We start from the raw sequence: 115343 nt of genomic DNA, 5'->3' as shown, positions 1-115343 counted from the left end.
GCAGATTAGCCAGCGTGTTAAACAGCATATGCGGTTCTATTTGAGCCTGCAGCATTTGCAGTTGCGCTTGCAAGGCCTGTCGCTCAATCGCGGCAGATTTCGCTTTTTCTGCCTCTGCTTCCGCGGCCAGTTCTGATATTTTTGCTTTATTCCAGAACGACCAGACCGAAATCAGACTGATGACCATGGTCAGCCCGATGAAACTGCTGAAGTATGCCCATTGCATTGAAAAAATACTCAGCAGCGGATAGGAAAAAATAGCGGCAGCAAGCGTTGATCCTGCGACAAATCCCAGTGGGGTAATGAGCAAGCAGACCAGGAAAAAAAAGAATGGCTGCGGTTTACGTGTTCGCCAGAATAAATGCTGGATGATTCTTACCAGAGCATAGCAACTGAATCCTATGCAATTGGAAAAAACCCAGCTTTCAAGCAAGGGGCTGTGCGTCCGCATCACATAGGTGACGATCAGTGTGCAGATAGCGTTGATGAGCATTAGCCGTGGCAGATCCTGCAGAAATTTCTGTAGCTGCGTTTCTGCGCAAGGCTTCTGGTCAGGTGAGTTGCTGTTCTTTGACTTAGGAATTGATGGCGTTGTCATTTTTTGCGCTGAGTATCTGATGCAATATTTTGTCCGGAGTTGATGTTAGCGCGCACAAGCGACGTCGGACATCTGATTGCGATGGAGAGTACAGAATCTGTCGTCAAGCCCGCTTTATCCGGCGCGAAATACCGCACGGATTATCGCTTCATGTCAGATCATCTGCTTCAGATAATGCTGCGCTGCCTGAGTTGACTCAATTGTTCATCGTCATATCCAAGCACGGATTTTAAAATCTGATCCGTGTGTTGCCCTAGCAATGGCGGCGGCGACTGATAATCCGGTGGCGTGGCCGATAGCTTCATTGGGCTACCGACTAACTTCACGCTGCCGGCACTTGGATGCGGCAAGGTAATCTGCATACCGCGCGCCTTTACCTGAGGATCATTAAACACATCGTCCAGCCGGTTAATCGGTCCACACGGAACACCTGCGCCCTCCAGCAGCGCTATCCACTCTTGTCTGGATTTGCGTTTCACCATGTCCGCCAGCAATGGAATCAATACCTCACGGTTTGCCACGCGCGCCGGATTCGTGCAGAAGCGTTCATCGGTCGCAAGCTGTTCTTCGCCACCTGCCGCGACAAATTTTTTGTATTGGCCGTCATTGCCGGCTGCGACAATAATATGCCCATCGGACGTAGCGAATGTCTGATAGGGAACGATGTTGGGATGGGCATTGCCCCAGCGTACCGGCGGTTTGCCGCTGGCCAGATAATTCGTATTCATGTTTGCCAGCATGGCGACCTGCACATCAAGCAAAGCCATATCGATGTACTGACCTTCACCAGTGCGGTCCCGATGTGTCAGTGCTGCCATCACCGCGATAGTGGCGTACATGCCGGTCATCAGATCGGCAATCGCAACGCCGGCTTTTTGTGGGCCGCCACCGGGCAGATCGTCACGTTCCCCTGTCAGTGACATAAACCCGCCCATGCCCTGAACGATAAAATCATAGCCAGCGCGATGAGCGTAGGGGCCGTCCTGACCGAAGCCGGTAATCGAACAGTAAATCAGATCCGGTTTGATTTCTTTCAGGGATGCGTAATCAAGCCCATATTTTTTTAACTGGCCGACTTTGTAGTTTTCTAGAACTACGTCGGATTGTGCCGCCAGTTTTCTGATAATTTCCTGACCTTCAGGGGTGGAAATATCCACCGTGATGGCCTGTTTTCCACGGTTGGCGGCGAGATAGTAGGCTGCTTCACTGGTGTTGTCGCCATTCTGATCGCGCAGATAAGGTGGTCCCCAGGAACGCGTATCATCGCCATTCCCTGGACGTTCGACCTTAATGACTTCGGCTCCCAGGTCGGCGAAATTCTGCGCGCACCAGGGGCCAGCCAGCACGCGCGTCAGATCAAGAATGCGTATATGGCCGAGTGCTTTTTTTTGTAGCGACGTCGCTGTCATCCTGGATTATCCTTTTGTCTGCAATATTTTTCTGGAGATCAATATGTGGCCGTATCCCAAAGTTCTTGCGCACCGGGGTGGCGGTGTACTTGCGCCCGAGAACACAATGGCGGCAATGAAGTGTGGAGCGGTGCACGGTTTCAATGCGGTGGAATTTGATGTCATGTTATCAAAGGATAAGGTTCCTGTGCTCATGCACGACCCTGAATTTGGCCGGACCATCAATGGTCGAGGGCATGTAGCGAATACGCTTGCTGCCGATTTACAAAAAATGGATGCGGGTGCGTGGTTTGACTCCGGCTACAAAGGGGAGCCTGTGCCACTGTACTCTGATGTCGTCCGCTTCTGTCGTCAGCATGACATCTGGATGAACGTGGAAATCAAGCCAGCCCCGGGCTTTGAAGAGGAAACCGGGTATATCGTTGCCGCCCGGAGTTCTGAACTATTTGCAGATGTAGCTGTGAGCGATGTAAAGCACCTGCCTTTGTTTTCCTCGTTTTCTTTTGTTGCCCTAATGGCCGCCAAACGTGCCGCCCCCACTATTCCGCGCGGTCTGCTGATGGATGAGATCACGTCGGATTGGAAATCGAAGTTGCAGGAAGTAGGTGCAGTGTCCCTGCACACGAATCACAAGTATCTGAGTCCATCTCTGGCAAAAAATGTGAAAGATGCTGGCTACGGATTATTTTGCTATACCGTCAACAGTGCCGAGCGCGCAGCGGAAATTTTACGTTGGGGCGTCGATGGATTCTGCACTGACAGGATTGATCTGATACCTGCCGGATTCTGAGATTCATGTCTGCTTACCGCTTGTTACATGACTATACAAATACTTGTCATCGCTGAAGGTTTGCGCTCCGTTGTGGAGTCTATGGGGACACCCCATTGATTTTACTCCCCGGAAACATGCTTCTACATTGAAAGGTACAACATGAAAACGATACAGATGACGGCATTCATTCTTGCCACTGCTTTTGTTGCGCCAGTGTTTGCGCAGACTGCAACACCGAATATCGATAAACGTCAGGCTCGTCAGCAGGAACGGATCGCCAAAGGCATCAGCAATGGCGAATTGACTGCGAAAGAAAGCGCAAATCTGGAAAAACGCGAAGCGAAGATTGAAGCAAACAAAGAGGCTGCCGCGGCTGATGGTGTTGTGACCAAACAGGAACGCGCAAAGCTTGAACATCAGGAAAATGTTGCCAGCAAACGTATTTATACAAAAAAACATAACGCCAGAAAAGTTGAAACCAGTCAGTAAGATCATCCTTATCAGAAAAAACCGTCAGTGCATTCAGCGTTGACGGTTTTTTCTTTTAAAGTCTGCGAACAGCTTTAGTCGTTTTGTGTGCTGGCGCAATGGCAATCACCGATCGCTATTTTATTGACGAATCTTCGGATTTCACAGCGCTGACTCCTGTTATAAGGCAGAATTTATACCGTATAATCAGAAGTTAACTCATTTTCAGCTTTGGCCTATCTCTCTATGAACTCGTCAGAAATCCGCGATAAATTCCTTAGTTTTTTCGAATCTAAAGGGCACACCCGTGTGCGTTCATCCAGCCTGATTCCCGGCAATGACCCGACTTTATTGTTCACTAATTCCGGAATGGTGCAATTTAAAGACGTGTTTCTGGGGCAAGACAAGCGTAGTTATACGCGTGCCACAACGGCGCAACGCAGTGTTCGTGCGGGTGGTAAGCACAATGATCTGGAAAACGTTGGCTATACGGCGCGTCACCATACTTTCTTTGAAATGCTGGGTAATTTCTCTTTCGGCGATTATTTCAAGAAAGACGCAATTCACTATGCCTGGGAATTGCTGACCTCGGTTTATGGATTGCCAAAAGACAAGCTGACGGTCACTGTTTATCAGGAAGATGATGAAGCTTATGAAATCTGGAAAAACGAGATCGGCGTACCGGTAGAGCGCATCATCCGCATTGGTGACAACAAAGGCGCGCGCTACGCTTCTGATAACTTCTGGCAGATGGCGGATACTGGCCCTTGCGGCCCTTGTACCGAAATTTTCTATGACCACGGCTCTGAAATCTGGGGTGGTCCACCAGGATCGCCAGATGAAGACGGTGACCGTTTCATTGAAATCTGGAATCTGGTGTTCATGCAGTTTAACAAGGATGAAGCAGGTGTTTTACATCCATTGCCTAAACCATGCGTGGATACGGGCATGGGTCTGGAACGTTTGTCTGCAGTGTTGCAGCATGTGCATTCCAACTATGAAATCGATACTTTCCAGAACCTGATCAAGGCTGCTGCGCGTGAAACTGGTTGTACCGATCTGGAAAACAATTCCCTGCGCGTGATTGCAGATCATATCCGTTGCGCTGGTTTCCTGATTGTTGATGGCATCATTCCTGGTAATGAGGGCCGTGGCTACGTGCTGCGCCGTATTACCCGCCGCGCTTTGCGTCATGGCCATAAATTGGGCCAAAGCCAGCCTTTCTTCTACAAGCTGGTGGCGGATCTGGTCAAGGAAATGGGCGGTGCTTATCCCGAGTTGGCCGAGGTTGCAGAGCGTGTCGCCCAAGTCTTGAAGACCGAAGAAGAACGTTTCGGCGAGACGCTGGAACACGGTATGAAAATTCTGGAAGCAGCACTCGTCAAAGACGGTAAAAACCTTGACGGAGAAACTGCGTTCACCTTGTATGACACTTATGGTTTCCCACTCGATCTGACCGCAGATATCTGTCGTGAGCGTAATGTCGTGTTGGATGAGGCTGGTTTCAATGCCGCGATGGAAAGACAAAGACAGACTGCGCGCGCTGCCGGTAAATTCAAAATGGCGACTGCCATTGAATACAGCGGCGATAAGACCAAGTTCGTCGGCTACGATCAGTTGCAACACGAAGCGAAGGTTGTTGCGTTGTATGTTGATGGCAGTGCCGTTAATGAAATCAAGGCAGGTCAACAAGCGATCGTTGTGCTTGACACGACCCCTTTCTATGCTGAATCCGGCGGTCAGTGCGGTGACTCAGGTGTATTGATGGGCTTGGATGGCGCGGTATTTGAAGTTGCAGACACTCAGAAAATTCAGGCTGATGTGTTCGGTCATCACGGTGTATTGAAATCAGGTAGCCTGACGATCATACAAAACGTCAAGGCTGAAGTGAATGCGGAAATTCGTGCGCAAACCATGCGCAATCACTCAGCCACGCATCTGATGCACAAGGCATTGCGTGAAGTGTTAGGTAGCCATGTCGCGCAAAAAGGTTCTTTGGTTGACGTTGAAAAAACCCGTTTTGACTTCAGTCACAACGGCCCTATGAGTGCTGATGAAATCCGGCAGGTAGAATCTATCGTTAATCGTGAAATTCTGGCGAATGCTGCTACCCGGGCGCAAGTGATGGGTTACGACGATGCCGTCAAACATGGTGCGATGGCATTGTTCGGCGAAAAATATGGCGATGAAGTCCGCGTGCTGGATATCGGTTCTTCCCGCGAGTTGTGCGGTGGTACGCATGTTTCCCGTACCGGTGATATCGGCTTGTTCAAGATCGTTGCAGAGAGCGGTGTGGCGGCCGGTATTCGCCGTGTTGAGGCAGTGACGGGTGAAGTTGCGCTGGCGCTGGTACAGAGTCTGAACAGCCGTATCAATGAAGCGGCTGCAGCCTTGAAAGCACAGCCAGAAGAATTGACGCAGCGGATCGGACAAGTACAAGATCACGTTAAAGCTTTGGAAAAAGAACTGGCGACGCTGAAATCCAAAATGGCATCGAGTCAGGGCGATGATCTGGTCGGTAAAGCGGTTGATGTTAAAGGTATCAAAGTGTTGGCAGCGACACTGGAAGGTGCCGATGTCACAGCTTTGCGTGAGACTATGGACAAGCTGAAAGATAAATTGAAAACTGCCGCGATTGTATTGGCCGCCGTGAACGACGGTAAGGTCAGTCTGATCGCTGGTGTGACAGCAGATAGCACATCTAAAGTGAAAGCCGGTGATTTGGTTAACTTTGTGGCGCAGCAAGTTGGCGGCAAAGGTGGTGGCCGCTCAGACATGGCGCAAGCCGGTGGTACTGATCCTTCAGGTTTGCCAAATGCGCTCGCAGGTGTAGCGGAGTGGATCGGCGCCAAGCTGGTTTGATCATCGAGATCGCTACAGTTATTGCTACAGATGTAAAAGTAAATTTTAGTCAATAAAAAAAGCCGGCATGTGTGCCGGTTTTTTTATTTTCAATGCGTGAACCTGACGCTTACTTTCGTTTATCAATAACGGTAAATAGCAGTAACGATATGGACGCTGCTACACCAGATTATTTTCTAAAAAATATCTGAATTTCACCTATGATGAAACATTAAGTTAGCTATTGGGTTCTAATATTTTAGTTAACGTTGATATCACCTGATTTTCTTCTTCGCCTTGTTTTTGCCAAGATGTTTTTTTGAAAATAGAACAAATTTAAAAAAGGCAATTTGCCATATTTTGGTGCATAACTTAAGTAAATAAACAGGGTAAATGTTGTTAGTGTGCTGCATCGCACCATGCCAATGAAAATTCCGGTAGAATTGGTGCGTCAAATGTTTTGCAAATGAGCTACATCGTTTGCTGCTACAGGAAAAATCATGCAATTCAATAAAGAACTTGACGCTCGTGGACTGAATTGTCCTTTGCCTATTTTGAAGACAAAAAAGGCACTTGCTGAAATGATTACCGGTGAGGTCTTGCACGTGCTTGCAACTGATCCTGGATCTGTTCGTGACTTCAAAGCATTTTCAAAACAAACAGGAAATGAGTTATTGTCGCATCAGGAAAGTAGTAACGAATTTGAGTATTTTATTAAGCGCAAATAAATCTCAAATTTCAAAAAAACCCGCAAATTTTGCGGGTTTTTTTATATTCTGAACTTCTTCAATTTTTTAAAGTGACTGCTTATTTTCATTTTAAGTAGTGCATCAGCGATAACAAGGCAACCTGACTGCCCAATTAAAAAAAATTGTGAGGTGTACGCGCATAAAAAGTCATGAAAGGTGTTGATTAGATACTCTGCTCTAGTATCAATACAAACAAAAAAGGAACGATCGTGCTAAATTGTGCGAAATCTTCTCATTTCGATTTATAATCAAACGGATTTACTTTACGTATACGTCAATCAGCATTAAATCAGCTTTAAAAGTACGTGTCGCGCAAAAAGTCGGCGCAGCGATTTGGTTGACCTGATTGTTCAGCATGACTTAGCATTAATTAGCAATAAATCCGATAGAAGTAAGTACATCTGTATTTCCAATTAGCTCACAAAAAGGCAGAACTATGAAAGTCCTGGTACCAGTCAAACGAGTAGTCGATTACAACGTCAAAGTACGTGTCAAATCTGATGGCACAGGCGTTGATATTGCCAACGTCAAAATGTCGATGAACCCATTCGATGAAATTGCCGTCGAAGAAGCAACGCGCCTGAAAGAAGCTGGTGCTGTTACTGAGATTGTTGCCGTGTCCTGCGGCGTTGCACAATGCCAGGAAACATTGCGTACAGCAATGGCAATCGGTGCGGATCGCGGTATTCTGGTCGAAACTGATGCTGAGCTGCAGCCACTGGCAGTGGCAAAACTGCTCAAGGCGCTGGCCGACAAAGAACAGCCACAATTAATCATTCTGGGTAAGCAAGCCATTGATGATGACTGTAATCAGACAGGTCAGATGCTGGCAGCTTTGCTGGGCTGGCCACAGGCAACTTTCGCATCAAAAGTAACTGTTGCAGACGGTAAGGCAACAGTCACTCGCGAAGTGGATGGCGGCCTGGAAACTGTTGCCCTGACCTTGCCAGCGATCGTGACAACGGACTTGCGCCTGAATGAGCCACGTTATGTGACTTTGCCTAACATTATGAAAGCGAAGAAAAAGCAGTTGGATAACGTCAAACCAGCTGATCTGGGTGTCGATGTTGCGTCCCGCGTCAAGACGCTGAAAGTGGTTGAACCAGCTAAACGCAGCGCAGGCATTATTGTTCCTGACGTAGCGACACTGGTTTCCAAACTGAAAAACGAAGCAAAAGTGATTGGTTGATTCGCTGGTTATAGCTGATTCACCGACAGTTTGCTTTATCGCATCTTATTTACAAATTTTTTCACCAGAGTGCATTCTGGTGATTTATTAAGTGGAAAACATCATGACTACACTCGTCATCGCTGAACACGACAATGCTGGCCTCAAGGGCAGCACTTTGAATACCGTTACTGCCGCGACTCAATGCGGCGGTGATGTTCATGTACTGGTTGCTGGCTCGAATGCCGGTACTGCAGCTGCAGAAGCAGCGAAAATCGCTGGCGTCAGCAAGGTTTTGCACGCTGACGCAGCACATTTTGCTGATGGCCTGGCGGAGAACGTCGCTGAGCAGGTATTGGCTGTTGCTGCTGGTTACAGTCATATTCTGGCTCCGGCAACCGCTTACGGCAAAAATATCCTGCCACGCGTCGCCGCTAAACTGGACGTTTCTCAGATTTCTGAAATTACCAAAGTCGATGCTCCTGACACATTTGAGCGCCCGATTTATGCAGGTAATGCAATCGCAACCGTGCAATCCACCGATGCTGTGAAAGTGATTACTGTCCGCACAACCGGCTTTGACGCTGCTGCAGCAACTGGTGGTTCAGCGGCTGTTGAGACTATCTCGGCAGTTGCTGATTCTGGTAAATCAGTTTTTGTTTCGCGTGAAGTTGCCAAGTCTGATCGTCCGGAACTGACCGCTGCGAAAATCATCGTTTCCGGTGGTCGCGGTATGGGTTCTGCGGATGCATTCAAAGTGCTGGAACCATTGGCAGACAAACTCGGCGCAGCGATGGGTGCGTCCCGCGCTGCGGTCGATGCGGGCTTCGTCCCTAACGACTGGCAGGTTGGTCAGACCGGTAAGATCGTTGCGCCGCAACTGTATATCGCCGTTGGTATCTCTGGTGCGATCCAGCATCTGGCGGGTATGAAGGATTCCAAGACGATTGTCGCAATCAACAAAGATCCGGAAGCACCGATTTTCTCTGTCTCTGATTACGGTATCGTTGGTGATCTGTTTGAAATCGTGCCACAACTGGTTGCTGAATTAGGCTGATTTTAATGAATTCGCGGGTCGTTAATTCGTTAACCGGCCCAGACTGGACAGAATGAGTGGTTTGTCGCGCCATTGACAGCAGTGTTTTTGTTGTTGTGACACATTGCTGATTCTGTCCTTTTTTCTTTTCTATCTTTAGGAAATGTTATGACTTATGTCGCACCTGTGAAAGATATGCTGTTCGCGATGAACGAACTTGCGGGCTTGTCGGAAGTAAATGCTTTACCCGGTTGTGAAGATGCCACATCTGAAACTGTAGAAGCGGTACTGGAAGAGAATGCAAAATTCGCTGGCGAGGTCGTTGCGCCGCTGAATTGGGAAGGCGACAAAGCGCCGAGTTACTGGCAGGACGGACAGGTTTTTACCACTAAAGGTTTTAAAGAAGCATTCAAGATGTTCGGCGAAGCAGGTTGGCAGGGCGTGCAACATCCACAGGAATTTGGCGGTCAGGGTTTGCCTAAGCTGGTCGCTACTCCATGCATAGAAATGCTGAACTCGGCCAGCATTTCGTTTGCACTGTGTCCATTGTTGACTGACGGCGCGATTGAAGCACTGCTGACTGCGGGTAGTGACGAGCAAAAAGCAATTTATCTGGAAAATCTGATTTCAGGTAAATGGACTGGCACCATGAACCTGACTGAGCCGCAGGCGGGTTCAGATCTGGCGATGGTTCGCAGCCGTGCTGTTCCTCAGGGCGACGGCACATACAAAATTTTTGGCACCAAAATTTTCATCACTTATGGTGAGCACGATATGGCCGAAAATATCGTTCATCTGGTGCTGGCTCGCACGCCGGATGCACCGGAAGGTGTGAAAGGTATCTCCCTGTTTATCGTACCGAAATTCCTGGTCAATGCGGATGGCAGTCTGGGTGCTCGCAATGACGCACACTGTGTCTCAATCGAGCATAAGCTGGGTATTAAAGCCAGCCCGACGGCAGTGTTGCAATTCGGCGACCATGGCGGTGCAATTGGTACGCTGGTCGGCGAAGAAAACCGTGGTCTGGAATACATGTTCATCATGATGAATGCAGCACGTTTCGGTGTGGGCATGCAAGGTATAGGTTTGGCAGAGCGTGCGTATCAAAAAGCGGTGCAGTACGCCAAAGACCGCGTCCAATCGCGTGATCTGGCTGGCTCCGCTGGTCCAGTAGCGATTATTAATCATCCTGATGTGCGCCGTATGCTGATGTCTATGCGTGCACAGACCGAAGGTGCGCGTGCGTTGGCGTACGTGGCCGCTGGGCTGAGTGATATTGCGCATCACCATGCAGATGAAGCGACTCGCAAAGCCAATCAGGCTGTGTATGAATATCTGGTTCCTATCGTCAAGGGCTGGTCGACTGAAATGTCGCTGGATGTGACATCAACAGGTGTGCAGGTGCATGGCGGCATGGGCTTTATTGAAGAGACCGGTGCGGCACAGCATTACCGTGATGCCAAAATCCTCACGATTTACGAAGGTACGACGGCAATTCAGGCCAACGATCTGGTTGGTCGTAAAACGGCGCGTGATGGCGGTGCGACAGCGAAAGCGTTAATTGCTCGTATTCGTGAAACGGAAGTTGCATTAGCTGCTACCAATCAGCCTGAGTTGTTGGCGATTCAAAAGCAATTGGCGGCTGGTTCTGCTGCGCTGGAGGACGTCGTTGCTTATGTTGTTGCCAATTTCAAGCAAGACATCAAAGGCGTATTTGCGGGTAGTGTGCCGTACCTGAAGCTGGCCGGTATCGTGCTGGGTGGCTGGCAGATGGCGCGTGCCGCATTGATCGCACAGCAGAAGCTGCAATCAGCGTCCGGTGACGCGGCTTTTTATCAGGCAAAAATCGCTACTGCCAGATTCTTCGCTGACCATATCCTGTCTGCTGCTCAAGGATTACGGTCTGCTATCGTTGATGGTAGTGCCGGAGTGCTCGCCTTGAATGAAGATCAGTTCTGATTTCATCTGACGCAGAACCCAAAAAAAGGACTCATTTCTGAGTCCTTTTTTTATTGCTGATCTGACTTAGCCGTAGGCCCCACCTGTATATAGCAGATCAAATGCACGGGCAATGACACCTATCAGAGCGATAGCGCCGATGCCTGTGGTTAAGACCAGTATTAGTGCCAGTGGCCAGGATGATGCGCTAGTTTTCGTTGAATTCGGGTTATGTCTGTCATCCCATTTTTCATCGGGTGTCAGTCCTGTCACCAGTGCTTCGAGTAAAGCAATTACGAATGACAAAATAAACAGGCTGTAAGTCAGTAGCGGTTGTGAGCCGAAGTACAAATGACTGATCAGGATTGAAATCGGTAAGCTGACAAGATGTGCCCACCCCCAATAATCGCTTTTGCCATACAAATAAAATCTGTGCGCACCAACGCTGCCAGCCAGTGCTGCCAGTAACGTAGTGAAGGTTTTGTTCTTGTGTGCCGCTATCATCAGGTTTTTCTTAAATTTTATGAGATGAATGATTGTAGCTGACGCTGTGACTGGTATCCTAATCAACACGTTTATGGCACATATCTTTGATAGTCCTTGCTTGTTTTGTTTTGGTCGGGCTATAATCTACAGCTTTTTCCGCGTTTAGAACAATTTTTTTGGAAATATTATGGTCGTTATTCGTTTAGCTCGTGGTGGCGCAAAAAAGCGTCCTTTTTACAATATCGTTGCAACTGATTCCCGTAATCGTCGCGATGGCCGCTTTATCGAGCGTATCGGTTTTTACAATCCAGTAGCAACTGGCAATGCAGAAACAGTACGTGTTGCTGCTGATCGTCTGGCTTACTGGCAAGGCGTTGGCGCACAATTGTCTCCGGCAGTTGCTCGTCTGGTAGCTCAGTCTGGCAAAGCAGCAGCTTAATAGTTTGCTCTCAATGTCAGTTGAAGTTCATGTTCCTGAAGATCTGGTCCTGGTGGGCTATATCTCGGGAGCATTTGGTATTCATGGGTGGGTAAAGATTCGTCCTTATTCGCCAGATGCTGATGCTATGTTGTCTGCTAAAACCTGGTGGATAGATAAACCAGATTTACACGATGTTAATCGCCTTGAAGCAAAAATTCATGGCGAAGATGTCGTTGCGAGGCTGGTGGGCGTTCCAGACAGGAATGCCGCTGAGGCACTGAAAGGTGCGACCATCAAAATATCACGTAAACACTTCCCGGCTTTGTCTGAGGGAGAGTTTTACTGGCAGGATTTGATGGGCTTGGCGGTCGAGAATTTGCAGGGTGAAAGTCTCGGCGTGGTTCGTGATCTGATGGATAATGGTGCTCACCCTATCCTACGGGTTGCTGCTGCCGATGTACCGGAATCTGAATTGCAAAAGCATGAAAAGTTGATCCCTTTTGTTGATAATTTTGTCAAAGAGGTCGATCAGGCAACTCGCAAAATTCAGGTTGATTGGGGTACAGATTATTAATACGATGCAATCAGAAGGCATTTGTATGCAGTTTGATGTCATCACGCTGTTTCCCGAAATGTTTGGCGCCATTACGCAATCGGGTGTCACTCGACGCGCATTTGATCAGCACAAGTGCGAGTTGAAACTGTGGAATCCGCGTGATTTCACAACTGACCGTCACCGTACTGTAGATGATCGTCCATATGGTGGTGGCCCGGGTATGGTTATGCTGGCTAAGCCGTTGCAGTCGGCGATTGAAGCCGCAAAGGCGCGTCAGATGGCACTAGCCAAACCAGCTCCTAAGGTGATTTATCTGTCACCGCAAGGTTCGCGCCTGACTCATCAGCGGGTTATGCAGATATCTGAGTTGTCCGGTGTCGTCTTGCTGTGCGGCCGCTATGAAGCGGTTGATCAGCGATTGCTGGATGCTTGCGTTGACGAAGAGATCAGTCTCGGCGATTTTGTTTTATCTGGTGGTGAATTGCCAGCGATGGCGTTAATGGATGCTGTGATTCGCCAAATTCCGGGTGTTTTGCACGATGATGATTCTGCCGTGCAGGATAGCTTTGTAAATGGTTTGCTGGATTGTCCGCACTACACCAGACCAGAGATATTTGAGCAGCAAACTGTACCGGCTGTGCTGATGAGCGGCAATCATGCTGAAATTGAAAAATGGCGACGCCAGCGTGCACTCGAAGCAAGTGCCATGAAACGTCCTGATTTGATTTTAGCTGCGCGGCAAGCAGGTTTGCTGAGTCGGGCAGATGAGAAATTTTTGAGTAGTTTGTAAGATTCCTTGTGTATGCAGGGATGTGAAAAGAGCGTTCCTATTGGGTTCGCATGTTAAACCCCATCCTCTACCGGGCAGAAGTCAGACTATGTCTGCAGCGTCGGCAAGATGGTTATCGGAGTATAAAAATGGATCTGATCCAAAAATTAGAGCAAGAAGAAATTGCTCGTCTCGGTAAAAGTATTCCTGACTTTGCGCCAGGCGATACTGTTGTTGTCAGCGTTAACGTTGTTGAAGGTACACGTAAACGTACACAGGCTTACGAGGGTGTTGTTATTTCCCGCCGTAACCGTGGTTTGAATTCCAACTTCATTGTTCGTAAAATTTCTTCCGGTGAAGGCGTTGAGCGTACATTCCAGTTGTATTCTCCACTGATCGCTTCTATCGAAGTTAAACGTCGCGGTGACGTACGTCGCGCTAAGTTGTACTACCTGCGTGAACGTTCAGGCAAATCTGCTCGTATTAAAGAGAAATTGCCAGCACGTAAAGTTGCAGCAGCGAAAGCAGAGTAATATCTGTTTATGCCGTAACAAAAAAAGGGATGCCTTCGGCGTCCCTTTTTTTATGTTGTATTGAAAAATAAGATCTAAGCGAATAAGAGTTTATTTCCGTGACTAAATTGATTTTGACTCCCGAGCATTTACCGATTCACTCGATTGCGGATGAGGCTGCGATCGACGCGGATAGGCTGACACCAGAGTGGTTAAGGCAGCGTTTTTCCAGTCCTCCGATATGGACACCGGAATCCAATAACGAAGAGTTGATGGCGGCAGGACGGATATTTCGTCCGGCATCAGTACTGATCCCCATCGTGATGCGTGAAAAAGAACTGACGTTGTTATTGACCGAACGTGCCGCGCATTTACAGCAACATGCGGGGCAGATCAGCTTTCCGGGCGGGCGTTTTGAAATCGCTGATGGCAGTGCTGCTGAAACCGCTTTGCGTGAAACTGAAGAGGAAGTTGGATTGCCGCGTTCCCATATTGATATTCTGGGTGCTTTACCCGACTATAAAACTGGCACGGGTTACCAGGTAAGCCCCATCGTTTCTTTAGTCAAGCCACCTTTTGACACGGTCACTGATCCTGGTGAAGTTGCTTCTGTATTTGAGGTGCCGCTGGCATTCCTGATGAATGCACGTCACCATCAGCGACGTGTATTTCAAATGCCGGATGGAAGCGGGAGCAGAATGTTTTACGCGATGCCTTATCAGGACAGATTTATCTGGGGGGCGACTGCTGGCATGTTGCGTAATCTGTTTCATTTTCTGCGAGCATGACGAGAACGCATTTCTCAGAGGAACAAAGCTTCATAATCTGGGGAAATCGGTTTACACTTGCCGCACCGGTAAATTCTTCTAAGACAGTCGCCTGACTGCGAATCTAGTTCAGCCTATCATGACATTTATTTCTATTTTGTTTGCCCTCCTTTTTGAGCAACTCAAACCCTTGCGTGCAGATAATCCTATCTATGCACAGATACAGGCGCTGGCAAATAAAATTGAAGCCTCGTTCAATGCTGGTAAGGTTGCTCATGGCCGACTGGGCTGGTGGATTGTGGTCGGCTCGCTGACAATTCCGACCGCATTGATCTACTGGCTTTGTCTGCGCCTGAGCCCGTTTGCCGCATTTGCATGGAATGTGGTGATTGTTTATCTGACGCTGGGATTCCGTCGTTACAGCCATTACTTTACCTCGATACAACTGGCCCTCAGCGCGGGCGACGAGGATGCCGCCAGACGTCATCTGTCAGATTGGATACACCGCGATACCAGTGACCTTGATGTATCGGAGATTTCCCGCCTTGCTGTTGAGCGTTCACTCATCGCCACGCACCGTAATGTATTCGGGGTGTTTTTCTGGTTTCTGATGCCTGTCGGGCCGGCTTGTGCTGTGATGTACCGGGTTGCCGAATATCTTGCTCATGCCTGGACAGAGCCTGAGCATATGAAAAATGAAGAGTTCGGTGTTTATGCTGCAAAAGTATTCTATTGGATAGACTGGGTACCAGCTCGTTTGACTGCCGTCGCATTTGCCATTGTCGGCAATTTCGAAGACGCTGTGTATTCTTGGCGCAATTATGCTGATCGCTGGTCGGATGAGGCGGTTGGTATTATTTTGTCCGCTGGCGGTGGTGCGTTGGGTTTGCGATTAGGTGAGCCCGAAGAAAAAGCGATGGTGTTGCAAGCAGATGCAACGGCAGTGGACGTTGACAGCCTCGAGCTGGAAAGTCAGCCGGGAAGCGAAGCAACGCCACGTTCGCTGCAAAGCGTCGTCGGTCTGGTCTGGCGTGCGCTGTTATTGTGGATGTTGCTGCTGGCATTATTGTCGTTTTCAGTCTGGGTCTGATTGCTATTTTGTGTTCACATCTGTTCGCGACGGATGAAACAATGAAACATGCCTGATATCTTCTTACGTGCATTGAAAAAAAATGATGCGGCCGCATTTGCCGCCATTGCGCGAGAATCTGCGATCAATGCAGATCCATGGATGGGATGGTGTGACCGTCAATACACAGAAGAGCAAGCGTTGGAATGGTTCGCGGTCTGCGCGCAAGAGCGGGCATTTCAGACTGGCTATGAATTTGGTGTGTTCGATAAAGAGTCAGGCCAACTGTTAGGCGCGGCAGGCGTCAATATGATAGACCGCATCCACCAGCGCGGTAATCTTAGTTACTGGGTGGCGCCTCGCTGGCAAGGGCAGGGCATTGCTACAACGGTAGCATCTTTTCTTACCCAATACGCTTTTACTGAATTACGACTGCTCAGAGTTGAATTGGTGATTGCCATCGCTAATCTGGCGAGCCGTCGTGTTGCTGACAAGGTCGGCGCGCAACTCGAGTGTCTGGCGCGCAACCGTCTGCGTCTGAACGGAAATAGTGTTGATGCGGCAGTGTATTCATTAATTCCCGGCGAAGTACGTGCGGCCTCTTGCCTGATCCAAACCTAGCCAAGGCACCTGCACACTTTCTGTCGTTCTGACGTCGTTTTTAAGTGCGACACAAATTTCTTGAATGTTTTTGTTTTCCTGTTTAGCGTGAAGTCTGGATTTAATGAGACGTTGTATTTTTATCCTGGACGGTGTTGTAGCCTTGTTAATGCCGATACGCAAAAAAATATGCCCGGAATCTGGTTGCTTTTTACGATAAATGGCCGCGGTGCTAATAAAACGTTACACCCTGACGGCGTGACTGTATCTATTTGTAAAGTTTACATCGCTGAAAATGCACTATATTGAGAGGTGACGTGATCATGGTTGGCCTGTTTGGATATTTATCTGACGCTCAGGTTTCGATCCAAGTCTTCTATAAGATATAATACTCATGTATTTTGAAAGCTTAGTGTCACATAATGGCATTGATGCTTTTTTATTTTGCTTCATAGCGAGCCGAGCACATGGCCGATTCAAAAAAAACTCATCATAAGCCCGTACGCGAGTTTTTCATCCAGGGAATCACCAGCGATGGAAAACAATTTCGCCCCAGCGATTGGGCGGAGCGTCTTTGCGGCGCCATGTCCTGTTTCAGCCCGGACGGTGGACGGCATTCGCATCTGCAATACTCACCTTATGTTCGCCCGATTCTTTTAAATGGCGTGCGTTCTGTTGTGGTGAACGAAGCGATTCGTGAAATTGAACCGTTGGCATATCATTTCGTAGTTAATTTTGCGAAAGACAATGATTTGCAAATCATCGATGCCTGTTTGTTACCTGATGAGCCGCCAGTCAGCAAGTAAGTTATCAGTGCTATACATCGATCTGTAACGCCACCGCATCGTCTTTTTTTTCTTCTGTTTTTTCCCTGCCATTGTCCGTGGTATCGTGAACGTGGTGCTTGTGTGATCGGCATTGCGTACGACACTGCCAGTAGTCCTACTCTGTTGTGACTCTTTTAAGGTGCAAAGTTTTCTTTGCTGTCTTGCTCTTCATTTCTTTCCAATTTTTATTTTCTCATTTCTCGCAGTTCGTCATTGTCCTGAGCCTCTTTGTATTTTGATGGCATTCAGGATTTTGTTACCGGACGATACCGCTTCCGCCGAGCTTTCACTCTCTGTCTGCGTCATAACATTGTTTCCTTGTAATTATTGGTTACAAAGTATCAATTATGTATAAAAATATAACTAGATAAAATGTAGTGGTTTCTTTCAGGTGACTCTTGGCAATCGCATGTCCGTATTGCATCAGCCCTGCAAGGATTTGATCAAGTCATTTAATGAAAGTAACTATATGCTGAGTCGTGTAATGAAAATGCTGAAAGTCGCAATGATCGCGCCACTGCTCTTGAGCGCGGGTTTAGCTGGCGCTACTCCGCCGGAAAATGGCTGGTGGTGGAATCCTGCGGAAAGTGGTCGCGGTTTTGCGATTGAAGTGCAAAATGGCTCCATGTTTATGGCTGGATTTATGTATGACAATGCCGGTACGCCAGTCTGGTACGTTTCAGGTCCAGCCCCGATGACGTCTGACACTTTATATCAGGGTAAGTGGATATCCTATGGCGGCGGCCAGACTTTAAATGGGCAGTACAAAAGTGCGGTAGTGACTAACGATGCGGTAGGTTCAGTGGTGATTAACTTTACCAGTACGACGACTGCCACTTTGCAATTGCCGAATGGGACGGTCATGCCATTGGTGCGTTTTGGTTTTACGCCACAGCAACCGGGTACGGTTTCAGCAACCTGCACGTCTGCGAACCTCAATCTCGACAGATACAATCGCATTACGGTTGGTATGACGATGGCCCAAGTTAACCAGACTTTAGGTTGCACTTATTTACCCGGATCAACTAAACGGACGGCAACTTACGCCCTCAACACCTGGATGGCGTATGACAATGGCGTCAGAGGCATACTGATTTACTTTGATACGACAAATTCCGTTGTCACCGCACAACCGGGAAATTTATTTAAAACGGCATCCGGATTTTAATTTCAGCATCTTCAAATTGATATCCTGAAGCTAGATAAGCTGCTCTTTGCTATTGCCGACTCATCGCAGATTGTTTACGGTGCGTCGGCATCTGTTTTATGTTTTGCCGGATCACTAAAATCAGTACGTAAAGCACAAAAACATATCTCATTTCCCCGATACCGACTGAATCACCTGCTCGCGTAACCAGCGGTTGGCGGGATCATGTTCCACATTCTGATGCCAGTACAGATAGACATCCCACGACGGCATGCTGACTGGCAATGGCAGAATCTGATTGCCAAATTGCTGATTCGCAATACGCGCGTAACCCTCTGGCATGGTCAGTAATAAATCGGTCTGACTGACAACCCGGCAAGCAGCAAAATAATGCTGACAGCGCAGCCGTATTCTTCTTTGCAATCCTAAGCGACTGAGTTCGAAGTCTTCCAGCCCCATTCCTTTGCGACGCGAGCTGGCGAGGATATGTTCTGCCTGCAAATAGGTATCCAGATCCAGCTTACCTTTGATGAGCGGATGATCATGGCGCGCCAGCACGACGGTCGTGTCGCGTGAGATTTGCTGCCGCCGGATTTCATTCGGCAAGGGCAGCAGCATATCGATTGCCAGATCTAATGTGCCCGCTGCCAGCTCACTCACCAGCTCACGTCGTTCGACCTGGATTGCGGCCAGATTGATTTCCGGTGCCTGCTGTGTAATGCGTTCCAGTAGCGGCGGTAAAACCGTCGATTCAAGCACATCGCGTAAAGCCAGATTGAACAGTTTCACCGCTTGCGCCGGATCGAAATTGCCATTGTCGGTCAGCGTCATCTCTAAGCCGCGCAAGGCCTGTCGCACCGGTTCGATGATGCTGCGCGCCAGCGGCGTCGAGACCATGGTTTGTCCTTGCCGCACAAACAACGGGTCATCAAACATCTGCCGCAGACGATTCAGCGCATGGCTGATCGCGGGCTGGGTCAGATGCAATTGCTGGCTGGCGCGGGTTACGCTGCCCTCGCTGTAAATGGCTTCAAAAACGGTAAACAGATTCAGATCAACTCTGGATATATGCATGATATTAATAGTGTTTGATAATAACTATTCATTTGATCAATTATATCCGTCGTCTTACACTCAGTGCTCAGATAGTTGGCACAACGAGGAAACAATGGCACAGATTTACCTGGTACGTCACGGGCAGGCATCGTTTGGCAGTCAGAACTACGATCAGCTTTCTGATCTGGGGCAGCAACAGGCGCAACATCTGGGACGCTGGTGGGCGCAGCGTGAGTTGAACATAGGCCGCATCGTTACCGGCGGCATGCAACGTCATCAGCAAACGGCACTCGCCTGTATATCCACGCTGCAAGCGCAAGAGGCGAGCCAGACCGACACCTCAGCATGGCACACCGACGCTGATTTTAATGAATACAACCATCATGAAGTGCTGGCGCGCCATGTGCCGGAGTTCGATGATCCGGCCGCAGTCAAACATTTTTTGATGCATACGCCGAACGGCAAACAGGCGTTTCAGGATATTTTTTCGCAAGCCGTCGCACGCTGGGTTTCAGGGCAACACGATGCCGATTACAGCGAAACCTGGCAGGCGTTTCAAACGCGTTGTGTGCAGGCCTTGCAGCGGCAACTGGCCTTGGATGACGGCGCGAAAAATATTGCGATCTTCACTTCCGGCGGCACGATTTCTGCGATTTGCCAGCATGTGCTGGGTTTCCCCGATCCCCGTTTTGCCGAACTCAACTGGTCGCTGGTCAACAGCGCCGTAACCCGGCTGCATATGCAGACCGCCACGGCAGAACGCCCGGTGCGTCTGGCGCTCGCGTATCTGAATAATTTTTCTCATCTCGAAATATTGAATAACCCGAAAAGCATTACCTACGTTTAGGAGTAAAGAATGACAGATATGTTTGATCTGAGCGGCAAAGTCGCGTTGGTGACCGGTGCCAGCCGTGGTATCGGCGAGTCGATTGCAAAGACTCTGGCCGCACGCGGCGCACATGTGATTGTGTCCAGTCGCAAAGCGGAAGCCTGTGAGGCCGTCGTGGCGGCGATTGTGGCTGCTGGCGGCACGGCAGAGGCACGTGCTTGCCATATCGGTGAAATGGCGCAGATCGATGCCTTGTTTGCTGACATCACTGCGGCGCATGGACGCCTCGATATTCTGGTGAACAATGCGGCGACCAATCCGCATTTCGGTCACATCACGGAAACCGATGTCGGGGCGTTTCAAAAAACGGTGGATGTGAATATCCGCGGTTATTTTTTCATGTGCAGCGCGGGTGCGAAGTTGATGGCAAAAAATGGCGGCGGCAGCATCATCAACGTCGCCTCTGTGAATGGCGTTATTCCGGGCGCGATGCAGGGCATTTATTCGATTACCAAAGCAGCGGTGATTGCGATGACCAAATCCTTTGCGCAGGAATGCGCACCGATGGGCGTGCGTGTGAACGCACTCTTGCCGGGTGCGACCGATACTAAATTTGCTTCCGCTTTATTCCACAATCCGGCGATTCTGGAAAAAGCCCTGACCCGTATTCCTATGAAACGCATTGCCGAACCGGATGAAATGGCGGGAACCGTGTTGTATCTCGCTTCCAACGCGTCAAGCTATACGACAGGTGCCTGCATCAATGTCGATGGCGGTTATTTAGTCAGCTGAAGTCATCAGTTAATCAAATCGGATGCTTCAGGCATCGCAGATTTTCTTTATATCAGAGGATCATCATGGATTTCCAGTACAGCCCTAAAGTTAAAGAGTTGCAAGCACGTCTGATTACGTTTATGGACGAGCACATCTATCCGAATGAAAAAGTATTTTTCGGTGAAATCGCCGCGAACCGTCAAGCGGGTGACGCGTGGATACCGACGAAAATTGTCGAACAACTGAAAGCCAAAGCCCGCGCTGCTGGTTTATGGAATCTGTTTCTGCCGGAATCTGATCAGGGCGCGGGTCTGACGAATCTGGAATACGCACCATTGTGCGAAATCATGGGACGCTCCTTGTGGTCAGCAGAAGTGTTTAACTGCTCAGCACCCGATACCGGCAATATGGAAGTGCTGGCGCGTTACGGCACGCCTGCGCAACAGCAGCAATGGCTGACGCCGTTATTAAATGGCGAAATCCGTTCTTGCTTTGCAATGACCGAGCCAGGTGTTGCTTCATCCGATGCGACTAATATCGAATCGTCTATCGTGCGCGATGGCGACGAGTACGTGATTAACGGTCGCAAATGGTGGTCTTCCGGTGCGAATGACCCGCGCTGCAAAGTGTTTATTTTCATGGGTAAAAGCGATCCGCAGAATGAAAACCGGCACAAGCAGCAATCGATGATCATCGTGCCGCGCGATACGCCGGGCGTGACGATATTGCGCGCCTTGCCGGTGTTCGGTTATGACGACGCGCCGCATGGTCATGGCGAAGTCTTGTTTGAAAACGTGCGCGTACCGGCATCGAATATGTTGCTCGGTGAAGGCCGTGGCTTTGAAATCGCGCAAGGGCGTCTTGGCCCAGGCCGCATACATCACTGTATGCGTCTGATCGGCCTCGCAGAACGCGCGCTGGAAGATATGTGCAAACGTTCGCTGAGCCGCGTCGCCTTTGGCAAACGGGTGGCCGAGCAGGGGGTGACGCTGGAACGGATTGCGAACGCCCGCATCCTGATTGATCAGGCACGCTTCCTTGTTCTGAATGCCGCACAGATGATGGATACCGTTGGCAATAAAGCCGCGGCCAAAGAAATCGCGATGATTAAAGTCGCTGCGCCGAATATGGCTTGTCAGGTGATCGACTGGGCTATACAGGCGCACGGCGGTGGCGGTGTGTCGGATGATTTCGGCGTGGCGTATGCGTATGCGCAGGCGCGTACCTTGCGCCTTGCCGATGGCCCGGACGAAGTACATCGTAACCAGATCGGCAAAATGGAATTGAAAAAATATATGCCGGCGAAGTGACGATATTCCGCTGCCTCTGTAGCGGTTTGATCACAGCGGCGGCGGGATTTTTTCCTGCATTGATCGTTGCATTTGTTGTTGCATTTGCCGTTACTTCTGCGACAGTGACACAGACCGGTTTTTCCGGTCTTTTGTCGTTCATAGCGTCGCCTGAAAAAATCCGGCATCTATCGGTAGCCGATCTGTATTGAAACTGTATTCAAACCGTATTTTTATGAATTTTAGGGGAGTATCTTTAAAAAACAGCTTATTCTCAGCATAAATAAAGGGGTTTAAAAAATACTCCCGGGGAGTATTTTTCATGCTTCTGGCGATCTGTTGTGCTTAATTTTCCAAAAAACCATTATTCAGGAGACAAAAATGAGCGACACACCTTGGATCAATTCTTACCCTGCGGGCGTACACTGGGATGCCGCATTAACACTCAGCAGAGTGCCGCAACTGCTGCATGATGCAGTCGCACGCTGGCCGGATTTACCCGCACTGGAATTCATGGGCAAGAAAACCAGCTACCGTGAATTGCAGACACTGGTCGATCAGGCGACCAAAGGATTTCAGCAGCTTGGCGTTAAGCCGGGCGTGCATGTCGGTTTGTTTCTGCCGAACACGCCGCATTATGTGATCAGTTTTTTTGCGATTTTGCAGGCCGGTGGCACCGTCGTGAATTACTCGCCGCTGGACGCCGAAAAAGTACTGGAACATAAAATCGAAGACAGCCATACCGATATGCTGGTCACGCTGGACATGAGCATGCTGTATCCGCAGATGGCGAAAATGCTGGCACATACGCGCTTGCAAAAACTCATCATCGGCAATATCGCTGAAATGACACCGTATCCTGATGCGGTACGCGCTAACCTCGATAAAGCTGCACAGTTGTGCCCGATTCCGCAGGATGCGCAACATGTGTTGTTTGCTGATTTGCTGGCGAACGATGGTCAGTACACACCAGTGGCTGCGACCGATCCGGTCGAAACGATCGCGGTCTTGCAATACACCGGCGGCACCACCGGGCTGGCGAAAGGCGCGATGCTGACCCATGCGAATCTGACCGCTGCCTGCAGTCAGATCGTTGAAACCACGCAGACCGAGCCACGCTTGTTAGAAGAAGGCAAAGAGCGTTTGCTGGCGGTGTTACCGCTGTTCCATATTTATGCGCTGACGGTGGATATGTTGTTCGGTATTCGTATCGGCGCAGAAATTGTGCTGCATACCCGCTTTGATGTGGAAGCCGTGGTCAAGGATCTGGCCGCAAAAAAAATCACGGTATTTCCTGGTGTGCCGACGATGTACACCGCCATCATTCATTATCCGCAGATCAAAGACTTCGATCTGCGTTCGCTCAAATTCTGTAATTCCGGCGGCGCCCCTTTACCTGCCGAGGTGTTGCAGCAGTTCCAGAGTATTACCGGCTGCACTTTGCTGGAAGGCTGGGGCATGACTGAGACCTCACCGACCGGCACTTTCACGCCTGTTTCTGGTGTGCGTAAAGCCGGTTCCTGCGGTTTGCCGACACCGGGCATACGCTTTAAATTTGCCAGCATCGATGACCCGCGCACGTTTGTGGCGAGAGGTGAGCGCGGTGAAATCTGCGTTGCTGGTGCAAATGTCATGAAAGGCTACTGGAATAAGCCAGATGCGACCCGCGATGCGTTTACTGCCGATGGCTATTTCCGCACCGGCGACGTCGGCTATATGGATGAAGACGGTTTCATCTACATCGTGGATCGCACCAAGGATATGATTTTATCGGGTGGCTACAATGTCTATCCGCGCAATATTGAAGAAGCGATTTACCAGCATCCGGCGGTGGCGGAAGTCAGTGTGATCGGTATTCCTGATGAGTATCGTGGTCAGGCGGCGAAAGCGTTTATCAAACTCAAAACAGGACAGACGCCGTTTAGTTTCGATGTGTTGAAAGAGTTTTTGAAAGACAAACTCGGCAAACATGAAATGCCGCAGGCGATGGAAATTCGCCCGGAATTGCCGAAAACGCCGGTCGGCAAATTGTCGAAAAAAGAGCTCTACGATGAAGAGGCGAAGAAACGCGTTGCCGCATAAAACTGCGATGTAAAGCGACATAAAAAAAGGGAGCAATCGCTCCCTTTTTTATATGCTCTGTCGCTTAGCCTTAGCCTTAGATTAAGGATTCGTACACAGACAATGTGTCAGTGCCGTATAGCCTTTGCCGTCTTTATTGATGTCGGCGAGCCAGCTCAGTTCGGATGCCATTTGCAATGCTGCTGCCGGCGGTACGCCCGTCGGTACCAGTGCGACTTTGAATTGCTGTTGCAGTACTTTGGCCGTTTGTGAACCGAGCAAATCAAAAATACGGTCAACTTTTGACATTTCCGGTTCTACATAACTGACACGGAAATCGCTGCCGAGTTTGGCGCGATTCGCAGCCGATTTTAATGCATCGGAATAGCTGCCAACGGTATCGACCAGATTGCGTTCTTTTGCCTGCGCACCAGTCCAGACACGTCCCTGCGCGACAGCATCAATTTTCTCTGGTGTCGTTTTACGGGCGGCTGCAGCTTTACCGGTAAATTCCGAGTAAATGTGATTGATACTGCTCTGTACCAGTTCACCGAATTTCGGATTCAGCGGACGCAAAGGATTAAAACCGTCGCCCAGCCAAGTGGTCGTGGTGCCGCCGGTGTGCACGCCGAGTTTATCCAGCGCTTTTTCTGCGGTCGGCAGAATCGCAAACACGCCGATAGAACCGGTGACAGTCGCTTCATCTGCGATCACTTCGTCGGCCGCCATGGAAATCCAGTAACCGCCTGATGCAGCAACGTTACCCATGGAAACGACAACCGGCTTACCAGCCTTGCGCGTCAGCTCGAGCTCGCGACGGATTAACTCGGAACCGAAAGCACTGCCGCCAGGCGAATCAACACGCAAGACGATGGCTTTGATACTGTCATCTTCCCGCGCTTTGCGGATCAGTTTCGATGTCGACAAACCACCGATAGAACCCGCGGTCGCATTTCCTTCGCTGATTTCACCGGAAGCCACCACAACGCCAACCGCGTTACCGAACAACTGTGGTTTCTGACGAGCGAGATAATCGTCAAACGCAATCTGACGGAATGTTTTACCTTGTTCGTCTCTGGCACCGTTTTTCAGCATCAGATCACGCAATTCATCGCGGGTTTTCAAGCCATCGACAAGCTTCAGATTTAACGCCAGTTTGGCGCTGTCGTCGCCTGCGGCCTTCATTTGTTCCGGCAGTTCATTAATGCCTTGCATGATGCTGCCGGCAGGCAGTTTGCGTGCTTTCTCTACATTGTCGGTATAGGTTTTCCACATCGCGTTGTAGAGGAAAGTATCGGCTTCCATTGCGGCTGGCGATGGCTCGTTCGCAATGTAAGGCTCGGCAAAGCTTTTGTAGGTACCGACCTTGAGTAAATTCACCGTCACACCGACTTTGTCGAGCGCATCGCGGTAGTAGTTACGATAGCGGCCAAAACCCGTCATCATCACGGAACCCATAGGGTGCAGATAAACCTGGTTCGCATGTGCCGCCAGAAAATACTGACGCTGATCGAAATTTGAACCCCATGCAATCACGGGCTTGCCGGACGCTTTGAAGCGGTCAATCGCCGCTGCGACTTCACGCAACATCGGCAAGCCAGCGCCACCCATATCGTCAAGCAGCAGAACGGCGCTGTGTATCTTGTCGTCCTTGGCGGCGCTATCAAGCACGCTCAGTATGTCGCGCAATTGCGTACTCTTTTTAGCGTTACCCTGTGCTTCAGCGAGCAAAGCTTCGCGGGCATTGCCCGAGTGTTGTTCAACCAGCGTCCCTTTGAAATCCAGAATCAGGGCGGTCTTGTCTTCCAGCTTTTTGACTCCACCGGAAAAAATGCCGATCAGCAGCGCGATGAAAAATACCAGCAGCAGTAAATTCAACAAAACCCGGCGGCTGAAATCCAGCGCGCGCCACAGATATCGGAAGCCCTGGCCTATCCAGCGAAATGGAGAGAAACTCATAGTAGTCCTTTGGTAGCGGAGTGATTATTCTGGCCAGACAGTTTGTAAGATCTGCGCCAGATGTGCACCTGCACGCACTAAGGCATCTTCTTTCATACTGACCATGGTTTTTTCATATTCCAGCGGCAGCGCGATCGACCAGCTGTTGCCGCGCTGATTCGGTGTGCTTTTGCTGAACTGTGTTCCTGCAAATAATTTTTTGGCGTCACTGACGGCATCATCTGCCCACAAGGCAGGTAATTGTTCCAGCTGTGCTTTTGCCACGTTCAGCGTGCGCGCTTTTTTGGTTAATGCTTCATTCATGCGGCCGCGTTTAAATTGCTGCGGCAAATCATCCCATAAAGAATGCAGATTGCCGCAAGGGCACTGCAAAGCATTGCCGCCGACGGTATTGCTGCCACGGTCGTACTCGCCTTCATCCGGATTGACGATCTTGCCTTCCGCGTTCAGAAATACCGAACCCACGTGCAGCGGTTGATGAATATCGCCGACATAGTGCGTCAGTAAGGCCAGTGCTTCCTGCTTATCTTTAAATGCAAATGGCTTAGGCTGCGGTTTCCCCTGCAAGACCAGCGCAGCGGCACGAATCGCATTCACGACATCATGATCACTGGTGCCAACATAGCCGGTTTTGTAATGATCGTGCTGCAGAGCGACGTCAGCGTAGTGATATTGCTTATGGCAGTTTTCTTCATCAAAAGCCGGGTTGCAATTCGTATTGTTGCGACGGACATAATCGGCCATTGCGGCGATGCCGGCTGGATTTTCAAACGGTGCGCATTCCGGATAGCGCCCAGCTGATGTGTACGCATAATCCTTTTCAGGCGAAATGCCTTTAACGCAGTCGCCCCATACCGCCATTTTTTCCAGCGTGTTGTCACCGAGCAGAGCTTTGACCTGGGCACCGGCTTTGGTGCCGCTCAGTAATTGATCAGCAATCGCCCCGACCGTCTGGTGACCATCGGCACCCCAGGCAAAACTGAGTTGCGGCAGGCTGGTCGCGCATAACATCATGGCTGAAATGAATATCTTTTTCATAGAGGTTCAGATAGGGTTGGGAAAATAGCATCAATGGTAGTACACAAAGATGACGAGGGTATAGCAAACTGCAAAAATTTTATTCAGATCACGGCTGTTGTTTGCTGCGTGAACTTTCTTTTTTTGTTTTTCTGTTGGACCGGGAATGCGGTTTTACCCCTGATGTGGGTAATAAAAAATATCAAAATATCTACCAGCCTTTGCATTGATGATTGACACAAGTCAGCATCGCCCGACTACACTGGAGCATCATCTCTGGGGTGCAGACGGCGGGCAGCCTTACTGTGTTCGTGTTGAAAAATAATTGCTGTTCCTGGTTTTTGCTAAAGAAAGCAGACAAGCATGAAACAACGTTGTTTATTTCTGTTGTCATGGATATCTACGATAGCGCTACTGATCCTGAACCTGTTTCTGGCGATACCGCTTGCCAGTGCGGCAGATGCGGCGAAAAAAACAGCATTGATCCGCTACCCTCTGGTCTCACTCAATGCCGACCCGCATGCAGACTATGTGTTGGAAATTCTCCGGCATGCTGTGAAGGCGAGCGGTCAGCCGTACCAGTTGCAGGCGAGTGAGGTCGCGATGCAGCAGGCTCGGGCTATTTATGAACTGACTTCGCCAAATGGGATCGTTGATATCCTGTGGACGATGAGCACGGATGAGCGAGAAGCACAACTGATCCCTATCCGCATCCCTATCGACAAAGGTTTGCTGGGATGGCGTCTGGCGCTGATCAGAGCGGCGGATGCAGAGATTTTTCGTGAAGTAAGAACATTGAAAGATCTGAGTGCTTTCAGTGCCGGGCAGGAAATGGACTGGCCCGATGTCGCGATTCTGAGAAATAATGGTTTGCCAGTCAAAACATCTGCTTCCTATGACCCTTTATTTACGATGCTGAAGGCCGGACGTTTTGATTATTTTCCACGCGCTGTTTTTGAAATTCAGAATGAGCTTGATCAGCGGCCTTTTCTTAACCTGGTGATCGATAAGCACATCGTTTTGTATTACCCATCCGCCTTGTATTTTTTTGTCAGTCCGCGCGAGCCAAAAATGGCTCAGGATATACAACGCGGGTTGGAAGAGCTGATTAAAAACGGCACTTTTGAAAAAATTTTTCAGCGGGCCAATCAGGATGCGATTAAAAATGCAAATTTGAAGTCCCGTACTGTCATTACCTTGCGTAATCCGTTTCTGAGTCCTGAAAAAATGCCCTTACATCGACCCGGCTTATGGTTCCGGCCATGAGTTGCAGAATGACTACCGCAGCTGGGCTGGTATAAGTCTGGCAAATATAAGGCGATTCTGATCTGCAAAGCGGATGCGTATTCGACTTCATTCTCAATACCAGCTAAACTTGCGTGTTTTTCTTCCATTTTTGCGGCATCTGCAATGACTACCATCCACGAATCCACAGACGACATCCCAGAATCCGCATCGGCATCAGCGGCGGACACAACGCAAGGCCATGCTGCGTCAAAAGATCTGATCAGCCGCGAAGTTAAGCGTCGTCGCACTTTCGGCATTATTTCCCATCCGGATGCGGGTAAAACGACGCTGACAGAAAAACTGTTGATGTTTTCCGGAGCGATTCAGTTGGCCGGTACCGTCAAGGCGCGTAAGAGCGGTCGTCATGCGACTTCGGACTGGATGGAAATCGAAAAGCAACGTGGTATTTCGGTTGCTTCCTCGGTGATGCAGTTTGAATACCGCGATCACGTCGTGAATCTGCTCGATACGCCGGGTCACCAGGATTTTTCTGAAGATACCTATCGCGTGTTGACGGCGGTGGACTCTGCGCTGATGGTGATTGATGCGGCGAAAGGTGTAGAAGAACAAACGATCAAACTGTTGAACGTTTGCCGTATGCGTAATACGCCTATCATCAGTTTCGTCAACAAGATGGATCGTGAAACCCGCGATCCGCTGGAATTGTTGGATGAGCTGGAATCCGTTTTAAAGATTCAGTGTTCACCAGTCACCTGGCCTATCGGCATGGGAAAGACCTTCCGCGGTGTGTACCATATTCTGCGTGATGAAATTCTGTTGTTCACACCGGGTAGCGAGCGTGCCGATCAGGAATTTGAAGTTATCAAAGGCATCGATAATCCACGTCTGGCGGAGATGTTCCCGCTGGAAATCGAACAACTGAAGATGGAAGTGGAACTGGTGCATGGTGCATCGCATCCGTTCAGCTTGGAAGATTTCCTGGCCGGTGTGCAGACGCCGGTGTTCTTTGGTTCCGCGATTAATAACTTCGGTGTGCGTGAAATTTTGAATGCCTTGCTGGACTGGGCGCCGCCACCACGCGAACGCGATGCGACCGTGCGTTCTGTCGAGCCGACCGAGCAGGCGTTTTCCGGTTTTGTATTCAAGATTCAGGCAAATATGGATCCGGCACATCGTGACCGTATTGCGTTTTTGCGTGTGTGTTCAGGGCGGTTCGAGCGCGGTATGAAGCTCAAGCATTTACGTCTGAACCGCGAGATTAAAGTTTCGTCGGTCGTAACCTTCATGGCTTCTTCGCGTGAACAAGTGGAAGAGGCGTATGCGGGCGATATCATCGGCTTACCGAATCACGGCAACATGCAGATCGGTGACAGTTTTTCTGAAGGCGAACTGTTGCAATTTACCGGTATTCCATATTTCGCACCGGATTTTTTCCGCACTGCACGTATTCTGAATCCGCTGAAAATCAAGCAACTACAAAAAGGTTTGCAGCAACTTGGTGAAGAAGGCGCGGTACAGGTATTCAAGCCGGTCGTCAGCAGTGATCTTGTGCTGGGCGCGGTCGGTGTCTTGCAGTTTGAGGTTGTTGCCAGCCGCCTTAAAAATGAATACGGCGTGGATGCTGTATTTGAAGGCACCAGCATCAGCAGCGCGCGCTGGATTACTTGTGACGACAAAAAAATGCTGGCTGATTTTGAACGCTCATCTGCCGGTGCGAACATCGCGTTTGATGCGGCAGGTAACATGGCGTATCTGGCGACTTCTGGTGTGAATCTGAAACTCACACAAGAACGCTGGCCTGGTGTCACGTTCCACGCGACCCGCGAACATGCGGCGAAGCTGGGTTAAAGCGACGGCTTGCTATTTGGTGAGCAGATAAAAATTCGATACAAAGTAAACACAGATCAATAGCAAAGACTCAATTCTGATGCGGCTCGCAAAGGTTTTTTCCTTTGCGAGCCGCTTTGTTATTGAGACTGATAACGAGAGTTGAAATCGCGTTTTTATTTGCTACTATTCCACCTGCATATCGCAAACGGTATGCCTGCGGCAGAGTATGCTGCGGACGACCCTTCTGAAATATCGAATTGACTTCCGTTTTTTGATTCATCGTCAGGGAGATTCATCATGGCATTATTCTTTATTGAAGCAGTCAGGTTTGATGACAGTGGCAAGCGTATTGAAAAAGTGCGCTGGGGACGAAGTAAAGGCGGGCAGGTGATGCCACCGGCGATCGTGGATGATCCACAGGAGGTTGATGTCGGTGTGGTCTGGGATACCATTGCCAATGGCGATGAGGTGGTGACGAAATTCCATGGCGATCATGGCATCGTGTTGGGCGAGAAAGTGACCGGTGTGCTGTACGAAGATGGTATGCGCGGGCTATGCGGTGATGCAAATGGCAGTGATGGCATCCGCTTGCAGGATTTGCCGTCTTTTTAAGCACAACAATTCATACTCTTCTGCTTTGAAAAGTAAAATTGTTTGGATCACCTAATTCGTCTAATGTTTTTCTGCTCTTTGCTCTGCAAAAGATGCGGTACCAGATGTCATCTGATGCAGAGCAAAGGCAGTTGTTTACTAATGGTTCGGTTATTGTTTGTATGTGTTTTTCACCTGTATCGTTCAGACTTAGCTGCGACGTCGTAGCCACAACCATATTCCGCTGAGCATAAACAGCAGCGGCATTATCCCGGTAAGACTGATAAAAATTCTGCCCGCAATTCCAAATGCTTCTCCTGTATGTAAGGGGAAAAACCAGTTCAATACTAAGTTCCCGCCTTGTAGTCGCTCCGGATCTGTGATTTGTAATATGCTGGCATCGCGCATGTCGATAGCGATGCGGGTAGACCCCGCCCCTTTTCTGACTTCGTTGGGTTGACGCATCCGCACTTCCAGCACGTTTGCGGATTTTGCCGGAAAAGTCAGACGGGTCATTTTCGCTTCGGGGAATTGTTGTTGTGCGACCGATAAAATTTGGTGAAGGGGGAGTGCTCGATTTTCTGCAGATGTCTGCTCAGATTTTTTGACTTGCGTCGAGATGGGCATGATCTGCGCGATCAGCGGCGTTATCCATTGGGGAAAGTTGAAGTAGATTCCCGTTATTGCAAGAGTAAGAAACACAGGTGCAAAGTAAAACCCTGCCGCCCGGTGCAGCCTGAAATTCAGTGCGCGCCAACTGACGAATTTACCTGTGGTTAATGCTTGTCGTAGCGCTTGCCAGCGTGCTTTGGGCCACCAGAGCAGAATGCCCGATAAACTCAGCATAACGATGATGATGGCTGCGATCGATAAAATGAATTTCCCGGTTTCCCCTGCCAGCAAATAATGATGCAAATGAAAAATTGTTGGCATGATTTGCTCACGGCTGAAGCCGCTCTTACCCCAATATCGTTCACCCAGAATGGCGCCGGTATCAGGATTCAGCATGAGTTGACGAGATACTCCTTTTTCTTTGTCAGCGCTTAATTTATACCAGACGACCATCGCATGCTGGTTATCTTCCGGCAATTCGATACGGCTCGGTGCGGATGTTTGTGTTTCCGAAAGTTTTGCCAGCAAACGTTGCAGGTCGTCAGGACGTTGTGCGAGCGGTGCTTTCTGAGTGTTTGCCGATACTGTCAGTAAGCCGGGGTTGAGCCACTGATCAATTTCATGCCGCCAGCTGAGTACGCTGCCGGTTAGTCCCAACAGCACAAAGAAGAGGCCGGCCGTCAGTGCAAAGCATAAGTGCAGACGCCGGAAAATTTTTTTATACGACATGGCTATGTAAATAAAAAAGCACCGCAAGGTTGCGGTGCGTTTGATTGGGGAAAATTATTTCAACGTGTCTGCTTGTTAAAAACGGTATCGTGTCGTCATATACAGACCCCGGCTTTCACCCGGCATATTGTAGTCATTCGCGCCGCTGTGAGCGGCGACAAAATAACGACGATTGAACAGATTACGCAGGCTGACATTGAATTCCAGTTTTCCGGCCTGATAACCGGTTGCCAGGTTAATAACGGTGTAGCCAGGTAAGGTAACGAGATTATCTAGCGACGCATAACGTGCCGATTCTGCACGTCCGCCACCGGCAACATACCATGCCGGATTGATTGTATATTTCAGCCACAGGTTGGCGCTATGTTTCGGCGTAAGTGCTGACGTGTTGCCTTTGAATGGTGTGCCGGCACTGGTGAGTTCTGTGGATTCGAGAATCTCACCGCGCATGTAGGCGTAACCGGCGAGGACGTCCCAGCCTTTGGCGATCTCGCCTGTGTACTGCAGTTCTACACCTTTCGTGCCTTGTTTGCCGACAGGCAGAGAAGCATTTTTATTCAGTGGATCCTGTACCTGTACGTTATTCTGGCGCATGTCGAATACAGCAAGTGTCAGACTTGCTTTGGCATCGATGTCAAGCTTTAAGCCTATCTCGTTATTCGTCGTTTTCGTTGGCTCTAGCTTGTCGGTGTTGGTACGTATCGTAAAGGTGTCGGCCAGTGGCTGGAATGAGGTGCTATTGCTGGCGTAAAAACTTAACGCGTCGCTGGCGTGATAGACAAAGCCAAGTCGGGGCGCGAAATTATTATCCTGGCGAGATTGATCCAGATTCTTTGAAGTGCGGTCATCGCGATTCTGGCGCAAACTGTCGTAGCGCAGGCCTGCCAGAATTTTCCATTGTGGCGTCAGGCTGATCAAATCCTGCACATACGCCGCAGCAAACTCATAGTGGTTCAATGTATTGGTTCCCGGAACAAGCGTTGTCGGCATCGCCGCTAAATTGACTCTGACCGGCTGGAATAAATTGTAGGTCGCGACGTTATTCCGGCTCCAGAGAATTTCTTCTTTGTCTTGTGTACCTAATTCCACGCCGTACATCAACTGATGGCGCGTGTCACCCCATTGCGCTTTTTGAGATAACTCGGTTTGCCAGTAAGTGCCGTTCTCATTACGTAATCGCTTGGATTGGCCTATCGATACCGTCGGTGTTGCGCCGTCTTTGATGTCACCGATACCGGTGTAATTTCTGTCAAGTTTGAAATCATAAGAGCGGATCGCGCTGTGTAGCGAGAGGCTCTCATTAATTGTATGGTCGAGGGTAATTGTGCCGCTGACGACATCTGACTGCACATAACCAACATCACTCGCATTTGCTGCGCCATAAAAGGTGTTGACAGGGACATCCACGGGACGGCCACGATAGGCTGGTAAGCCCTGATCTGCGATGCGCTTGTCTTTCAGATAGTCGGCTTGAGCCGTGATGCGTGTTGCAGGACTCAGCTGCCAGGTTATAGACGGTGCAACAGCCTGACGCTTGAGTGAAAACTGATCGCGGAAATTACTGCTGTCTTCCAGCGCACCATTAATACGGAAATTCAGTTGTTCACTGGCGCCGCCCACATCGAAGCTAGTGCGCTTCTGACCTTGTGAACTCAGGCTCAGTGCAACCTCGGATTCCGGATGCGCTTGCGGCTTTTTGGTGATGCGATTGATCAGCCCGCCGGCAGAGCCGCGGCCATACAACACCGATGCCGGGCCTTTCAAAACTTCAATGCGTTCAATATTCGATAAATCGCGGAAGTACATCGCGTCATCGCGGATACCGTCGATGTACTGATCGTAAATGGCGGTAAAGCCGCGAATGGCGACCTGATCACGCTGACCATCACCTACGCTGAAGCTGAGCCCGACCACATTTTGCAAGGCGTCCTGAACCGAGCTGGCATTTTGTTCGCGCATGACGATGTCCGGCACGACGTTAACAATTTGTGGAATATTGCGCAGTGCAATTTTTTGTCTGGTTGCGCTGCTTGCTTCAGTAACATCGTATTGCTCTGTTTTTTCGGCTTTAACTTTTACCTGAATTTCCGGCAGCTGATTGTCTGCTTGCACATAGCTTGAAAATAGCCCACCAGCCAGAATGCCGGCAATCGTTTTTAATTGAAAGTTCTTCATATCGGAATTGAGAGAGATCGTCGTTACACAGTTGCTTCTTCTTACATTGCGTTGGCGAATAAACGCGACGTAGCCAGGAATCGACCTGATGGGGTATTCAGCAAGAGCAAGTGGTGGGTATATTAACGCAAATGAGAATGATTCGCAATAATGATTATGTGCGCGTTGTTTTCTTGATTCAGCCTTGGAATTGTTTGTGGCAGGAAATTTTTACGTGGGATGGGAGTGGCTTTTATAGCGTTTGTCAGCGAGCGCATCTCATTTTTTTATACACTTTTTTGCGCACTTCTTCTCTGACTTTTTATCTCATTTTTTTGTATTCAAGCTACTGAACATTCTTGGATATATGTCTGGCGTGAGGGTGGTTTTAGTTAATGACTTCATCATTGCTTCAGCTGTTCTTTGATATTCGGTGCCAGGGATAAGATGATCAGCGCGACGGCCAGTGGCACGGTAGAGATAAAACCGACATGTTTAAAACCGGTTGCGCCGAGAATGCCGCCGATAAAAAATGCGATGACCAAACGCAAGTGCAGGCGCAGTTTTTGCAGATTCGCATTGATTTCCTGCTCGGGATGCAGCTCGTCTTTATTTTTATTCCAGTAAATCAGTTTCCCCATTTCTATACCGATGTCGGTTACCAGACCAGTCACATGCGTGGTGCGGATTTCGGCCCGTGAAATTTTGGTAATCAAGGCGTTTTGCAAGCCCATCAGATAACACAGCAGCACTGTTGTGAACGAAACCGTCACGACCGCGTGCTCCTGTAATTCTGTGCCGACCAGACCGAACACCAGCAACAAGACCGATTCCAGCAGCAGCACCGGTGTGTACATGTAACGCATGTGATTGCGTTTTGCATAGTTCACCATCAGCGAGGTGCAGGCGGCGCCCCAGCCAAATGCAATCAGCATAAAGATCGCGGCAAATGCAGGGATAAATTTACCGAGAACCAGATCGTCGGCCGCGCTGGAAATCATGCCTGTCATGTGCGACGTGTACTGACCGACCGCAAGAAAGCCACCAGCATTCACCGCACCGGCAATACAGGCGAGGGTAATGCCCAGATGCATATTCGAGCGCGGCGTTCTTTTGGGAGATGTCAGTTTGGCGAGGTAATTAATCGGAATGGAGATGGGCATCGCAGACGGCCTTAAGTGATGAAAACCTGGTCCTTAGTGTAACCGACACAGGGGCGTGCTGTGAATGTTCTGGCACGGTGTGTGCATTGCTAATAGAAAAAGATGATGCTTAGCTTGTGCTTAATTGCAATACCACTTAAATACCTATTGACGACCACTATGAAAATAATTACATTCGTACCTGGTTTTTCAGTGGAGCAATCTCAGCCCGGAATTTCTGCATATGCGCAAGACGGATCGGCTGAAGAAACCCGTTTCTCAGCGTGCCGCAAAAAAAGGATGAACAAACTCTTGATGACAAAAGCGCAGACAAAACCGTGCTGTGAGACAGCGCCGGCAATCGCTTACCTGATCGGCGTCGATGGTGGCGGTACTGGTACGCGGGTCGTGCTGGCAGACCCAGATGGAATGCCACTGGCACGCGGCATTGCAGGGCCTTCAGCGCTTGCGCATGGCCGTCAACAGGCATGGGATGCGATTCTGCTGGCCATCGCCGACGCATTTGCGCAGGCAAATCTGGCGCTTCCGGCCTTGTCTGTGATCGCTATCGCGTGCGGCCTTTCCGGCGTGAATAATACGCAATGGGCCGCCGAACTGAAGGCGCTCAATCCGGGATTTGCGCTGCTGCTGACAGAAACCGATGCCGGTACAACCTTGATTGGTGCGCATCAGGGTGCGCCGGGCGCAGTGATTGCGCTTGGTACCGGCAGTGTCGGTGAGGTTTTGCAAAGCGATGGACAACGGCGTGAAGTTGGCGGCTGGGGTTTTCCTGTCAGCGATGAAGCCAGCGGGGCGTGGCTGGGAATGCGGGCAGTTAATTATCTGCAGCGCGTGCTGGACGGTCGCGCCACCAGCAGCCGTTTTGCCGATGCCATCTATGCCCACTGCGGGGGCGACAAAGATGCGGTGTTCAGATGGCTGGCACAAGCGAACCAGACCCGTTATGCGGAAGTGGCACCGCTGGTCTTTCAACACGCGGCAGAATCAGCGTTTGCGCGCGATATGTTGCTTGATGCCGGGCGCGAAGTAGAGGCGATTGCAGATGCGCTTGATCCAGCACATGCATTGCCGCTGGCGCTGTGCGGTGGACTGGCCGCTGCGCTGATGCCGTTTCTGCCAGATACCTTGCGACAAAGAGTGCGCGCGCCTCTGGGCGATTCCGCCAGCGGTGCGCTGATTTTGCTGCAACAACATTTACGTTCAACCTGAATCCATACTGAAAAGATCGAGGCGACATGCTGTCTTCCCTGCGCGATTTCAAACCTGATAGCGACAATGCCACGCCCTTGTATCTGCAACTGGCGAACAAGCTGGCACAAGGCATACAAAGCGGACGCTGGCAGCCGGATGAAGCCTTGCCGTCCGAACGCCTGCTGGCAGAGACGCTGGAAATTTCGCGTGTCACCGCACGCAAGGCGCTGGCGATGTTATGCGAGCGCGGCTTGCTGAGCCGCCGCCATGGTTCCGGCACCTACATCACCCCGAAACTGGAACAGCCTTTATCCCGCCTCACCAGCTTCAGCGAAGAATTACGCCAGCGTGGTTTTGTGCCCGGCTCGCGCTGGATACAACGTGACAGCGGCATCGCTTCACCGGAAGAAATTTTATCGCTGGGTTTATCGCCGAATACCGCGGTCTCGCGTCTGAAACGCTTACGCACCGCAGACAATGTGGTTATGGCGATAGAAACCACCACCATCCCGGCGGCGTATATGCCGCAGCCGCAACTGGTGACGGACAGTTTATACGGCTATCTCGATGCCCATCATTGCGCACCGACACGCGCCTTGCAGCATATCCGCGCCATCAATGCGACAGCGGAACAGGCACACCTCGCGGATATCAAGCCCGGCGCTGCGATGCTGTTCATTACCCGTATCGGTTATCTGCCAGATGGAAGCGCAATCGAGCTGACGCATTCGTATTGCCGCAGTGACTATTACGATTTTGTCGCGGAGTTATTCAGATGAGCGATCAGCAATTACACGGACAGATACTCACGCCGGATGGCTGGGTACACGGCACGATCAATTTCAGCGAAAAAATTCAGCGTATCCAGAGCGCGCCGCTGCCGCGCGATACCGTCCATTACATCCTGCCCGGATTTATTGATCTGCACGTGCATGGTGCAGGCGGCAAAGACACCATGGAAGCGGGGAATGCAGTCGAAACCATCGCCCGCCTGCATGCGCAACACGGCACCACCAGTTTGCTTGCGACCACCATGACTGCACCGCTGAGCGATATTGAAGCAGCGCTGAGTGCAATACAACCGCTGATACAGCAGCGCCCCGCAGGCACCGCGCGTGTGCTGGGCGTGCATCTGGAAGGGCCGTATATCAATCCGGGAAAACTCGGTGCCCAGCCCGCCTTTGCGGGCATAGGCTCGGTCGCGCAGGTGCAGGCACTTGATGCGATTGCGGCCATTAAATTGATTACCTTAGCGCCTGAAATGGACGGTCATCTGGCGTTGGTGCGCGATTTAACGGCGCTGGGCATACGGGTGCAGCTCGGTCACAGCACCGGCAGTTATGAAGAAGGTGTCGCCGCGCTGGAGAATGGCGCCAGCGGCTTCACTCATTTGTACAACGCCATGTCACGGCTCGATCACCGCGCGCCCGGCATGGTCGGCGCAGCGCTCGCGCATGCGCAGTATTCAGAAATTATTCCCGACCTGCTGCATGTGCATCCGGGCGCGATTAAAGCTGCGTTAAGAGCGATACCGTATTTGTATTGCGTGACTGATTCAACCGCCGCCACTGGCATGCCTGATGGCGAATACATGCTGGGGCGGCAACGTGTGCATAAATGTCTGGGCGGCGTGCGTCTGGCCGATGGTTCGCTGGCAGGTAGTGCGCTGACAATGGATCAGGCGCTGCGCAATCTGGTCAGCATAGGCCTGACGCTGGATGATGCTGCACGCCGGGTTTCCACCTATGCCGCTGATTATCTCGGGCTGCCTGAACGTGGTCGCTTAGCGCTGGGCGCATTTGCCGACATCGTCGTGCTCGATCAACAGTTGCAATTGCTGGCCGTTTATACCGAAGGAGAAAAGATTGAATTCGCAAATGCTTAAAGAAGCCTGTGCTTCCGCAGAACAGGTCGCCATACAACTGACGCATGATGGGGATCGTTATGCTAGGCTGGGGGCGCATTTGCGGGCGCAGCCACCGTCGTCGGTGCTGACGATTGCGCGCGGCAGTTCTGATCATGCGAGCAATTACGCGGCGTATCTGATCATGGCGCGCCTGGGCCGTATCGTCGCTTCGTTGCCGCTGTCACTGGTGACCCTGAATCATGCACCGTTGCTGGTTAAAGACGCGCTGGCGATTGCGATTTCGCAATCGGGACAAAGCCCGGACGTGGTTGAACCCATGCGCTATTTCCGTGATGCCGGTGCGACCACGGTGGCGCTGGTGAATGATGTCAGCTCGCCGTTAGCGGCGGCAGCAGAATGGACGATGCCTTTGCATGCTGGGCCGGAGCGCAGCGTTGCCGCCACCAAAAGTTTCATCACCTCGCTGGTGGCGGCTGCCCGTCTGGTCGCGCACTGGCAAAACGATGCGGTATTGCTGAACGCGATAGAACAATTACCCGCCGCGCTTGATGCTGCCAGCAAAACAGACTGGTCGGCGGCACTGGATGTACTGGTACCGGCGCAGCGCATGATGGTGGTCGGCCGTGGCATTAGTTTTTCGGTGGCGCTGGAAGCGGCGTTGAAATTCAAGGAAACCTCGGCCATACAGGCAGAAGCCTTCAGCGGCGCAGAAATCAAACATGGCCCGATGGCCTTGATCGAAGAAGGTTATCCGTTGCTGATATTGGCGACCCGCGGCCCGGCACAGGAAAGTCTGATCCGGCTCGCAGAAGACATGCGCGGCCGCGGCGCCGATGTGTTGCTGGCCGCGCCAGATAATGTAGGTGAACGCAATTTGACTCTGCCCGTGGCAGCGACGCCGGATCTTGATCCCATCGTTGCGATTCAGGCGTTTTATGTGATGGCAGCGCAACTGGCGGTCGCGCGTGGGCTAGACCCCGATCAGCCGCGCCATTTGAGTAAAGTGACCAGAACCAGTTAAATCAGCGAAATGACCGGATTTTTGCCTGATATATACTCCCCCCCAGTATGTTTTAAGCCCCTTATTCTATGCTGACAATAGGGGTGATTTGTATAAAAACAGGGGGAGTATCCATCTTCAGACGCATGTGCCGGGTCGGAACAAGACCGGCAATAGCAGCAACATCAGCAACATCAGTAACACCAGCCACCAGATACCTATGACAAATACCAATCCTGCCCTGCCTGTTGATCAGCAACATCCTCATACCGCGCCGCTGAGCTTGGACGAAGCAATGCGTCTGGCCGGGCAACTGGTGATGGTGCGCATCAGCGTCACCAATATGGATGAGAATCTGGCGCAGTTTATACGCGAGCATCATATCCGCGCGGTTTGCCTGTTCCGCAATAATATGACGGACGAAGCGCAACTCAAAAAGCTGACATCCGATCTGCGCGCGGTGATGGGGCCGGAAGCGCTGATCGCGCTCGATCAGGAAGGCGGCGCAGTCGTGCGGCCAACCTGGGTGCCACAACCGCCGTCCGCCATGGCGCTGGGTGCCAGTGACGATGCCGATCTGTGTTATCAGGTCGGCGCCGCGGTTGCCCGTGGCATTAAGGCGCTGGGCTTCAACTGGAATTTCGCACCGGTGTTGGACTTGAATAATAACGTCGATAATCCTGTCATTGCCGAACGCTCATTCGGCGCCGATCCGCAGCGTGCCAGCACGCTGGCGCTGGCGTGGATGGATGGCAGCCTGTCCGAAGGCGTGGCGTGTTGCGTTAAACATTTTCCCGGGCATGGCGACACCAATGTTGATTCCCACCGGGCGCTGCCGACTGTCAATAAATCGCTGGCCGAATTGCAGGCAATGGAGTTCGCACCATTCCAGATCGCTGTCAGCCGCAATGCACCGGCGATGATGACGGCGCATATTGTTTATCCGGCGCTGGATGCCGACAACCCGGCGACGATGTCGCCGACGATACTGACGGATTTATTACGCGAGCAGTGGCAGTATCGCGGTGTCGTGATTACCGATGGCATGGATATGCAGGCGATTGCCGGTCGCTACGGCGTCGGCAATGCGGCGGTGAAAGCATTGCTGGCCGGTGCTGATATGGTGATGGCGATCGGCAGCCGGGAGGCGCAAACCGAAACGCTGGCAGCACTCATGGAAATCATACTGTCTGGGCAGATTTCTTGCCAGGCAGTACAGCAGAAACTGCAGCGCATAAGTGAACTGACAGCGGCCTATCCGTGTACCGACACGGACTATCAGACCGATGCCGCCGACCGCTTGTTGATGGCGCATGCGTGGCAGCGCGGCTTGACCAGCACCGGTGATCCGCAGCCGCCCGCAAAGGGCAGCCGGGTGCGTCTGGTGATTCGTGCCGATGCGGTCAGTGACGGCGTTTCTGAATCGGGTATCCGTGCCGACAAAGTGGCGACCATGCTGGCCGGTTTATATGATGTCGAGACCGTGACTTTCAGCGACGCAGCGCACTTTGACTGGCACAGTCTGCCGCAGGATGATCGCTTCGTCATCCTCGCTTCTACCGTACGGATACGCTATGGCGAAGCAGCGCGCAAATCATGGAAACCAGATCTACATCTGGTGTTGTGGAATCCATTTCACATGCTCGATATTCAGGCACCGGCGCTGATCACTTACGGTTTCGCCCCACCTGCAATCGAGGCCGTACACGCGTGGCTGGCTGGTGAAGTCAGTGCACAAGGACGCATTCCTATGGATATTACTGGCCAGCGACACTGAACATATACCTAGTTCGGATCGGAGTAAGCTTTGTGGAATATCAATGCAAAAAATTGGTATTCCGCAAATCATTTGGTTTGAATATTCGACCTGAAATTCGCCGGATGCTGACGCTAAACTTACGGATAACACGTGGTTTGTTGCATCAGAAACACCGCATGTGAACGAATGTCATTTTTCCCCTGTGCTGATCGGCAAAAGCGAACTGCTATCGGATAATATGCGGCAATACCTGCAAATAAATGTGCTGTTCGCTTCCTGACGAATTGACCTCTGACTCAGATCAGAGGGGGCTGGCATAGCGGGCAGACAAAGGAGACAAGGTCTTAATGATGTCGATGGAATTCCACACGCCGCTGATGCCGGTATCTAAATGCACGCCAGTCAGTCATGCTGTTTTTTTCGCGTTGTCGTTTTGCTTGCAGGCGGATGCGCCTGACACCCGTGTGGAGCAGGCGAGGTAATGTTGAAGCTGTCTTTGCGCTGGAAGCTGATTCTCGTCAGCGTGCTCGTCGAAGTTGTGATGCTGTCTATCCTTGTCGGAAACAGCTTGCGGTTCAATGAAAGAAATTTATCGCAACTGACAGACATGCGGGCGCGGGAAATGTCGCATTTACTCAGCACTGCAATCGCACCATCGCTGGCGCAAAAAGATTATGGCGCCATCCGAGATATCTTCCGTACACATGAACATGGCGTCGATTATTTTTTGTTGTTCGGTCAGGAACATCAGCTGATATTGCATTCTGGCTGGACTAAATCCTTGCCCGCCACCAGCGATGCATTGCAATTGCCCGTTGCCAGCGACCGGCAGGATGTGCGCGTTCCCATCGTGTCTGGCGGCATCAATCATGGTGAACTGGTATTTGGATTATCAACCCGGTTTGTCCAGGACGCACAAAAAAAATTATTTGAAGAATCTGTTCTGATCTCTTTTTTCGAAGTCATACTCTCGACGATTTTCCTGTTTTTACTGGGGCTATGGCTGACCCGTCATTTACGACAACTGGAAGCCGCTGCCAATGCTATTTCGGCCGGAGAGTTTGATACAAAAGTTCAGTACACGGGGCAGGATGAAATCGGCGTTGTCGGTCATGCGCTGAATGTAATGAGTGATCAACTGGCGAATGAAATTGCTGCACTCCGGCATAGCGAGCAGCAGCAGCGCGAAACGGCAAATCGTCTGCTGGCGGTGTTCGAAGCCGTGCCTGACTATATGACGTTGAGTCAGTTTGATACTGGCCGCATACTCTATGCGAATGCCGGATTTGAAAGACTCACAGGTCATAGCAAGCAAGATGCAATAGGAAAAACATCACTGGAATTGGGTATCTGGTCAGATCCTGAACAGCGAAAAATCTGGACCAGTATGATCGCCGTGCAAGGTACGGTGAGTGATTTTCAGGGGAAAATGCAGACCAAGGACGGCCAATTCAAATCTGGATTGCTGTCTGCTGCTATCGTTGAGGTTGACGGTGCCAGACACATCGTTGCGATCTGTAAGGATATTACCGATCGTCTGGAGGCTGAAACTAAGGTGGAAGCCGCGCGACGCGATCTGCAGTCCGTACTCGATGCTGCCTCAGAAATTTCAATTATCGCGACCAATAAAGAAGGGCTGGTCACGATCTTTAATCGTGGCGCGGAAAAAATGCTGGGCTACCGTGCTTACGAAAGTGTCGGCCAGTTACATGCGGCAGATTTTCATGATGCCGATGAATTGGAACAGCGCGGCCGTGAATTATCACAAAAATTCGGGCGTGAGATTTCCGGTATCGATATTTTTTCAACCATTGCCACTATGTATGGTATGGAGACACGCAACTGGATTTACATTACCAAGTACGGTAAAAAAATTCATGTATCTCTGAGCGTGACGGCGCTGACCAATGCCGATCAGGAAATTACCGGTTACCTTGGTATTGCCCGCGACATCACACCGCAGATTGAAGCGCGCGCAGCCTTGAATCAGTTGAACAGTGAGCTCGAATCACGGGTACAACAACGAACCGCAGAGCTGGAATTGGCGAATCATGAACTCGCTTCGACGATGGGACATTTGCAAATGGCGCAAACCGAGTTATTGCGCTCGGAAAAATTGCGCGCGCTTGGCGATGTCGTCGCTGTTGTCGCGCACGAACTCAATACACCTATCGGTAATTGCCTGACGGTTGCCAGCACGCTGATGGAAAAGTCCCGCGAGATTACCAGCGCTTTTGATGACGGCAGCTTAAAGCGTTCTTTACTCGCAGCATACTTGCAGGATACTGAGCAAGGCATGGGGATACTGTTACGCGGACTTAACCGTTCGAGCGAATTGGTGATTAATTTCAAGCAAGTGGCTGCGGATCAGGTATCTGATCAACGTCGTCCTTTTGATTTACGGGCAGTGGTTCACGATGTCACCAGTTTATTGCAACCGATGCTGCGTAAGACACCGTTTGTACTCCATGTCGACATTCCGGAAAAACTGAAGATGGACAGTTTTCCCGGTGCGCTCGAACAGATTGTCACGAATCTGATTAATAACGCAGTCACACACGCTTTCGAGGGACGATCATCTGGCACGATAACTATCCATGCCGAACTGATCGGGTCGGATAGGGTGAAAATTATTTTTGCTGACGATGGTATAGGCATAGAAACGGCGCATATGTCGCGTGTTTTTGATCCTTTTTATACGACAAAAATGGGGCGTGGCGGCACGGGCCTTGGCTTAAATATCGTTCACAATATCGTCATTAAAATGTTGGGTGGAAAGCTTGAAGTCGAGAGCATCGTTGGCACAGGCACACGTTTCATCATTTATCTGCCACTCACCGCACCCCATACGGATACGGTACCGGGTGATACGAACAATGCTTTGTTTACGGCGCGATAATACAAATCGTCGGCGTCATCTGCACATGTAGCAAATGCCGCACATGCAGAAAAGCCAGCATGTTCTGTCGAACCAGTAGTTCACTTTTTTTGACGTAGTCCCTCCATGTGTGTTTCACTGAGCAGCGTTCTGTTTTCAGCGCACGCACAAAGTGACACTGACCAGAAATTAGCTCGCGTTATTCATCTGAAGTCCATCTGAAGGAGAAATAATTTTGCGTACACTGATCCCCTTATGTATCGTCGGTTTGCTTTGTTGTTCTTTGAATGGCGCTCTGGCCGGCACGATATACAAATCGGTGACACCTGACGGGCGAGTTGTATTCAGTGACCAGCAGCCGAGAGAAGGGCGGCTGGAGAAAGTGATGCAATTTAAGGATCAGCCTGCCAGTGATATTCCTGCATCGACTCTATCTGAGATTGAACGCCTGAAAAAAGCAGGAGCAAATCCTGCGACAGATTCTGCTGTCGCGAGTAAAGACTTGATTCTGTATTCGGCCTCCTGGTGTGGATATTGTAAAAAAGCGAAGTCCTATCTGGCAGGAAAAGGTATTTCTTATCGGGAAGTGGATATCGACACCAACTATGGCAAGGTCGCATTTGCAGAGGTTCGTGGTGGTCGGGGCGTGCCGCTCATGTTGTCCGGCACTAAGCGTATGCAGGGCTTTTCGAAGGAAGGCTACGACGCATTCTTCGCAAACCGGGATTAGTCAGACGGCAGTGCAGAAGCTCGTTGTGCTGTTTTTTTCACGACAATGAACATAATGTCGCACCTGAGAAACGTTGTCTGTAAGCCGTTCTGATTTTCCTGTCGGGTCAATGCAAGGCACGTTACTATGCTCTCTCTGTGCCATCGCTCAGCAGGTCAGGTTTGAGCTGATTGCGCAGCATTTTAAGCGGACTCTCATTACTATTTTTATTTTCGACAGATTATTCATGAATATCCATCTTTCTCTTATGCCCGTACTGGCGCTGGTTGCAGGTCTTTGTATTCTGGTTAAACCGAAATTAGTCAGCTTTATTGTCGCCTTGTATCTGATTATTGTCGGCTTGGTCGGCATACTGGGTCTGGGGCGCTTTCATCTGTTCTGAAGAACATCATTCACACGAATACTAAATAAAAAATCCCCGTTTGCCGCGAAGCAAACGGGGATACTGAATAGTCAGTCTTAGTTAAAACTGGCCGAGCTGGTATTACTGTTTGTCAGTGTCTGGGTTTTGAAGTTGACAGTGAAGTGATCACTTGGCTTACCTGATCCCAGGCCTTTGAGAATACTGAATACTTGCTTGAATTGATTTTGGAACGGCACGTTGACAGCATTCTGGTCTGATGGCTTACCACTTAACATGGTGATTGCCGTCGGATTGGCAGGGAATGCATTCATCAAGACCTTGTACTGTTTGACCCGGTCTGTTCCCATATCACGCAAGGCCAGCTCACCGGCGTACACGGTACGGTGGAAGTCGCCATAAAATTCATACGCCGTGATTTTGGCAAAATCATCCAGTTTATAACCGGCGGCGGTTGCCAATGCGGCCGCTTTGGTCGTCGCCACCGCCCAGTCAGCAGTCAACTGGCTGGCGGAGACCGGCGTGCCGCTGACACTGCCTTTCGCCATACAATTTGCAGTCAATGGCAGAACTCCCGGTACATCTTTCAATTGGGCGAAGGTAACCTGAGTCTGCAACTGCGACAGAATCAACATCTGCTTTGCATCAAGCGTCGTCGCTGCTTCTTTCATTTCGCACGGCCAGTAATCATCCATGAAGCGCAGACGTGACAGCTCACCAAAATAGTAGCGCGTAAATTCGCCATAGGATTTGGTGTTGAGAATATCCTTGCTCCAGCGTTTGCCGATATCAGAAGCAAGGTTGCTGTTTTGCAGATAATCGTATTCGGTCTGGTAATACTTGAAGAGCTCGTTGTAGCGCGCCACATTGTTCAGGGACACTGTTTCAATATCCACCGTGTCCTGATCTTTGTATTTGACGACCTTGTACGACGCACCAAATACCGCTAAGGATGGCGACTGCACGTTGACGAAATAATTGCCGGCCGCATCTTTGTAATCATTGGTGCCGTTGAAATGCATATGACCACCCATGTGCAACTGCATACCGGTAGCTGCCAGCGCCGTTGTTGTGGCGGTATCTGGCACCCGTGTGACCTGGAAGGCGCCAGATTTGAAGACGGCTTTCATAGCGTCGGTTTGGTTTGCGTAGAAATCCATGGTTGGATAATGCGAGAACGCAATCAGGCGTTTGCCTTGCGATTTGGCGCGGGCGGTGACGGTTTTGATCCACGCCAGCAAATGCTTTTTATGCGTCAGTACTTTGTTCCAGCCTGCATTACCTGCGCCATCAAAGCCTTTGAATGCTTTGGCGTTGACCGGATCAAACGCGCTGTTAGGAATATGCACATTCGCGTCTATCGACAATAACCAGACACCTTTGACCGGCTCCACCAGATAACTGGAATCAATAATGCTGGTGCATCTGGTAAAGGCTTTACCGAGATTTTTTTCACCTTCTGCCTTATAACTGCCGCCTTCGCCTTCAGCGCAAATTTCAAACTGGCGGTTTTTGACGTCAGCACTGGTGAGCGCCGCATCATAACTGTAGGCTGTGCTGCCATAGTTGGAAAACGGGGTTTCCCAATACACGTCAGCCTTGTTCGGCATATAGCCAAATTCACCGAGTTGCGCGATCAATTTTTCGTAGCCCAGTTCCATTAACTGATTGGTACAGGCAACGCTGGCATCCTGAGATTTACAGCCGGAATAATTGACGGCATACACTTTTTGTTCTTTACCTTCCGCCGTCAGAAAATCGCTTTTGCCAGCTTCGTCATTATCAAACGGCTCGTTAGGATCGTGATTGCCGGGTGCGATGAAGAAGCGCATGCCTTTTGCCTGGTATTCCTTCAGTATCGCTGCGATGCCATCAATGTTGACTGGTTGCGCATCATCGGAATAGTCGCCGGATAAAGCGACAAGTCGTATGCCGCGCGCATACGCATCATCCAGCGCACCACGGAAGGCGAAATAGTTTTCGTTGAAAAGACGGGTCGAAGTCAATTGCGCATACATGGTACGGATAGTCGCAAACTTGCCGTCAGCGGTAGGGATGCCGGAAAACTTGGGATTTTTAAGATCGCCGTAGACATTTTCAAAATGCACATCCGACATTACGGCCACGGCCGGTGTGTCCGCTTCAGCAGGTGCCGGTGCTGCGGCATCCTTGCTGTCACCGCAGGCGATCAGTGCCAACGGCAAACAGAATGAAAGCAAATGCTTTGCAGCTTTGCCTTCATTTAAAAAATGAAGAGCCATGATAATTCCTGTTAAATTTTTTGAGTGACGCATCAGGACGGATCAGATGCCAGAAGAAAAACTGAAAGCGGTCCGTAAGAAAGGAAAAAACAGAGTAATTTCAGTCATCCGATTGTAAAGTTGCTTAATGACAAGCCTGTGACTCATCCGTCAGGCACAGGGTGAATTGCAACAGTCAAAGCGGATGGCTGAGGTCAGATACTCCCGGATGAGTTGATGGTTGTGGCAATCGTTGCGGAAATAATTGTTGAGATCGTTTCCATATTCAGTCTTCCAGATGCAAGCGGTCAGCGATTGATTCCCAGCGAACGTATTTGAAGTTCTGCGGCCCATCCGGCAAACGTTTGTAGCCGTCCTGTACGACCAGCATGCCTTTGGGAAAATGTGATCCGAGGTAGGCAGAACTGACTTCAATGCCATCAGTCTCCGAAGTGCCGTCGATACCAGCGCTCAGATTGGTACCGATACGGAATTTTCCTCGCAGTTGGTATGGCGGTTGCGCATTGAGCACCAGATAGCTGTTATCTCCCTGGCTTGATACCAGTAAATACGACGATTTTTTCCCCTGATACAGCGCCAGACCCTCGACATCAGCAACCAGCTGCTTCCCGACCGGCATCACCAGATCTAATATCGCCGCTTGCTCTGCGTCGGCTGAGGTGACCCAGATGCCATGTTTTTCCTCGCCGATAAAAATACGTGCGCGCTGATCGTCGACGACGCAGCCTTCAGGTTGTGTCGCGAGTTTAAAACTCCGTACTAACTGACTGCTGAAATTTCCGTCGATGTATCTGATCCGGTATTGCTGATAACGTCCATCTTTGTCATTGACGAATGCTTCCAGACCTCCGATTTGTGGACGGTACAGACAAAACCCATATATTTTTTCCAGCGTGGTTGGCAGACGTGCCGCTTCACGTACTTCGCCATCGTTTGCAATTGTGTACAACGCCAGGCTGTTGTCATCGCGTTGTGTTGCCAGCGCGAGATCGAAACGCTGATGTTCATTGGTGTTTTCGAAGTGGATATTCTGGCGTACGTCAACATTGTTCAGGCGTCCGCTTTCCAGCAACTGCAATTGCTTTCCTTGCAGGTCATAGACCAGCAAACCTTGCTTTTTATTCGTGCCAAGAATGCGTGACTGCGTTGGGTCTGAGAGGTGTACCCAAATCGCCGGATCATCAGCCGCATCGCCGTAGCGGGCGACAACCTCAGTTTGTGCATCGGCTGCAATAATGATGCTGTTATCGGTTGTTGACGGGGTTTTTTTCCAGAAAATGGCGTGCATCTGCCAAGCCTTGGTTGCACTGTTTTTTCTCAGTAAAAGAGGCAACTCAGATGATGTTGTCGTTGTAATTTTTTTCGTTGAGGTCGCCCGTGCCAGCTTGCTGAAATTGCTTTGTTGGAGCGGCTGGGATGCTAATTTTTTCCAATGCGTTCCTTGTTGATGGTAGCGATGCAGTTGCTGCGTTTGTTCGTCCACGATTGCGACGCCGCCCGCTAAGGCAACGATTGTCGGCGCACCTTCGGAGATTTGTACTGCGGTACGCTGTGTTTCAACAGGCCAGTGATGCAATAAATTTTCGGCATCTGCGCTGACTGCCCATACACCTGTTTCTGCGGTGCTGACATACAGGGTATGTTGGCTGTCATCGCTGCGGCAATGACGAATATGTGGCGGCAACGCAAGCCTGCGTAGCAGTTGAAAGCTGCTGCCGTAGCGTATCCATTGTTCACTGATTCCTTCTTTACCGATCAAAAATACGTGATCCTGTTGTTGCGCATCACGATACAGGCAGCTACTCTCGAGGGCGAATGGCGGTGATTGCAGTGCCGCTTGGGCGAGCAATTCGCCAGTATGTGTATCTACGATAAAAGGCAGGCTGCGTTGAGTCTCTGCTTCCAGCAACATTGCGTATGCACCTTGTGGATGTGGGCGGGTATCGAGATGCTTTGCCCGCACGGGAAAGCGTGCCCGTTCCGTGCCGTCGGCACTCATCAGGCGCAGGCTGTTTTTGTCCAGCATCAGCCAGCCGCCATCTGGCAATCTCACCAGTTCCTGTGCCCGCTGAAGTGTTACCGGCACATCTTTCGCGTATGCATGGAGTGATGGAGCCGGCGGTGCAGCATTGCTCAACGGTGACAGTGTAAGTAAACTCAAAGCCAGCAGCAGATGAGCTTGTAGAGAAAGAGTACGCATAAATAAAATGAAAAAATAAAAGGAATACCGCGTTCACAGACTGCGTAAAAGCACGGAAAGGAGATGTCTGGCGAGTGCGCTGCGCGGACTTCTCCAGCGGGCACACCCGGAGAAGTCCCGCCACAGAAGCCTTCAGGCATGCTGTTTTGCTGAGCCTTAAAAGACGCTGGCTTTCAGGCTGACTTTATAGGTGCGTCCGTATTGTTCGTATTGCGCGTTGTATTGTGGCGACCCTTGATAAACATAGTATTTTTCATTGTTCAGATTGGTCGCTTCAAACACTAACTGGAAGCGTTTGTTTAACTGATATGACAAAGAAAAATCGAGCTGTTTTTGAGTTTCAACGATGCGATCCTGATCCGCCCCCAGAATATCGGAGCCGAGTTCCAGCAGATACGGTGACTTGTAATTCAACGCGAGGCGCGTACTGACGGCGCCATGTTCATAGCCCAGCATCAGATTCATCACGCGTTTCGACTGCCCTGGAAAACGTATGCTGCGTGCCAGCGTTTTACCACTGGCAACATCGAAGCGACTGATATTGGCGTCAGAATTGGTAAACGACGCATTGGCGCCTATCAGTACATATTTCCAGGGGGCGGGTAACATGCGCAGCGGTTGTGAATACGCGAGCTCTATTCCTTGAATGCTGGCCGTGTCACCGTTCGCGTATGAAGTTGCTGTCGTATAGTTTTTCCATTGACCTGTGCCAGCAAGGTTGGTTGTATAAGTGAAATTTTTAATATCTTTATGAAACAGGTAAGCGGATACGACGCCGTCGTGCGCTAACTGACGCTCAATACCCAGATCAAGATTCGATGCTTTCAAGGCCGCCAGATCTGGATTGCCTATCGTCGCTTCTGTGTTGCTGGCGAGATTGATGCCGGGTGCCAGTTGGCTGAAATTCGCACGCACCACGGCACTTGTCCAGGCAGCGCGCACGCTGGTATGTTTGTCCAGATCATAGCGTGTATGCAGCGATGGTAACCAGTTGGTGTAGGAGCGCTCACGATTAACAGGCTGGATGGTGCTACCGCTGACCTGGCTTCCTGCTGCGTTAAATTTAGTACGCTCAACTCGCGCGCCGGCAAGAATATTCCAGTGACCAAAATCAAATGTATTCTGCAGATAGGCTGCATCGATATCTTCATTCAGCGTGAAGTCATTGATCGCGGACTCCAGCGCGAGTTTTGCATTCGCCCGGTTGAGTCCGGCAATACGGGCGCGGATCAGAGCTGGGCTGATAGCTGCACCAATGTTCGTAAATGGATATTCCAGCGTGCCCTGAACAAAACTGCTGAGAGAAGTGGAACCGGTACCCCAATAATTTCCGCTGGTGGTTTTGCTGCTGTTATAAGTCCATTGATCGGTATCATTGGTCTTTTCGCGACGACTGACTTTCGCGCCGAATTTTAAGCTGGATTCCAGCTGATCGAATGTCAGTTTGCGACTCATATCCAGCTGCGCATGCTGCTCGGTATCCTTTGAGTAGCGCTGCTGTAATGTGATCGCATTTAATCCGTAGCTGGCTGGATCAGACAGGCTTGCAGGTGCAATCAGTTTCGGTAACTGGCTATCCGTAAATCCCACGCCGGCAAAGTTAGCTGTACCTCTGAACCGTGCATCATTAATTGATTCCGGCGTATCGTCGGTTGCACGGCTCGACGCTGCAGCGGCCTCCATTTTCCAGCCTGAGATGTGTTGCTCTGTACCTGCAACCAAAGAACTGATCTGTTGCGTATATTTACGTTGCCGCAGGCGGCGTTCGGCACGCGCAGTCGAGGTGTTGCCTTCACTGATGCTGCCACCGCTGAAATTGCTGACAGTCAGACGGTCGCGTACCTCGTCATCGCTGAAATCACTGAGAAAACTGCGCAGATAATATTGCTGCTCTCTGGATGCGCGATAATCAAGATTAAGAGCATAAGCATGGCGTTCACGTTCCGGCAGATAATCGCGGAATTCAATGCCGCCGAGCCGGTTGTTATCCCATGCTCCGCCAGTTTCTACGTTGTCTGAACCAAAACTGCGTTTCTCAGCGCTGATGCCGGCGGCAATGCCCAGTTTCCCGTCCAGAAAGCGATCAGCCCACAATGCGCCCGCATTCGGGCTGGTTTTTCCGGTTACCTGATCGTAGCTTGCTCCGGTATTCACAGTCAGCGTTTTCCCCGGCATGTCGAATGCTGTCAGCGATTTGACTTCTACTGAACCGCCGAGTGAGTTGGCATCCTGATCGGGACGCAGGGTTTTAGTTACCTCCAGTGAGCGGATCAGACCCGATGGCAGCACATCCAGTGCGACGGCACGCCGGCTCGCTTCCGGCGAAGGCACCAATGCACCATTGATCGTCACTGCATTTAAATCTGCACCGAGACCGCGCACAACCACATAGCGGCCTTCGCCCTGATCGCGCTGTACCGACACGCCCGGCAGGCGGGCAAGCGCTTCTGCTGCATTTTTATCCGGCAGACTGCCTATGTCGTCGCTGCTGATGACACTGATGATGTTATTCGCTTTCTCTTGCGCCTCAATGGCTTTGCGCATGCTCACGCGTTGTCCGCTGATGACCACATCACTGGCAGCAGCGAGGGCGATGTCGTTCGCTTGCGCTGTGCTGATCAGGCCAAGAACGCCGATGGTGAGTGCCGACAGGCGGAAGATTACCTGTACGTCAGGATTGGAAAAGTATGCAGCAGGTCTTTGTCGGGTTTTCATTTTTTTGTCATTCATCAGTAAAAAGAATGAGCGGATTCTGGAGCCCGAATATGTCGTTTCGATGACAGGAATCAGACAGAAAGAGGCATAGTCCAGGAAACGATGCGACGACGAGGAAAAATGAGCTGAATTGACTTGCGTTGACGTTGTTAATCACTGTCATTGCCGCTGTAATCGGGGACGGCAAAGAGTGTAGAGATGAATTCGCTGTGTTTTTTGCGGTAATACGTGAGCTGTTTGCACCCCTGTTGTTTTTGCTGCAGCAATGCTGGTCATTGATTTTGATGTCATGAATTTGTCATGCAGGCCAGTTATTCTCGCGCCAGTTTTTATCCGGGGACTTGCATGCTGCACTTACATCGTAATCTGATTCTGGCGAGTATCGTCGCGCTGATCGCTTTGAGTGGCTTGTACGCTTATGTCGGTGTACTCAAACCGTTCTATAAATGGCATTGGATGGATATTGTCGGTGAAGGCGGCACTGCCATCATGGCGGGTGTCTGGTTGCTGATGACGCTTAGCAGCCGGCCTAAAGGGCGGGTCACGCTGCTGTTGGCGCTTGGCCTCGCCTCTATCATGTCGGGTTCCTGGGCTGATTGTATGGATGAGTTTTTTGCGATCCCCAAGGAGGATGTCTGGGATAACTGGCTGGAAGACACCCTGACTTTAGGCGGCATGCTGATTTTAACGGCTGGTATGTATTACTGGCGCATAGAGCAATTCAGTCTGAATGAACATTTACAAAAGCGTGAACGTTTATTTCGAGAACACAAACCGTACGACAGAGTGACGCAACTCAGTGATGCGGATTATCTGCGCTTGCAAATCCGTCTGGAAAAAGAGAATCATCCCGCGGCGGTTTGTTCCGTCGTCTTATTGGACATTAATTCCTTTCATCAGATTAATCGTCAGTTCGGCCAGCATGAAGGCGACCGCGTGCTGCAAGCGGTCAGTCACATGCTGCTGCTGAATTTAAGAAATGAAGATGTGCTGTGTCGTTATGCCGGTGATCGTTTTGCGATCGTCATGCCTGAAACGACTGTGGCAGATGCCGATGAGCTGGCAAAACATTTGTGCCAGATGGTGCAGGGAATGCGTCATTTCGCAAAACGCGAGCTGGTGCGGCTTGGTTTGCGCTATACCAGCGCTGTATCAGACGGAGATGCAGACAGTCTGTTGCAGGAACTCAGCCGTGGAATTGACTGTCCCGGGACGACGCCTTCAGAACTGGCGACCGCTAATCACACCTGTGCAGCATGATTGCATACCACCACATAAGTGATGCGCGTATCGCTATGCGTCAGCATCCGGCGATGCTGATCGAATTTGCCCGTAACCGGGAAGTAAGCGAAGCGAAGATATTGCTCGATACAGGCATCGATATCGCGGCAACCGAAGACGCACATAGGATGATCAGCCCGCAGCAATATTTACGCTTACTGATGAACGTGACTAAAGCCCTGGATGCCAACGACACCAGCTTTTTAATCGGTGAGCAGATGTTGCCGGGTCATATTGACGGTGTCAGTCATGCTTTATTACACGCCGGAAGTTTGCGTGAAGCACTCGAGATATTAATTGCCTACGCAACGCAACTATCGCCCTTAATGTGTCCCAGACTCAATCGCGGTAAAGGTTGGGTTGTCGTTTACTGGATGGACAGTTATGGAGCCCCGGCACAGCGTTCAGTATTAACGGAGATGCACATGGCTGCTTTGGTCGCTATGTGTCGTTGGCTGAGTGGTGAACGCTTGCCATGGCGTTTTTGTTTTAACCGGAGGGCGCCGCGTTACATCGAACAATATGAAGTACATCTGGGATCAGAAATGAAATTCAATTGCCACTTTGATGCCATGCTGATTGAAGAAGACATGCTCGACCGGCGATGGCCGCGCGGCAATCCGGTGGCAGTTAAGATGGCGTTGCAAGCGAGTGTCGCAGAACAAAAACAGAATACGCCCAGTTTATTAAATGCACTGTACGACTATCTTTTAAAACACATACGCTGTGCACCGACGCTGGATCAGGCAGCACAGGAATTTTTCTGCAGCCCTGCGACTCTGAAACGCTATCTTGCAAAACACGGCACGCATTTTCAGGCGGAGTTAGACCAGGTGCGATCACATGCTGCTCTGCATTTGTTCTTAACACAGCAAATTGACAATGAGGCGGTGGCACAGCATCTTGGCTTTCACGACGCGAATAATTTCCGTCGTTCGTTTAAGCGCTGGACTGGCCTGACACCCAGCTTAATCCGGGAAGGTATGCTTGCCGATCTGGCGAAATGGATTTAAGTCGTTATGACGCCGCGTCGATTTTATTCATCCCTGCGCAGACGTTTGATGTAAATCCGTTGTTGCTGATAAGACTGAGATGTCTGCTGATCGTAAGTGTGATTTTGCTGCGGTGTTTTGAGCAGACCGAGAAATACTCTCAGTAAAACAAACAGCACAAATAAGCTCAGTACAAATGGAATCAGACTGATCGCGAGAGCAATCGCGATACAGATGACGAAAATACGCGGCAGCGGTGTACGCAACATCGCCAGCGCACATTTCGATGCGAACTGGCGGAATTCCTGCGTTACCTGGCGCAGGACAGAATACATATATTGTGAAAAGGCGTTCATAGTGACTTTCTTATAGCGTCTTGTTCGAGAGTAAAGTGCAAGCGATTATTGCGTGTATCAGTGTCGTTCACAACGGTAATAATTTCTCCAATTTGCCGTGACGATATTGATCGTAAAAGCTCATTGCAGATCAGCGTGCGCTGTGTCTGGTATGGCACATACGCTTGGTGCTTGCGAAAATGCAGTATGCATTGCCCAATAAAAACTCCCGCATTGCGCGGGAGCGCAGAGAAAACAGAGTGACAATGCGCGCAAATGCCTCATTCAACGTCACTCAGATTTATCGATTTTATTTATTTCCTGAGCCTAAGTGCTGCAAGAAAAAGGCTTCATATTTTTTGTGCCAAGCTTTTGCTTTGATTGCACCGCCCAGCGCATGTTCCCCATCTGGGTCGAGGAAAAGATCGACCAGCGTTTCTTTCCCATTTTCCAGTAGTGCGCGATAGACATTCACCGTGTCCTGATACAGCACGTTAGGATCTTGCATGCCGTGTACCAGCAGCAGTGGTTTCTTCAGGCCAGCCGTCAGCGGCAATAAAGAATACTTACGCAGATTAGGCTTGCTGCGCTCAGTCTTGCCTATCGTGCGACCGCTATACCAGCTATTGTAGTTTTCCCATTCGGTCGGACCTGCACCTGCAATCCCTGCAGCGAAGGTGTCCGGGCTGGTGTACATCGTGTATTGGGTCTGGAAACCGCCGAAACTCCAGCCTGTCAGGCCGATACGATGACCATCAACACCCAAGTTTTTTTGCATGTATTGCGCCAGATCTTCGAGATCTTCGGTTTGCGGTTTGCCAGCCTGTTCCCAGTTTGCATCGCTGAATTTGCGACCGTAATTGGAATGTCCGCGCGGATCAACCGCAACCGTCACATAACCATTTTTCGCCGACATATACATACCAAACATATACGCTGTCTGCTGGAAGCTGTCAGTTTCAATGATGTGTCTGTCATTCAACGGGCCGCCGTAGGTGTACACGATGGCCGGACGCAGATCGCTGGTTTTCCAGTTCGCTGGCTTGAAAACATACGCCTGTATCTGATCGCCGTGACGGTTTTTGAAACTGAAGCGTTCCGGTTGTTGTACATCAATCGCTTGCCACAGTGGATCGTGACTTTGCGTGAGGGGTGTGATTTTGCTGGTCTTCACGTCGATCAGTTTTAATTCCGGACGGCTCGACCATTGACCTGCAACGCTGGCAAGTTTGTCGCCGATATCGGCAACATCGCTGGCACGATGGAAGTCGCCGGTTTGTCCCAGCACTTTCATTTCGCCACTCGCGATATCGACTTTGTATGCATTCATCGACGCGAAGTCGTCTTTATTTGCCAGCACAAACATCGATTTACTGTCGGGTGTAAAACCGATAATCTGATGCGCTTCAAAATCACCTTTCAGAATGGCTTTAGCGCTACCGCTGCCATTGCTGTTATCGGTACTGATGATGTAGGGCTGGCGATATCCCTGCTCGTCAAGTACCGCGATCAACTGTTTTCCGTCAGGAGTAAATTTTGGCTCCAGCACATTCACGACTTCATGACCAACATTGCCGCGACGTTCAAACACCAGTGCTGGCTTGACACCTTCTTCTGCTTTACCTACATAAATGCGCAGCAGATTTTTTTCACGTTCCCAGGTTGAAAACGTATAGCGACTGCCATCTTTCGCCCAGCTGACTTTACTCATTTCAAACCAGACGTCGCCGCCGTTGTTAGTGAATACCGGTTGCGGCTGACGGACAGATGTATCGGTCACGCGGCGAATGTACAAGGCCGTTGCCGGGATTTTACGTTTGTCATCTGACACTTCGCGCGGCACTTTTTTTGCTGTCGCAAAACGCTCGTTGTAATTCATGATTTCAACTTGGCGCTCAGAAGATGGTTTCACTTTACCGGTTTCTTCATCGACATCGGGTGCAACTGCGGAGATTGCCATCCATTGTTTATCTTCGCTCAGCACCGTGTTGGCGATGCTGTATTTTTTCTCTGCATCATCGGGATGAATCAGTTCGCGATTCAACTGACGAATCGCACTGTTGTCAAAGGCGGCACTGTAGAGACTCTTGCTATCCATGTAGATATAGCCTTTGTCATCCGCACGATAAGCGACGATGCGTTCTGCTTTGTCGGTTTGCGTCAGCCTTTCTACCTTGCCGCTGGCTGCCTGCAGACGGAATAAATCGCCGCGATACTGGAATATCAGTTCATTCTTTTTATTTGCCCAGACCAGATAATCGACACCGGGATAGAGGTCACTGGGTTTCAGTTTTTCTTTGGCGATTTTCTTTTTCAGTTCATCGCGTAATTCCCATAATTCTTTTTGTTTGTCGCTGTCTTTATCGGCTTTACTGTCTTTTTTTTCATCCGCTTTCGCTACCGCAGTATCGGCCGTGCCACTGGTTTTTGCTGCTTTCTCGGCAGCTTTTTCTTTTGCAGATTCAGCATCAGCTTCGGCTTTCTTCTTCGCATCGCGGGCTTTTTTATCGGCTAACTCACGCTTCACTTCTTCTAAGCCAGCTTCTTCCCATTGTTGCAGATTGACTTTTTCGCCACGCAGATAAGCCGCGTGGGCTTCTGCTTTTGCCTGACGATCAGATTCTTCTTTTTCTTTTTGCTTCGCTTTCTTCTCGAATCGATCCCACACTTCCGGTGCATCGAAAGTCTTCATCAGTGCTGGCGAAGTGATCCGGCGGGTTTCCCCTGTTTGCGTATCGTGCACATACAAATCAGAGCCGATTTCATTAAACGGATTCCAGACGTAAGCAAGGTAGCGGCCATCGTGGCTGAAGTTGATCACTTTCGCAGACTGCCCGGCGTAGGGCTTGGCACGAAAAACCTGTTCCAATGTCAGCTCGGCAGGGATGACTTTAGCAATGACATTGCTGGCTGGCGCTGCATGGGCGATTTGCTGCGGTAACAGCGCTGCGCCTGAGCATGCAAGGGCAATACTGAGGGGGATAAATTTCGGAAACATAGCACTTGCCTTCATTTTTTTTATAGATTGGAACGGAGAGAACAACTGATCAGTTGTTCTTCGATGCGAAAAATACAGGATGTATCTGCGTTTTCCACATGCAAAAAGAGACACCTATTTTGCAGACGAACTGCATAGACTTGCACCTGTGGACAGAGTTCCTGGCAGTTATAACTATTTTTATCTGCTTCCTTTCATTTGGCTTGGGATGCGCGAAATTGCTGAGAATAAAAGTTATCAAAAGTTCTTGATGCTTGTTGTTTTGGTGTTATAGTTAACTACAACACTAATTCATGTCGAAGTGGAGTGTGCATGTAGCGATATGTCGAAGCTGAATGGATGACGGCATCGCGTTTGGTGCAGTCAATGAAAATGAGGAGGGAATATGAGTGTCAACTGGCATGATCAGTCGCCGATCTATCGGCAACTGAAGGAGAAGGTGCAAGCCATGATACTGGACGGTGTTCTGAAACCAGGCGATGCCTTGCCTTCTGTCAGACAGATTGCTGCGGATTATCAGATTAATCCGATCACGGTATCGAAGGCGTATCAGGAACTGGTCGATGAATCTTTAGTGGAAAAACGCAGGGGAATAGGTATGTATGTGACGGAAGGTGCATCAGACAAATTGCTGGCGACCGAGCGGCAGCGTTTTATCGAAGAAGAGTGGCCAGCCATGCTGGATCGAATCCGCCGATTAGGTATAGGCGCAGATGAATTGCTGGCGCAAATGAATCGCCGCCAGACCAAAGGAGATGAATCATGAGCGTCGTGGTTTCTGCAAAAAATCTTTGTAAAAAATACGGTAAGCAGCGTGTTCTGGACAATATCAGTTTTGAGATTCCGGCTGGTCGTATCGTTGGTCTGATCGGACCAAATGGTTCCGGCAAAACGACGACGCTCAAAGCCATACTTGGATTAACGCCGTTTGACGGTGAAATGCAGGTACTGGGGCTGAATCCGCGCAGTGAGCGTGACGCTTTAATGCAGGAAATCAGTTTTATTGCTGATGTGGCGATATTACCTTCGTGGCTGACCGTACGTCAGGCAATCGATTTTGTTGAGGGCGTGCATCCGAAATTCAATCGTACGAAAGCGGAGCGTTTTTTGGCAAAGACCAAATTGCAACCGCAACAGAAAGTTAAATCGATGTCGAAAGGCATGGTGGTGCAACTGCATCTGGCACTGGTGATGGCGATTGATGCAAAGTTGCTGGTGCTGGATGAACCGACGCTGGGCTTGGATATTCTCTATCGCAAACAGTTTTATCAGGATTTGCTGGAAGATTATTTTGATCAGAATAAAACCATCATCATCACCACGCATCAGGTCGAGGAAATCGAGCACGTATTGAGCGATGTCATGTTCGTCCAGGATGGGCAAATCCGCCTCTCATCCAGTATGGAGGAGCTGGAGCGTCGTTTTATCGAATTGATTGTGCGTGATGAATTTGTAGACCGTGCGCAAGCCTTGCAGCCTATCGATCAACGGAAAACATTTGGGCAGACAACGATGCTGTTTGACGGTGTCAACCGTGAACAATTGGCTCAATTTGGAGAAACCAGACAACCGAGCGTCGCCGACTTATTTGTGGCGATGATGAAGGGGGGGAAAGTATGAAAACGATGAAGTTTTTATTATTGCGGGAATGGTGGGAGAGTCGTCAGTTATTTATCCGGACGGGTTTGATCCTGATAGCTTTATCTGTTGTATCCGCAATTATTTCTGCCATCGTGATGCAAGACCCTGACGCATCCCGTATCTTGCCTGGTGCGGTACTGACAGCCGAGCAACTGAGTAAAGAAGTGGATGGCATTGCCGGACATAGCCTGGCAGGACGGATGTTTGGTTTTTGCGTTGCCATGATTTTTTTCATGTACTCGTATTTTTCCGGAGCCCTGAGTGAAGAAAGAAAAGACCGTAGTATTCTGTTCTGGAAATCTTTGCCGGTCTCTGACGCGCAAACGGTGATGGCCAAAGTGTTGTTCGGAGTGCTGGCGATTCCTCTTTTCATGTTGGTCGCTTCAATCATTTCCAATATTCTGGCGTTAAGCATCTTATGCATCGGCCATGCTTTACAGGGGCGCTGGCTGTTTTTATCGGTATTCAGTCATGCAGGACTCTGGTCGCCGGTTCTTGATACCTTAAGAGTTTTTCCGGTGTTTATTTTGTGGTCATTACCAACGGTGGGTTGGTTGTTGCTGGTCTCCAGCGTGCTGACCAAGCGGGTCGGTTTGTGGGCAGTACTGGGGCCGGTCGCCGTCTTTTTGCTGCTGGTTCTGCTCTGCAAATCGTTGAATATGACGCTCGATTCTTTTGTCTATTTGTGGCTGGGGCGCTTGCTATTTAGTCTTTTGCCATTCAGCTGGTTATTGAATGCTGAATTACTCAAGCAGCATAACGGGTTTAAAAATGTGCTGGATTCTATCGTGCGTTCAGCACCAACGGATAGCTGGGATACATTCCTGCATCTGAATATCTGGTGCGGAGTGCTGATCGGTGCATTATTCATCTACGGAGCTATCCGTATGCGGACTTACCGCGAGTGATCGTTAAAAAGGCCTGAAACACATCGGTTTCAGGCCTTTTTATTTTTAATTTTTTATCTTTTATTTCAGCGTGCCGGTCTGACGACCAAGGCTACGCCTGCCAGCGCAATACTCATTCCCGCCAACGCGGTCAGGGTGAATTGCTCACCAAACATCAGCCACGCCATCGCAGCGGTGACGGCCGGTACCAGATACATATAGCTGGTGACTTTGGTTGCTTCGCCGTGCCGTATCATGATGTACAAAACCGAGATACCGATACCGGATAGCACCAGAACAGACCATGCAAGTGCGCCGAAAAATTGTGGTGTCCATAATATAGTTTGCGTTTCCAGCATCCATGCAAATGGCGCGGTAACCAGCAGCGACGCCGCAAATTGAATCACTTGCCCGGTGCGCACATCAAACGAAGGGCAGGTTTTTTTCTGATACAGGGTGCCTATCGTCATCGCAAATAACGCCATCACGGCCAGACTGACACTGGTCAGCGACAAAGCGACGACAGAAATTTTGTTCGCCACGACCAGACCCACGCCAGCGATACCGAAAGCCAGCCCCAGCCATTGTTTACCACGGATGCGTTCGCCGATGAACGGCCCCATGACCGCTGTCAGAATAGGTTGGATATTAGCGATCAGCGCTGCTACACCTGCCGGCATACCGAGCTTGACGGCGCACCAGATACCGCCGAGATACAAAGCTTGCATCAGTATGCCCGCGATGGCAATTGGTAACAGGTCTTTGCGGGCGGGCCACGGTGCACGCATGAGTATGGCGAGCGTCAGCATCATAACGACCACGCCCAGATAGCGCATGCATAAAAACGTCAGCGGTTCTGCATAGGGCAGGCCATACTTGGCGACCACATAACCGGACGCCCAGATAAAGATGAAAATGGCGGGCAAAGATTTCAGTAACAAGCTCTGGTTTGATTGCATACGAGATTCATTCGTTCAGGGTGGATGTTTAATGGTTTAGCGTTGTTGTCCGGGTGTTTGATGCGAGCGTCGCTACCAGATATTTGCGACCATTTTTCTACATCTTCGCATAAAGCATTTTGGGCATAGATGAAAAAAAACCTGTGATGCCGAAACATGCACAGGTTTTTTTCATCTGTTCCAACTGATGTCAGAACAGACCCGGTAACACGGTAACTTACGCCAGGTTCGCTGCAGCGAAATCCCAGTTAACCAGCGCCCAGAATGCTTCCAGATATTTTGGACGGGCATTACGGTAGTCGATGTAGTAAGCGTGTTCCCACAGATCGCAAGTGATCAGTGGTTTGTCTGTTGTTGTCAGCGGTGTCGCTGCATTCGATGTGTTGACGATATCCAATGTACCGTCAGCTTTTTTCACCAGCCATGTCCATGAAGAACCGAAATTGCCGACAGCTGATTTATTGAAGGCTTCTTTGAATGCATCGAAAGAACCCCATTTTGCGTTGATCGCGTCAGCCAGTGCACCAGTAGGAGCGCCACCACCATTAGGTTTCAGGCCATTCCAGTAGAAAGTGTGATTCCAGATTTGCGCGGCATTGTTGAAGACACCAGCGGAAGATTTTTTGACGATTTCCTCGAGTGTGGAATTTTCGAATTCCGTACCTTTGATCAGGTTGTTCAGGTTGGTCACATAAGTCTGGTGATGTTTGCCGTAGTGATATTCCAGTGTTTCTTTGGAAATGTGCGGAGCCAGAGCGTCCAATGCATAGGGCAATGCCGGTAAGGTATGTTCCATGATGTGTCCTTTTAGTTTTCTTCAGTGGGTTCCGTTTGAACGACGAACGGGTAAAACAGCCATTGTAAGCGTTTGTGCAAAAGCTTGCAGCGCACCAGTGTGGTTTTCCGGATCAGGTCTGCACCACCAGATTGAATTTGCTGCCTCAGATGATGCTATGAAAATTGCTATGCAGCCGGGTTTGCTGTCATTAATCCAGGCTGGTCTGGACGCTGCTGATGCCAACTTCGGCGCTGCCATTCGCCAAACGGATGTTGATCAGGCTTTGCGGGTGCAACTCCTGTGTTGAACGCAGGAGTTTGCCTTTGTGGTCGCGGATAATCGCATATCCGCGATCCAGCGTGCGTTGCGGATTGAGTAGTTCCAGCTGTGTCTGCAACGCACTTAGTTGTTGGCGCTGTTGCGATAGCGCGTGGCGCTGGCATTGCTGCAAGCGATGCCGGAGTTCGTTTACTTGTGTACGTGCCGAATTCACGTCAGGGCGCTGGTTTTTCAGTTGCGTGTTTAGTTGTGCCAGTGCGTGGCGGGAACGTTGCAAGGGAATTCCGCTGCTGTAACGCAAACTTTGCAGGCAATGCTGTAATTGCTGTCGTTTTAATGAAATCGCCGCCGCCGGGCTGAGCAGGCGGCGTGAAAGCCAGTCCAGTGTCTGACTCTGGGTCGCGAGTTGTCTGTGCGTTGCTCTTTGCATGCGTTGTTGCTGCTGCTCCAACCCTGCGATCCAGTCGGCACGCGGTGTGGCCGCGAGCTCTGCGGCGGCCGTCGGCGTTGCTGCGCGCATATCGGCGGCGAAATCGGCAATCGTAAAGTCGGTCTCGTGGCCGATGCCGGCAATCACGGGCATGGGGCAGTTGGCGATGGTGCGGGCGACGATTTCCTCATTGAATGCCCATAAGTCTTCTATGCTGCCACCGCCTCGGCAGACCAGCAGCACATCACATTCTTCCCGTGCGGCTGCGGTGGCTATTGCCTGCGCGATTTTGGCACCGGCTCCTTCACCTTGTACCAGCGTTGGATACAGGATGACCTGAATATGTGGCACGCGACGGCGCAGTGTTGTCAGTACGTCGCGCAATGCGGCTGCCTGTGGGCTGGTGACGATGCCTATGGTTTTTGGGAAGACCGGCAGCGGGCGTTTGCGTTCCTGATCAAATAAGCCTTCCTGGCCCAGTTGCGCCTTCAGACGTAAAAAAGCTTCATACAGGTTGCCGACCCCGGCACGACGTATCGCTTCCACGCTTAGCTGGTAATCACCGCGCGGCGCGTACAGCGTCACCAGCGCCCGCACCTCGACTTTATCGCCTTCGCGCGGCTGGAAATCAGCATACTGGGCGCGCCCCCGAAACATGACGGCACGCACCTGAGCCGCGCTGTCTTTGAGGGTGAAATACCAATGTCCAGAGCTGGCGCGGGTGAAATTCGATATTTCGCCGGAAACCCAGGTCAGCGGGATATTGCGTTCCAATAATTGCGCTACGGCGCTGTTAAGCGCCGAAACACTGATGACAGCGCTTGTCGCAATTGAGTTTGAAGGGCGGGAATCAGTGTTCATGAGGCATACAATCAAAAAAGCTGTCCACAGAAGCTTGTGGCGGTCACCAGCATGTCATTACGACAGTAATAAGTCAAAAGAAATGCAAATTCTGAATATAAGTCCTTGATTTTTATTATCAATCTCTCTGCAAATAAATCAGGCAATATGAAAAAATCCTTACAAATCAATGGAGTTACAGAACGATACAAGGCTTGTGCACAAACTTATCCACAGAATAAGTGCATAAACTGTGGGTATCTTCAAAGCAGTGACGGGAAGCAGGTTTTGCTTATATTTTATGCAGAACAGTATTTCTTAATAAAATCATGGAGTTAGTGCGTTTTCTTTTCCTTTTGCACAGTCTTGTCCACAAAAAATGTGAGAAAAATGGACTTGTTCACAGAAAAACTTGCTTTGTAAGTAATTATTTCTTTGCGATCTCGTCTTTTTAACGTGTGCTTAAAAAACAGGCTTTATAAAATAGTTGATATAAATCATGGACTTAACATGATTCCCCAGTCTTTTTCACAATGTTGTCCACAAAAAATGTGCAAAAAGTCAGAGTTATCCTCTGCAGAGGCCGGATACTTTCGGTTTTGTGATCATAAAAAGGTAATGAACAGCCTCAAAACCTGATTTGCCCAATTTTTAAGCTGATTATATTTATCTATATAAATCAATTAATTGCAGCTCTTTTTCAGCATTCTGCACAAATTTGTCCACATAATTTGTGCAAAACAATGGAGTTGTCCACTGCATGCACAGGCTTGCTGTTATTTTGAGCAAAATGGCTGAAAAAAAGCACTTTGCCTAAATAATTTGCAGAAGATTAATCTATTTATAAATCAGGGACTTAACTTGTTTCGCAGCGCTTGTGCACAAGCTTGTCCACATAAAGTGTGCAGAAATAAGAAAAAATATGGCCGGGAAAACCCGGTATTTACCCTGATCAAGGTTGCCTAATTCTTGAGCGTTACCGGAAATCTTTTTTATTTCAAAGGCTTACGGTGCTATGTCATACTTATCCACAAGCTTGCGCACAGATTTTGTGTAAAACATGGGAGATATGCACAGACGTCGTTTTTTTCTTCAGTACCCTTGCCCGTCAGCACACAAAGCGCTACATTGCGGGGTTGGATTTCTGAACCTACTAGGAGTGCGCTTTGTTCGCCATCATTCAAGCTGCCGGCTGGCCTATTTATCTGTTGTTGATTTCTTCCGTGATCGCCTTAACGCTGATTATTGAGCGCAGTTTTTCCTTGCGCCGCAATAAAATTCTGCCATCGACGCTGCTCGATGAAGTGATACGGGTGTATCAGTCGGGTAAGGTAAAGCCGGAAGTGATACAACAACTTGCAGGCAACTCCCCTTTGGGCAAAGTACTGGCTGCGGGTTTGCGCAACGTCAGCGCGCCACGCGAAGTGATGAAAGAGTCGATAGAAGAAGCCGGTGCTGCGGTCGCACATGAGCTGGAGCGATTCTTGACGACGCTGGGCACGATTGCCTCATTGGCGCCATTGATGGGTTTGTTCGGCACAGTGGTCGGGATGATAGAAATTTTCGGTTCACAAACGGCGACGGGCGCGAATCCGGCGCAATTGGCGCATGGTATTTCGGTTGCCTTGTACAACACGGGTTTTGGTCTGCTGATCGCGATGCCGGCGCTGGTCGCTTATCGCCATTTCAGAGCCCTGGTGGACAGCCTTGTGGTCGATATGGAACAACAGGCAGTCAAATTCGTTGATGTCGTGCATAGCGCCAGAAAGTAAATATGAACTTTCGTAAAGGAAAGGGCAGGGAAGAGCCTGAAATTAACCTGATCCCGTTTATTGACGTGCTGCTGGTCATCCTGATTTTTCTGATGGTGACGACGACGTATAGCCGTTTCACCGAGTTACAGATCACGCTGCCAACCGCAGACGCCGAAAAAGCACAGGAAAAGCCAAATCAGATTGATATCGGTATCGATGCGCAAGGGCGATACAAGATCAATAATCAGGCGGTTTCTTTTCTGGATACTGCGACGCTGGCCGAGGATTTGCGGCGTGCCAGTGCCGCGCTGGCCGAGGGCTCGACTGGCGCGCAGGCTGAGCCCGTTGTGATCATTAATGCAGATCGGGCGGCGACGCACCAATCGGTGATCGATGTGCTGGAAGCGGCCCGTATCGCCGGATTAGCCAAAGTGACATTCGCAGCCCAGGCTGGAAGCCGCAGTAAATAAGCCTCTCCGGCATGGTGATTTTGGGGAGTATGTGAATACGGTGCCCACAACCCCAATGTTTTAGCGGGCAATCTCATTTTTAAGTAGCATACTACCGGGGAGTATCTTACTCCCCGCTTGTTTTTTTAGCAGAGGAAGAAAGATGCGGGTCTGGCTGGAATCCTGGCTGTTGCAGGCGTGGCAAAAGCGCGGCGTCATGGCGTGCTTGTTGTGGCCGCTGTCCAGACTGTTTCAGCTGATTGTTACGTTCCGCTTCGGCTTGTTTGTGCTGGGTTACAAAGCGCAAGCGAAACTCAGTGTGCCGGTGATCGTGGTCGGCAATATCTATGTCGGTGGCACCGGCAAAACCCCGTTGGTGATCTGGCTGGTGCAGCAATTGCTGGCGGCTGGTTATCGGCCCGGCGTTATTTCGCGTGGCTATGGGGCGCAAGCCGACAACGTGACGCTGCTGACGGCGGGCGCGCTTGCGTCACAGGTCGGCGATGAGCCGCTGTTGATCGCGCAACGCACGGGTGTTCCGGTGGCCGTCGGGCGGGATCGCGTTGCAGCGGGGCGCGCATTGCTGGCATCGCATACTGAGGTGGATATCCTGATTGCCGACGATGGCTTGCAGCATTACTTTCTGGCGCGTGATATCGAAATCATGTTGTTCGATCAGCGTGGCGCAGGTAATGGCTGGATGTTACCTGCGGGCCCTTTACGCGAACCGGTACAAAGACGACGTGATTTCACCGTTCTCAACGCACCCGCTGAGATCAGCGCCGCAGCGGTGCCCGGTATTCCCGCTGACGCGGTTCGCATGCAATTACAAGCACAACAGGTGTATCAACTGGCGGAGCCGGAATGTCGCCAGCCCCTCGCCAATTTTGCTGCTAAGCGTTTGTGTGCGGTTGCTGGCATCGGTCATCCGCAGCGTTTTTTCACGACGCTGGCTAACGCGGGTTTGCAATGTGAAGGCGTGGCGTTGCCGGATCATTTCGCTTTCGATGCCGCGACTTTTCAGGCCATCGCTGCCGATTGCATTCTGATCACGGAAAAGGATGCAGTAAAATGTCGACAAATTCCTGCATTGCAAAACGATGCCCGCATCTGGGTTGTGCCTGTTGAGGCGCAACTCGGCGGCACATTTGCAGCAGATCTACTTCAAATGATTTCGGAGAAAAAGCATGGAAGCTCGCCTGCTTGATATTTTGGTTTGTCCTGTCTGCAAGGGACATTTGGTGTACAACAAGGCTGCGCAAGAATTAATTTGCTATGCCGATAAACTGGCGTTTCCTGTGCGTGACGATATTCCTGTCATGTGGACAGATCAGGCGCGCACCCTGACGCAAGAAGAAATCGACGCGCGTTGAACGGGGCGCCGTATGAGTTTCATCGCCATTATTCCGGCACGACTGGCATCGAGTCGCCTGCCAAATAAACCGCTCGCGGATATCGCTGGTAAGCCTATGGTGGTGCGCACTGCCGAACGTGCGCTGGCATCCGGTGCCAGTGCGATCATGGTGGCAACCGATCACGCCGATATTGTCGCTGCCTGCGAGGCGCACGGTGTGCCTGTGTGCATGACGCGCCCGGATCATCCATCTGGTACGGATAGGATTGCTGAGGTGGCCGCCAGCATGCAATTGCCAGCAGACGCCGTGGTGGTGAATGTGCAGGGGGACGAGCCCTTAATCGATCCGGCGCTGATTGCCGCAACTGCTGCGCTGGTGAACGCGCAGGTACCGATGGCGACCGCAGCACATCCCTTGCACGAAGTGGCCGAAGTTTTTAATCCGAATGTGGTGAAAGTGGTGCTGGATAAATCCGGCCGCGCTTTGTATTTTTCGCGCGCAACAATCCCTTGGCACCGCGATGCGTTTGCCGCGAGTCGCGATCATTTGCCGGCTGGCTATACGCCGCTGCGCCACATCGGTCTGTATGCGTACCGCAATGATTTTTTACAACAATACCCGCAACTCGATATCTCGCCTCTCGAGCAGATCGAGGCGCTGGAGCAGTTGCGCGTGCTGTGGCATGGATATCCGATTGCGGTGCATGTGACGCAGGATAGCCCGGCGGCCGGTGTGGATACGCAGGAAGATCTGGAACGGGTTCGTCGTATTTTTTCAGGAAAATGAGCTATAACATTGATGAACTCTGGATTGATTTCATATTCAGACAGCAATAAGCCCTGAAATTGTGGTAAGTTTCGTGAAAAGATTCTGTGTTATTACTACTAAAAGAAAAACAATTCCGTAGTGTTACACAGTAAATTAAAAAAGATTCCGCATGCTCCCTTGCGAGCGTGCAAGCAAATTCAAACTCGTCTTAGGAAATAAAATGCGTCTTATTTTGTTAGGAGCGCCAGGTGCTGGTAAAGGCACGCAGGCTAATTACATCAAAGAAAAATTCAATATTCCGCAAATCTCGACAGGCGATATGTTACGCGCCGCAGTCAAAGCCGGTACCGCACTCGGTCTGGAAGCAAAAAAAGTCATGGATGCAGGTGGTTTGGTTTCTGATGACATCATTATCGGCCTGGTCAAAGATCGTTTGAAAGAAAGCGATTGTGCAAACGGTTATCTGTTCGATGGCTTTCCGCGCACAACGCCACAAGCCGATGCGATGAAAGAAGCTGGTGTCGCGATTGATTACGTATTGGAAATCGATGTTCCTGATGAAGCGATTGTTGACCGCATGAGTGGCCGTCGTGTGCATCCGGGTTCAGGTCGTACTTATCACGTTAAATACAATCCGCCAAAAGTGGCTGGGAAAGATGACGTGACAGGTGAAGATCTGATACAGCGTGACGACGATAAAGAAGAAACCGTTAAAAAACGTTTGTCTGTCTATCACGAACAAACAGAAGTGCTGGTTGGTTATTATGGTGACTGGGCGAAATCAGGTCAGCCCGGCGCGCCTAAATACCGCAAGATTGCGGGAGTAGGGCCAGTCGAGACCATACGCGATAGCGCCTTCGCTGCATTAGCGGAATAAGAGGAGTAAGAGGAAGCGGACAATATGTCCGCTTTTTTTTCGTCTCTGCTCCTGTTGTGCCTGATCTGGTCATGTACTGAGTTTTTCTGTCGTCTCTGAGCATACGCCGCAGATGACGCTGTCTGACAACTACAACAACAGGAGGAGTCACCATGGTAACGAGTCTCTGGTTTGTGATCGGCTGCGGCATGATTGCCGTGCTATACGGTTTGCTGTCACGCCGCTGGATATTAAAGCAAGACGCCGGCACACCGCGTATGCAGGAGATCGCTGCGGCGATACAGCAAGGCGCGTCGGCTTATCTGGCACGACAATACCGCACGATAGCACTGGTGGGCGTGATCCTTTTCATTGCGATTGCCGCGATTCCCGGGCTTGGGCTGACAACTGCCTGCGGCTTTCTGATCGGTGCGGTATTGTCGGGTGCCTGTGGTTTTATCGGCATGAATGTATCGGTACGGGCGAATGTGCGTACCGCGCAGGCCGCGACCAAAGGGATGAATGAAGCGCTGGATGTCGCCTTCCGTGGCGGTGCGATTACCGGCATGCTGGTCGTCGGGCTGGGCTTGTTAGGCGTAACCGGCTTTTACTGGATACTCATACTCTCCGCGCCGCATGGGATGGGGCTGACGCTGAGTCAGCACGATGTGATTCAGCCCTTGATCGGGCTTGCCTTCGGCGCTTCGCTGATTTCTATTTTTGCACGGCTGGGCGGTGGAATTTTCACTAAAGGTGCCGATGTCGGCGCGGATCTGGTCGGTAAAGTCGAAGCCGGTATTCCTGAGGATGATCCGCGCAACCCTGCAGTGATTGCGGATAACGTTGGTGACAACGTCGGTGATTGTGCCGGTATGGCGGCAGACTTGTTTGAAACTTACGTCGTGACGCTGATTGCGACGATGTTACTGGGGGCACTAGTCGTTACTAACGCTGTGACGGAAGCGATTGTTTATCCCTTGCTGCTGGGGGCGGTGTCGATACTGGCCTCGATTGTCGGCTGTTCTGCGGTCAAAGCCAGGCCCGGTAAAAAAATCATGTCAGCGCTGTATACCGGCTTATGGTGGGCGGCTGGTTTGTCGCTGATCGGCTTTGCGATCGTTACCTGGCTGGTGTGGCCCGACGACGCAATGCGCTGGCGTATGATGGGCGCGACCGTGGTCGGTATCGTGCTGACTGGCCTGATGGTGTACATCACTGAATATTACACAGGAACAGATTTTAAGCCGGTGCAGCACGTTGCCCAGGCATCGACGACTGGCCACGGCACCAACATTATTGCCGGTCTGGGTGTGTCGATGAAGTCGACCGCGTGGCCGGTGCTGGCGGTGTGCGCTGCGATTCTTAGTTCTTACGGCTTTGGCGGCTTATATGGCATCGCGATTGCTGCGACGGCGATGCTGTCGATGGCTGGCATCATCGTCGCTCTTGATGCATATGGCCCGATTACAGATAACGCCGGAGGTATTGCTGAAATGTCAGAAATGCCAGCGTCTGTCAGGGCCATTACCGATCCGCTGGATGCGGTTGGCAACACCACCAAAGCGGTGACCAAGGGCTATGCGATAGGCTCAGCGGGTCTGGCTGCATTGGTATTGTTTGCCGACTACACCCATGCTTTAGATGCTGTCGGTAAATCGACAGCATTTGATTTATCTAATCCCCAGGTCATCGTCGGGCTGTTTATCGGTGGATTGATTCCCTATCTTTTTGGTGCTATGGCAATGGAAGCCGTGGGGCGTGCCGCTGGTGCCGTGGTGGTGGAGGTGCGCCGCCAGTTCCGCGAGATCAAAGGCATTATGGATGGCAGCGGCAAACCAGAGTACGACAAGGCGGTCGATATGCTGACCACGTCAGCTATCCGGGAAATGATATTGCCTTCGCTGCTTCCCGTGATTGTGCCGGTGCTCGTTGGTTTGCTACTGGGGCCAGCCGCTTTGGGCGGATTATTAATGGGAACGATAGTGACAGGATTATTCGTCGCCATTTCCATGACGACGGGTGGCGGTGCCTGGGATAACGCAAAGAAATATATTGAGGATGGTCATTACGGTGGCAAAGGCTCAGAGGCGCATAAGGCGGCTGTGACCGGTGATACGGTGGGCGACCCATATAAAGACACTGCCGGACCAGCCGTGAATCCTTTGATCAAAATTATTAATATTGTTGCCTTATTACTTGTGCCACTGCTGCCGCATCCGGTGCTACAGTCGGCTGGCGGTATTGCTGCAAGTGTTTCCACCTCATCTGCCGCTGTCGTCCTCGTTCCTGCTGTACCTCCACCCGAGGGGATTCTGTCAGTGTCGGCACAAAAATAGATACAAGATCAAATTAGAAAAAGACACAGACATAAACGGAATATTTGATGCAGATAAAAAAGATGCGTGCCAGAACAGCGGAGCATCTTTTTTCTTTTAGCGGTGCGGCAAACTTAGATACAATACAGATATGACGTTTACGTAAACGTAATGCGTTTGCATTGCCCGTTTGAATGCAAGCCCAATATCTGGTCAGATTTTCACATCAATAGCATTAGTTTGCTATTTCTTAACCAAAACGAAAGAGACAGAACATGCAAATCCAACATGGTGTTTTTATTATTACTGGTGGTGCTTCCGGCTTGGGTGCCGCGACGGCAAAGATGATTGCTGCCAATGGCGGTAAAGTTGTGCTGGCAGATGTGCAGGTGGATGCTGGCGAGAAACTGGCGGCAGAATTGGGCGGCATCTTCGTGAAGTGTGATGTAACTTCAGAAGCCGACGGCAAAGCGGTTGTCGACGCCGCGACTGCCTTGGGTACTGTGCGTGGTCTGGTGAATTGTGCGGGTGTTGCGCCTGCGGTTAAAACTGTTGGTAAAGACGGACCACATCCGCTCGACGTATTTCAGCGTGTGGTGAATATTAATCTGATTGGCACGTTCAATATGTGTCGTCTGGCTGCTGACGCGATGGCAAAAACAGACGCGACAGAACAAGGCGAGCGTGGTGTGATTATTAATACCGCATCGGTCGCGGCGTATGATGGGCAAATCGGTCAGGCAGCATATGCATCCTCTAAAGCAGCGGTTGTCGGGCTGACCTTGCCGATGGCGCGTGATTTATCTCGCAGTGGGATTCGTGTCATGACAATTGCGCCGGGTATTTTTGAAACACCGATGTTGCTGGGCATGCCGCAAGAAGTGCAGGACGCGTTAGGAAAGATGGTGCCGTTCCCACCTCGTCTCGGCAAGCCGGAAGAATATGCACACTTATCCAAAACGATTATTGAAAACGTCATGCTGAACGGTGAAACGATCCGTCTAGATGGTGCTATCCGTATGCAGCCAAAATAACGTTGCGATATCGTTGATGTATCGTTGATGTTGTCAGAGAGCGCAGCGTCTGCGCCTGATCTGATGACAATTCCGTTACAGGCTAATACACTAGGGCGAACACTTGTTTGCCCTTTTTTATTGTCGGAGTCTGATGAATTCTCATTCTGAAACTGGATTAATCCTGACCGGTGGTGGCGCCCGCGCTGCCTACCAGGTTGGCGTGCTGGATGAAATTGCCAGGATTCTGGTTGAGGAAGCATCCTGGTCGCCTGGCACTAACCCTTTCGGTATTATCTGCGGCACCTCTGCCGGTGCCATCAATGCGACGGCTCTGGCTTGTCGTGCCGATCATTTTGGCGAGTCGGTCGCGCATGTGCTCAAGGTGTGGGAAAACTTTGAAGCAGCGCAGGTCTACCGGTCTGATTCTTTAGGTGTCATCCGGACAGGCGCTCGCTGGCTGACCTTGTGGTCATTTGGCTGGTTGCTGAATAAATGGCGTCAGTCGCCACCCAATTCTCTGCTGGATAGTTCACCACTTGCAGATTTGCTGAGCCGGATGCTGGATTTGCCGCGATTAGACGCCGCACTGCAATCGGGCGCTTTGCGGGCTTTGGCGGTGACGGCCTCGTCGTACACGTCTGGTCATCACTTAACTTTTTATCAGACTCTGGCAGATATTGCACCATGGGTACGCAGTCAGCGTTTGTCGCAACGTGACTTTATCGCTGTCTCACATTTAATGGCATCGGCAGCAATTCCATTTATTTTTCCCGCCGTTCCATTGAATTGGGGAGGCCATCTTCAATACTGCGGTGACGGTTCTATGCGCCAGTTGGCGCCGATTTCCCCGGCGATCCATCTGGGGGCGAAGAAAGTGCTGATCGTGGGTGCTGGCAGGCTGGCGGAACCACCTGTCGCAAATGCGGATCATGCGCAATATCCCAGTCTTGCTCAAATTGCCGGTCATGCTCTTTCCAGTATTTTTCTCGATAGTCTCGCCGTTGATATTGAACGGTTGACGCGGATTAATAAAACTCTGTCCTTATTGCCCAAAGAAGCCCTCGCAAATGCGCCGTTGCGCCCAGTAGAGTTACTGGTAATTGCACCTTCTGAACGTCTGGATGAAATTGCGAGTCGCCATACCGGCAGCTTACCTTTGCCCGTTCGAACCATGCTGGGAGGCGTCGGTGCAACCGAGGCACGTGGCGCGGCATTGGCGTCCTATCTTTTGTTTGAAGCAAGTTACACACGCGAATTGATTGCGCTGGGCAGGCGTGATACCAGGGCAAAACAAGAAGATGTATTAAATTTTTTTCGTTCGGAAGACGACATTCTCAAACGATAGCAGGCCGTTCGGCTATGAATGAAGGTTGATACATGGCGAGCAAACCGTTAATCTACGGTTTAGTTCACCGTTTGCATATTGCTAAATTAATGAGTAGTTAATGAGAAATTTTCGATTTTTTCGCCAGTACTTTCTCTTTTTGACGATTGCTTTACTTGCTTCTGTTGCATTTGCAAAAGATAATGTCGGCATCGTGTTCGTCAGCGAACTTCCGCGCGAAGCACAGACAACCCTGATGCTGATTAAGCAAGGTGGCCCGTTTCCATACGAAAAAGATGGCGTTGTTTTTGGTAATTACGAGTCCAGACTTCCAAAGCAAAAGCGTGGCTATTATCACGAATACACAGTCAAAACTCCGAGAGCCCGCAATCGCGGTGCTCGCCGCATCGTCGCTGGCGGAATACCGGAGCAATCCGGGGAGTACTACTATACCGATGACCATTACGAAAGTTTTCGGCGTATCAGAGAATAATTATGATCTCATCACCTGAGGGAGAAATGGATTTATTAGTAACAGTGGCGCCGAATGTCGTGCAGTCAATTCGGGCTTTTCGTGTTCCTGACCTGCAGGCAGAAGCGGCACATCTGGGGCAGCACTTTTTGTACGCATATTGTCTTGACACGACAACCAAGCAACAAGTTTTGGCTAAAATTGCTGCATCTTTCGGTTTTCCAAAACATTTCGGGAAAAATTTTGACGCTCTGTATGATTGCCTGACAGATATGATTCATCAGGCAGGCTCACAACCTGGCTTTGTCATTGTTCTGGAGCAATTACCAAATACACCGAAATTCGATAAAGAAGCGCGTGAAATTTTATTGGATGTGTTTCGCGACGCTGCCGATTTCTGGGCAGAAAAGAAAGTTGCTTTTCGGGTATTTTATTCGTTTGAATAACGATCTCAATGTTGCCAGACTAAAATGCCGGCGCTGATGACCGGCATTTTTATTTGGGAGTCAGTGCCTTACAGCGTTACAATGCCGCCATGAAAAAGATCGTTATTCTCATTTCTGGTCGTGGTAGTAATATGCGGGCAATCGTTGATGTTTGCATTTCACAAAAATGGCCAGCACAGATTGCTGCCGTAATCAGTAACAAAGCCGATGCCAGCGGTTTGGCCTACGCTGCCGGACTTGGCATAGATACAGCCGTTGTCGTCAGTAAAGAATTTTCATCTCGCGAAGCATTCGACCGTGTGCTGCAGCAGAAGATTGACGAATACTCGCCTGATCTTGTTGTCCTGGCGGGTTTTATGCGGATACTCACACCTGCATTCGTAGAGCATTATGCCGGGCGTTTGCTGAATATACATCCATCATTGTTGCCGAGTTTTACTGGCCTTGCGACACACAGGCAGGCACTGGATGCTGGCGTCAAGGTGCATGGTGCGACGGTGCATTTTGTGACCGCGGAGCTTGATCACGGGCCGATTGTTGCTCAGGCAGTTGTGCCGGTGAACGCGGATGATACCGAGGACAGTCTGGCTCTTCGCGTACTGGAGCAGGAGCATGCCATTTATCCACAGGCGGTACGCCTGTTTGTGGAAGACAAAATCAATATTACTGGCCATATCGTTACGGTCAGTGAATAAACAGGTCAACATTGACCGATATAGAATTTTAAGGAAGCAGTATGAGATTACCTCCCGCCATTACTGGCCACACAGAAGAAGTTTTACGCGAGATTTTACGTTTTACCGGTCCAGCCGATGGTACTTTATCCCGCTATTTCCGCGAACATCCGCGCCTTGGTTCGCGTGAACGCGGCGTGATCGCTGAAGCGATTTACGGCTTGTTGCGGAATAAATCGGTATATACCAATTTTGCCGAATCTGGCTCTGGTTCACCGATGCGACGTCTGACCTTGCTTGGTCTGGCAGATGCTGTTGGTGCTGAGTCGCTTGGTGGGCTCACCGAAGAGGAAACCAGCTGGTTAGAACGGGTAATGCAAATCGATCGCTCACATTTACCCGTCGTAATGAAGGCTAATTTACCTGCCTGGCTGTGGGAAAAATTAAGTGAGCGTTTTGGCGAAGAGAAGGCGCTGGCGCTGGCGGAATCATTGAATACACCTGCTTCACTTGATTTACGTGTGAACACGATGAAATCCAATCGTGATGATGTCGCTGCGGCACTTGCGCAGGCACCGATTATCGCCGAGCCGACACCGTATTCCAGCACTTGTTTGCGGGTAAAGAAAAAGCCATCGATACAGAATTTGCCGTTATTTAAAGACGGCACGATAGAAGTTCAGGACGAAGGTAGTCAGTTACTCGCGCAACTGGTTGGCGCCCGACGTGGTGAAATGGTTGCCGATTTTTGCGCTGGTGCTGGTGGTAAGACATTGGCACTCGGCGCTACGATGCGCAACACAGGTCGTTTATATGCATTTGATATTTCTGAGAAGCGTTTGGCGAAGCTGAAACCACGACTTGCCCGCAGTGGTTTATCAAATGTGCATCCGGTTGTGATTGCACATGAAAAAGACGCAAAAATTAAGCGCTTGGCAGGCAAGCTTGATCGTGTGCTGGTTGATGCACCATGCAGTGGCCTCGGGACTTTACGCCGCAATCCTGACGTCAAATGGCGCCAGACGGTCGAAGGTGTGGCGGAATTGAATGTAAAGCAAGCTTCTATTCTGGCGAGTGCCTCTCGCATGGTGAAAGCTGGTGGCCGTTTAGTATATGCGACATGCAGTATTCTGGATGAAGAGAATGAAGCGATTGTTCAGGCTTTCCTGGCGGAACATGCTGATTTCACTTTAGTTCCGGCATCAAAAGTTTTGGCTGAGCAAAAGATAGAACTGGAGATGGGCGACTATCTGAAGTTGTATCCACATATTCATCAGACTGACGGTTTCTTTGCTGCGATATTAGAACGCAATAAATAATTTGTTCTTTCTATAGTCCTCTTCGTTATGCGAAGAGGACATTTTTATTTTCCCGATTTATTTTCCCAATATGAGCGCACCATTACTCGCCAGTTTATTGTCAGATCTGGCCACCGATTTTCGTGAGCCTCAGTTTTTTTGGCAAGTGGGAACCGTGTTATGTTGTTTTGCGCTTGCCTGGGTCATTTCGCGCTTTCTTAAAAGTACTGTTGCGGGTAGTCGTGAGCATGCCAGCTCAGGTGTTGTCCAATTAGGTGTCGGTAGTTTTTCACGTGTGCTGACGCCCGCGCTGACCTTATTGTTTTTACTGATCGGTAAAGCGATTTTGGGACAATGGCAGCATACCAATCTGATCCGGTTACTATTTCCAGTGATAGGTTCTCTGGCACTCATACGCTTCGGGTTTTATGTTGTACGTAAGACTTTTGCCAGGGATGGAAGCTTAGGTAAGTTTCTGGCTCTTTTTGAAAAGCTATTCGCAGGCTTAGTGTGGGTCGGTGTTGTCTTGCACTTCAGTGGTTTGTGGCCAGATTTATTGGAAGCAATGGATGACCTGGTCATTCCAGTTGGTAAGAATAAAATCTCCTTGCTGACGATTTTTCAGGCAAGTATTTCCGTCGCGATTACTTTAATTGTCGCATTGTGGGCCAGCGCAGCACTTGAAACCCGGCTGATGATGTTGCCAACGGTGCATACATCGTTGAAAGTTGTTCTGTCCCGTGTCGGGCGCGCATTGCTTATTCTCGTCGCAATTCTGATGAGTCTGACCATTGTCGGGATAGACTTAACCGTCCTTTCCGTATTTGGCGGCGCACTTGGAGTTGGTTTAGGATTTGGTCTACAGAAAATTGCCAGTAGTTATGTTTCGGGATTCATTATTTTGCTCGACCGCAGCATGTCTATCGGAGATATGATTACCGTAGATAAATTCAGCGGAAAAGTCACTCAGATCAATACCCGGTACACCGTTGTGTTGGGCCCCGATGGTTCCGAATCCGTGATTCCAAACGAAATGCTGGTATCGACGCCGGTACAAAATTATTCCTTAACCAATAGCAAGGTGGCGATGTCGACTGATCTGACGGTTTCCTATCAGACTGATCTGGATACGCTACTGGCTCTGTTAGCATCTGCGGCCGCTAAGGTTGCACGGGTTGCGCAGGATCCCGCCCCGTCGGCGTCTCTGATTAAGTTTGGCGCTGATGGTTTTGAGATCCGTGTTGGATTCTGGATATCTGATCCGGAGAATGGGCGTGTCGGCGTGCTGTCCGAGGTTAATCTGGCGATCTGGCAAGTTATTAAAGAGCACAACATAGATCTGCCGTTTCCACAAAGAGTGGTGACATTACTCAAAAACGAGCCATCGGAGGCTGCAAAGTTGAGCTGATGGGAGCATATAAATTGGTGGAACCCCTCTAAAAACGCGTACAATACCCGCGCACGTGCACACTAAGGTTGTGCGTATATTTATACAACATAAGCTACGAAGCAAGCGATAACGACGGAGTACATGATATTTTGAGCACTTTTATTGAAACCGCAATAGATTTTCTTTCCAATGGCATTACCCGTGCCACTGGCTGGCAAGTTTTTGTATTCACAGCAATCGTTACTCATATTACGATTGCCAGCGTAACGATTTTTCTCCATCGTTGTCAGGCGCATCGCGCACTGGAATTGCACGCTATTCCTAGTCATTTTTTCCGTTTCTGGCTGTGGCTGACCACTGGTCAGGTCACTAAAGAATGGGCTGCTATCCATCGTAAACATCACGCAAAATGTGAGACTGAAGAGGATCCGCACAGCCCGCAGACGCGTGGCATCAAGAAAGTGTTGTTCGAGGGCGCGGAATTGTATCGTAGTGAATGCAAGAACTTGGAAACCATGCAGAAATACGGTCATGGTACTCCTGACGATTGGCTGGAGAGGAACGTCTACACCCGCTTCAGCGGGCGAGGCATTGTGTTAATGCTGCTTATCGATTTTCTCCTGTTTGGCGTTATCGGTATTACTGTCTGGGCAGTGCAGATGGTCTGGATTCCGATTACTGCCGCCGGAATAATTAACGGTATAGGTCACTACTGGGGCTATCGTAACTATGATTGTGTTGATGCTTCTACTAATATATTTCCGTTGGGAATATTGATTGGTGGTGAAGAGTTACACAATAACCACCACACGTTTGGCACTTCGGCGAAGTTGTCATCTAAGTGGTACGAGTTTGATATTGGTTGGATGTATATCCGCACCATGGAAATGGTTGGTTGGGCGACGGTGAAAAAAGTGGCGCCGGAACCAAAATTTGTCGAGTTGAAATCCGCAGTCGATATGGAAACTTTGCAGGCGGTGATCACTAATCGCTACGATGTCATGGCTAAGTACGCAAAATCTTTGCGTAAAACCTGGCATGATGAAGTTGTTTTATTACGCGAGAAAGCCCAGTTTGAAGCTGCACGTCTGAAAGTCACAAAAAAGCTGTTGCAGCGTGAACCGACCAAGCTGGAAGTATCTCAGAAACAAGAATTGTCAGAAGTGTTGGCTCACAGTACCGTATTGCAGACGATGCACGATATGCGCGTTGAATTAGGACTGATCTGGGAGCGTTCGACAGTCAGCCGTGAACAACTGGTGCATCAACTGCAGGATTGGTGTCTGCGTGCTGAAGCGTCGGGTATTCAGGCTTTACACGATTTTTCCCGCAGGTTGCGCACCTACGCCTGATACGGCATAGCGTATAAGAAACGGCGTGAGTAGCGCCGTTTTTTCATGGTTAATCGAGAACATTCCAGGAAACGAAAGACGAAAAAAAACCTCGCAATGCGAGGTTTTCTTATTGCTACTAAAAACGCAAAATTATTTAATTTTGGTTTCTTTGTAGATTACATGCTTACGTGCCTTAGGATCAAATTTCATGATCTCCATTTTTTCAGGCATCGTGCGCTTGTTTTTGGATGTTGTGTAGAAGTGACCTGTACCAGCAGTCGATTCCAGTTTGATTTTGTCGCGACCAGATTTAGCCATGATGATTTCCTAACAATAGTTTAGCTTAAACTTTTTCGCCGCGAGCACGCAGGTCAGCCAAAACCGCATCAATACCGATTTTGTCAATGACGCGCAGACCAGCGTTAGATAAACGCAGAGAAACCCAACGGTTTTCTGATTCTACGAAAAAGCGACGGTTTTGCAGGTTAGGCAAAAAGCGACGTTTTGTTTTGTTATTAGCGTGGGAAACGTTGTTGCCAACCATCGGCCCTTTCCCAGTTACTTGGCAGACACGTGCCATATTTAACTCCTTGATAGTTTCCGAAATTGGAAAAAATAAGAGTATAAACAAAATCTCATGAATTATCAATGACTTGCGAAAAACAATTGTGTCTTAATTTGAAAATTAATTTAACAATTTAAAATTCAGAGTAAACCATGTTCTGCGAAGGAGTAAACATCTGGGTTTGCAATAATAAAATGATCCAGTACTCGTACATCGACCAGTGCCAGTGCCTGCTTCAGAGTTTGCGTTAGTCGCACATCGGCATCGCTGGGTTCGCAGGAGCCTGACGGGTGGTTGTGAGCGAGGATAATGGCTGCCGCATTGTGTTGTAAGGCCGTTTTAACTACTTCTCTGGGGTATACGCTGGCGTGATTGAGCGTGCCCCGAAATAATTCTTCTGATGTAATCAGCCTGTTTTTCGTGTCGAGAAACAGAACCGCAAATGATTCATGTGTTTTGTTTCCGATTAAGAGTTGCAGATAATGTTTAACGGCTTGTGGTGAAGAGAGTGAAGCGTTGATCTGCAACTCTTCGTGAATAGATCTTCTGGCCAATTCAAGTACAGCTTGCAATTGTGCGTATTTAGCATGCCCTAATCCGTGAATGGCCGAGAACTCGGTAATGGAGGCGTTAAATAACTTTGATAAGGAGCCAAAGCTATTGATCATCTCGCGCCCCAGGTCCACCGCGCTTTTCCCGGTAACTCCGGTTCGTAAAAACACAGCCAGGAGTTCAGCGTCCGATAACGCAGCCGCGCCAAATCTGATCAGTCTTTCCCGTGGCCTCTGATCTTCAGGCCAATCGTTAATTGCCATATTTACGTCACTCCGGAATTTTCAGAAAAGAATCGAAGTACAAAAGCTGGCTTACAATAGACACTTATTTGTTAAAGCCATTGATCATGACCACTTCCAACACACCCATTGTTACTAAAGATGCTTATCTTACTTTGCATTACCGGCTCGCGACCTTAGATGGCGAAGACATTATCAGCACGTTCAAAGAAAGCCCGGCAACATTGCAGATGGGAACCGGCCAGCTAGCTCCTGAGCTTGAACTGTCTCTGATTGGCTTGACAGAGGGAGCTCATGTAACGCAAGAATTATCGCCGGAAAAAGCGTTCGGCCCACGTAATCCTGACTTGGTTCAGCGTGTGTCTGTCGCTACTTTAAAAGAAAATTCGGCATCTGGCGAACAATACGTCGTTGGAGATCTGGTTGATTTTGCCGCTCCTTCCGGTGGACGTTTTGCCGGAGTGTTACGTTCAGTGGATGAACAGGGGTATATTTTTGATTTCAATCATCCCCTTGCCGGGCAGACCTTATTATTTGAAACAAAAATCATAGGGATTTTGTAAACCCATGGAAAAAGAAATTTTATTGGCTCAGCCCCGTGGTTTTTGCGCCGGGGTAGATCGTGCAATTGAAATCGTGGAGAGGGCATTAGAGAAATTTGGTGCACCTATCTATGTCAGGCATGAAATCGTACACAACGCTTATGTTGTGAATGATTTGAAAGAAAAAGGGGCTATTTTTATCGAAGACCTGAACGACGTTCCTCGCGGAAATACCTTGGTTTTTTCTGCGCATGGTGTCTCTCAGGCCGTCCGTAAAGAAGCAGAAGAACGTGGCGTACAGATTTTTGATGCTACCTGTCCTTTGGTCTCAAAGGTTCATTCTGAAGTTGTTAAGATGCGTGATGAGGGCCGGGAAATTATCATGATTGGTCACCAGGGGCATCCGGAAGTCGAAGGTACGATGGGACAGGCAGAAAGCGGGATGTATCTGGTTGAGACAATTGAGGATGTAGATCGCTTGATCGTTTCGGATCCTGCGATGCTGGCTTATGTCTCGCAGACTACGCTGTCGGTTGATGATACTGCCGAAATTATCGCCGCTCTGAAGCGGCGCTTTCCATCCATCAGTGAACCCAAAAAGGGGGATATCTGTTACGCAACAACCAACCGTCAGGAGGCTGTAAAGTTCATGGCACCTCAAGTCGATCTGGTGTTGGTGGTTGGAAGTCCAAACAGCTCGAATTCAAATCGTTTACGTGAACTCGCTGAAAAAATTGGGGTGCCTGCATTTATGGTCGACAATGCGGCACAGATTAATCCAGTCTGGCTGGAAAATGTCCTGCGCATTGGTGTTACTGCTGGCGCGTCTGCTCCGGAAGTATTGGTGGCTGAAGTGATCGCACGTTTGCGCGATCTTGGTGCACGCAGCGTCCGGGCTTTAGATGGTGTTCAGGAGCATGTGACGTTTCCTATGCCAAAAGGACTCAGTGTCAATAAGGAAATATCACACCAGGCAAACTCATCGACATAACAATTGAAAAATTTGTTTTCTATCGATATTCAATATTTTATTTTGCCAATTCGTATTTAAGATTGTTCCGCACATCAATGCGGATATTGACCAAATTGATCAAGTGTTGACAGTCGCCATCGATTTTTGTGGAAAATACGTAGCATCGGGTGGTTTTTTTACCACTCGTACAGTGTGTCGCATCTGTATAATTCCGCCCACTTCAATGGCGTAACAAAGAAGTCTAAATATTAGAAAAACTTTTACAAAAAGTTACAGAGGAGAATTGATCATGTGCATTACACGTACTATTGGCACTCTCGATATGATGACGCGCCTTTTCGGATAGCAAATTGTTAAAACACGAGCGGCCCCCTGATTAAAGGGAGCCGTTTTTTGTTAACAGGAATGATTTTTGCTGATTACGAGCTAGCTTATCCAGTTCAAAGTCGTCGTTTAGCTGAAATTCCGATTCGTTTATAGAGAGAGATGCGAAATATGGATACCTTTATCCAACAAATTATTAATGGGCTTGTCTTAGGTAGTATGTATGCTCTGGTTGCCCTGGGGTACACCATGGTCTATGGGGTGCTGAATCTGATTAACTTCGCACACGGTGATGTGCTGATGGTGGGCGCGATGGCGGGGCTGAGTATCATCAAGCTTTTGCAGGTCTATGCGCCCGGACTTCCTGGTTTCGTCATGTTGCTGATTGCAATTCTTGGCGCAATTCCTGTCTGTATCGCTGTCAATCTGCTTATCGAACGTGTGGCATATCGCCGTTTGCGCAATGCGCCTCGTCTGGCTCCATTGATCACGGCAATTGGTGTTTCACTTCTGGTGCAGACCTTTGCCATGATGATCTGGGGGCGTAGTCCTATTTCATTCCCTTCCGTCATGCCGACTATCCCTGTTGAGGTTGGCGGGGCAGTGATTTCTCAGGTGCAAATCTTACTGCTGGTACTGGCTACCGTGGCGATGATTGCGCTGGTGCTGCTGGTAGAAAAAACCAAAATGGGACGGGCAATGCGGGCGACGGCTGAAAACCCCCGTGTTGCTGGCTTAATGGGGGTTGATTCGAATAAGGTGATCGTCGCCACGTTTGCAATTGGTGCCGCACTTGCTGCCATTGCAGGCGTAATGTGGGCAGCCAATTATTCATCTGCACAGTTCGCCATGGGATTTGTACCAGGCTTAAAAGCCTTTTCTGCGGCAGTATTAGGCGGAATCGGTAATATTTATGGTGCGATGGTTGGTGGCATCATTCTTGGGTTGATCGAAAGTATGGGAGCAGGATATATCGGTGATTTAACCGGAGGTGTACTCGGTAGCCAATACCAGGATATTTTTGCTTTTATTGTTTTGATTATCGTACTGACATTGCGACCATCCGGCATCATGGGTGAACGCGTTGCTGACCGTGCGTAAGGGGAAGATCAATGTCAACTATATTTGATGTCAAAGCAAACCCTAAAAAGGCCTACACCAGCTTTGCAGTGTTGGGGATAGTGCTAGTTCTTTTCCCGTTTGTTGCTGCAAATTTTGGTAATTCCTGGGTTCGTATTATCGACTTCGCGTTGCTCTATATCATGCTGGCGCTTGGTTTAAATATTGTGGTCGGTTTTGCCGGGTTACTCGATCTTGGCTATATCGCGTTTTATGCGGTAGGTGCTTATCTGGCGGCACTTTTCGGTTCACCACAGTTTGCGACTGTTCTGGCGTCGTTTGTTGAAAATTACCCGGCACTCGGGAATTTTCTGGTAACGCTGTTTGGCCCGGAAATCGCACAAAAGGGTATTCATCTTTCGGTCTGGATCATTATTCCTTTTGCCGCAGCCATTGCGGGCTTATTTGGTGCATTGCTTGGTGCGCCTACATTAAAGCTGCGCGGCGACTACCTTGCGATCGTGACGCTGGGTTTCGGTGAGATCATCCGCATTTTTATGAATAATATGAATGCGCCGGTGAATATCACGAACGGACCTCAGGGGATCAACATGATTGATCCGGTAAGTGTTTTAGGTGTTTCGTTGGCAGGTGAAGCGGGTTCCAATGCGACGATTAATCTGGCTGGTTTCAGCATGCCATCGGTGAATGCCTATTATTTCCTGTTCTTATTTTTGTGTATCGCCATCGTGATTGTATCGACACGTTTGCAGCACTCGCGTCTTGGAAGAGCCTGGGTAGCGATTCGGGAAGATGAAATCGCTGCAAAAGCGATGGGTATCAATACGCGTAACGTGAAATTGCTGGCGTTTTCCATGGGCGCATCGTTTGGCGGTATTTCTGGTGCCATGTTCGCGTCGTTTCAGGGATTCGTTTCACCAGAGTCTTTTTCTCTGACCGAGTCTATGGTGATTCTCGCCATGGTCGTACTGGGGGGGATCGGTCATATTCCCGGCGTGATTTTGGGCGCGATTCTGATCGCGGCATTGCCTGAAGTGTTACGTCACGTGGTTGAGCCAGTGCAGATGTTGATATTCGGAAAAATCTGGATTGATGCTGAGGTGTTGCGTCAACTGTTGTACGGTCTGGCAATGGTGGTTGTCATGTTGAATCGTCCGGCCGGTTTATGGCCAGCGCCGAAACATGAAGACAGAATGGCCAAAACGAATGATGCCGCAGCATAAGGAAGATCAAGATGACTGAACAAACAATGTTGAAAATTGAAGGTGCGAACAAGCGTTTTGGTGGTTTGCAAGCATTGTCAAACGTAGGGATTGACATCAAGAAAGGACAGATTTACGGTTTGATCGGCCCGAATGGTGCTGGTAAAACAACTTTTTTTAATGTGATCACAGGCTTGTATCAACCTGATACCGGCAGCTTCGAGCTGGATGGCAAGCCGTATTCGCCTTCGGCACCGCATGAGGTCGCTAAGGCGGGGATTGCCCGTACCTTCCAGAATATCCGTCTGTTTGGCGAAATGACTGCACTCGAAAACGTGATGGTGGGGCGTCATATCCGTACCAAGCAAGGTGTTTTTGGCGCTATATTTCAACACGCTGCTGCGCGTGAGGAAGAGGCGGCAATCCGTCGCCGCGCACAGGAGTTGCTTGATTTCGTCGGTATCGGACAATTTGCCGGACGTACTTCCAAGTTTCTTTCTTACGGTGATCAGCGCAGGCTTGAAATTGCCCGCGCATTAGCAACTGATCCGAAATTACTTGCTCTTGATGAGCCTGCGGCAGGTATGAATGCGACTGAAAAACTCGCACTCAGAGAACTGCTGGTGAAAATCAAGGCCGAAGGAAAGACCGTACTCTTGATTGAGCATGACGTGAAATTGATGATGGGCCTGTGTGACCGTATTACCGTATTGGATTATGGCAAACCGATTGCAGAAGGTGTTCCGGCTGATATTCAGAAAAATCCTGCGGTAATCGAAGCATATTTGGGAGGTGCTCATTAATGGCTCAGAACATTTTAAAGATCAGTAATCTGAAGGTTGCTTACGGTGGTATTAAGGCCGTTAAAGGCATAGACCTTGAGGTGAATAAGGGCGAATTGATCACGTTGATTGGTGCGAACGGCGCGGGAAAAACCACTACATTAAAAGCGATCACCGGTACTTTGCCGAGCTGTACAGTGGAAGGTGATATCTTTTACTTAGGCAAATCCATCAGAGGGAAAAACTCTTTTGAACTGGTGACGAACCATCTGGCAATGGTACCTGAAGGACGAGGTGTATTTACCCGTATGACGATTCTTGAAAATCTGATGATGGGTGCTTTTACCAGAAATGATAAAGCCGGTATTGAAAGTGATATCGATAAATGGTTCTCGATTTTCCCCCGACTGAAAGAACGCTCTGCTCAGCTGGCAGGCACTCTTTCCGGTGGTGAGCAGCAGATGCTGGCGATGGCAAGAGCATTGATGAGTCATCCTGAATTATTGTTGCTGGATGAGCCTTCAATGGGGTTGTCACCCATTATGGTTGAGAAGATTTTTGAAGTCATCAGAAATGTTTCTGCACAGGGTATTACGATTTTGCTGGTAGAACAAAATGCAAAATTAGCGCTGCAGGCCGCACATCGTGGTTATGTGATGGAGTCAGGCACCATCACCATGAACGGTAACGCCAAAGACATGCTGGATGATCCAAAAGTTCAGGCGGCGTATTTAGGCGAAGCCTGATTATTTCCTTTCATAAAAAAAGCCCCGGAAACTTCCGGGGCTTTTTTTACAACTGAAGCCCCTGAATGTCGGGGCTTATATAAGTTTATTTCTTTGTAGCACGAGGAATTGCTTTTTCTGTTGCTTGGGAGATTTGTGCGACTGTATTGTTCAGATTAGCTTCTATTGCATCCACGGCTTGTTTAGTGGTTTTACTTAATTGCTCGTATCCGGAATTCATATTCGTGATCGCTGTTTTAAAAAACGAAACGAATTGTTCTGATCCTGCAGGCGCATTTTTCGAAACTTCATCAAACAATGCCTGAAACTTGCGGTTGCTTTCAGTTATTTGTGCTTCTGCAGCATGCGTGAGTTCTGCTTGTGCGGCAGATGCTATTGATGTCAGATGGCGACTGTAGTCGAGTAATTTTTCTGCACTTGGCTGAGCGTGTGAACTGCTCAGAGCAAAAAATTCCTGAGGATCTTTTGCTGCCAGCAATTGTTTTGTGGTTGCCGCAGATGATTCGAATGAGCTTTTAATTGCATTCAGATTCAATTCAATTAATTTCTCAACACCTTCGAAGGTTTTACCGCTCAGGTTAGAAAATAACGCGAGTTGTGCGTCTAAGTTTGCTTTAGTTGCATTGGAAAGTTGTTCAGGTACGGAAAACATGATGATCTCCTGTTTAAAAGGGGGAATCAGATAGAGGGTGTTTTCAGCATTTATTGAAACAGAACAAATACAATCGATAAATGCAGTCGTTCGTTAAATTTGTGCATTGCAGTAATTATTATATTGCTTCATCGCGCTTAATCAAGCGTAATTATGCAATTAATGCAATATTTTAACGTCTTCATTTTTGATCAAACTCTGACCTTGCCTGCCGAGTCAGGAGAAATGTCGATTCTCAACGCGTAGTCTCCCTTTTCTGTATGACAGGATAATGAATTTGTAAGCTTATGTTAGACTTTTATTCCAGACTAAAGCGGCCAGCTGAGCCGATGTAAGAGGGGACTAATGAAGATACAAGCGAAAAGCCGTAGCGACTTCCGCCATTTCCATGAAATAACGACACGCTGGATGGATAATGATGCGTATGGTCATGTGAATAATGTGGTGTATTACAGCTGGTTTGATACCGTAGTCAATGAATTTCTGATCAACCATCAGGTACTTGATGTTGAGAAAAGTAATGTGATTGGGCTCGTGATAGAAACGCAGTGTAATTATTTCGCTTCCGTCGCTTTTCCTGACAAAGTGACCGCCGGTGTTTCTGTGAGTAAATTGGGAAATTCCAGTGTGCGTTACGAACTGGGTATTTTTAAAGCAGATGAGACTGAAGCGTGCGCACAAGGTCATTTCGTCCACGTCTATGTGGATAGGGTGAGCCGCCGTCCGGTCCTGCTCCCAGACGCTTTGCGCTTACTTTTGCAATCAATAAAAAGTGATTCATGATGATAGCTTCCCCTTCCCAGCAAATTGTTGACCAGATTATTACTGAACGCCGTTCGGTTCGTGCATTTTTACCTGATTTAGTGGCGTCCGAAGACATACAGCGCATTCTTGAGGTGGCATCGCGCGCACCATCCGGGAGTAATACGCAGCCATGGAAAGTCTATGTATTGACGGGTGATAGTCTGACGCAGCTGTCTGAAAAAATTCTGCATGCCCATCAACATCCCTCGACAGAAGAGCCGCATACTGAGGAATATAATTATTACCCCGTAAAATGGGTTAGTCCCTATCTGGAGCGGCGGCGTAAAGTTGGTTGGGACTTATATGCCTTGCTCGGACTTGCCCGCGAGAATAAGCAAGGGATGCATGCCCAACATGGCAGGAATTATGCTTTTTTTGATGCTCCGGTGGGATTGATTTTCACCATTGATCGCGTAATGGAACAAGGCTCCTGGTTAGACTACGGCATGTTTTTACAAAATATCATGCTTGCAGCAAAAGCCCGTGGTCTGGATACTTGTCCACAGGCCGCTTTTACCCAGTATCATAAAATTATCCGTGAGCAACTACAGTTTCCTGAAAATGAAATGCTTGTTTGTGGCATGGCTTTGGGTTACGCAGATACGTCGAAAGTGGAAAATACGCTGGCCACTGAACGCGAGTCTGTATCTGCGTTCGTTAAATTTTTGACATGATGTATTGCTTCAAAAACTTACGCTAAGTTATTAATTATCTTGCGATTTTTTTGAGATTTGCTAAACTGCATCAAATTTTTTGGCATATTTTAATAGGAGTTAGTGACAGTGAAATTTGCCCGTCAAGCCTTAATCCTCTCTTTTGTTAGCCTGTTCCCCGCCACGATTTTATCGGCGCAGGCGACCGAACATAAACACACCTCGCATAAGAAACATATTGTCCACAAAAAAGTGGTCAAAACAGCCGCTGCAAAAACGACTAAACGTTATGCTGTTGTTAACGGTAAACGCAGAGTGATCACTGAACGTGTTGCGGCGGCACCTGTGGTGCCAGAAAAGCCCAGTGTTGGCGATACTGTAGGACTCAATCATTCACACGATCCTTTAGCCTTACAGTCAAACGTTGCCTACGTGGTTGATCAGGCGAGTTCTAAGGTCTTGTTTGAAAAAAATTCCAATGTATCTTTACCGATTGCCTCCATTACCAAACTCATGACGAGTCTGGTTGTCGTCGAAGCGAATCAGGATTTGAATGAGCTGATAGAAATTACGACAGATGACATCGATAAAGAAAAGGGAACAGGCTCCCGTCTGAAGATCGGTGCGAAGTTGTCGCGCTCAGATATGTTGCATATCGCTTTAATGAGTTCTGAGAATCGCGCTGCATCGGCGTTAGGGCGGAATTACCCAGGTGGCTTGCCTGCCTTTGTCAACGCGATGAATGCGAAAGCGCACCAACTGGGAATGTCGGAAACGCACTATGTTGATTCCAGTGGCTTATCGAGCCAGAACCGTGCGAGTGCAAAAGATCTGGTCAAGCTGGTTAATGCTGCGTATCAGCACCCTGTCATTCGCGAGTATTCAACTGACTCCAAATATGTGGTCAATCCTGGCGGTCGTCAGCTTGAATACGGTACCTCGAATAAACTGGTCTCGAATCCTGCATGGGAAATCGGCTTACAAAAAACCGGTTACATTGCAGAGGCTGGTCGCTGCCTGGTAATGCAGGCGATGATAGAAGGTCGTGCAATTGTCATGGTATTCCTTGATTCCAAGGGAAAATACTCTCGTCTGGCAGATGCTGGCCGTATTAAAAAATGGCTGGAAAGCGCTAAACCACAAGTCTGAGTCTGCGCTTGATCAATGCTGATTTAACCGATATCAGCACGGATGGCATCACCGATTTTTTGTCTGTGATGCCATCAAATAACTTCTGATTATCCCCACATCTTCCACGCATCTGCATTACGTCATCAATATGTTTGAGGCTCCGCTGTAGCTAGCTCAGATATGCGAATCCCTTGTTCATTGTTCTTATAGTCCAGTTTTTTAGGGCTGACATCCCATTAGTCGTCACTCAATATCATCGTCAGCAGCGGGCGTTTTCTTCCCTGTGAGCATGGCGGCGATCAGGTTTTCATGATGCTGCCAACTGGTAAATAAGACGCCGCTGATATGCAAAGCAATCAGTCCGATTAAGGTCCAGGCGATGCTGGTGTGTAACAGCACTGGCCACGCATAGCCCCACAATAAATCGGTGGTCGTGAGCCAGCCGCTGACAACGAGCAGGCCGACACAGCTCAGCAATGCAACGACCATCCATCCGCCCAAGGGATTATGTCCCAGATAGCGAGCTGCATGACCTTGCATCACTTCACGCAGATACTGCAGCGTCAGCGGGGCAGGGCGAACGAATTGCCGGAAGCGTGCATAACGGTTGCCAGCAAAACCCCACAGTAGCCGCAGCAAAACGATCATGCCGGCACCGTAGCCAATGTATTCGTGCGTTGAGCCAGTACGATGGCTGCTGATCCAGGCTGCTGTAATCGTTGCAACCAACAGCCAGTGCAGCAGGCGTACCGGCAAATCCCAGACTGACTGCTTAATTTTCTTCAACACGCTTGAATGTCACCGGATCAAAAAAAGCCTCGATGCGCTTGCCTTGCGGATCTTTGGCATAGACTTCATAGCAGCTTGAAGTCATTTCCATGCGGCGTATAACCCAACCTTCCTTGGTCAGTTTCTGGTGTAATTCTGTGTGTGGTCGCCATTCCGATTTGGGCTGGCTCGTACACTTCACATCTCCGTGGGCTGACGCATAGCTTGCTGAAAAAGCGAGAAGCAGCGGCATAATTTTTTTGATTATCGATGTCATACAAACTCCTTGGTGAAGGTAATGCTCAATGGTGATTCAGGTAATCGACCAGCGGCGCAGCAGGTTATGGTAAATACCCGTGAGTTTCAGCAAACGAGGATCATTTGCGTCAATGGACGGTGTCAGTTTTTGTATGGTTTGATCGAGGTCGAACAGCATCGCACGTTCGCCTTCATCGCTGACCAGGCTTTCTATCCAAAAAAATGAAGCGACTCTGGCGCCTTCGGTGACTGGCATGACCCGGTGCAGACTGGATGATGGGTACAACACCATGTTGCCGGCTTCCAGTTTGACTGCCTGTACGCCGAATTCTGTTTCGATCTCCAGCTCGCCGCCTTCATATTCATCTGGCTCAGCCAGAAACAATGTGGCGGATAAGTCGGTGCGCAGGCTCAGATTGGTGCCGGGTATCTGCATGATCGCACTGTCCACATGCGTGCCGTAGGTGCCGCCGTCAGCATAGCGATTGAATTTTGGTGGATATATTTTGCGCGGTAACGCCGCCGAGACGAACAGCGGATTATTCCCGAGCGAACGCAGAATATGGTTGCCCAGGCTGATTGCGACTTCAGTACTATCATCAATCTGTGCATTACGTTTGACGTTACGCGCCAGTGTTCCTGCTGTTTTGGTGCCGTCATTCCACTCAGCATTATCCAGATAGTGACGGAATTGTTTTACTTCATCCTTACTCAATACGTGATCTATAGTAATCAGCATAATTTCATCTCATTTATTCGTGACTGTTGTCGTGAGGTGGAAAATCAGTCGACGTGGCCGACGTGCCACATCGCACTAACGCGCCGCGATTGATTTCCTTCAGTGTCGCGCAACCTGCCAGCGACATACATATTTCGAGTTCTTCACACAGCAGCTTGATCATGTGGGCGACGCCCAGAGCACCGGCGACACTCAGTGCGTACATTTGCAGACGGCCGATGAGAACGGCATCTGCACCCAATGCCAGGGCTTTGAATATGTCGCTGCCAGAGCGTATGCCGCTGTCAAGCAATAAGGGAAAACTGGTACCGACGGCAGCACGAATGGCAGGCAGCGCATCGAGGCTGGCGGGGGCGCCATCCAGACTACGCCCGCCGTGATTCGAGACGATGATGCCAGCCACGCCCATGTTTTGCAGTGCGCGGGCATCGTCAGGATGTAACACACCTTTTACCCAGACTGGCAGCGATGTCTGGGTCATCAGCCACTCAAGATCTTTCCAGGTTGGCGCGTCGCGCATGATGCCCTGAAAGACGCGGCTTTCACCGGGGTTGAGAGTGATGTTTGCAGGTGCAGTATGATCGCGCAGATTGGCTGCTACACAGTCTTGTGGCATACGAAAGCCTGCGCGCTGGGCGCGTAAGCTGGCAGCCTGAATTGATGCATCTAAAGTGACGACAATGGCGCTATAGCCTGTATTTGCTGCTCTGCTGATGAGATCCAGTGTGTCATTTTGATGGGGCTGAAAATACAGCTGGAACCAGCGCGGCGAGCCACCATTACTGGCGACAGTCGCAACGTCTTCCATGCGAACGGATGACAGCGTGCTGGCGACCATACAGCTCTGCATCGCCTGCGCAGCACGGGCAGTATCTATTTCTCCGGCCGGATGAGCGAGTTGCTGAAATGCGACCGGTGCCATAAAAACCGGGTGGGGGAATGTTTGCTGATTCAACGTCAGTTTGGTGTGACCCGCGGTGACATCTCGTAGCAGACGGGGATAAATGGCCCATTGGGCGAAGGCGTTCAGATTTGCCGCGACAGTAATGTCGCGACCACAACCACCGGCAACATATTCATAATGGGGGAGCACCATGAATTGTTGCGCCAGACGCTCGTAATCCTGTGCGCAGCGTATGTCCGGTGGAATAGTGCTGAGCGCAGCTTGCGCCGTTGCGGTGGTTGTATTAGTCATATCAGCAAATGTCGGGCAAGTGCCCGACATTGTATCGAACGTTATGAAGCGTTGATGATGGTTTTTGCAGCGAGCTTACATTTCATAGTTCAGCGTTAACCGGACTGCACGGGCATCGCCTTTATACAGGAATGAGCCGGAACGATAAACCGCCGTGTAGTAGTCCTTGTTCGTAGCGTTTAATACGTTCACGCGCAGATCCAGCTTTTTGGAAAAACGATACGCAGCAAATACATCGTAGACAGCAAATGACGGCACTGGTTGTGAGCAATAGCCAGTCGCAGTGTAACCAGCTGCAGTGTCTGGCTGACCACCACAACGGTCACTTTCGTAGCGGGCAGTAGCACCGAACGAGAATGCGTTTGTCAATTGATACTTGGCTTGTGCAGAGAATGATTTTTCAGCAAAGTTACTCAAAGGACGACCAATATTTGATGCCGTTGCAGAATCCAGCACTTTTGATCGCAAAATCGCCAGACCGACTTGTGCTGACAGTTTTTCAGTCACATCACCAGCGAGGCCAAACTCTATACCTTGTACACGATTTTTACCTGTGTTGAATGTACCGATGGTGTCGTAATTGGCGCCTTCCATCACATCAGATTTTTTGGTCTGGAATATCGCTGCCGTTGCGAGTAATTTGTCGTCAAACAGATTCCACTTGGCACCCAGTTCCAGATTGATCGAGGTTTCAGGTTTAGCACCTGCGATCTGATTTTGATACAAGACAGCGCCACCGTAACCGCTGCTGGTACCGGCATCGGCTTCACCGCCGTTGATATCCTGTGCACTTGCCATGCTGCCGTAGACGATCAGTTTTGGCGTGACTTTATAGCTCAGCCCAAGGTGACCGTTGACCAGTGTATCGTTGTAGCTGTAGTCGCCAGTGATAGCGGCTGTAGTATTGTTGCGGCGGATCAGTGACAGGTCAAAATAATCGGCACGCAAACCACCAAATGCAGTGAAGCGATCGGTCAGATCAACGGTATCCATCGCTGTCAGTGCGATCGTTTTTACCTGCCAGTTCTGAGTCCAGCCCTGACGGGTGCCGTTGCGGCCTGCGAGTGTATTCAGATTGCTGACTGGCACACCATTGCTGTTAGTAAAGCAATAGCCGTTATTTGCACCGATACCTGCGGTTGTTTTACAGTTAAAAGCGCCGCTGTTGCTGACGGCGAAGTTACCAGAAACGACTTTATGATCTGTGTACTCTGCACCGAAGATGAATTCGTGTTTCAGACCCATCAATTCTTTATCCCAGCGCAGATTGCTTTGGTGCGCGAAATAGTCAACGTCCTGCCAGCCGGTATGGCCGTTATCAAGCACACCTGTCGTGTACGCTTTGCCAGTCGCACCATCGTAACGGGTTGCGCTGGATGCGCCGGTCGTGACATAGGAATTACCTGATTTGCCGTAACGTGTCAGGCTGTTGAGCGTGAGCGCTGGTGCGATTTTCCACTTAACGCGTGCGGTCAGCGTATCGACATCAGATTTCAGGAAGTCATTGGCTTGGGCATACACCGGAACATTTTTTGCCGGGACGCGGTCAGGTACGGTGCCAACCAGATAGTAACCAAGATCCGGTGCTTTATCTTCTGTACGCAAACCGTAGTAATCCAGCGTCACAAACAGATTTTCATTAGCTTCCCACAGACCGGACAGTGCCACACCTTTACGATTGCGGTTTGATGGTGAGCGGTCTGGTATGCCTTCGTCACCGTAGAGAACGTTGGCACGCAAAGCGAAGTTATCACCAAAGCCTTTGTTAATATCGGCAGTCACACGTTTTTGATTGTCGGTGCCTGCACCGATAGACACTTTGGAGAAGTCTTTATCTAAAGTTGCCTGTTTCGTGATGGCATTCACCGCACCGCCAGCGCTGCCGCGACCGGCAAAGCTGGAGCTTGGTCCTTTGGAAATTTCCAGCTGTTCAATCGCGAAACTTTCGCGTGTCGTCATTCCCGGATCGCGCAGACCGTCAACGAATACGTCACTACGGGCTTCCTGTCCACGAATGATGTAACGGTCGCCAAAGGCGTTACCATTTTCACCGGTACCGAGGGTAATGCCAGGCTGTGCGCTCAGAATCTGTTTCAGTTCAGTCAGGCCGGAATCATCAATAGCAGCTTTAGTAATGACAGAAATGGTTTGTGGTGTCTCGGCCAGCGGACGAGTGTGACGGGAATCTCCAGATGTTTTTGCTTTGTAAGGCACGCCCGATTCTGCATTTGGGTTCGGATCCAGTGCTTTGCCATAAATTTGCACTTCTGGCAGTGCCTGCGTTTTGTCATCGGCAGGTTTTGCTGGTGCTGTCTGCGCCATCGCCACTAATGGAATAAACATCGCGGTGGAAATGCCCATGGCAATGCTGGTTTTATTCATGGAAATGAATGTCGTGTCATTGATGCGTAGGCTATTTGGCTGGCGCGTTTGCTTATTTCTCAAGGTGTGCTCCTGATTGAAGTTAAAGGTTTGCGCGTAGTGTAAACAACATTTTAATTAATGTAAATGGTAATTAGTCTCATTTGCATTGTTGTTACTTATTTCCTTGGATGAGTGCACGGGTATGGTATTGGCGCTTGTGTGCGAGGTTTGGGCGCAAATATAGTGCCGGTGTGGAACAGCGGAGCGCGCCAACACATGTCTGCTGCCGCGATTAACTGAGCAGGTTGCGTGTGTTGGGAGTGACACTGGAGGAAATGCCAGCGGATAGTCGCCGGAGTCAGATACAGGGCAAAGCTTTGCGATGTCGGCTGTGCCCTGTATCTGGAAGATAAGCTTAGAGACGGATCTATGCCGGTGTGATGTCGTCGCGAAACAGCGACGCCCATAATTGCCGCGTTGCTGCTACTTCCTGAGTAACTTTGGTGATAGCGATGCGGGCACGGTCTTCCCCTTGCAGGCGGATGCCATGTTGCAATTTGCGTAGCCAGCGATAGGCTTTGGCGGTTTTTCCGGCAAGATCGGCATCAATCAGACCGAGTTCGCCACATAGTTTCAGCAAGGCGATATTGCCGATATTGGCTGTGAGTTGCGGATATTGATGGGCGTGTCTGAGAACCAGATACTGCACCATAAATTCGATATCGATCATGCCGCCAGCATCATGCTTGAGGTCAAATAATTCGCTGCGGTTAATGTTCGCATCACGCATTTTTTTACGCATACTGACGACTTCCTGCGATAACCCGGCAACATCTCTGGGCTGACGTAATACCTGATCGCGGATGCGTTCAAATTCCTGCGCGATCATGCCATCTCCAGCACAAAAGCGGGCGCGGGTCAGCGCCTGATGTTCCCATAACCAGGCGGATTTTTCCTGATAGCGGGCGAAAGAACCGAGCGATGACACCAATAAGCCGCTCGCACCGTCGGGACGCAGCGCAATATCAATGTCGAACAGTATGCCCGCCGGTGTATGGCTGGTCATCCAGGTGATGAAGCGCTGTGCCAGTTTGGCGTAATTGCCGGGCGCTTCCTGATCGTCATCGTCATACAGAAAAATCACATCCAGATCCGACGCGTAACTGAGTTCTTTGCCGCCCAGTTTGCCGTAGGCAATGACGGCAAAGCGCGGCACCTCGCGATGCCGGCTGGCGATGGTTTCCCATGCCGCCTGTATGGTTGCCGCCACGATCAGATCAGCGAGTCTAGAGAGTTCATCTGCCAGATGCTCAACGCTGAGTTGGCCCTCCAGATCTTGTGCCAGCAAGCGGAACTGCATTGCGTGGTGCAGCTCGCGCAGTGTTTCCATCTGGCGTTCCGTGTCACCCTGGTGCTGGCTGAGTTGTCGCTTCAGATCCTGCTCAAAACTGCCCCAGTCGGGACGTTGGTGCAGCGATGACTCATCGAGTAGTTCATCCAGCAGGATAGGGTGGCGGGTCAGGAACTTGGCGGCCCAGTCGCTCGCTTCCATCATACGGATCACGCGTGCCAGCGCATGCGGATATTCGGTCAGCAAAGACAGATAGGCAGAGCGCCGTGCAATGGCTTCCAGAAAATCAAGCAGACGGTTCCAGCAAGCCAGTTGCATCTCTTCTTGTCTGGCGATCTGCGGCAGCGCATTGTTGATCAGCGCAATCATTTTATTGCGGCTGGATTCTGACAAGCTCTGTATTTTCCCCGACTGCCAACTGGCGATCAGTCTGCGTGCAACATCACCAGCCTCATGGAAGCCCGCGTTGCTGAATTGTGATGTCAGTAACTCTTCGCTGTCGCTGCTGCCGAGATTCGCTGTCAGCAGATATTGGGCGGCTTCTGTGCTGTCGTCTGCTTTATCTTTAAAAATGGCGTCGAATTGTTCCGCGACAAAGGCACGATGCGGCTGCAATTGCGCCAGCAGTTCTTCCACACTCTGGCAACGCATCATCTGCGCAATACGCAATTGGTCTTCTGTCTGTGCCGGGAATGTGTGGGTTTGTGCATCATCCAGATATTGCAAACGATGTTCGAGGTTACGCAAAAAAGTGTAGGAAGTAATCAACTGTTGCACCATACGGGTGTCGAGTATCCCTTTTTCGGCCAGCGTCAATAAGGTATTGCGGGTCGAGCGGTCACGCAGGCTGGTGTCGCGGCCGCCGCGTATCAGCTGAAATACCTGCGCCAGAAATTCCACTTCACGGATGCCGCCACGTCCCAGCTTCACATTGTTACTGCGTTCCGGATGTTTGCTTTCCTGGCGTACCACTTCGGCACGGATCTGCGCATGCATGGAACGCAGCGAATCAATCGAGCCGTAATCGAGATAGCGACGATAGACAAACGGGCGGATAATTTTTTCCAGCGTGGTTATATCTTCCGCTGTGCCAGTCATGGCGCGTGCTTTGACCCAGGCATAACGTTCCCATTCGCGGCCCTGAATCAGAAAATACTCTTCGACCATGCCGAAGCTGGCGACCAGCGGCCCGGATGCGCCATTCGGGCGCAATGCCATATCGACCCGGAAGCTGTAGCCATCCTCGGTCACTTCAGAAATAGCCGCAATCAGCTTTTTTCCGAGGCGGGTGAAATATTCATGATTCGACAAGCTGCGTTGCGTGCTGTCGCTGGTAACGGTGTCGCCATCTTCGGCATAGCAAAAGATCAGATCGATATCCGACGACACATTGAGTTCATAGCCGCCGAGCTTGCCCATGCCGAGCACGATCATTTCCTGTACGCGGCCGCTGTCTTCCCCGGTCGGTGCGCCGTATAAACTCTGCATTTCAGCGCTGAGTGCGGCCAGATGCTGCTGCACGACGAAGTCGGCAAATTCACTGATGGTCGTCACCACTTCGTGCATATCAGCGTCGCCGCACAGATCACGCTTGATCAGGGCGCAGACGACGAGGTTGCGCAAACGACGCATGGCTTTGTTCAGACTGGCGCCAGTTGAAATTTCTTTTTGTAAAATCTGAGCAAAAATTGCCGGGGTCAAGGATAATCTTGAAATCTCGTCCAACATTGTCTGACGTTCGCTGCCGCCTTGTAGCCAGCGTTGCAGGAAACGCGATGCATTCAGAATATCGGGGATGTCAGCTTGGTCAGGGGGCGTGAGAGTCATAGTCAGTCGTTGGGAAAGCGCGGTGTTGTGGTGTGGCAGCAGAAAATCATGTTACATAGGACTTGCGCAATTTGCACCGGCAAGGCATGGCGACGAAGACAGTACGAATAGTACGGCCATGAGCCATAACGCCGCTGGAGCGGTTTTGCGTAAGTCCTATTACAGTGTTGCTTCGATTCTAAGTCATCTTGATCGGCTGCGGGCGTCTTAATCAAAGAAGTGTGAAGTTCCTCCCAGAAGGCGTATATATACTCCGGGGGGAGTATTATTTAAAGCCCAATGTTTCTGCGGACAATTGGGCGAAATGAAGAAAAATATAGGGGAGTATGTTGAAAATAGCGGTATATCCAGTGACCAGCGCCTTGTCGGCAGAATAGTGTCATTGCTTAAATGAAAACGGATATCCCCGCCTCTCAGCCTTCTGCTGCGGAAGATCAGGAGCCAGTATTGCCAGCACGCTCGCGCTGGCGTCGGCTGTCGTCGCATACTTTTGCCGCTTGCGGTGGCAGCATCCGCTTTGTTCTCCGCGCTGCTTTATTGCTGTACTTTGTGTTCTGCATGCTCGTATTGGTGCTGCGCTATCTGGTGTTGCCACATGTTGCCGATTACAAGCCGGAAGTGGAAGCGGTGGTCAGTCGTGCGATCGGACGCGAATTGCACATGGCATCCTTACAAGCATCCTGGCAAGGGCTTAATCCGCAACTGGTATTACAGAATGTGGAGATGCTTGATCAGCATGGCAAAGCGGCCTTGCGTTTGCCCGAAGTCAGGACGACGCTGTCGTGGTGGAGTCTGGCGCTGCTTGATCCGCGCTTCGACAAGATAGAGTTGCATCAGCCGGTACTCGATATACAGCGCGATGCCGATGGCAAATTGTATATCGGTGGTTTTTTTATCGATCCGAAAAAGAAGAGCGATGGCAAAGGCCTCGATTGGGTGCTGGCGCAGCATCAGATTGTGATCAAACAAGGCTTGCTGCGCTGGAATGACCAGGCACGCAACGCACCGGAATTACAGCTCAAGGATGTCAGTCTGATTTTGCGCAATCGCTGGCAGCATCATCAGTTTGCACTGCGTGCAACGCCGCCAGCGGCATTGACCGCACCGGTCGATATTCGCGGTGATTTGCAGCATCCGCCATTTAGCAGGCAAGTGTCTGATTTCTCCAACTGGAGCGGTGAGCTGTATGCCGATCTGCAAAGTACCGACCTGCATGTATTGCGCTCGTATATTGATTATCCGGCCGATATCAGTCAGGGCTATGGCGCAGTAAGATCATGGTTGCGGCTCGATCGCGGCCGAGTTGCTGATGCTACCGCTGACCTCAAACTTGCAGATGTGCAGGGACAATTTGCCAAAGACTTGCCTGAGCTGGATATGGCAGAAATTCGTGGTCGGGTGACCGCCAGTGAAAAAGCCGATCTGGGGAAAAAGTATCTGCCATCTTTGTTCGGCAAAGCAGGGCACACGGTTGCACTCACCGATTTTTACATGAAGGCCAGAGATGGCGCGGTCATGCCAGCGACCACCATCAGGGAAAGTTTTACCCCCGGCATAGGAAACCAGCCAGCGAAGGTCGAGTTGTATGCCAAATTTCTTGATTTGCAAATTCTGGCCAATTTTGCCGGGCATTTGCCTTTACCTGCCGATCAGCGGCAGATGCTGGCGGATTTTGCACCCAAGGGGCAATTAAAAGAATTCTCCGCCTCTTGGCAAGGGACTTATCCGGATGTCGCAGCCTACAAAGTCAAGGGCGAATTTATCAATTTGTCCATGCAGCCGCAGCCAGCTCAGTTAGCTCGCGCCAAAACCGCAAAAACTCCGGCGAAAGCAGCAGTTCCTGCGATTCCGGGCTTTGAAAATTTATCCGGCACCGTAGATGCCAGTGACCGTGGCGGCACTTTTTCGCTGGATTCAAAAGACTTGTCCTTGCGCCTTGCCAGCTATTTCATTGATCCGGTGATGCCGTTCAACCGCTTGCAAATGCAGGCAAACTGGAAATTTCAAGCCGACGATAAGCTGATGTTTCAGATTAATCATATGGACATGACGCAGGAGAGTATGCATGCCACTTTATCCGGCAAACACATCATGTCTATGCGTGCATCGGCGCAGCCGCAGCCCGGTGACGTCGATTTAACGGCGCATATTGATGGTTTCGACCTGAAGCAGCTGGATCGCTATATTCCGACGGTCGCCGAGCCGGATTTACGACATTGGCTGACGAAAAGCATCCTTGATGGTCGCGCCGACGATGTCACCTTGCGCATTCGCGGCGACCTCGCGCATTTCCCATTTTCAGTCAGTGAGCCTCATTCCAGAAACAAAGGTGAATTTCTGGTCCGGGGTAATCTGAGTGGCGGCAAACTGGATTTCACTGCCGGTGAGCTGGCGGAAGGTGGCAAAGCGCCTTTATGGCCAGTGATAGACGATATCAAAGGGAATTTCATCTTTGAGCGCGCCAGAATGGAAATCAATGGCGATACGGCAAAAACTCTCGGCGCTGATCTGCGTAAAGTCAAAGCGGTGATTCCCGATTTATTAAGTGCGGGATCTGTCCTGAATATCGATGGCAACGCTAGCGGTCAATTGCAAACCATGCTGGCTTACGTCAGCGCCAGTCCTGTCGATGGCTGGTTGGGGCATTTTCTGGCGGAATCGAAAGCCAGCGCGACTGCTGGTCTGACTTTAAAGCTGCAATTACCGTTGCGGCATATGATCGACGCAAAAGTCAACGGTGTGCTGCAGTTTGCCAATAATGATGTAGTGCTGCAACCCGGCATTCCGCTGGTGACCGGCGTCAACGGCAAGCTGGAATTTAATGAGCGCGGCGTTAATCTCGGAACGCTGAAGGGAACTGCGTTGGGTGGGCCAATTGTGATTAGCGGCGGCTCGCAAAAAGATAGCAGTATCCGTGTCCGGCTTGATGGCAGTGTCACTGGTGAGGGTTTGCGGCAGATGCTGCCAGCGGCTAATCGCGAGCAAATCAAGATTGACGGTACCAGCCGCTACATTGCTACGATCGCCGTGAAAAAGCAATTACCGGAAATCGTGATTGAATCCAACTTACAGGGAATGGCGCTCAATTTTCCTGCACCGTTGAAAAAAGGCGCGACTGAAGCAATGCCCTTGCGCATCGAACTGGTGCCGCAGATAAACACTGATAGCAGTGTTCTGCAGGATGAATTGCGCATTCATCTTGGCAATGCAGTGCATGCAAAATACGTACGACAGAAAAGTACGGATAAGCAGGCGAGTTGGCAGCTTCTGCGTGGCGGCATCGGTGTGAATGTGCCTGCGCCTGAGCCTTTGCGCGGAGTGGCGGTCAATATTGAATCGAATGTACTGCATGTCGATGAGTGGCGCAGCGTCTTGAACACAAGTTCTGCTGGCGCGGCAATGGCGAATAACAATACGGCGACTTCTGCGCTGAACGGCGCTGCTGGCAAAGTGGTGCAGGGTGTCACCGCTTTAAATATTGCACCGTATCTGGACGTCAGCACCCTGGCATTAAAAACCGGTCAGTTGCATATCATGGGTAAGCAACTGGATCATGTCGTGATGGGGGTTTCTCATCATAATGATCTCTGGCAGGCGAATATCGATGCCAATCAGGTTTCCGGCCATATCAGCTGGAGTGATGGCAACACAAAAGCTGGCGCTGCGGTAGCCGGACCGGGCAGCGTGACGGCCCGTTTAAGCAAGCTGATTATTCAGCAATCGGCGGCAAGCGATGCTGGTGATTTGTTCGATGAAAAGCGTAGCAGTACCCAGATACCGGGGCTCGATATCGTTGCGGATAATGTTGAATTATTCAACAAGAAGCTGGGCAGATTAGAGTTGCAAGCCAGTAATCAGATGAGTGGCGCTTCCAGTGAATGGCTGCTCAGTAAGGTACTGTTGAAAAATCCGGATGCGGAACTCAGGGCGACTGGACGCTGGGGGAGTCGCACTGGGAATAGCACCGGAAATAGCGCTGGAAATAGCGTGACCCAACTCAATTACGTGCTCGATATTGCGAATGCCGGGCAATTGCTGGACAGACTTGGGTTTGCCAATGTGGTACGCGGTGGACGCGGACGGCTGGACGGCGATGTGAAATGGAATGGCTTGCCGTATGCGATGGATATTCCCAGCATGAGTGGTAAGGTGCAGCTCGATCTGGCCGCCGGGCAGTTTTTAAAAGTCGATCCAGGCGCGGCGAAGTTACTGGGTGTGCTGAGTATGCAGTCGTTGCCGCGACGTCTGACTCTGGATTTCCGGGATATATTTTCTGAAGGATTCGCTTTTGATGCGATTACCGGCAGCGCACAAATTCTGCAGGGGGTCGCACGTACCGATAATCTGAAAATGCGCGGAGTGAATGCGACCGTGGTGATGGCTGGCAACGCTGACATCGTGAATGAATCTCAGCAATTGCATGTTGTGGTTATTCCTGTTATCAATGCTGGTGCGGCATCGGTTGTGTATGGGCTGGCAGTCAATCCCGTTATTGGCTTGGGTACTTTCCTGGCGCAATTGTTTTTACGTGAACCGCTGGCAAAGGCTTTCACCTTCGAATATATGGTGAGCGGCCCGTGGAAAGATCCTCTGGTGAAGAAAATTGAACGTCAGGAAAATCAGGACGTTGCAGGTGAGCATCGCGTGCAAGATGCCAAGAAAGGTGAATGATGAAAGTTGCAGCTATACAGATGGTTTCTTCCATTGCTTTGGCCGACAATATGGCAACAGCAAAACGCCTGTTGATCGCAGCGGCAGGCGAGGGGGCCGGATTATTGTTGTTACCGGAATACTGGCCTTTAATGGGTTTGCAGGATACCGACAAACTGGCGATCGCCGAACCTGCCGGTAGCGGCCCCATGCAGGAATTTTTAGCTGAGATGGCGCGTTCACTAAAGGTCTGGATCATCGGCGGAACCATTCCGCTGCAGTCAGCTGAAGCCGGCAAAGTCATGAATTCGACTCTGGTATTTGACCCGCAGGGCGTGCAGCGCGTGCGCTACGACAAAATCCACTTATTTGGTTTTTCTAAAGGCGAGGAGTCTTACGAAGAGGCGCGCACGATCACTGCCGGGGAACAGGTGACGACATTCGAAACCGAAGCCGGGCGGGTTGGTCTGTCTATTTGCTATGACTTACGCTTTCCGGAATTATTCCGTGCGATGGGGCCTTGTTCCCTGATCGTTGTTCCTGCTGCTTTTACTTACACCACAGGTCAGGCGCATTGGGAAATTCTGTTGCGCGCCAGAGCGATAGAGAATCAGTGTTATGTTCTGGCATCGGGGCAGGGCGGCAAACATCTGAATGGCCGCCGCACCTGGGGGCACAGCATGCTGATTGACCCCTGGGGTAAGATCATCGCAGAATTGCCGGAAGGCGAAGGTGTGGTCAGCGGCAAAATAGATGCTGAACTACTACATCAGATCCGCGCTAGCCTGCCCGCGCTGCAACACCGGAAATTATAATTTTTGTCCAGCTTGCTTTTTCGGGCGACTCAACTGCAGGCGTGAATGACCCGCAGGCAGTGGTCGCCACCGAGTTGTTTTACAATGCACCTATTGCATCCTTTTGTATTGATTAATATACCTTATGAGTTCTCCAAATTCAGCTTTGAACCACCTCTCCATTGCACGTGACATTTTATTGACGCCATTTGGTCTGGACGACCATAAATTGTTGAAAGTGCTTGGTTCTATGTTCACTCACCGTGTGGACTATGCTGATCTGTATTTTCAGTTCACTCGCAGCGAAGGCTGGAGTCTTGAAGAGGGTATAGTCAAAACCGGTAGTTTTTCGATTGATCAGGGTGTTGGTGTTCGCGCTGTTTCAGGTGACAAGACCGCCTTTGCTTACTCCGATGAAATTTCTGAAAAGGCTTTGTCTAACGCCGCCAAAGCAACCAGAACGATTGCGGTTCAGGGCGCTGGCAAAATTAAAGTGGCTTCCGCTTTACACGGAATTCAGGGGCGGGATTTATATTTGCGTGATGATCCTCTGCATTCTCTGGATGCCAACGAGAAAGTGCGTTTGCTTGAGCGTATAGAAAAAATTGCGCGGGCAAAAGATCCGCGCATCGTACAGGTGATGGCATCGCTGGCTGGCGAGTATGACGTTATTCTGGTTGCCCGCAGTGATGGTGCGCTGGCGGCAGATATACGCCCTCTGGTGCGCGTTTCCCTGACCGTGATTGCTGAGCAGAATGGTCGCCGTGAAATGGGTTCCAGCGGTGGCGGCGGTCGTTATGATTACTCTTATTTTTCCGATGTCTTGCTTGAACAGTATGCAGATGAAGCCGTGAAATCGGCTCTGGTGAATCTGGATGCCCGCCCTGCACCAGCAGGACCGATGACTGTCGTACTTGGGCCAGGCTGGCCTGGTGTGTTGCTGCATGAAGCGATAGGGCACGGTCTCGAAGGTGACTTCAATCGCAAAGGATCAAGTACGTTTTCTGGCCGTATCGGTGAGCGCGTTGCCGCAAAAGGTGTGACTGTCGTTGATGATGGCACGATGCAACATCGCCGCGGTTCGCTCAATATTGATGATGAAGGTAATCCTACGCAATGCAGTACGCTGATTGAAGATGGCATACTGAAGGGATACATGCAGGACACGATGAACGCGCGTCTGATGAAGATGGCCGTCACTGGTAATGCCAGACGTGAGTCGTTCGCTCATTTACCGATGCCGCGCATGACCAACACCTATATGCTGGCCGGAGATAAAGATCCAGAAGAAATTCTGGCTTCTGTGAAAAACGGCTTATATGCAGTGAATTTTGGCGGTGGTCAGGTTGACATCACCAATGGCAAATTTGTGTTCTCAGCCAGCGAAGCCTACATGATAGAAAACGGTAAGCTTAGTTATCCGGTGAAAGGCGCAACCCTGATCGGTAACGGACCTGAAGTACTTAACCACGTGTCTATGATAGGTAATGATTTACGCCTCGATTCCGGTATTGGTGTTTGCGGCAAGGAAGGACAGAGTTTGCCGGTTGGTGTTGGTCAGCCGAGTCTGCGTATTGACGGCCTGACCGTCGGTGGGACTGCGTAATTGTGCGATCGGTTTTCTGGTTTTGATTGAGGACAACGCCCCATGTTTGTGATCGCTGTTGTTTCAGCAAAAGGTGGCGTAGGAAAGACTACGCTGTCAGCCAACCTTGCGGTTGGTATTGCGCAGCGCGGCCACCCCACTCTGGTGGTTGATCTCGATCCGCAGAATGCGCTGCAATGGCATCTCGGCGGGCTGGATCAGAACGAATGCAAGGGGATCAGTGCATTGACCGGTACACGCACCAGACTTGCAGGTGTGACACATGCCAGTCCTTATCATGTTTATTTTTCTCCTTATGGACGTGGCGGAGAGGTGCAGCGTCAGCGTTTTGAGAGCATTTTGGAAAAACAAGATGATTGGTTACGCGGTAAGTTACAAAAAGCAAACTTGTCAGAAAACGCGATTGTGTTATTGGATACCCCACCTGGGCCTTCTGTATATCTGAAGCAGGCAATTCATGCCGCAGATTATGTTCTTGCCGTGGTATTGGCTGATGCGGCGTCGTACTCGACCTTGCCAGAAATGGAAGAACTGATCTCTGCGTATGGACCACCAAGTGCGCAGATTACAGGATCAGCCTATGTGATTAATCAATCGGCAAAGCGGCAGTTGGCGCAAGATGTATTGGCAATGTTTCATACGCAATTGGGCGAGCGCATGGTGCCTTGGGTCATACCGGAAGATGCTGAGGTTGAAGAGGCTTTGGCCTACGAGTGTCCGCTTCTGCAATATCGCCCGGATAATCCGGCCACAAAGAAAATACAGTCTGTCGTCGATTGGTTGCTTTTGCACGCCACAAAATCTCATTGAATGAAAAAATTTCCTCCTCTTTTTTCCTCTGCTTGAGTTGACGGTTGGACGACCTCCGCTCTGCATCTGAAGATCTGCCCCACGAAAAACCTCTTGCGTTTGCCAGCTTATATGGATAGTTGCTCTATATAAGCGAGCTATCAGAAAATAAAAATCAGTTAATTGCTAATGTAGCAATGTTTTTTATCATGTGGCATGTTCAAATGACGGGTAATTGTAAGCAAATGAAATGACTATTTACTTCTGATGGATTCTGATCTAGCGCAAACAAATGCTTTTGCTTTGAAACTTATTGAGAAAAAGTGACTCTGCATTGATGTTTGAATATTCCTAATTATAAATTGTTGACATTTGTTTACTGTGTATCGCTAGACGATCAATTCTGCAGGGTGTTAAAGTTTCAGGCGATGAGTCTGGCTTTGTTTCGGACGCCGGGTGCAGAAAGAACAGCAAAATAATGAATGGAAGTGTTTAGTATGTTGAAGAAAAATCTGCAGTATTACGAGTCTCAACAGTGCTCGAATCAATGGAGAACATTTCTTGCTGCGTTTTCTGCTGAGTTTGCCTCTAAAGGCGAGGTGTCTGATTTGCGGGCGTTTATGTATCAGATGGGGCGGACAATGGCAGCTGCTTTTCCGGCGCTCAACGGCAGTAGTTTGCAAGTACTTGAGGATGGTATTAATTCTCACTGGTCGCAAATCGATTGGGGCTGGGTGGAACTGATAGAGCAAGCGGAGAGTCTCGTTGTTGAACACCATGCTTCTCCGTTGAAAGTGGCTTTTGGTGAGGATGCGCTGGTATGGTCGTCCGCGCTACTCGAAGGTGTTTATGCGCAATTGTTTGATAATCTTGGAATGGATAAATCACTTTGCTTAACGCAGCGCGGTGATGCTTTGGAAGATGGTCAGTTGTTTGTTTTTGAACTAAAGAAACAGCTCAATGAGCCGACATATTTCACGCGTCGTTGATTGTCGGATAAAGATGTATTAAGTATTGAAAAGGGCTGTAAAGATTATGGATGATGACGTTAAAAATCTTTTTCAAAAGTTTGGGCAACCAGCGACAGCATACCAAGAGATAAATCGAGATGTTGAGAGTGAGCAGGCTAAAAAGCGCTGGCCGCTTTTACGTGATGTCAGGGTGCATGCAATTCCTGACAACTCGATGCCCGAAGACATGGAGCCGATCCCGGTGCCGCAAGCCCCTCCATCAATAAGGCCAGAAATTATGCCCGGAATTGATCGTAAGCCAGTGTTAAAAGAAAGTATTGGTAGTAGTTCTCATGGAGCAAGTGATATTTTCGGCAGAAAGCAAGACCTTACACCGACAGAGCCGGTCGTTGCTGCCTCTGAAAAGATCAATGGCTCTGCAAGTTTATTCAGATCTGAGCGTCAGCAAAAAGCCACTTTATTCCAGACGGATGAGCAACTTCAACAAAACAGCAGTTTGTTTCGCCGTTTGCCTGCGGATGCTGTGAGCGCGCAAGGGAACGGATCGGGCTCTCAGGAAAAAGTAGCAGTTTTACCTGTTCATGCAGATAAACATCAAGCTGTCTCTGACATTTTTAAACGACTGGCTAAGCAACCGGAGCCAGCTAAAACCATCGATACGCCAGTGAATTCCTTTTTCAAAAAAATCTTCAAATCATGAGGATAGTTGCAGTCATTTCTCCCAAAGGAGGGGTAGGAAAGACAACGGTCACGGCGAACCTCGCGGCATCGCTTGCGCGCATGGGCGCTAAGGTAGTTGTGTTAGATTTGGATCCGCAGAATGCGCTGAGATTGCATTTCGGAATACCTTACGAGGATGCTTCCGGAATCGCGATCCGTAATCTGGCGGACGATCGCTGGTCGCATGTGTTGTACCAAAGTACTTATGGCGTTGACTTCTTACCATATGGAACGGTGGAAGAAGATCAGCGGGCGATATTTGAAGATGCGGTCAGGGGAAATCCGGACTGGTTGCTTTCTCATTTGCAGAATTTATTTCTGGAACCGGAGACCGTCGTTTTAATTGATACGCCGCCGGGTCCAAGCATTTATTTGCAGCAAGTGCTCAGTGTCGCGCATATCGGGCTGGTTGTGCTGAAGCCTGACGCTGCTTCATATTCGACTATCCCTTCGATTGAGTCCTTGATTCAATATTACACCGCAGGAAGAAAAGACTTTCTCGGCTACTGTTATGTCTTGAATCAAATGGATGCCTCAAGACAATTATGCCGTGATGTTCATGGCATGCTGCGGACAACGCTGGGAGACAAATTTGTACCTTCCGCAATACATAAGGATGAAGCCGTGAGCGAGGCGCTGGCGTGCCAGATGCCGGTTTCTTACTACGCACAACACAGTTCAGCGACACATGATGTGCAGCAACTTGCTGTATGGTTGCAGGAAAATTTTGGACTGATTGATTAATGCGCTCAATACTGAACTCCAGATATTTATACGGCCGGCTCAATGAGTTCGGGCGATTGATGGTTAACTGGTCCGGGTGGAATTCAAAGTTGCCCCGCGTGTTGGCGTTGATTGTTGCCGCCGTGCTGTTCTGGATTTCGATCAGTATTCCAATGGAATTGCCGTATCAGACTTTTTTCTCGGCAGTGATATTTTCTACCGCGATGTATTTACGCCGGTACACAGGAACGTTGATTTCACTGATCATGGTGATGTTTTCTGTCAGCGCAACCAGCCGTTATATTTACTGGCGGGTCAATTACACGATAGATACTGAAAATCTGGTCGATTTGTTTTTTGCGCTGGTACTTATTCTGGCAGAAGTTTACGCATGGCTGGTGTTGCTGTTGGGATATCTGCAAACTGCCTGGCCTCTGAGGCGCAAACCTGTCATCTTACCGACCGATACATCAAGCTGGCCGGTTGTCGATCTGTTTATTCCGACATATAACGAAGATTTGGCCGTCGTCAAACCGACCGTCATGGCGGCGATGGGCATAGACTGGCCAAAAGATAAACTGAATATCATTATTCTGGACGATGGGCGGCGTCCAGAATTTGCTGAGTTCGCCGAGACGATTGGTGTCCAGTGTTTTACGCGCTCCGATAATAACCACGCCAAAGCAGGCAACATTAACGCAGCGCTGAAGCGCACCAAGGGTGAATTTGTCGCGATTTTTGACTGCGATCACATGCCGACCCGTTCGTTTTTGCAATACACGATGGGATGGTTTCTGGTCGATCCGAAACTGGCGATGATACAGACGCCCCATCATTTTTTGTCACCCGACCCGTTCGAGAGAAATCTGCATACGTTCCGACATGTACCCAACGAAGGCGAGCTGTTTTACGGCTTGATTCAGGATGGAAATGATTTATGGAACGCGACTTTCTTTTGCGGTTCGTGCGCAATTTTGCGGCGTACTTATCTGGAAGAGATTGGCGGCATTGCCGTTGAAACAGTGACTGAAGATGCGCATACCGCATTAAAAATGCAGCGGCTTGGATATAACACGGCGTATCTGGCACTGCCGCAAGCGGCGGGGCTTGCGACCGAGAGCTTGTCTGCACACGTGGGTCAACGCATACGCTGGGCGCGTGGAATGGCGCAGATTTTCAGGGTCGACAATCCTTTGTTCGGTAAGGGGCTGACTTTTGGTCAGCGACTTTGCTACAGCAATGCGATGCTACATTTCTTTTACGGTTTGCCGCGCATGGTTTTCCTGTTGGCTCCCATTTCGTATCTGTTTTTTGAAGTTCACATCATCAAGGCGTCAGCGATTTCTATTGCGGCATATTCCTTGCCACATTTGCTGCACGCCAACTTGACCAACTCCCGTATTCAGGGCGCTCACCGGCATTCATTCTGGGCTGAAGTCTATGAGGCAACGCTTGCCTGGTATATCTTCCGGCCAACGATGGTAGCGTTGATTAATCCGAAATTAGGTAAGTTCAACGTAACCGCCAAAGGTGGTTTAGTTGAAGAGGAACACTTTGACTGGGTGATTTCCAAACCCTACCTGGTGATGCTAGCCTTGAATATTTTAGGTTTCATCGTCGGTATCGGACGGGCTATCTGGTGGAATAGCTATGAGCTCGACACAGTTTTGCTGAACATGTTATGGACGATTTATAACCTGATTATTCTTGGCGCGACTCTCGCCGTGGCAACTGAGTCCAAGCAGGTACGGCGCTCGCACCGCGTCCGTGCAGAGTTGAGCGCAACATTGCGTTTGCCAAACGGACACTCCTTTGTTTGTCAGACCGAGGATTTCTCTATGGGCGGAATGTCACTCAAAGTACCCGAAGGTTTCAAAATGGAAAAAGGCCAAGAGGCAATGATTTCGCTGTATGGCACCAATGGCGAATGTTTATTTCCATCGAAAGTCATTTTCTCAAAAGAGAATTTATTGAGTCTGCAATTTCTGGATCTGAGTTTACAGCAACAGATGGATCTGATCAGTTGCACAATTGGGCGCGCTGATGTCTGGTTGAATTGGTCCGAGGAACGCGATCTGGATCATCCTTTGAATGGTTTAAAAGAAATTGCCTTTCATAGTATGCGTGGTTTTATCCGGTTCGGAGCCGGATTGAGGCAATACTTAGGAAAAAGCGCTTAGCACATGAATACACTTACTGAAGCGAACATTGTGAAAAACATGAAATCAACATTGCCTTGGAAAAAAACTGTCAAAACCACGCTTGCCCTGGCAATTGCATTTGGCATGAGTGTGACGGCGCACGATGACGTTTTTGCGAAATCGAAGCGCGCAAAATCTGCTGAAGCGCAAACGGAAGAAACGGAAAAAACACTGACAAGTGATGCCTCTGCCGTTGCTTCGACGCCAGTTCCTGGCCAAAAAGTGTATACCATCAGCCTCAAGCAGATGGGGCAGGGCTCGAATATCGAATTGCGTGGTGTTGAAGGTGAGCGTACATTTCCTTTCACAGTCCGCAGTGACGAAGTGATTACTTCGGCAAAAATACGTTATGGAATTGCGTATTCGCCAGCGCTGTTGCCGGATTTGTCCCATATTAAAGTTTCGGTTAACAATGAGCTGGTCAGCGTTGTGCCCCTGCCGAAAGATAATCCTAAGGGGATCGTCCGCGAAGATAATATCGATCCACGGTTTTTTGCAGACTTTAATCAGCTCAGTTTTAAACTGATAGGGCATTACACCAGAGAATGTGAAGACCCATATCATTCCAGTTTGTGGGCGAAAATCAGTAATACGACGCAATTGGAGCTGACCGTCAGCACAATCGATCTGGCGAATGATCTGGCGCTGTTGCCTGGGCCATTCTTTGACAAGCGCGACTCCAAATTGCTGGAGTTACCGTTTGTGTTACCGAGCGGCGCATCATTGGATCTGTTGCGCAATGCCGGTGTTGTGGCTTCCTGGTTTGGTCAGCTGGCGTCCTATCGCGGTGCTCGTTTTCCGGTCGCCGACGGCATGCCAAAATCGCATGCGATCGTATTTGCAACGACGAAAGAAGCACCTGCCGGTGTGCAATTACCTGTGATCAATGGCCCGACCTTGATGGTGGTACCAAATCCGCAAAACCCGAAAACAAAGTTGTTGTTAGTTTTAGGACGTGACAATGCAGAGCTGAAAATTGCGACGCAAGCGTTGACACTGGGACAAACGGCATTGGCAGGTCAGACGGCGATTATCCGTAACTTTAAAGAGCCCGCGCTGCGTAAAGCCTATGATGCACCTAAATGGTTGCCAACTTCGCGGCCGGTTAAATTCGGCGAGCTGACCCCGCTGCAAAGTTTGCAGGTGAATGGTCTGACGCCCGATCTGATCCGGATTAACATGCGGGTGGCACCTGACTTGTTCACCTGGCAGACCGAGGGTGTTCCTATGGATCTGCGCTATCGCTTCACACCCAGACCAACGATAGACAAGTCGACGTTAAATATCGGTATTAATGATGGTTTTGTCCGCGCATTGTCTTTGTCTGGTGCAGAACCGGAAAAAGGCAAGATCAAAGAATCTGTGATGCTTTTCTTTAAGTCGGGCTTGCGTTACGCTCAGGAGGAGATACAAGTACCGACATTCAGAATCGGCGCTGAGAACCAACTGCAATTTCACTTCTTCTATGACTATCCTAAGCAAGGCGCTTGTAAAGATGTGTATCTGGATAACGTGCGCTCTACGATTGACCCGGATTCGACCATAGATTTTTCACACATGCCGCATTACGCGACATACCCCAACCTTGCCTACATTGCGAATGCTGGCTTCCCGTTTACCAAATTGGCAGATTTATCTGAAACGGCTGTCATTCTCCCTGAGCGCGCCAGTAATCAGGAGCTGGAAGTCTTTTTCAATCTGATGGGGCGTATGGGGGAATCAACCGGCTATCCGGTCACTAACAATACCGTAATCTACGGTAGCGATGTCGAAAAACACAGCAATAAAGATTTGCTCGTGATTGCGACTAACGGTAACCAGCCTCTGCTGAAACAATGGTCAAAATATATGCCACTGACCATTGACGAAACAGGGAACCGTTTACAATTGCCGACCGGATTTTTACGTGTTCTGGCGCGCTGGGCTGGTAAAGATCTGGATGAACTCGAGCGTAAATCCGGCGAAATGTTAGCCAGCACCGGAAGTGCATTTGGCACCGTTATGCAGTTTGAATCGCCATTGTCTGGCGGTCACAGCGTCGTCGTCGTGACTTCTGGCAGTCCCCGTGGCTTACTGGATGTGACTGATGGTTTGAATAAAGCCGATCTTCGCAGCCAATTCCAGGGCGATCTGGTGTTGATTAAAGGTGATAAGGTCATCAATGCATTGATCGGTAACACCTATTATTCCGGTCATCTGCCGTTATGGACCTGGCTGAAGTGGAATCTGTCGACAAAACCAGTCTTGCTGATTGCTTTCCTGATGTTGGCGTCATTGATTGCCGCCGCTTTACTGTTCCGTTATTTACGGAAAAAGGCAGCCCAGCGCTTGAAGGCGAATGAGCCCAAAGATCAACATTGATACATCAAAAATAACTGAATAAAAGAGTAAATTTACGCAGGCAGACCACATTGTTGTGGTCTGCCTGTTTATAATTTAATGCCAGTTTTAAAGCAGATTTCAAAATCTCCAATTGAGGTAGAGATCGCTTCATCAAAGTGTTGAATAGGGGATGGTAATGGTTTTCAAAAGAAAAGCGATGGCGTTGGCGCTTTTAGCGATGTGTGTCGAATGCAGCACTGCTTTTGCAAACTCTCCTCTGACCCAGAAATTAGTTGAACAGGCACATTTTTGGGAGCAGCGCGGTCGTGACGATAATGCGGCGGATGCTTGGCGTAAGGTGTTGAAAGTCGATGCGAATAATATTGAGGCATTGGTCGCACTGGGTATATTCGACGCTCACAGCGGCAATGCTGATTTAGCGAAAAATCATCTTGATAAGCTGAAAGAAGTGAAGGCGGCAAGCGCGCAAATTCGGCTGGTAGAAAAAGCGATCAGTCTTGGTACTGCCGGGGGCAAGTCTCAGCTTGAAAATGCCAGAAGACTGGCGCAGCAAGGCGATACCGAAGCCGCGGCGGACAGTTATCGCATGATCGGCGATGCGTCCCGCCTGAAAGGTGATGCGGCGCTTGAATATTATCAGGTGCTGGCCGGTACTAAATCTGGTTATGCCGAGGCAAAACGCGGCCTTGAAAAACTGGCGAAAGAAAATCCCTCCAACCATAAATATGCTTTGGCTTATGCGCAAACGCTGACATACCGCGATGCCAGCAGACCGGAAGGCCTAGCCTTGCTGGAGAGTCTGACCAGTAAAGCTGACGTATCCAGGCAGGCGGAAGAGGCATGGCGTCAGGCATTAACCTGGATGGGGCTGCAAAGCAGCAACAGTAAGTATTTCCGGAACTATCTGGAAAAACACCCGCAGGATAAAACAATACAAGACAAACTCGCGAGCGTGAATCGTCCGGTCAGAAACGATACGCCGGAAGAGCGCCGTCCCGTGAATAAGCCGAAGCCTGAGAGTCCTTTAGCAAAAGGATCTGCAATCGGCTTTAAGGCACTGGATGCCAATGATGTGCCGACGGCAGAGAAAGAATTCCAGTCACTGATCAAATCTCATCCTAAAGATCCTGTTGGTTATGGTGGCATGGGGCTGGTCAAAATGCGCCAGGAAGAATTTATTGAAGCGCGTAAATTTCTGCAAAAAGCCTTAGATTTTTCGTCCGCAAAAGCGAAATCGAATTGGAAGCAAGCATTTGACGGCGCCAATTATTGGGCACTGATCGAAGATGCACGCACCGCTTTTGAAGACGCTGACAGCGTAAAAGGGATCGCGTTATTGCGTAAAGCGGTTGAGATCAATGGCACCGAGCCATCCGGACTTTTACAACTCGCCGATGCGTTGCAGGCTGAAAACGATATGGCTGGCGCAGAAGAAAACTTTAAGCGTGTTTTTAATGCAGATAAAAAAGAAATGCGCGCGCTCGATGGCCTGATCGGGATTTATGTTTTGCAGAAGCGGCTCAGTGATCTGGAGGCGCTCGGTGAATATTTATTACCTCGTCACCTCGCGATCGTCGCGAATCTGAAGTCTGAACAAATGGCGGCTCAGGCAAAGCAACTTGAAGCAGCAGGCGATATCGTCGGCGCGCAAAGGGTGTTGGAAGACGCGATTCTGATCAAGCCGGAAGATGCCTGGTTAAGAATGTCGCTGGCCAAAATTTATCTGAAACGGGACATGGCACCGCAGGCGCAGGCTTTGTTAGATGCACTGACCAATGTTGAAAAGCCCGATGCAGAGGCGCTTTATGTCAGCGCCTTGCTCAGTCAGATGCAGCAACTTTGGTGGGAGGGTTTGCAAACATTGGAGCGAGTCCCTGCCAACGCGCGCAAACCAGAAATGTTTGCCCTGCAAAAGCAATTATGGATACGCGTCCAGCTTGACCGGATTGATCTTCTGAACAAACGTGGTTATGTCGATCAGGTCAGGGAAATCCTGACACAAATTGAAGCTGCCGCAGGAACAGATAACGAGTACATCGGTACTCTTGCGGCCTTGTACATCAAGTTAGGCGATACCGAACGCGGTTTTGCCATGATACGGCAGGCGGTACAAAATACGCAGCAACCTTCCGCCAGCCTTTTGTTGCAATACGCCAGCACCTTGATGCAGGCGAATCAGGAAGCCGAGCTGGAAGCCGTCATGCGTAAGGTGGCAGCGATGCCGAAATTGCAGGAGGATGAAATTAAATCCTTTAAGCAATTACAAAAGGCATTGTCCATGCGTTACTCCGAGCGCGCCAGAGAAGCAAAAGACTACGCAGCGGCTTACGCTTATATCCAGCCTTATCTCATAGAGACGCCGGACGATAATTTATTGCTGCTGACCCTGGCGCGTATTTATTCGTCTGCCGGTGACAGCGAACCGGCAAAAGAGTTGTACACCAAAGTACTGGAAACCGATCCGGATAATCCCGAGGTCTTACAAGGACTGGTCTTTGCGGCGATACAGATCAAAGAT

97 protein-coding genes and 1 pseudogene (2 of these 98 cut by a window edge) are annotated in these 115343 nt (G+C 49.9%); 71 read left to right on the top strand and 27 right to left on the bottom strand.

What is annotated here, in order from left to right; all coding sequences use genetic code 11:
* Nucleotides 1-598, bottom strand: the 5' portion of a protein-coding gene (locus Undi14_RS05835) for a sensor histidine kinase (protein WP_200178625.1). It extends 545 nt beyond the left edge of the window; the window shows 598 of its 1143 coding nt (coding positions 1-598); its start codon is at nucleotides 596-598; its stop codon lies off the left edge, out of view.
* 42 nt (nucleotides 599-640) lie between these two features.
* Between Undi14_RS05835 and Undi14_RS05830 the strand changes: the two genes are divergently transcribed.
* Entirely contained in the window at nucleotides 641-793 is a 153-nt protein-coding gene (locus Undi14_RS05830; RefSeq protein ID WP_200178623.1) for a hypothetical protein, read from the top strand.
* On the opposite strand, the gene Undi14_RS05825 is transcribed toward Undi14_RS05830, so the two are convergent.
* Nucleotides 766-2007 carry a CaiB/BaiF CoA-transferase family protein gene (locus Undi14_RS05825; RefSeq protein ID WP_200178621.1) on the bottom strand — a complete coding sequence of 414 codons (1242 nt, stop codon included), beginning with the start codon at nucleotides 2005-2007 and terminating at the stop codon, nucleotides 766-768. The genes Undi14_RS05830 and Undi14_RS05825 overlap by 28 nt on opposite strands.
* A 43-nt stretch (nucleotides 2008-2050) precedes the next feature.
* Here Undi14_RS05825 and ugpQ point away from each other — a divergent pair, with 43 nt between their 5' ends.
* From ugpQ to Undi14_RS05790, 7 genes are all read left to right on the top strand, one after another.
* Entirely contained in the window at nucleotides 2051-2797 is a 747-nt protein-coding gene (gene ugpQ / locus Undi14_RS05820; protein WP_200178620.1) for a glycerophosphodiester phosphodiesterase, read from the top strand.
* A gap of 141 nt (nucleotides 2798-2938) precedes the next feature.
* A complete protein-coding gene (locus Undi14_RS05815; protein WP_186883099.1) occupies nucleotides 2939-3268 on the top strand; it encodes a hypothetical protein in 330 nt (109 codons plus the stop codon).
* Nucleotides 3269-3493: 225 nt separating this feature from the next.
* Nucleotides 3494-6109, top strand: a complete 2616-nt coding sequence (gene alaS, locus Undi14_RS05810; RefSeq protein ID WP_200178619.1) for an alanine--tRNA ligase — start codon at nucleotides 3494-3496, stop codon at nucleotides 6107-6109.
* A 479-nt stretch (nucleotides 6110-6588) separates the two neighbouring features.
* Nucleotides 6589-6816, top strand: coding sequence for a sulfurtransferase TusA family protein (locus tag Undi14_RS05805; RefSeq protein WP_186883101.1), 228 nt, complete (start codon nucleotides 6589-6591; stop codon nucleotides 6814-6816).
* Nucleotides 6817-7273: 457 nt separating this feature from the next.
* A complete protein-coding gene (locus Undi14_RS05800) occupies nucleotides 7274-8026 on the top strand; it encodes an electron transfer flavoprotein subunit beta/FixA family protein (RefSeq protein ID WP_186896787.1) in 753 nt (250 codons plus the stop codon).
* Nucleotides 8027-8129: 103 nt separating this feature from the next.
* Nucleotides 8130-9062 (top strand): electron transfer flavoprotein subunit alpha/FixB family protein, encoded by a 933-nt coding sequence (locus Undi14_RS05795; RefSeq protein ID WP_200178618.1) that lies wholly within the window; start codon nucleotides 8130-8132, stop codon nucleotides 9060-9062.
* Nucleotides 9063-9209: 147 nt separating this feature from the next.
* Nucleotides 9210-11000 (top strand): acyl-CoA dehydrogenase, encoded by a 1791-nt coding sequence (locus Undi14_RS05790; RefSeq protein ID WP_200178617.1) that lies wholly within the window; start codon nucleotides 9210-9212, stop codon nucleotides 10998-11000.
* A 66-nt stretch (nucleotides 11001-11066) separates the two neighbouring features.
* On the opposite strand, the gene Undi14_RS05785 is transcribed toward Undi14_RS05790, so the two are convergent.
* Nucleotides 11067-11483, bottom strand: a complete 417-nt coding sequence (locus tag Undi14_RS05785) for a hypothetical protein (protein WP_200178615.1) — start codon at nucleotides 11481-11483, stop codon at nucleotides 11067-11069.
* 169 nt (nucleotides 11484-11652) lie between these two features.
* Between Undi14_RS05785 and rpsP the strand changes: the two genes are divergently transcribed.
* The 9 genes from rpsP to Undi14_RS05740 all read left to right on the top strand — a co-directional run bounded on the left by rpsP (nucleotide 11653) and on the right by Undi14_RS05740 (nucleotide 18154).
* On the top strand, nucleotides 11653-11904 hold the full coding sequence (rpsP, locus tag Undi14_RS05780; RefSeq protein WP_110255824.1) for a 30S ribosomal protein S16: 252 nt from the start codon (nucleotides 11653-11655) through the stop codon (nucleotides 11902-11904).
* Between the two features lie 13 nt (nucleotides 11905-11917).
* On the top strand, nucleotides 11918-12460 hold the full coding sequence (rimM, locus tag Undi14_RS05775; protein ID WP_200178613.1) for a ribosome maturation factor RimM: 543 nt from the start codon (nucleotides 11918-11920) through the stop codon (nucleotides 12458-12460).
* Nucleotides 12461-12485: 25 nt separating this feature from the next.
* Entirely contained in the window at nucleotides 12486-13232 is a 747-nt protein-coding gene (trmD, locus tag Undi14_RS05770) for a tRNA (guanosine(37)-N1)-methyltransferase TrmD (RefSeq protein ID WP_200179224.1), read from the top strand.
* 128 nt (nucleotides 13233-13360) lie between these two features.
* Nucleotides 13361-13744 (top strand): 50S ribosomal protein L19, encoded by a 384-nt coding sequence (rplS, locus tag Undi14_RS05765; protein WP_186883107.1) that lies wholly within the window; start codon nucleotides 13361-13363, stop codon nucleotides 13742-13744.
* Between the two features lie 98 nt (nucleotides 13745-13842).
* Nucleotides 13843-14511 (top strand): CoA pyrophosphatase, encoded by a 669-nt coding sequence (locus tag Undi14_RS05760; RefSeq protein WP_186896784.1) that lies wholly within the window; start codon nucleotides 13843-13845, stop codon nucleotides 14509-14511.
* Between the two features lie 118 nt (nucleotides 14512-14629).
* Entirely contained in the window at nucleotides 14630-15580 is a 951-nt protein-coding gene (locus tag Undi14_RS05755; RefSeq protein ID WP_200178612.1) for a CobD/CbiB family protein, read from the top strand.
* Nucleotides 15581-15628: 48 nt separating this feature from the next.
* Nucleotides 15629-16180: a GNAT family N-acetyltransferase gene (locus tag Undi14_RS05750; RefSeq protein WP_200178611.1), complete on the top strand. Its 552-nt coding sequence runs from the start codon at nucleotides 15629-15631 to the stop codon at nucleotides 16178-16180.
* 446 nt (nucleotides 16181-16626) lie between these two features.
* Complete coding sequence (locus Undi14_RS05745) at nucleotides 16627-16965, top strand: DUF3579 domain-containing protein (RefSeq protein ID WP_200178610.1); 339 nt, start codon at nucleotides 16627-16629, stop codon at nucleotides 16963-16965.
* Nucleotides 16966-17470: 505 nt separating this feature from the next.
* Nucleotides 17471-18154, top strand: coding sequence for a hypothetical protein (locus Undi14_RS05740; protein WP_200178609.1), 684 nt, complete (start codon nucleotides 17471-17473; stop codon nucleotides 18152-18154).
* A 147-nt stretch (nucleotides 18155-18301) separates the two neighbouring features.
* On the opposite strand, the gene Undi14_RS05735 is transcribed toward Undi14_RS05740, so the two are convergent.
* Complete coding sequence (locus tag Undi14_RS05735; RefSeq protein ID WP_186883113.1) at nucleotides 18302-19207, bottom strand: LysR family transcriptional regulator; 906 nt, start codon at nucleotides 19205-19207, stop codon at nucleotides 18302-18304.
* 94 nt (nucleotides 19208-19301) lie between these two features.
* Here Undi14_RS05735 and Undi14_RS05730 point away from each other — a divergent pair, with 94 nt between their 5' ends.
* The 4 genes from Undi14_RS05730 (at nucleotide 19302) to Undi14_RS05715 (ending at nucleotide 24163) form a co-directional block, all read left to right on the top strand.
* A complete protein-coding gene (locus Undi14_RS05730) occupies nucleotides 19302-20036 on the top strand; it encodes a histidine phosphatase family protein (protein ID WP_200178608.1) in 735 nt (244 codons plus the stop codon).
* A 9-nt stretch (nucleotides 20037-20045) separates the two neighbouring features.
* A complete protein-coding gene (locus tag Undi14_RS05725) occupies nucleotides 20046-20810 on the top strand; it encodes an SDR family oxidoreductase (protein ID WP_200178606.1) in 765 nt (254 codons plus the stop codon).
* 65 nt (nucleotides 20811-20875) lie between these two features.
* A complete protein-coding gene (locus tag Undi14_RS05720) occupies nucleotides 20876-22102 on the top strand; it encodes an acyl-CoA dehydrogenase (RefSeq protein ID WP_200178604.1) in 1227 nt (408 codons plus the stop codon).
* 360 nt (nucleotides 22103-22462) lie between these two features.
* Nucleotides 22463-24163, top strand: a complete 1701-nt coding sequence (locus Undi14_RS05715) for a long-chain fatty acid--CoA ligase (protein WP_200178602.1) — start codon at nucleotides 22463-22465, stop codon at nucleotides 24161-24163.
* Nucleotides 24164-24244: 81 nt separating this feature from the next.
* On the opposite strand, the gene sppA is transcribed toward Undi14_RS05715, so the two are convergent.
* Complete coding sequence (gene sppA / locus Undi14_RS05710; RefSeq protein ID WP_200178600.1) at nucleotides 24245-26101, bottom strand: signal peptide peptidase SppA; 1857 nt, start codon at nucleotides 26099-26101, stop codon at nucleotides 24245-24247.
* Between the two features lie 24 nt (nucleotides 26102-26125).
* Nucleotides 26126-27139: a S1/P1 nuclease gene (locus tag Undi14_RS05705; protein ID WP_200178599.1), complete on the bottom strand. Its 1014-nt coding sequence runs from the start codon at nucleotides 27137-27139 to the stop codon at nucleotides 26126-26128.
* A gap of 342 nt (nucleotides 27140-27481) precedes the next feature.
* Between Undi14_RS05705 and Undi14_RS05700 the strand changes: the two genes are divergently transcribed.
* The 3 genes from Undi14_RS05700 (at nucleotide 27482) to Undi14_RS05690 (ending at nucleotide 30808) form a co-directional block, all read left to right on the top strand.
* Nucleotides 27482-28384 (top strand): ABC transporter substrate-binding protein, encoded by a 903-nt coding sequence (locus Undi14_RS05700; protein WP_200178597.1) that lies wholly within the window; start codon nucleotides 27482-27484, stop codon nucleotides 28382-28384.
* 144 nt (nucleotides 28385-28528) lie between these two features.
* Nucleotides 28529-30214, top strand: coding sequence for a peptide chain release factor 3 (locus Undi14_RS05695; RefSeq protein WP_234030437.1), 1686 nt, complete (start codon nucleotides 28529-28531; stop codon nucleotides 30212-30214).
* A gap of 279 nt (nucleotides 30215-30493) precedes the next feature.
* Nucleotides 30494-30808, top strand: coding sequence for a hypothetical protein (locus Undi14_RS05690; RefSeq protein ID WP_186896771.1), 315 nt, complete (start codon nucleotides 30494-30496; stop codon nucleotides 30806-30808).
* A gap of 189 nt (nucleotides 30809-30997) precedes the next feature.
* Here the strand turns inward: Undi14_RS05690 and Undi14_RS05685 are convergent, their stop codons facing one another.
* The 3 genes from Undi14_RS05685 to Undi14_RS05675 all read right to left on the bottom strand — a co-directional run bounded on the left by Undi14_RS05685 (nucleotide 30998) and on the right by Undi14_RS05675 (nucleotide 35433).
* Nucleotides 30998-32128 carry a PepSY domain-containing protein gene (locus tag Undi14_RS05685; RefSeq protein ID WP_200178595.1) on the bottom strand — a complete coding sequence of 377 codons (1131 nt, stop codon included), beginning with the start codon at nucleotides 32126-32128 and terminating at the stop codon, nucleotides 30998-31000.
* A gap of 75 nt (nucleotides 32129-32203) precedes the next feature.
* Entirely contained in the window at nucleotides 32204-34303 is a 2100-nt protein-coding gene (locus Undi14_RS05680; RefSeq protein ID WP_200178593.1) for a TonB-dependent siderophore receptor, read from the bottom strand.
* A gap of 383 nt (nucleotides 34304-34686) precedes the next feature.
* Nucleotides 34687-35433: a YoaK family protein gene (locus Undi14_RS05675; RefSeq protein WP_200179221.1), complete on the bottom strand. Its 747-nt coding sequence runs from the start codon at nucleotides 35431-35433 to the stop codon at nucleotides 34687-34689.
* 291 nt (nucleotides 35434-35724) lie between these two features.
* On the opposite strand from Undi14_RS05675, the gene Undi14_RS05670 reads away from it, so the two are divergent.
* The 8 genes from Undi14_RS05670 (at nucleotide 35725) to Undi14_RS05635 (ending at nucleotide 45252) form a co-directional block, all read left to right on the top strand.
* Complete coding sequence (locus Undi14_RS05670; RefSeq protein WP_234030435.1) at nucleotides 35725-36654, top strand: BadF/BadG/BcrA/BcrD ATPase family protein; 930 nt, start codon at nucleotides 35725-35727, stop codon at nucleotides 36652-36654.
* Between the two features lie 26 nt (nucleotides 36655-36680).
* Nucleotides 36681-37415, top strand: a complete 735-nt coding sequence (locus Undi14_RS05665; protein WP_186896768.1) for a GntR family transcriptional regulator — start codon at nucleotides 36681-36683, stop codon at nucleotides 37413-37415.
* On the top strand, nucleotides 37412-38521 hold the full coding sequence (gene nagA, locus Undi14_RS05660) for an N-acetylglucosamine-6-phosphate deacetylase (RefSeq protein WP_200178591.1): 1110 nt from the start codon (nucleotides 37412-37414) through the stop codon (nucleotides 38519-38521). The genes Undi14_RS05665 and nagA overlap by 4 nt, the downstream gene beginning before the upstream one ends.
* A complete protein-coding gene (locus Undi14_RS05655) occupies nucleotides 38514-39524 on the top strand; it encodes an SIS domain-containing protein (protein ID WP_200179211.1) in 1011 nt (336 codons plus the stop codon). Before nagA ends, Undi14_RS05655 begins: the two co-directional genes overlap by 8 nt.
* 199 nt (nucleotides 39525-39723) lie before the next feature.
* On the top strand, nucleotides 39724-41280 hold the full coding sequence (gene nagZ, locus Undi14_RS05650; protein WP_370589892.1) for a beta-N-acetylhexosaminidase: 1557 nt from the start codon (nucleotides 39724-39726) through the stop codon (nucleotides 41278-41280).
* A 463-nt stretch (nucleotides 41281-41743) separates the two neighbouring features.
* Nucleotides 41744-44161: a PAS domain S-box protein gene (locus Undi14_RS05645; protein ID WP_200178589.1), complete on the top strand. Its 2418-nt coding sequence runs from the start codon at nucleotides 41744-41746 to the stop codon at nucleotides 44159-44161.
* A gap of 214 nt (nucleotides 44162-44375) precedes the next feature.
* Nucleotides 44376-44870 carry a glutaredoxin family protein gene (locus tag Undi14_RS05640; protein ID WP_200178586.1) on the top strand — a complete coding sequence of 165 codons (495 nt, stop codon included), beginning with the start codon at nucleotides 44376-44378 and terminating at the stop codon, nucleotides 44868-44870.
* Between the two features lie 226 nt (nucleotides 44871-45096).
* Nucleotides 45097-45252 carry a DUF3096 domain-containing protein gene (locus Undi14_RS05635; protein ID WP_186896764.1) on the top strand — a complete coding sequence of 52 codons (156 nt, stop codon included), beginning with the start codon at nucleotides 45097-45099 and terminating at the stop codon, nucleotides 45250-45252.
* Between the two features lie 77 nt (nucleotides 45253-45329).
* Here Undi14_RS05635 and Undi14_RS05630 read toward each other — a convergent pair whose 3' ends face one another.
* From Undi14_RS05630 to Undi14_RS05620, 3 genes are all read right to left on the bottom strand, one after another.
* On the bottom strand, nucleotides 45330-47492 hold the full coding sequence (locus tag Undi14_RS05630; RefSeq protein ID WP_234030434.1) for a metallophosphoesterase: 2163 nt from the start codon (nucleotides 47490-47492) through the stop codon (nucleotides 45330-45332).
* A gap of 265 nt (nucleotides 47493-47757) precedes the next feature.
* Nucleotides 47758-49653: a phytase gene (locus tag Undi14_RS05625; RefSeq protein ID WP_234030433.1), complete on the bottom strand. Its 1896-nt coding sequence runs from the start codon at nucleotides 49651-49653 to the stop codon at nucleotides 47758-47760.
* A gap of 195 nt (nucleotides 49654-49848) precedes the next feature.
* Nucleotides 49849-52407: a TonB-dependent receptor gene (locus tag Undi14_RS05620; RefSeq protein ID WP_200178580.1), complete on the bottom strand. Its 2559-nt coding sequence runs from the start codon at nucleotides 52405-52407 to the stop codon at nucleotides 49849-49851.
* A 345-nt stretch (nucleotides 52408-52752) separates the two neighbouring features.
* On the opposite strand from Undi14_RS05620, the gene Undi14_RS05615 reads away from it, so the two are divergent.
* Both Undi14_RS05615 and Undi14_RS05610 read left to right on the top strand, forming a co-directional pair.
* On the top strand, nucleotides 52753-53667 hold the full coding sequence (locus Undi14_RS05615) for a diguanylate cyclase domain-containing protein (protein WP_200178579.1): 915 nt from the start codon (nucleotides 52753-52755) through the stop codon (nucleotides 53665-53667).
* A complete protein-coding gene (locus Undi14_RS05610) occupies nucleotides 53664-54701 on the top strand; it encodes an AraC family transcriptional regulator (RefSeq protein WP_200178576.1) in 1038 nt (345 codons plus the stop codon). Before Undi14_RS05615 ends, Undi14_RS05610 begins: the two co-directional genes overlap by 4 nt.
* A gap of 23 nt (nucleotides 54702-54724) precedes the next feature.
* Here Undi14_RS05610 and Undi14_RS05605 read toward each other — a convergent pair whose 3' ends face one another.
* Together Undi14_RS05605 and Undi14_RS05600 are read right to left on the bottom strand one after the other, a co-directional pair.
* On the bottom strand, nucleotides 54725-55036 hold the full coding sequence (locus tag Undi14_RS05605; RefSeq protein WP_186883135.1) for a hypothetical protein: 312 nt from the start codon (nucleotides 55034-55036) through the stop codon (nucleotides 54725-54727).
* A 289-nt stretch (nucleotides 55037-55325) separates the two neighbouring features.
* Nucleotides 55326-58013, bottom strand: coding sequence for a S9 family peptidase (locus tag Undi14_RS05600; RefSeq protein ID WP_200178573.1), 2688 nt, complete (start codon nucleotides 58011-58013; stop codon nucleotides 55326-55328).
* Between the two features lie 385 nt (nucleotides 58014-58398).
* Here Undi14_RS05600 and Undi14_RS05595 point away from each other — a divergent pair, with 385 nt between their 5' ends.
* The 3 genes from Undi14_RS05595 to Undi14_RS05585 are packed head-to-tail and all read left to right on the top strand — an operon-like array spanning nucleotide 58399 to nucleotide 60562.
* Entirely contained in the window at nucleotides 58399-58779 is a 381-nt protein-coding gene (locus tag Undi14_RS05595; protein ID WP_200178572.1) for a GntR family transcriptional regulator, read from the top strand.
* Nucleotides 58776-59633 (top strand): ABC transporter ATP-binding protein, encoded by an 858-nt coding sequence (locus Undi14_RS05590; RefSeq protein WP_190479424.1) that lies wholly within the window; start codon nucleotides 58776-58778, stop codon nucleotides 59631-59633. Before Undi14_RS05595 ends, Undi14_RS05590 begins: the two co-directional genes overlap by 4 nt.
* Nucleotides 59630-60562 (top strand): hypothetical protein, encoded by a 933-nt coding sequence (locus Undi14_RS05585; protein ID WP_200178571.1) that lies wholly within the window; start codon nucleotides 59630-59632, stop codon nucleotides 60560-60562. Before Undi14_RS05590 ends, Undi14_RS05585 begins: the two co-directional genes overlap by 4 nt.
* A 65-nt stretch (nucleotides 60563-60627) precedes the next feature.
* Here Undi14_RS05585 and Undi14_RS05580 read toward each other — a convergent pair whose 3' ends face one another.
* The 3 genes from Undi14_RS05580 to xseA form a co-directional block, all read right to left on the bottom strand.
* The gene (locus Undi14_RS05580) at nucleotides 60628-61500 is read right to left on the bottom strand and encodes a DMT family transporter (RefSeq protein WP_186883140.1); all 873 of its coding nucleotides are present in this window, start codon (nucleotides 61498-61500) and stop codon (nucleotides 60628-60630) included.
* Nucleotides 61501-61717: 217 nt separating this feature from the next.
* Nucleotides 61718-62296, bottom strand: a complete 579-nt coding sequence (gene sodB / locus Undi14_RS05575) for a superoxide dismutase [Fe] (protein ID WP_186883141.1) — start codon at nucleotides 62294-62296, stop codon at nucleotides 61718-61720.
* A 190-nt stretch (nucleotides 62297-62486) separates the two neighbouring features.
* Entirely contained in the window at nucleotides 62487-63848 is a 1362-nt protein-coding gene (gene xseA / locus Undi14_RS05570) for an exodeoxyribonuclease VII large subunit (RefSeq protein ID WP_200178570.1), read from the bottom strand.
* A gap of 1145 nt (nucleotides 63849-64993) precedes the next feature.
* On the opposite strand from xseA, the gene Undi14_RS05565 reads away from it, so the two are divergent.
* The 15 genes and pseudogenes from Undi14_RS05565 (at nucleotide 64994) to Undi14_RS05495 (ending at nucleotide 79296) form a co-directional block, all read left to right on the top strand.
* Nucleotides 64994-65599 (top strand): MotA/TolQ/ExbB proton channel family protein, encoded by a 606-nt coding sequence (locus tag Undi14_RS05565; RefSeq protein ID WP_186883143.1) that lies wholly within the window; start codon nucleotides 64994-64996, stop codon nucleotides 65597-65599.
* Between the two features lie 2 nt (nucleotides 65600-65601).
* Nucleotides 65602-66051, top strand: a complete 450-nt coding sequence (locus Undi14_RS05560) for a biopolymer transporter ExbD (protein WP_186883144.1) — start codon at nucleotides 65602-65604, stop codon at nucleotides 66049-66051.
* 142 nt (nucleotides 66052-66193) lie between these two features.
* On the top strand, nucleotides 66194-67237 hold the full coding sequence (lpxK, locus tag Undi14_RS05555; RefSeq protein WP_200178568.1) for a tetraacyldisaccharide 4'-kinase: 1044 nt from the start codon (nucleotides 66194-66196) through the stop codon (nucleotides 67235-67237).
* Nucleotides 67218-67403: a Trm112 family protein gene (locus Undi14_RS05550; RefSeq protein WP_200178566.1), complete on the top strand. Its 186-nt coding sequence runs from the start codon at nucleotides 67218-67220 to the stop codon at nucleotides 67401-67403. Before lpxK ends, Undi14_RS05550 begins: the two co-directional genes overlap by 20 nt.
* A gap of 12 nt (nucleotides 67404-67415) precedes the next feature.
* On the top strand, nucleotides 67416-68171 hold the full coding sequence (gene kdsB, locus Undi14_RS05545; RefSeq protein ID WP_190479434.1) for a 3-deoxy-manno-octulosonate cytidylyltransferase: 756 nt from the start codon (nucleotides 67416-67418) through the stop codon (nucleotides 68169-68171).
* A 202-nt stretch (nucleotides 68172-68373) separates the two neighbouring features.
* A complete protein-coding gene (gene adk / locus Undi14_RS05540; RefSeq protein WP_186896750.1) occupies nucleotides 68374-69030 on the top strand; it encodes an adenylate kinase in 657 nt (218 codons plus the stop codon).
* Between the two features lie 152 nt (nucleotides 69031-69182).
* Nucleotides 69183-71345, top strand: coding sequence for a sodium-translocating pyrophosphatase (locus tag Undi14_RS05535; protein WP_200178565.1), 2163 nt, complete (start codon nucleotides 69183-69185; stop codon nucleotides 71343-71345).
* A 254-nt stretch (nucleotides 71346-71599) separates the two neighbouring features.
* Nucleotides 71600-72358: a 3-hydroxyacyl-CoA dehydrogenase gene (locus tag Undi14_RS05530; protein WP_190479438.1), complete on the top strand. Its 759-nt coding sequence runs from the start codon at nucleotides 71600-71602 to the stop codon at nucleotides 72356-72358.
* Between the two features lie 133 nt (nucleotides 72359-72491).
* Entirely contained in the window at nucleotides 72492-73685 is a 1194-nt protein-coding gene (locus tag Undi14_RS05525) for a patatin-like phospholipase family protein (RefSeq protein ID WP_200178563.1), read from the top strand.
* 100 nt (nucleotides 73686-73785) lie between these two features.
* Nucleotides 73786-74157 (top strand): ribonuclease, encoded by a 372-nt coding sequence (locus tag Undi14_RS05520; RefSeq protein ID WP_200178561.1) that lies wholly within the window; start codon nucleotides 73786-73788, stop codon nucleotides 74155-74157.
* Nucleotides 74158-74162: 5 nt separating this feature from the next.
* Nucleotides 74163-74582, top strand: a pseudogene (locus tag Undi14_RS05515) (barstar family protein); the annotation flags it as partial.
* 89 nt (nucleotides 74583-74671) lie between these two features.
* Complete coding sequence (gene purN / locus Undi14_RS05510) at nucleotides 74672-75277, top strand: phosphoribosylglycinamide formyltransferase (protein WP_200178557.1); 606 nt, start codon at nucleotides 74672-74674, stop codon at nucleotides 75275-75277.
* A 41-nt stretch (nucleotides 75278-75318) separates the two neighbouring features.
* A complete protein-coding gene (locus Undi14_RS05505) occupies nucleotides 75319-76575 on the top strand; it encodes an RsmB/NOP family class I SAM-dependent RNA methyltransferase (RefSeq protein WP_200178555.1) in 1257 nt (418 codons plus the stop codon).
* Between the two features lie 70 nt (nucleotides 76576-76645).
* Nucleotides 76646-77962: a mechanosensitive ion channel family protein gene (locus tag Undi14_RS05500; RefSeq protein WP_200178554.1), complete on the top strand. Its 1317-nt coding sequence runs from the start codon at nucleotides 76646-76648 to the stop codon at nucleotides 77960-77962.
* A gap of 131 nt (nucleotides 77963-78093) precedes the next feature.
* Nucleotides 78094-79296, top strand: coding sequence for a fatty acid desaturase (locus Undi14_RS05495; RefSeq protein ID WP_190479450.1), 1203 nt, complete (start codon nucleotides 78094-78096; stop codon nucleotides 79294-79296).
* A gap of 132 nt (nucleotides 79297-79428) precedes the next feature.
* Here Undi14_RS05495 and rpmG read toward each other — a convergent pair whose 3' ends face one another.
* From rpmG to radC, 3 genes are all read right to left on the bottom strand, one after another.
* Nucleotides 79429-79596 (bottom strand): 50S ribosomal protein L33, encoded by a 168-nt coding sequence (gene rpmG, locus Undi14_RS05490; RefSeq protein ID WP_110257750.1) that lies wholly within the window; start codon nucleotides 79594-79596, stop codon nucleotides 79429-79431.
* A gap of 25 nt (nucleotides 79597-79621) precedes the next feature.
* A complete protein-coding gene (rpmB, locus tag Undi14_RS05485; protein WP_162040513.1) occupies nucleotides 79622-79858 on the bottom strand; it encodes a 50S ribosomal protein L28 in 237 nt (78 codons plus the stop codon).
* A gap of 125 nt (nucleotides 79859-79983) precedes the next feature.
* Nucleotides 79984-80658 carry a DNA repair protein RadC gene (radC, locus tag Undi14_RS05480; RefSeq protein ID WP_200178553.1) on the bottom strand — a complete coding sequence of 225 codons (675 nt, stop codon included), beginning with the start codon at nucleotides 80656-80658 and terminating at the stop codon, nucleotides 79984-79986.
* Nucleotides 80659-80744: 86 nt separating this feature from the next.
* On the opposite strand from radC, the gene Undi14_RS05475 reads away from it, so the two are divergent.
* The 6 genes from Undi14_RS05475 to Undi14_RS05450 all read left to right on the top strand — a co-directional run bounded on the left by Undi14_RS05475 (nucleotide 80745) and on the right by Undi14_RS05450 (nucleotide 86286).
* On the top strand, nucleotides 80745-81200 hold the full coding sequence (locus tag Undi14_RS05475) for a peptidylprolyl isomerase (protein ID WP_186883170.1): 456 nt from the start codon (nucleotides 80745-80747) through the stop codon (nucleotides 81198-81200).
* A 4-nt stretch (nucleotides 81201-81204) separates the two neighbouring features.
* Nucleotides 81205-82170, top strand: coding sequence for a 4-hydroxy-3-methylbut-2-enyl diphosphate reductase (gene ispH / locus Undi14_RS05470; protein ID WP_200178552.1), 966 nt, complete (start codon nucleotides 81205-81207; stop codon nucleotides 82168-82170).
* Between the two features lie 477 nt (nucleotides 82171-82647).
* A complete protein-coding gene (locus tag Undi14_RS05465; protein WP_186896739.1) occupies nucleotides 82648-83577 on the top strand; it encodes a branched-chain amino acid ABC transporter permease in 930 nt (309 codons plus the stop codon).
* Nucleotides 83578-83588: 11 nt separating this feature from the next.
* Nucleotides 83589-84779 carry an ABC transporter ATP-binding protein gene (locus Undi14_RS05460; RefSeq protein WP_200178551.1) on the top strand — a complete coding sequence of 397 codons (1191 nt, stop codon included), beginning with the start codon at nucleotides 83589-83591 and terminating at the stop codon, nucleotides 84777-84779.
* An 11-nt stretch (nucleotides 84780-84790) separates the two neighbouring features.
* A complete protein-coding gene (locus Undi14_RS05455) occupies nucleotides 84791-85561 on the top strand; it encodes an ABC transporter ATP-binding protein (RefSeq protein ID WP_186883174.1) in 771 nt (256 codons plus the stop codon).
* Nucleotides 85561-86286 carry an ABC transporter ATP-binding protein gene (locus tag Undi14_RS05450; protein ID WP_200178549.1) on the top strand — a complete coding sequence of 242 codons (726 nt, stop codon included), beginning with the start codon at nucleotides 85561-85563 and terminating at the stop codon, nucleotides 86284-86286. Before Undi14_RS05455 ends, Undi14_RS05450 begins: the two co-directional genes overlap by 1 nt.
* Before the next feature lie 85 nt (nucleotides 86287-86371).
* Here the strand turns inward: Undi14_RS05450 and Undi14_RS05445 are convergent, their stop codons facing one another.
* On the bottom strand, nucleotides 86372-86938 hold the full coding sequence (locus tag Undi14_RS05445; protein ID WP_200178547.1) for a phasin family protein: 567 nt from the start codon (nucleotides 86936-86938) through the stop codon (nucleotides 86372-86374).
* A 345-nt stretch (nucleotides 86939-87283) separates the two neighbouring features.
* On the opposite strand from Undi14_RS05445, the gene Undi14_RS05440 reads away from it, so the two are divergent.
* From Undi14_RS05440 to Undi14_RS05430, 3 genes are all read left to right on the top strand, one after another.
* On the top strand, nucleotides 87284-87721 hold the full coding sequence (locus Undi14_RS05440) for a thioesterase family protein (protein WP_200178545.1): 438 nt from the start codon (nucleotides 87284-87286) through the stop codon (nucleotides 87719-87721).
* Nucleotides 87721-88416: a nitroreductase gene (locus Undi14_RS05435; protein ID WP_200179207.1), complete on the top strand. Its 696-nt coding sequence runs from the start codon at nucleotides 87721-87723 to the stop codon at nucleotides 88414-88416. Before Undi14_RS05440 ends, Undi14_RS05435 begins: the two co-directional genes overlap by 1 nt.
* A 102-nt stretch (nucleotides 88417-88518) precedes the next feature.
* Nucleotides 88519-89544: a serine hydrolase gene (locus Undi14_RS05430; RefSeq protein ID WP_370589891.1), complete on the top strand. Its 1026-nt coding sequence runs from the start codon at nucleotides 88519-88521 to the stop codon at nucleotides 89542-89544.
* A gap of 225 nt (nucleotides 89545-89769) precedes the next feature.
* On the opposite strand, the gene Undi14_RS05425 is transcribed toward Undi14_RS05430, so the two are convergent.
* The 6 genes from Undi14_RS05425 to glnE all read right to left on the bottom strand — a co-directional run bounded on the left by Undi14_RS05425 (nucleotide 89770) and on the right by glnE (nucleotide 98028).
* Nucleotides 89770-90315, bottom strand: coding sequence for a cytochrome b/b6 domain-containing protein (locus Undi14_RS05425; RefSeq protein WP_370589890.1), 546 nt, complete (start codon nucleotides 90313-90315; stop codon nucleotides 89770-89772).
* The gene (locus Undi14_RS05420) at nucleotides 90299-90571 is read right to left on the bottom strand and encodes a PepSY domain-containing protein (protein ID WP_190479464.1); all 273 of its coding nucleotides are present in this window, start codon (nucleotides 90569-90571) and stop codon (nucleotides 90299-90301) included. The genes Undi14_RS05425 and Undi14_RS05420 overlap by 17 nt, the downstream gene beginning before the upstream one ends.
* Before the next feature lie 36 nt (nucleotides 90572-90607).
* Nucleotides 90608-91291, bottom strand: a complete 684-nt coding sequence (locus Undi14_RS05415; protein ID WP_200178543.1) for a Fe2+-dependent dioxygenase — start codon at nucleotides 91289-91291, stop codon at nucleotides 90608-90610.
* A 13-nt stretch (nucleotides 91292-91304) separates the two neighbouring features.
* Nucleotides 91305-92486: an alpha-hydroxy acid oxidase gene (locus tag Undi14_RS05410; protein WP_200178541.1), complete on the bottom strand. Its 1182-nt coding sequence runs from the start codon at nucleotides 92484-92486 to the stop codon at nucleotides 91305-91307.
* A gap of 75 nt (nucleotides 92487-92561) precedes the next feature.
* The gene (locus tag Undi14_RS05405; protein ID WP_234030432.1) at nucleotides 92562-94931 is read right to left on the bottom strand and encodes a TonB-dependent siderophore receptor; all 2370 of its coding nucleotides are present in this window, start codon (nucleotides 94929-94931) and stop codon (nucleotides 92562-92564) included.
* A 346-nt stretch (nucleotides 94932-95277) separates the two neighbouring features.
* A complete protein-coding gene (glnE, locus tag Undi14_RS05400) occupies nucleotides 95278-98028 on the bottom strand; it encodes a bifunctional [glutamate--ammonia ligase]-adenylyl-L-tyrosine phosphorylase/[glutamate--ammonia-ligase] adenylyltransferase (protein ID WP_200178539.1) in 2751 nt (916 codons plus the stop codon).
* Between the two features lie 390 nt (nucleotides 98029-98418).
* On the opposite strand from glnE, the gene Undi14_RS05395 reads away from it, so the two are divergent.
* The 10 genes from Undi14_RS05395 to Undi14_RS05350 form a co-directional block, all read left to right on the top strand.
* Nucleotides 98419-102699, top strand: a complete 4281-nt coding sequence (locus tag Undi14_RS05395) for a YhdP family protein (protein WP_200178537.1) — start codon at nucleotides 98419-98421, stop codon at nucleotides 102697-102699.
* Entirely contained in the window at nucleotides 102696-103493 is a 798-nt protein-coding gene (locus tag Undi14_RS05390) for a carbon-nitrogen hydrolase family protein (RefSeq protein ID WP_200178534.1), read from the top strand. Before Undi14_RS05395 ends, Undi14_RS05390 begins: the two co-directional genes overlap by 4 nt.
* Before the next feature lie 124 nt (nucleotides 103494-103617).
* Entirely contained in the window at nucleotides 103618-105078 is a 1461-nt protein-coding gene (gene tldD, locus Undi14_RS05385) for a metalloprotease TldD (protein WP_200178532.1), read from the top strand.
* A gap of 42 nt (nucleotides 105079-105120) precedes the next feature.
* The gene (gene bcsQ, locus Undi14_RS05380; RefSeq protein WP_200178530.1) at nucleotides 105121-105888 is read left to right on the top strand and encodes a cellulose biosynthesis protein BcsQ; all 768 of its coding nucleotides are present in this window, start codon (nucleotides 105121-105123) and stop codon (nucleotides 105886-105888) included.
* Between the two features lie 476 nt (nucleotides 105889-106364).
* The gene (locus Undi14_RS05375; RefSeq protein ID WP_186883186.1) at nucleotides 106365-106856 is read left to right on the top strand and encodes a cellulose biosynthesis protein BcsD; all 492 of its coding nucleotides are present in this window, start codon (nucleotides 106365-106367) and stop codon (nucleotides 106854-106856) included.
* A 46-nt stretch (nucleotides 106857-106902) separates the two neighbouring features.
* On the top strand, nucleotides 106903-107538 hold the full coding sequence (gene bcsP, locus Undi14_RS05370) for a cellulose biosynthesis protein BcsP (RefSeq protein WP_200178522.1): 636 nt from the start codon (nucleotides 106903-106905) through the stop codon (nucleotides 107536-107538).
* Nucleotides 107535-108302 carry a cellulose biosynthesis protein BcsQ gene (gene bcsQ / locus Undi14_RS05365; RefSeq protein ID WP_200178520.1) on the top strand — a complete coding sequence of 256 codons (768 nt, stop codon included), beginning with the start codon at nucleotides 107535-107537 and terminating at the stop codon, nucleotides 108300-108302. The genes bcsP and bcsQ (Undi14_RS05365) overlap by 4 nt, the downstream gene beginning before the upstream one ends.
* A 59-nt stretch (nucleotides 108303-108361) precedes the next feature.
* Nucleotides 108362-110461 (top strand): UDP-forming cellulose synthase catalytic subunit, encoded by a 2100-nt coding sequence (gene bcsA, locus Undi14_RS05360; RefSeq protein ID WP_234030431.1) that lies wholly within the window; start codon nucleotides 108362-108364, stop codon nucleotides 110459-110461.
* Between the two features lie 3 nt (nucleotides 110462-110464).
* Entirely contained in the window at nucleotides 110465-112843 is a 2379-nt protein-coding gene (gene bcsB, locus Undi14_RS05355) for a cellulose biosynthesis cyclic di-GMP-binding regulatory protein BcsB (protein WP_200178517.1), read from the top strand.
* 157 nt (nucleotides 112844-113000) lie between these two features.
* Nucleotides 113001-115343, top strand: partial view of a cellulose synthase subunit BcsC-related outer membrane protein gene (locus tag Undi14_RS05350; RefSeq protein WP_200178516.1) — the 5' portion only. 2016 nt of this gene lie beyond the right edge of the window; the window shows 2343 of its 4359 coding nt (coding positions 1-2343); it begins with the start codon at nucleotides 113001-113003; its stop codon lies off the right edge, out of view.

This window comes from Undibacterium sp. 14-3-2, assembly GCF_016595265.1.
Taxonomy (GTDB): Bacteria; Pseudomonadota; Gammaproteobacteria; order Burkholderiales; family Burkholderiaceae_D; genus Undibacterium; species Undibacterium aquatile.
The sequence above is the reverse complement of the archived record's forward strand: the minus strand, read 5'-3'. Positions and strand labels throughout refer to the sequence as shown.

What these genes read in the sequence shown, in the direction of transcription:
- Undi14_RS05830 (WP_200178623.1), top strand. Translation starts at nt 641, where the DNA reads ATGTTAGCGCGCACAAGCGACGTCGGACATCTGATTGCGATGGAGAGT.
- Undi14_RS05825 (WP_200178621.1), bottom strand. Translation starts at nt 2,007, where the DNA reads ATGACAGCGACGTCGCTACAAAAAAAAGCACTCGGCCATATACGCATT.
- ugpQ (WP_200178620.1), top strand. Translation starts at nt 2,051, where the DNA reads ATGTGGCCGTATCCCAAAGTTCTTGCGCACCGGGGTGGCGGTGTACTT.
- Undi14_RS05815 (WP_186883099.1), top strand. Translation starts at nt 2,939, where the DNA reads ATGAAAACGATACAGATGACGGCATTCATTCTTGCCACTGCTTTTGTT.
- alaS (WP_200178619.1), top strand. Translation starts at nt 3,494, where the DNA reads ATGAACTCGTCAGAAATCCGCGATAAATTCCTTAGTTTTTTCGAATCT.
- Undi14_RS05805 (WP_186883101.1), top strand. Translation starts at nt 6,589, where the DNA reads ATGCAATTCAATAAAGAACTTGACGCTCGTGGACTGAATTGTCCTTTG.
- Undi14_RS05800 (WP_186896787.1), top strand. Translation starts at nt 7,274, where the DNA reads ATGAAAGTCCTGGTACCAGTCAAACGAGTAGTCGATTACAACGTCAAA.
- Undi14_RS05795 (WP_200178618.1), top strand. Translation starts at nt 8,130, where the DNA reads ATGACTACACTCGTCATCGCTGAACACGACAATGCTGGCCTCAAGGGC.
- Undi14_RS05790 (WP_200178617.1), top strand. Translation starts at nt 9,210, where the DNA reads ATGACTTATGTCGCACCTGTGAAAGATATGCTGTTCGCGATGAACGAA.
- Undi14_RS05785 (WP_200178615.1), bottom strand. Translation starts at nt 11,483, where the DNA reads ATGATAGCGGCACACAAGAACAAAACCTTCACTACGTTACTGGCAGCA.
- rpsP (WP_110255824.1), top strand. Translation starts at nt 11,653, where the DNA reads ATGGTCGTTATTCGTTTAGCTCGTGGTGGCGCAAAAAAGCGTCCTTTT.
- rimM (WP_200178613.1), top strand. Translation starts at nt 11,918, where the DNA reads ATGTCAGTTGAAGTTCATGTTCCTGAAGATCTGGTCCTGGTGGGCTAT.
- trmD (WP_200179224.1), top strand. Translation starts at nt 12,486, where the DNA reads ATGCAGTTTGATGTCATCACGCTGTTTCCCGAAATGTTTGGCGCCATT.
- rplS (WP_186883107.1), top strand. Translation starts at nt 13,361, where the DNA reads ATGGATCTGATCCAAAAATTAGAGCAAGAAGAAATTGCTCGTCTCGGT.
- Undi14_RS05755 (WP_200178612.1), top strand. Translation starts at nt 14,630, where the DNA reads ATGACATTTATTTCTATTTTGTTTGCCCTCCTTTTTGAGCAACTCAAA.
- Undi14_RS05750 (WP_200178611.1), top strand. Translation starts at nt 15,629, where the DNA reads ATGCCTGATATCTTCTTACGTGCATTGAAAAAAAATGATGCGGCCGCA.
- Undi14_RS05745 (WP_200178610.1), top strand. Translation starts at nt 16,627, where the DNA reads ATGGCCGATTCAAAAAAAACTCATCATAAGCCCGTACGCGAGTTTTTC.
- Undi14_RS05740 (WP_200178609.1), top strand. Translation starts at nt 17,471, where the DNA reads ATGAAAATGCTGAAAGTCGCAATGATCGCGCCACTGCTCTTGAGCGCG.
- Undi14_RS05735 (WP_186883113.1), bottom strand. Translation starts at nt 19,207, where the DNA reads ATGCATATATCCAGAGTTGATCTGAATCTGTTTACCGTTTTTGAAGCC.
- Undi14_RS05730 (WP_200178608.1), top strand. Translation starts at nt 19,302, where the DNA reads ATGGCACAGATTTACCTGGTACGTCACGGGCAGGCATCGTTTGGCAGT.
- Undi14_RS05725 (WP_200178606.1), top strand. Translation starts at nt 20,046, where the DNA reads ATGACAGATATGTTTGATCTGAGCGGCAAAGTCGCGTTGGTGACCGGT.
- Undi14_RS05720 (WP_200178604.1), top strand. Translation starts at nt 20,876, where the DNA reads ATGGATTTCCAGTACAGCCCTAAAGTTAAAGAGTTGCAAGCACGTCTG.
- Undi14_RS05715 (WP_200178602.1), top strand. Translation starts at nt 22,463, where the DNA reads ATGAGCGACACACCTTGGATCAATTCTTACCCTGCGGGCGTACACTGG.
- sppA (WP_200178600.1), bottom strand. Translation starts at nt 26,101, where the DNA reads ATGAGTTTCTCTCCATTTCGCTGGATAGGCCAGGGCTTCCGATATCTG.
- Undi14_RS05705 (WP_200178599.1), bottom strand. Translation starts at nt 27,139, where the DNA reads ATGAAAAAGATATTCATTTCAGCCATGATGTTATGCGCGACCAGCCTG.
- Undi14_RS05700 (WP_200178597.1), top strand. Translation starts at nt 27,482, where the DNA reads ATGAAACAACGTTGTTTATTTCTGTTGTCATGGATATCTACGATAGCG.
- Undi14_RS05695 (WP_234030437.1), top strand. Translation starts at nt 28,529, where the DNA reads ATGACTACCATCCACGAATCCACAGACGACATCCCAGAATCCGCATCG.
- Undi14_RS05690 (WP_186896771.1), top strand. Translation starts at nt 30,494, where the DNA reads ATGGCATTATTCTTTATTGAAGCAGTCAGGTTTGATGACAGTGGCAAG.
- Undi14_RS05685 (WP_200178595.1), bottom strand. Translation starts at nt 32,128, where the DNA reads ATGTCGTATAAAAAAATTTTCCGGCGTCTGCACTTATGCTTTGCACTG.
- Undi14_RS05680 (WP_200178593.1), bottom strand. Translation starts at nt 34,303, where the DNA reads ATGAAGAACTTTCAATTAAAAACGATTGCCGGCATTCTGGCTGGTGGG.
- Undi14_RS05670 (WP_234030435.1), top strand. Translation starts at nt 35,725, where the DNA reads ATGAACAAACTCTTGATGACAAAAGCGCAGACAAAACCGTGCTGTGAG.
- Undi14_RS05665 (WP_186896768.1), top strand. Translation starts at nt 36,681, where the DNA reads ATGCTGTCTTCCCTGCGCGATTTCAAACCTGATAGCGACAATGCCACG.
- nagA (WP_200178591.1), top strand. Translation starts at nt 37,412, where the DNA reads ATGAGCGATCAGCAATTACACGGACAGATACTCACGCCGGATGGCTGG.
- Undi14_RS05655 (WP_200179211.1), top strand. Translation starts at nt 38,514, where the DNA reads ATGCTTAAAGAAGCCTGTGCTTCCGCAGAACAGGTCGCCATACAACTG.
- nagZ (WP_370589892.1), top strand. Translation starts at nt 39,724, where the DNA reads ATGACAAATACCAATCCTGCCCTGCCTGTTGATCAGCAACATCCTCAT.
- Undi14_RS05645 (WP_200178589.1), top strand. Translation starts at nt 41,744, where the DNA reads ATGTTGAAGCTGTCTTTGCGCTGGAAGCTGATTCTCGTCAGCGTGCTC.
- Undi14_RS05635 (WP_186896764.1), top strand. Translation starts at nt 45,097, where the DNA reads ATGAATATCCATCTTTCTCTTATGCCCGTACTGGCGCTGGTTGCAGGT.
- Undi14_RS05630 (WP_234030434.1), bottom strand. Translation starts at nt 47,492, where the DNA reads ATGGCTCTTCATTTTTTAAATGAAGGCAAAGCTGCAAAGCATTTGCTT.
- Undi14_RS05620 (WP_200178580.1), bottom strand. Translation starts at nt 52,407, where the DNA reads ATGAAAACCCGACAAAGACCTGCTGCATACTTTTCCAATCCTGACGTA.
- Undi14_RS05615 (WP_200178579.1), top strand. Translation starts at nt 52,753, where the DNA reads ATGCTGCACTTACATCGTAATCTGATTCTGGCGAGTATCGTCGCGCTG.
- Undi14_RS05610 (WP_200178576.1), top strand. Translation starts at nt 53,664, where the DNA reads ATGATTGCATACCACCACATAAGTGATGCGCGTATCGCTATGCGTCAG.
- Undi14_RS05605 (WP_186883135.1), bottom strand. Translation starts at nt 55,036, where the DNA reads ATGAACGCCTTTTCACAATATATGTATTCTGTCCTGCGCCAGGTAACG.
- Undi14_RS05600 (WP_200178573.1), bottom strand. Translation starts at nt 58,013, where the DNA reads ATGTTTCCGAAATTTATCCCCCTCAGTATTGCCCTTGCATGCTCAGGC.
- Undi14_RS05595 (WP_200178572.1), top strand. Translation starts at nt 58,399, where the DNA reads ATGAGTGTCAACTGGCATGATCAGTCGCCGATCTATCGGCAACTGAAG.
- Undi14_RS05590 (WP_190479424.1), top strand. Translation starts at nt 58,776, where the DNA reads ATGAGCGTCGTGGTTTCTGCAAAAAATCTTTGTAAAAAATACGGTAAG.
- Undi14_RS05585 (WP_200178571.1), top strand. Translation starts at nt 59,630, where the DNA reads ATGAAAACGATGAAGTTTTTATTATTGCGGGAATGGTGGGAGAGTCGT.
- Undi14_RS05580 (WP_186883140.1), bottom strand. Translation starts at nt 61,500, where the DNA reads ATGCAATCAAACCAGAGCTTGTTACTGAAATCTTTGCCCGCCATTTTC.
- sodB (WP_186883141.1), bottom strand. Translation starts at nt 62,296, where the DNA reads ATGGAACATACCTTACCGGCATTGCCCTATGCATTGGACGCTCTGGCT.
- xseA (WP_200178570.1), bottom strand. Translation starts at nt 63,848, where the DNA reads ATGAACACTGATTCCCGCCCTTCAAACTCAATTGCGACAAGCGCTGTC.
- Undi14_RS05560 (WP_186883144.1), top strand. Translation starts at nt 65,602, where the DNA reads ATGAACTTTCGTAAAGGAAAGGGCAGGGAAGAGCCTGAAATTAACCTG.
- lpxK (WP_200178568.1), top strand. Translation starts at nt 66,194, where the DNA reads ATGCGGGTCTGGCTGGAATCCTGGCTGTTGCAGGCGTGGCAAAAGCGC.
- Undi14_RS05550 (WP_200178566.1), top strand. Translation starts at nt 67,218, where the DNA reads ATGGAAGCTCGCCTGCTTGATATTTTGGTTTGTCCTGTCTGCAAGGGA.
- kdsB (WP_190479434.1), top strand. Translation starts at nt 67,416, where the DNA reads ATGAGTTTCATCGCCATTATTCCGGCACGACTGGCATCGAGTCGCCTG.
- adk (WP_186896750.1), top strand. Translation starts at nt 68,374, where the DNA reads ATGCGTCTTATTTTGTTAGGAGCGCCAGGTGCTGGTAAAGGCACGCAG.
- Undi14_RS05535 (WP_200178565.1), top strand. Translation starts at nt 69,183, where the DNA reads ATGGTAACGAGTCTCTGGTTTGTGATCGGCTGCGGCATGATTGCCGTG.
- Undi14_RS05530 (WP_190479438.1), top strand. Translation starts at nt 71,600, where the DNA reads ATGCAAATCCAACATGGTGTTTTTATTATTACTGGTGGTGCTTCCGGC.
- Undi14_RS05525 (WP_200178563.1), top strand. Translation starts at nt 72,492, where the DNA reads ATGAATTCTCATTCTGAAACTGGATTAATCCTGACCGGTGGTGGCGCC.
- Undi14_RS05520 (WP_200178561.1), top strand. Translation starts at nt 73,786, where the DNA reads ATGAGAAATTTTCGATTTTTTCGCCAGTACTTTCTCTTTTTGACGATT.
- purN (WP_200178557.1), top strand. Translation starts at nt 74,672, where the DNA reads ATGAAAAAGATCGTTATTCTCATTTCTGGTCGTGGTAGTAATATGCGG.
- Undi14_RS05505 (WP_200178555.1), top strand. Translation starts at nt 75,319, where the DNA reads ATGAGATTACCTCCCGCCATTACTGGCCACACAGAAGAAGTTTTACGC.
- Undi14_RS05500 (WP_200178554.1), top strand. Translation starts at nt 76,646, where the DNA reads ATGAGCGCACCATTACTCGCCAGTTTATTGTCAGATCTGGCCACCGAT.
- rpmG (WP_110257750.1), bottom strand. Translation starts at nt 79,596, where the DNA reads ATGGCTAAATCTGGTCGCGACAAAATCAAACTGGAATCGACTGCTGGT.
- rpmB (WP_162040513.1), bottom strand. Translation starts at nt 79,858, where the DNA reads ATGGCACGTGTCTGCCAAGTAACTGGGAAAGGGCCGATGGTTGGCAAC.
- radC (WP_200178553.1), bottom strand. Translation starts at nt 80,658, where the DNA reads ATGGCAATTAACGATTGGCCTGAAGATCAGAGGCCACGGGAAAGACTG.
- Undi14_RS05475 (WP_186883170.1), top strand. Translation starts at nt 80,745, where the DNA reads ATGACCACTTCCAACACACCCATTGTTACTAAAGATGCTTATCTTACT.
- ispH (WP_200178552.1), top strand. Translation starts at nt 81,205, where the DNA reads ATGGAAAAAGAAATTTTATTGGCTCAGCCCCGTGGTTTTTGCGCCGGG.
- Undi14_RS05465 (WP_186896739.1), top strand. Translation starts at nt 82,648, where the DNA reads ATGGATACCTTTATCCAACAAATTATTAATGGGCTTGTCTTAGGTAGT.
- Undi14_RS05460 (WP_200178551.1), top strand. Translation starts at nt 83,589, where the DNA reads ATGTCAACTATATTTGATGTCAAAGCAAACCCTAAAAAGGCCTACACC.
- Undi14_RS05455 (WP_186883174.1), top strand. Translation starts at nt 84,791, where the DNA reads ATGACTGAACAAACAATGTTGAAAATTGAAGGTGCGAACAAGCGTTTT.
- Undi14_RS05450 (WP_200178549.1), top strand. Translation starts at nt 85,561, where the DNA reads ATGGCTCAGAACATTTTAAAGATCAGTAATCTGAAGGTTGCTTACGGT.
- Undi14_RS05445 (WP_200178547.1), bottom strand. Translation starts at nt 86,938, where the DNA reads ATGTTTTCCGTACCTGAACAACTTTCCAATGCAACTAAAGCAAACTTA.
- Undi14_RS05440 (WP_200178545.1), top strand. Translation starts at nt 87,284, where the DNA reads ATGAAGATACAAGCGAAAAGCCGTAGCGACTTCCGCCATTTCCATGAA.
- Undi14_RS05435 (WP_200179207.1), top strand. Translation starts at nt 87,721, where the DNA reads ATGATAGCTTCCCCTTCCCAGCAAATTGTTGACCAGATTATTACTGAA.
- Undi14_RS05420 (WP_190479464.1), bottom strand. Translation starts at nt 90,571, where the DNA reads ATGACATCGATAATCAAAAAAATTATGCCGCTGCTTCTCGCTTTTTCA.
- Undi14_RS05415 (WP_200178543.1), bottom strand. Translation starts at nt 91,291, where the DNA reads ATGCTGATTACTATAGATCACGTATTGAGTAAGGATGAAGTAAAACAA.
- Undi14_RS05410 (WP_200178541.1), bottom strand. Translation starts at nt 92,486, where the DNA reads ATGACTAATACAACCACCGCAACGGCGCAAGCTGCGCTCAGCACTATT.
- glnE (WP_200178539.1), bottom strand. Translation starts at nt 98,028, where the DNA reads ATGACTCTCACGCCCCCTGACCAAGCTGACATCCCCGATATTCTGAAT.
- Undi14_RS05395 (WP_200178537.1), top strand. Translation starts at nt 98,419, where the DNA reads ATGAAAACGGATATCCCCGCCTCTCAGCCTTCTGCTGCGGAAGATCAG.
- Undi14_RS05390 (WP_200178534.1), top strand. Translation starts at nt 102,696, where the DNA reads ATGATGAAAGTTGCAGCTATACAGATGGTTTCTTCCATTGCTTTGGCC.
- tldD (WP_200178532.1), top strand. Translation starts at nt 103,618, where the DNA reads ATGAGTTCTCCAAATTCAGCTTTGAACCACCTCTCCATTGCACGTGAC.
- bcsQ (WP_200178530.1), top strand. Translation starts at nt 105,121, where the DNA reads ATGTTTGTGATCGCTGTTGTTTCAGCAAAAGGTGGCGTAGGAAAGACT.
- Undi14_RS05375 (WP_186883186.1), top strand. Translation starts at nt 106,365, where the DNA reads ATGTTGAAGAAAAATCTGCAGTATTACGAGTCTCAACAGTGCTCGAAT.
- bcsP (WP_200178522.1), top strand. Translation starts at nt 106,903, where the DNA reads ATGGATGATGACGTTAAAAATCTTTTTCAAAAGTTTGGGCAACCAGCG.
- bcsQ (WP_200178520.1), top strand. Translation starts at nt 107,535, where the DNA reads ATGAGGATAGTTGCAGTCATTTCTCCCAAAGGAGGGGTAGGAAAGACA.
- bcsA (WP_234030431.1), top strand. Translation starts at nt 108,362, where the DNA reads ATGGTTAACTGGTCCGGGTGGAATTCAAAGTTGCCCCGCGTGTTGGCG.
- bcsB (WP_200178517.1), top strand. Translation starts at nt 110,465, where the DNA reads ATGAATACACTTACTGAAGCGAACATTGTGAAAAACATGAAATCAACA.